General features: G+C 69.2%; 102 protein-coding genes and 14 pseudogenes (1 of these 116 running past the window's edge). 50 read left to right on the top strand and 66 right to left on the bottom strand.

From position 1 onward, the window contains the following. Window positions 1-1,985, top strand: partial view of an MMPL family transporter gene (locus ABT170_RS28460; protein WP_351872099.1) — the 3' portion only. The gene continues 529 nt to the left of window position 1, outside the view; 1,985 of the gene's 2,514 nt are visible here — the last part of the coding sequence; the start codon falls outside the window, past its left edge; its stop codon occupies window positions 1,983-1,985. Window positions 1,986-2,706: 721 nt separating this feature from the next. Here the strand turns inward: ABT170_RS28460 and ABT170_RS28455 are convergent. After that, window positions 2,707-4,329 (bottom strand): alpha/beta fold hydrolase, encoded by a 1,623-nt coding sequence (locus tag ABT170_RS28455; RefSeq protein WP_329940774.1) that lies wholly within the window; start codon window positions 4,327-4,329, stop codon window positions 2,707-2,709. A gap of 509 nt (window positions 4,330-4,838) precedes the next feature. Next, window positions 4,839-6,026, bottom strand: a pseudogene (locus tag ABT170_RS28450) (transposase); the annotation flags it as partial. Window positions 6,027-6,136: 110 nt separating this feature from the next. Here ABT170_RS28450 and ABT170_RS28445 point away from each other — a divergent pair. Further along, window positions 6,137-6,643: a hypothetical protein gene (locus ABT170_RS28445; protein ID WP_329940773.1), complete on the top strand. Its 507-nt coding sequence runs from the start codon at window positions 6,137-6,139 to the stop codon at window positions 6,641-6,643. A 1,042-nt stretch (window positions 6,644-7,685) separates the two neighbouring features. On the opposite strand, the gene ABT170_RS28440 is transcribed toward ABT170_RS28445, so the two are convergent. Together ABT170_RS28440 and ABT170_RS28435 are read right to left on the bottom strand one after the other, a co-directional pair. After that, window positions 7,686-7,904: a hypothetical protein gene (locus ABT170_RS28440; RefSeq protein WP_329940772.1), complete on the bottom strand. Its 219-nt coding sequence runs from the start codon at window positions 7,902-7,904 to the stop codon at window positions 7,686-7,688. 1,014 nt (window positions 7,905-8,918) lie between these two features. Next, window positions 8,919-9,506, bottom strand: a complete 588-nt coding sequence (locus ABT170_RS28435) for an ALF repeat-containing protein (RefSeq protein WP_351872094.1) — start codon at window positions 9,504-9,506, stop codon at window positions 8,919-8,921. Window positions 9,507-9,923: 417 nt separating this feature from the next. On the opposite strand from ABT170_RS28435, the gene ABT170_RS28430 reads away from it, so the two are divergent. Further along, window positions 9,924-10,376, top strand: coding sequence for a hypothetical protein (locus ABT170_RS28430; protein ID WP_351872091.1), 453 nt, complete (start codon window positions 9,924-9,926; stop codon window positions 10,374-10,376). A 721-nt stretch (window positions 10,377-11,097) separates the two neighbouring features. Here ABT170_RS28430 and ABT170_RS28425 read toward each other — a convergent pair. Continuing rightward, window positions 11,098-11,481, bottom strand: a complete 384-nt coding sequence (locus ABT170_RS28425; RefSeq protein WP_329940928.1) for a hypothetical protein — start codon at window positions 11,479-11,481, stop codon at window positions 11,098-11,100. 71 nt (window positions 11,482-11,552) lie between these two features. Between ABT170_RS28425 and ABT170_RS28420 the strand changes: the two are divergent. Further along, window positions 11,553-12,185 (top strand): annotated as a pseudogene (locus ABT170_RS28420) (transposase family protein); the annotation flags it as partial. Window positions 12,186-12,289: 104 nt separating this feature from the next. Here the strand turns inward: ABT170_RS28420 and ABT170_RS28415 are convergent. The 7 genes from ABT170_RS28415 to ABT170_RS28385 form a co-directional block, all read right to left on the bottom strand. Then, window positions 12,290-12,652, bottom strand: coding sequence for an ArsR/SmtB family transcription factor (locus ABT170_RS28415; RefSeq protein ID WP_329940927.1), 363 nt, complete (start codon window positions 12,650-12,652; stop codon window positions 12,290-12,292). 798 nt (window positions 12,653-13,450) lie between these two features. After that, window positions 13,451-13,807, bottom strand: coding sequence for a zinc ribbon domain-containing protein YjdM (locus ABT170_RS28410; RefSeq protein ID WP_351872194.1), 357 nt, complete (start codon window positions 13,805-13,807; stop codon window positions 13,451-13,453). Between the two features lie 76 nt (window positions 13,808-13,883). Beyond that, window positions 13,884-14,309 (bottom strand): ATP-binding protein, encoded by a 426-nt coding sequence (locus ABT170_RS28405; protein ID WP_329940926.1) that lies wholly within the window; start codon window positions 14,307-14,309, stop codon window positions 13,884-13,886. Further along, the gene (locus ABT170_RS28400) at window positions 14,306-14,722 is read right to left on the bottom strand and encodes a pyridoxamine 5'-phosphate oxidase family protein (RefSeq protein WP_351872086.1); all 417 of its coding nucleotides are present in this window, start codon (window positions 14,720-14,722) and stop codon (window positions 14,306-14,308) included. The genes ABT170_RS28405 and ABT170_RS28400 overlap by 4 nt, the downstream gene beginning before the upstream one ends. After that, entirely contained in the window at window positions 14,719-16,434 is a 1,716-nt protein-coding gene (locus ABT170_RS28395; RefSeq protein ID WP_351872083.1) for a SulP family inorganic anion transporter, read from the bottom strand. Before ABT170_RS28395 ends, ABT170_RS28400 begins: the two co-directional genes overlap by 4 nt. Next, window positions 16,431-16,772 carry an ArsR/SmtB family transcription factor gene (locus ABT170_RS28390; protein WP_351872191.1) on the bottom strand — a complete coding sequence of 114 codons (342 nt, stop codon included), beginning with the start codon at window positions 16,770-16,772 and terminating at the stop codon, window positions 16,431-16,433. Before ABT170_RS28390 ends, ABT170_RS28395 begins: the two co-directional genes overlap by 4 nt. Before the next feature lie 518 nt (window positions 16,773-17,290). Beyond that, window positions 17,291-18,271, bottom strand: a complete 981-nt coding sequence (locus tag ABT170_RS28385) for an ArsR/SmtB family transcription factor (protein WP_351872080.1) — start codon at window positions 18,269-18,271, stop codon at window positions 17,291-17,293. Between the two features lie 89 nt (window positions 18,272-18,360). On the opposite strand from ABT170_RS28385, the gene ABT170_RS28380 reads away from it, so the two are divergent. Together ABT170_RS28380 and ABT170_RS28375 are read left to right on the top strand one after the other, a co-directional pair. Further along, window positions 18,361-19,677 carry an MFS transporter gene (locus tag ABT170_RS28380; RefSeq protein WP_351872077.1) on the top strand — a complete coding sequence of 439 codons (1,317 nt, stop codon included), beginning with the start codon at window positions 18,361-18,363 and terminating at the stop codon, window positions 19,675-19,677. A 183-nt stretch (window positions 19,678-19,860) separates the two neighbouring features. After that, window positions 19,861-20,445 (top strand): DinB family protein, encoded by a 585-nt coding sequence (locus ABT170_RS28375; protein ID WP_351872074.1) that lies wholly within the window; start codon window positions 19,861-19,863, stop codon window positions 20,443-20,445. 568 nt (window positions 20,446-21,013) lie between these two features. On the opposite strand, the gene ABT170_RS28370 is transcribed toward ABT170_RS28375, so the two are convergent. Continuing rightward, a complete protein-coding gene (locus ABT170_RS28370) occupies window positions 21,014-21,499 on the bottom strand; it encodes a MarR family winged helix-turn-helix transcriptional regulator (protein ID WP_329940919.1) in 486 nt (161 codons plus the stop codon). Between the two features lie 219 nt (window positions 21,500-21,718). Between ABT170_RS28370 and ABT170_RS28365 the strand changes: the two genes are divergently transcribed. From ABT170_RS28365 to ABT170_RS28335, 7 genes are all read left to right on the top strand, one after another. Beyond that, on the top strand, window positions 21,719-22,321 hold the full coding sequence (locus ABT170_RS28365) for a VOC family protein (protein ID WP_351872069.1): 603 nt from the start codon (window positions 21,719-21,721) through the stop codon (window positions 22,319-22,321). A gap of 66 nt (window positions 22,322-22,387) precedes the next feature. Beyond that, a complete protein-coding gene (locus ABT170_RS28360; RefSeq protein ID WP_351872066.1) occupies window positions 22,388-23,581 on the top strand; it encodes an MFS transporter in 1,194 nt (397 codons plus the stop codon). 38 nt (window positions 23,582-23,619) lie between these two features. Then, complete coding sequence (locus ABT170_RS28355) at window positions 23,620-24,039, top strand: GlcG/HbpS family heme-binding protein (protein ID WP_351872063.1); 420 nt, start codon at window positions 23,620-23,622, stop codon at window positions 24,037-24,039. Next, window positions 24,036-24,383, top strand: a complete 348-nt coding sequence (locus ABT170_RS28350) for a nuclear transport factor 2 family protein (protein WP_351872060.1) — start codon at window positions 24,036-24,038, stop codon at window positions 24,381-24,383. Before ABT170_RS28355 ends, ABT170_RS28350 begins: the two co-directional genes overlap by 4 nt. Before the next feature lie 15 nt (window positions 24,384-24,398). Then, entirely contained in the window at window positions 24,399-25,229 is an 831-nt protein-coding gene (locus tag ABT170_RS28345) for an aldo/keto reductase (RefSeq protein WP_329940914.1), read from the top strand. A gap of 443 nt (window positions 25,230-25,672) precedes the next feature. Further along, window positions 25,673-26,683 (top strand): aldo/keto reductase, encoded by a 1,011-nt coding sequence (locus ABT170_RS28340; protein WP_351872057.1) that lies wholly within the window; start codon window positions 25,673-25,675, stop codon window positions 26,681-26,683. Between the two features lie 31 nt (window positions 26,684-26,714). Next, on the top strand, window positions 26,715-27,134 hold the full coding sequence (locus tag ABT170_RS28335) for an SRPBCC family protein (RefSeq protein ID WP_351872054.1): 420 nt from the start codon (window positions 26,715-26,717) through the stop codon (window positions 27,132-27,134). 301 nt (window positions 27,135-27,435) lie between these two features. Here ABT170_RS28335 and ABT170_RS28330 read toward each other — a convergent pair whose 3' ends face one another. Next, window positions 27,436-28,401: an ArsR/SmtB family transcription factor gene (locus tag ABT170_RS28330; protein WP_329940911.1), complete on the bottom strand. Its 966-nt coding sequence runs from the start codon at window positions 28,399-28,401 to the stop codon at window positions 27,436-27,438. A 26-nt stretch (window positions 28,402-28,427) separates the two neighbouring features. On the opposite strand from ABT170_RS28330, the gene ABT170_RS28325 reads away from it, so the two are divergent. The 5 genes and pseudogenes from ABT170_RS28325 to ABT170_RS28305 all read left to right on the top strand — a co-directional run bounded on the left by ABT170_RS28325 (window position 28,428) and on the right by ABT170_RS28305 (window position 32,100). Continuing rightward, window positions 28,428-28,709: a hypothetical protein gene (locus ABT170_RS28325; protein ID WP_351872051.1), complete on the top strand. Its 282-nt coding sequence runs from the start codon at window positions 28,428-28,430 to the stop codon at window positions 28,707-28,709. Further along, window positions 28,706-29,473, top strand: coding sequence for an MBL fold metallo-hydrolase (locus ABT170_RS28320; RefSeq protein WP_351872048.1), 768 nt, complete (start codon window positions 28,706-28,708; stop codon window positions 29,471-29,473). The genes ABT170_RS28325 and ABT170_RS28320 overlap by 4 nt, the downstream gene beginning before the upstream one ends. Before the next feature lie 730 nt (window positions 29,474-30,203). Then, window positions 30,204-30,467: pseudogene (locus ABT170_RS28315) on the top strand (ATP-binding cassette domain-containing protein); the annotation flags it as partial. A gap of 200 nt (window positions 30,468-30,667) precedes the next feature. Next, complete coding sequence (locus tag ABT170_RS28310) at window positions 30,668-31,333, top strand: nitroreductase (protein ID WP_329941365.1); 666 nt, start codon at window positions 30,668-30,670, stop codon at window positions 31,331-31,333. 107 nt (window positions 31,334-31,440) lie between these two features. Further along, window positions 31,441-32,100: an MSMEG_1061 family FMN-dependent PPOX-type flavoprotein gene (locus ABT170_RS28305; protein ID WP_351872045.1), complete on the top strand. Its 660-nt coding sequence runs from the start codon at window positions 31,441-31,443 to the stop codon at window positions 32,098-32,100. A gap of 205 nt (window positions 32,101-32,305) precedes the next feature. Here the strand turns inward: ABT170_RS28305 and ABT170_RS28300 are convergent. The 8 genes and pseudogenes from ABT170_RS28300 to ABT170_RS28265 form a co-directional block, all read right to left on the bottom strand. Next, window positions 32,306-32,803 (bottom strand): annotated as a pseudogene (locus ABT170_RS28300) (hydroxymethylglutaryl-CoA lyase-like TIM-barrel protein); the annotation flags it as partial. A 773-nt stretch (window positions 32,804-33,576) separates the two neighbouring features. Further along, window positions 33,577-34,026 carry a hypothetical protein gene (locus ABT170_RS28295; RefSeq protein WP_351872042.1) on the bottom strand — a complete coding sequence of 150 codons (450 nt, stop codon included), beginning with the start codon at window positions 34,024-34,026 and terminating at the stop codon, window positions 33,577-33,579. Window positions 34,027-34,332: 306 nt separating this feature from the next. Continuing rightward, entirely contained in the window at window positions 34,333-36,249 is a 1,917-nt protein-coding gene (locus ABT170_RS28290) for an ISL3 family transposase (RefSeq protein ID WP_351872188.1), read from the bottom strand. A 33-nt stretch (window positions 36,250-36,282) separates the two neighbouring features. Continuing rightward, window positions 36,283-36,423 (bottom strand): hypothetical protein, encoded by a 141-nt coding sequence (locus ABT170_RS28285; RefSeq protein ID WP_351872039.1) that lies wholly within the window; start codon window positions 36,421-36,423, stop codon window positions 36,283-36,285. 73 nt (window positions 36,424-36,496) lie between these two features. Next, the gene (locus ABT170_RS28280; RefSeq protein WP_351872036.1) at window positions 36,497-36,781 is read right to left on the bottom strand and encodes a hypothetical protein; all 285 of its coding nucleotides are present in this window, start codon (window positions 36,779-36,781) and stop codon (window positions 36,497-36,499) included. Between the two features lie 1,214 nt (window positions 36,782-37,995). Beyond that, a complete protein-coding gene (locus ABT170_RS28275; protein ID WP_329941367.1) occupies window positions 37,996-38,577 on the bottom strand; it encodes a hypothetical protein in 582 nt (193 codons plus the stop codon). Beyond that, the gene (locus ABT170_RS28270) at window positions 38,574-39,896 is read right to left on the bottom strand and encodes a radical SAM protein (RefSeq protein ID WP_351872032.1); all 1,323 of its coding nucleotides are present in this window, start codon (window positions 39,894-39,896) and stop codon (window positions 38,574-38,576) included. The genes ABT170_RS28275 and ABT170_RS28270 overlap by 4 nt, the downstream gene beginning before the upstream one ends. 101 nt (window positions 39,897-39,997) lie before the next feature. Then, window positions 39,998-40,474, bottom strand: coding sequence for a hypothetical protein (locus ABT170_RS28265; RefSeq protein ID WP_351872029.1), 477 nt, complete (start codon window positions 40,472-40,474; stop codon window positions 39,998-40,000). Window positions 40,475-40,974: 500 nt separating this feature from the next. Here ABT170_RS28265 and ABT170_RS28260 point away from each other — a divergent pair, with 500 nt between their 5' ends. Next, a complete protein-coding gene (locus tag ABT170_RS28260; protein WP_502970578.1) occupies window positions 40,975-41,607 on the top strand; it encodes a hypothetical protein in 633 nt (210 codons plus the stop codon). A gap of 140 nt (window positions 41,608-41,747) precedes the next feature. Here ABT170_RS28260 and ABT170_RS28255 read toward each other — a convergent pair whose 3' ends face one another. Beyond that, a complete protein-coding gene (locus ABT170_RS28255; RefSeq protein WP_329941370.1) occupies window positions 41,748-42,134 on the bottom strand; it encodes a VOC family protein in 387 nt (128 codons plus the stop codon). An 88-nt stretch (window positions 42,135-42,222) separates the two neighbouring features. On the opposite strand from ABT170_RS28255, the pseudogene ABT170_RS28250 reads away from it, so the two are divergent. Then, window positions 42,223-42,600: pseudogene (locus ABT170_RS28250) on the top strand (IS5/IS1182 family transposase); the annotation flags it as partial. Between the two features lie 22 nt (window positions 42,601-42,622). On the opposite strand, the gene ABT170_RS28245 reads toward ABT170_RS28250, so the two are convergent. Both ABT170_RS28245 and ABT170_RS28240 read right to left on the bottom strand, forming a co-directional pair. Then, a complete protein-coding gene (locus ABT170_RS28245) occupies window positions 42,623-42,946 on the bottom strand; it encodes a hypothetical protein (RefSeq protein WP_329941371.1) in 324 nt (107 codons plus the stop codon). A 351-nt stretch (window positions 42,947-43,297) separates the two neighbouring features. Further along, window positions 43,298-44,029: an alpha/beta hydrolase gene (locus ABT170_RS28240; RefSeq protein ID WP_329941372.1), complete on the bottom strand. Its 732-nt coding sequence runs from the start codon at window positions 44,027-44,029 to the stop codon at window positions 43,298-43,300. 158 nt (window positions 44,030-44,187) lie between these two features. On the opposite strand from ABT170_RS28240, the gene ABT170_RS28235 reads away from it, so the two are divergent. Then, the gene (locus ABT170_RS28235) at window positions 44,188-44,583 is read left to right on the top strand and encodes a winged helix-turn-helix transcriptional regulator (protein ID WP_329941373.1); all 396 of its coding nucleotides are present in this window, start codon (window positions 44,188-44,190) and stop codon (window positions 44,581-44,583) included. Window positions 44,584-44,738: 155 nt separating this feature from the next. On the opposite strand, the pseudogene ABT170_RS28230 reads toward ABT170_RS28235, so the two are convergent. Continuing rightward, window positions 44,739-45,275, bottom strand: a pseudogene (locus tag ABT170_RS28230) (transposase); the annotation flags it as partial. 466 nt (window positions 45,276-45,741) lie between these two features. On the opposite strand from ABT170_RS28230, the gene uppS reads away from it, so the two are divergent. The 3 genes from uppS to ABT170_RS28210 all read left to right on the top strand — a co-directional run bounded on the left by uppS (window position 45,742) and on the right by ABT170_RS28210 (window position 49,881). Then, window positions 45,742-46,428 carry a polyprenyl diphosphate synthase gene (uppS, locus tag ABT170_RS28225; RefSeq protein WP_351872023.1) on the top strand — a complete coding sequence of 229 codons (687 nt, stop codon included), beginning with the start codon at window positions 45,742-45,744 and terminating at the stop codon, window positions 46,426-46,428. Continuing rightward, on the top strand, window positions 46,425-47,885 hold the full coding sequence (locus ABT170_RS28220; protein WP_351872020.1) for an oxygenase MpaB family protein: 1,461 nt from the start codon (window positions 46,425-46,427) through the stop codon (window positions 47,883-47,885). The genes uppS and ABT170_RS28220 overlap by 4 nt, the downstream gene beginning before the upstream one ends. Window positions 47,886-49,083: 1,198 nt before the next feature. Continuing rightward, on the top strand, window positions 49,084-49,881 hold the full coding sequence (locus ABT170_RS28210; protein ID WP_351872017.1) for an SMI1/KNR4 family protein: 798 nt from the start codon (window positions 49,084-49,086) through the stop codon (window positions 49,879-49,881). A 460-nt stretch (window positions 49,882-50,341) separates the two neighbouring features. On the opposite strand, the gene ABT170_RS28205 is transcribed toward ABT170_RS28210, so the two are convergent. Together ABT170_RS28205 and ABT170_RS28200 are read right to left on the bottom strand one after the other, a co-directional pair. Next, window positions 50,342-50,773 carry a hypothetical protein gene (locus tag ABT170_RS28205; protein ID WP_351872014.1) on the bottom strand — a complete coding sequence of 144 codons (432 nt, stop codon included), beginning with the start codon at window positions 50,771-50,773 and terminating at the stop codon, window positions 50,342-50,344. A gap of 9 nt (window positions 50,774-50,782) precedes the next feature. Then, on the bottom strand, window positions 50,783-51,100 hold the full coding sequence (locus ABT170_RS28200) for a hypothetical protein (RefSeq protein WP_351872011.1): 318 nt from the start codon (window positions 51,098-51,100) through the stop codon (window positions 50,783-50,785). Between the two features lie 82 nt (window positions 51,101-51,182). On the opposite strand from ABT170_RS28200, the pseudogene ABT170_RS28195 reads away from it, so the two are divergent. Beyond that, window positions 51,183-51,589, top strand: a pseudogene (locus tag ABT170_RS28195) (IS6 family transposase); the annotation flags it as partial. Window positions 51,590-51,822: 233 nt separating this feature from the next. On the opposite strand, the gene ABT170_RS28190 reads toward ABT170_RS28195, so the two are convergent. Next, complete coding sequence (locus ABT170_RS28190) at window positions 51,823-52,677, bottom strand: class I SAM-dependent methyltransferase (protein WP_351872008.1); 855 nt, start codon at window positions 52,675-52,677, stop codon at window positions 51,823-51,825. A gap of 167 nt (window positions 52,678-52,844) precedes the next feature. Between ABT170_RS28190 and ABT170_RS28185 the strand changes: the two genes are divergently transcribed. From ABT170_RS28185 to ABT170_RS28160, 6 genes and pseudogenes are all read left to right on the top strand, one after another. Further along, window positions 52,845-53,336 carry a transposase gene (locus ABT170_RS28185; RefSeq protein WP_351872005.1) on the top strand — a complete coding sequence of 164 codons (492 nt, stop codon included), beginning with the start codon at window positions 52,845-52,847 and terminating at the stop codon, window positions 53,334-53,336. 2 nt (window positions 53,337-53,338) lie between these two features. Further along, window positions 53,339-53,509, top strand: a pseudogene (locus tag ABT170_RS28180) (hypothetical protein); the annotation flags it as partial. Window positions 53,510-53,570: 61 nt separating this feature from the next. Further along, window positions 53,571-53,765: a hypothetical protein gene (locus ABT170_RS28175; protein WP_351872200.1), complete on the top strand. Its 195-nt coding sequence runs from the start codon at window positions 53,571-53,573 to the stop codon at window positions 53,763-53,765. 117 nt (window positions 53,766-53,882) lie between these two features. Next, window positions 53,883-54,236 (top strand): hypothetical protein, encoded by a 354-nt coding sequence (locus ABT170_RS28170; RefSeq protein ID WP_329941216.1) that lies wholly within the window; start codon window positions 53,883-53,885, stop codon window positions 54,234-54,236. A 70-nt stretch (window positions 54,237-54,306) separates the two neighbouring features. Beyond that, a complete protein-coding gene (locus ABT170_RS28165; RefSeq protein WP_351872002.1) occupies window positions 54,307-54,618 on the top strand; it encodes a hypothetical protein in 312 nt (103 codons plus the stop codon). Between the two features lie 31 nt (window positions 54,619-54,649). Next, window positions 54,650-55,497, top strand: a protein-coding gene (locus tag ABT170_RS28160; protein WP_502970577.1) for an IS5 family transposase whose coding sequence is annotated in 2 segments (ribosomal slippage) — window positions 54,650-54,995 and window positions 54,995-55,497 — 849 coding nt in all. Because the reading frame shifts where the segments join, the coding sequence is not laid out codon by codon here. Between the two features lie 34 nt (window positions 55,498-55,531). Here the strand turns inward: ABT170_RS28160 and ABT170_RS28155 are convergent. The 3 genes and pseudogenes from ABT170_RS28155 to ABT170_RS28145 all read right to left on the bottom strand — a co-directional run bounded on the left by ABT170_RS28155 (window position 55,532) and on the right by ABT170_RS28145 (window position 57,407). Next, window positions 55,532-56,375, bottom strand: a pseudogene (locus tag ABT170_RS28155) (IS5 family transposase). A gap of 52 nt (window positions 56,376-56,427) precedes the next feature. Further along, window positions 56,428-56,931, bottom strand: a complete 504-nt coding sequence (locus tag ABT170_RS28150) for a DUF6924 domain-containing protein (RefSeq protein WP_329941214.1) — start codon at window positions 56,929-56,931, stop codon at window positions 56,428-56,430. Next, window positions 56,928-57,407, bottom strand: coding sequence for a GNAT family N-acetyltransferase (locus ABT170_RS28145; RefSeq protein ID WP_351871999.1), 480 nt, complete (start codon window positions 57,405-57,407; stop codon window positions 56,928-56,930). The genes ABT170_RS28150 and ABT170_RS28145 overlap by 4 nt, the downstream gene beginning before the upstream one ends. Between ABT170_RS28145 and ABT170_RS28140 the strand changes: the two genes are divergently transcribed. After that, window positions 57,309-57,707, top strand: a complete 399-nt coding sequence (locus ABT170_RS28140; protein WP_351871996.1) for a hypothetical protein — start codon at window positions 57,309-57,311, stop codon at window positions 57,705-57,707. The genes ABT170_RS28145 and ABT170_RS28140 overlap by 99 nt on opposite strands. Before the next feature lie 368 nt (window positions 57,708-58,075). Here ABT170_RS28140 and ABT170_RS28135 read toward each other — a convergent pair whose 3' ends face one another. Together ABT170_RS28135 and ABT170_RS28130 are read right to left on the bottom strand one after the other, a co-directional pair. Continuing rightward, on the bottom strand, window positions 58,076-58,582 hold the full coding sequence (locus ABT170_RS28135; RefSeq protein WP_351871993.1) for a hypothetical protein: 507 nt from the start codon (window positions 58,580-58,582) through the stop codon (window positions 58,076-58,078). 1,612 nt (window positions 58,583-60,194) lie between these two features. Then, window positions 60,195-61,046, bottom strand: a complete 852-nt coding sequence (locus ABT170_RS28130; RefSeq protein ID WP_351871990.1) for a LysR family transcriptional regulator — start codon at window positions 61,044-61,046, stop codon at window positions 60,195-60,197. An 80-nt stretch (window positions 61,047-61,126) separates the two neighbouring features. Here ABT170_RS28130 and ABT170_RS28125 point away from each other — a divergent pair, with 80 nt between their 5' ends. Continuing rightward, the gene (locus tag ABT170_RS28125; protein ID WP_351871987.1) at window positions 61,127-61,621 is read left to right on the top strand and encodes a cupin domain-containing protein; all 495 of its coding nucleotides are present in this window, start codon (window positions 61,127-61,129) and stop codon (window positions 61,619-61,621) included. 202 nt (window positions 61,622-61,823) lie between these two features. Here the strand turns inward: ABT170_RS28125 and ABT170_RS28115 are convergent, their stop codons facing one another. Genes ABT170_RS28115 through ABT170_RS28105 form a run of 3 tightly spaced genes read right to left on the bottom strand, consistent with a single transcriptional unit; the run spans window position 61,824 to window position 64,452 of the window. Next, complete coding sequence (locus ABT170_RS28115; protein ID WP_351871984.1) at window positions 61,824-62,531, bottom strand: hypothetical protein; 708 nt, start codon at window positions 62,529-62,531, stop codon at window positions 61,824-61,826. Then, on the bottom strand, window positions 62,528-63,799 hold the full coding sequence (locus ABT170_RS28110; RefSeq protein ID WP_329941208.1) for a sensor histidine kinase: 1,272 nt from the start codon (window positions 63,797-63,799) through the stop codon (window positions 62,528-62,530). The genes ABT170_RS28115 and ABT170_RS28110 overlap by 4 nt, the downstream gene beginning before the upstream one ends. Further along, window positions 63,796-64,452, bottom strand: a complete 657-nt coding sequence (locus ABT170_RS28105) for a response regulator transcription factor (RefSeq protein WP_329941207.1) — start codon at window positions 64,450-64,452, stop codon at window positions 63,796-63,798. The genes ABT170_RS28110 and ABT170_RS28105 overlap by 4 nt, the downstream gene beginning before the upstream one ends. A gap of 189 nt (window positions 64,453-64,641) precedes the next feature. Between ABT170_RS28105 and ABT170_RS28100 the strand changes: the two genes are divergently transcribed. The 4 genes from ABT170_RS28100 to ABT170_RS28085 are packed head-to-tail and all read left to right on the top strand — an operon-like array spanning window position 64,642 to window position 68,223. Continuing rightward, window positions 64,642-65,169, top strand: coding sequence for a hypothetical protein (locus ABT170_RS28100; RefSeq protein WP_351871980.1), 528 nt, complete (start codon window positions 64,642-64,644; stop codon window positions 65,167-65,169). A gap of 2 nt (window positions 65,170-65,171) precedes the next feature. Then, window positions 65,172-66,332 (top strand): peptidoglycan-binding protein, encoded by a 1,161-nt coding sequence (locus ABT170_RS28095; RefSeq protein ID WP_351871977.1) that lies wholly within the window; start codon window positions 65,172-65,174, stop codon window positions 66,330-66,332. Then, on the top strand, window positions 66,329-67,033 hold the full coding sequence (locus ABT170_RS28090) for an ABC transporter ATP-binding protein (RefSeq protein ID WP_351871975.1): 705 nt from the start codon (window positions 66,329-66,331) through the stop codon (window positions 67,031-67,033). The genes ABT170_RS28095 and ABT170_RS28090 overlap by 4 nt, the downstream gene beginning before the upstream one ends. Then, the gene (locus ABT170_RS28085) at window positions 67,030-68,223 is read left to right on the top strand and encodes an ABC transporter permease (protein ID WP_329941203.1); all 1,194 of its coding nucleotides are present in this window, start codon (window positions 67,030-67,032) and stop codon (window positions 68,221-68,223) included. Before ABT170_RS28090 ends, ABT170_RS28085 begins: the two co-directional genes overlap by 4 nt. 329 nt (window positions 68,224-68,552) lie before the next feature. Here ABT170_RS28085 and ABT170_RS40645 read toward each other — a convergent pair. From ABT170_RS40645 to ABT170_RS28000, 17 genes and pseudogenes are all read right to left on the bottom strand, one after another. Then, a pseudogene (locus ABT170_RS40645) lies at window positions 68,553-68,871 on the bottom strand (ISAzo13 family transposase); the annotation flags it as partial. 23 nt (window positions 68,872-68,894) lie between these two features. Next, entirely contained in the window at window positions 68,895-70,412 is a 1,518-nt protein-coding gene (locus tag ABT170_RS28080; RefSeq protein ID WP_351871971.1) for an alpha/beta hydrolase, read from the bottom strand. Window positions 70,413-71,058: 646 nt separating this feature from the next. Continuing rightward, window positions 71,059-71,175, bottom strand: coding sequence for a protein kinase domain-containing protein (locus tag ABT170_RS28075; RefSeq protein WP_351871968.1), 117 nt, complete (start codon window positions 71,173-71,175; stop codon window positions 71,059-71,061). Between the two features lie 133 nt (window positions 71,176-71,308). Then, complete coding sequence (locus tag ABT170_RS28070; RefSeq protein WP_351871965.1) at window positions 71,309-72,118, bottom strand: WD40 repeat domain-containing protein; 810 nt, start codon at window positions 72,116-72,118, stop codon at window positions 71,309-71,311. Then, window positions 72,106-75,618 (bottom strand): nSTAND1 domain-containing NTPase, encoded by a 3,513-nt coding sequence (locus ABT170_RS28065; protein WP_351871962.1) that lies wholly within the window; start codon window positions 75,616-75,618, stop codon window positions 72,106-72,108. Before ABT170_RS28065 ends, ABT170_RS28070 begins: the two co-directional genes overlap by 13 nt. Before the next feature lie 1,627 nt (window positions 75,619-77,245). Beyond that, complete coding sequence (locus ABT170_RS28060) at window positions 77,246-77,416, bottom strand: hypothetical protein (protein ID WP_351871959.1); 171 nt, start codon at window positions 77,414-77,416, stop codon at window positions 77,246-77,248. After that, window positions 77,413-77,628, bottom strand: a complete 216-nt coding sequence (locus ABT170_RS28055) for a hypothetical protein (protein ID WP_351871956.1) — start codon at window positions 77,626-77,628, stop codon at window positions 77,413-77,415. The genes ABT170_RS28060 and ABT170_RS28055 overlap by 4 nt, the downstream gene beginning before the upstream one ends. Continuing rightward, window positions 77,625-79,190, bottom strand: a complete 1,566-nt coding sequence (locus tag ABT170_RS28050) for a carbamoyltransferase C-terminal domain-containing protein (RefSeq protein ID WP_351871953.1) — start codon at window positions 79,188-79,190, stop codon at window positions 77,625-77,627. The genes ABT170_RS28055 and ABT170_RS28050 overlap by 4 nt, the downstream gene beginning before the upstream one ends. After that, on the bottom strand, window positions 79,184-80,014 hold the full coding sequence (gene hisN, locus ABT170_RS28045; RefSeq protein ID WP_351871950.1) for a histidinol-phosphatase: 831 nt from the start codon (window positions 80,012-80,014) through the stop codon (window positions 79,184-79,186). Before hisN ends, ABT170_RS28050 begins: the two co-directional genes overlap by 7 nt. 4 nt (window positions 80,015-80,018) lie before the next feature. Further along, on the bottom strand, window positions 80,019-80,708 hold the full coding sequence (locus ABT170_RS28040; protein ID WP_329941196.1) for a methyltransferase: 690 nt from the start codon (window positions 80,706-80,708) through the stop codon (window positions 80,019-80,021). A gap of 26 nt (window positions 80,709-80,734) precedes the next feature. Then, window positions 80,735-82,024, bottom strand: coding sequence for a DegT/DnrJ/EryC1/StrS aminotransferase family protein (locus tag ABT170_RS28035; RefSeq protein ID WP_351871946.1), 1,290 nt, complete (start codon window positions 82,022-82,024; stop codon window positions 80,735-80,737). Window positions 82,025-82,099: 75 nt separating this feature from the next. Beyond that, a complete protein-coding gene (locus ABT170_RS28030; RefSeq protein WP_351871944.1) occupies window positions 82,100-83,092 on the bottom strand; it encodes a Gfo/Idh/MocA family protein in 993 nt (330 codons plus the stop codon). 172 nt (window positions 83,093-83,264) lie between these two features. Next, window positions 83,265-83,735, bottom strand: coding sequence for an NUDIX hydrolase (locus ABT170_RS28025; RefSeq protein ID WP_351871942.1), 471 nt, complete (start codon window positions 83,733-83,735; stop codon window positions 83,265-83,267). A gap of 726 nt (window positions 83,736-84,461) precedes the next feature. Further along, on the bottom strand, window positions 84,462-85,313 hold the full coding sequence (locus ABT170_RS28020) for an SAM-dependent methyltransferase (RefSeq protein ID WP_351871939.1): 852 nt from the start codon (window positions 85,311-85,313) through the stop codon (window positions 84,462-84,464). A gap of 869 nt (window positions 85,314-86,182) precedes the next feature. Beyond that, window positions 86,183-86,629, bottom strand: a complete 447-nt coding sequence (locus ABT170_RS28015; RefSeq protein ID WP_351871936.1) for a hypothetical protein — start codon at window positions 86,627-86,629, stop codon at window positions 86,183-86,185. Between the two features lie 508 nt (window positions 86,630-87,137). Further along, window positions 87,138-87,524 (bottom strand): ester cyclase, encoded by a 387-nt coding sequence (locus ABT170_RS28010; RefSeq protein WP_351872179.1) that lies wholly within the window; start codon window positions 87,522-87,524, stop codon window positions 87,138-87,140. Window positions 87,525-87,967: 443 nt separating this feature from the next. Further along, the gene (locus ABT170_RS28000) at window positions 87,968-88,546 is read right to left on the bottom strand and encodes a helix-turn-helix domain-containing protein (RefSeq protein WP_329941226.1); all 579 of its coding nucleotides are present in this window, start codon (window positions 88,544-88,546) and stop codon (window positions 87,968-87,970) included. Window positions 88,547-88,722: 176 nt separating this feature from the next. Here ABT170_RS28000 and ABT170_RS27995 point away from each other — a divergent pair, with 176 nt between their 5' ends. From ABT170_RS27995 to ABT170_RS27980, 4 genes and pseudogenes are all read left to right on the top strand, one after another. Beyond that, window positions 88,723-89,715, top strand: coding sequence for an alpha/beta fold hydrolase (locus ABT170_RS27995; RefSeq protein WP_351871933.1), 993 nt, complete (start codon window positions 88,723-88,725; stop codon window positions 89,713-89,715). Between the two features lie 187 nt (window positions 89,716-89,902). Beyond that, window positions 89,903-90,235, top strand: a pseudogene (locus ABT170_RS27990) (hypothetical protein); the annotation flags it as partial. A gap of 105 nt (window positions 90,236-90,340) precedes the next feature. After that, a complete protein-coding gene (locus tag ABT170_RS27985) occupies window positions 90,341-90,589 on the top strand; it encodes an MFS transporter (protein WP_351871930.1) in 249 nt (82 codons plus the stop codon). 295 nt (window positions 90,590-90,884) lie between these two features. After that, complete coding sequence (locus tag ABT170_RS27980; protein ID WP_351871927.1) at window positions 90,885-91,787, top strand: S1 family peptidase; 903 nt, start codon at window positions 90,885-90,887, stop codon at window positions 91,785-91,787. Window positions 91,788-92,420: 633 nt separating this feature from the next. On the opposite strand, the gene ABT170_RS27975 is transcribed toward ABT170_RS27980, so the two are convergent. Then, a complete protein-coding gene (locus tag ABT170_RS27975) occupies window positions 92,421-92,708 on the bottom strand; it encodes a DUF6207 family protein (RefSeq protein WP_351871923.1) in 288 nt (95 codons plus the stop codon). Window positions 92,709-93,099: 391 nt separating this feature from the next. On the opposite strand from ABT170_RS27975, the gene ABT170_RS27970 reads away from it, so the two are divergent. Beyond that, window positions 93,100-93,324 (top strand): hypothetical protein, encoded by a 225-nt coding sequence (locus ABT170_RS27970; RefSeq protein WP_329941187.1) that lies wholly within the window; start codon window positions 93,100-93,102, stop codon window positions 93,322-93,324. Between the two features lie 552 nt (window positions 93,325-93,876). On the opposite strand, the gene ABT170_RS27965 is transcribed toward ABT170_RS27970, so the two are convergent. The 3 genes from ABT170_RS27965 to ABT170_RS27955 all read right to left on the bottom strand — a co-directional run bounded on the left by ABT170_RS27965 (window position 93,877) and on the right by ABT170_RS27955 (window position 96,697). After that, complete coding sequence (locus tag ABT170_RS27965; RefSeq protein WP_351871920.1) at window positions 93,877-94,539, bottom strand: HAAS signaling domain-containing protein; 663 nt, start codon at window positions 94,537-94,539, stop codon at window positions 93,877-93,879. Further along, on the bottom strand, window positions 94,536-94,910 hold the full coding sequence (locus ABT170_RS27960; protein ID WP_329941185.1) for a PadR family transcriptional regulator: 375 nt from the start codon (window positions 94,908-94,910) through the stop codon (window positions 94,536-94,538). Before ABT170_RS27960 ends, ABT170_RS27965 begins: the two co-directional genes overlap by 4 nt. 1,076 nt (window positions 94,911-95,986) lie before the next feature. Next, window positions 95,987-96,697 carry a tectonin domain-containing protein gene (locus ABT170_RS27955; protein WP_351871916.1) on the bottom strand — a complete coding sequence of 237 codons (711 nt, stop codon included), beginning with the start codon at window positions 96,695-96,697 and terminating at the stop codon, window positions 95,987-95,989. Window positions 96,698-97,604: 907 nt separating this feature from the next. On the opposite strand from ABT170_RS27955, the gene ABT170_RS27950 reads away from it, so the two are divergent. Further along, window positions 97,605-98,579 (top strand): SMI1/KNR4 family protein, encoded by a 975-nt coding sequence (locus tag ABT170_RS27950; RefSeq protein ID WP_351871913.1) that lies wholly within the window; start codon window positions 97,605-97,607, stop codon window positions 98,577-98,579. An 8-nt stretch (window positions 98,580-98,587) separates the two neighbouring features. On the opposite strand, the pseudogene ABT170_RS27945 reads toward ABT170_RS27950, so the two are convergent. From ABT170_RS27945 to ABT170_RS27935, 3 genes and pseudogenes are all read right to left on the bottom strand, one after another. Further along, window positions 98,588-99,097: pseudogene (locus ABT170_RS27945) on the bottom strand (transposase); the annotation flags it as partial. A 201-nt stretch (window positions 99,098-99,298) separates the two neighbouring features. Then, window positions 99,299-99,721, bottom strand: coding sequence for a helix-turn-helix domain-containing protein (locus ABT170_RS27940; protein WP_351871910.1), 423 nt, complete (start codon window positions 99,719-99,721; stop codon window positions 99,299-99,301). A 124-nt stretch (window positions 99,722-99,845) separates the two neighbouring features. After that, entirely contained in the window at window positions 99,846-100,760 is a 915-nt protein-coding gene (locus ABT170_RS27935) for an NmrA/HSCARG family protein (protein ID WP_329941180.1), read from the bottom strand. A gap of 101 nt (window positions 100,761-100,861) precedes the next feature. Here ABT170_RS27935 and ABT170_RS27930 point away from each other — a divergent pair, with 101 nt between their 5' ends. After that, window positions 100,862-101,461, top strand: a complete 600-nt coding sequence (locus ABT170_RS27930) for a TetR/AcrR family transcriptional regulator (protein ID WP_351871907.1) — start codon at window positions 100,862-100,864, stop codon at window positions 101,459-101,461. 203 nt (window positions 101,462-101,664) lie between these two features. On the opposite strand, the gene ABT170_RS27925 is transcribed toward ABT170_RS27930, so the two are convergent. From ABT170_RS27925 to ABT170_RS27915, 3 genes are all read right to left on the bottom strand, one after another. Then, on the bottom strand, window positions 101,665-103,182 hold the full coding sequence (locus tag ABT170_RS27925) for a hypothetical protein (RefSeq protein WP_329941178.1): 1,518 nt from the start codon (window positions 103,180-103,182) through the stop codon (window positions 101,665-101,667). Window positions 103,183-103,369: 187 nt separating this feature from the next. After that, a complete protein-coding gene (locus ABT170_RS27920) occupies window positions 103,370-103,549 on the bottom strand; it encodes a hypothetical protein (RefSeq protein ID WP_351871903.1) in 180 nt (59 codons plus the stop codon). An 84-nt stretch (window positions 103,550-103,633) separates the two neighbouring features. Beyond that, window positions 103,634-103,954 (bottom strand): hypothetical protein, encoded by a 321-nt coding sequence (locus ABT170_RS27915; RefSeq protein WP_351871900.1) that lies wholly within the window; start codon window positions 103,952-103,954, stop codon window positions 103,634-103,636. A gap of 141 nt (window positions 103,955-104,095) precedes the next feature. Here ABT170_RS27915 and ABT170_RS27910 point away from each other — a divergent pair. Beyond that, window positions 104,096-104,300 (top strand): annotated as a pseudogene (locus tag ABT170_RS27910) (site-specific integrase); the annotation flags it as partial. A gap of 11 nt (window positions 104,301-104,311) precedes the next feature. On the opposite strand, the gene thrS reads toward ABT170_RS27910, so the two are convergent. Both thrS and ABT170_RS27900 read right to left on the bottom strand, forming a co-directional pair. After that, entirely contained in the window at window positions 104,312-105,547 is a 1,236-nt protein-coding gene (gene thrS / locus ABT170_RS27905; RefSeq protein ID WP_351871898.1) for a threonine--tRNA ligase, read from the bottom strand. A 1,211-nt stretch (window positions 105,548-106,758) separates the two neighbouring features. After that, window positions 106,759-107,203, bottom strand: a pseudogene (locus tag ABT170_RS27900) (transposase); the annotation flags it as partial. Window positions 107,204-107,922: 719 nt separating this feature from the next. On the opposite strand from ABT170_RS27900, the gene ABT170_RS27895 reads away from it, so the two are divergent. From ABT170_RS27895 to ABT170_RS27875, 5 genes are read left to right on the top strand one after another with little or no spacing between them, the layout of a single operon-like run. Continuing rightward, window positions 107,923-108,807, top strand: a complete 885-nt coding sequence (locus ABT170_RS27895) for an ABC transporter substrate-binding protein (RefSeq protein ID WP_329941173.1) — start codon at window positions 107,923-107,925, stop codon at window positions 108,805-108,807. A gap of 8 nt (window positions 108,808-108,815) precedes the next feature. Next, window positions 108,816-109,790, top strand: a complete 975-nt coding sequence (locus tag ABT170_RS27890) for an amino acid ABC transporter permease (protein WP_351871894.1) — start codon at window positions 108,816-108,818, stop codon at window positions 109,788-109,790. Then, the gene (locus ABT170_RS27885; RefSeq protein ID WP_351871891.1) at window positions 109,787-110,560 is read left to right on the top strand and encodes an amino acid ABC transporter ATP-binding protein; all 774 of its coding nucleotides are present in this window, start codon (window positions 109,787-109,789) and stop codon (window positions 110,558-110,560) included. The genes ABT170_RS27890 and ABT170_RS27885 overlap by 4 nt, the downstream gene beginning before the upstream one ends. Then, on the top strand, window positions 110,560-112,179 hold the full coding sequence (locus ABT170_RS27880; protein WP_329941170.1) for an N-acyl-D-amino-acid deacylase family protein: 1,620 nt from the start codon (window positions 110,560-110,562) through the stop codon (window positions 112,177-112,179). Before ABT170_RS27885 ends, ABT170_RS27880 begins: the two co-directional genes overlap by 1 nt. Then, the gene (locus tag ABT170_RS27875; RefSeq protein ID WP_351871888.1) at window positions 112,176-113,021 is read left to right on the top strand and encodes a serine hydrolase; all 846 of its coding nucleotides are present in this window, start codon (window positions 112,176-112,178) and stop codon (window positions 113,019-113,021) included. Before ABT170_RS27880 ends, ABT170_RS27875 begins: the two co-directional genes overlap by 4 nt. Window positions 113,022-113,141 lie beyond the last annotated feature (120 nt).

The raw sequence follows: 113,141 nt of genomic DNA, 5'->3' as shown, positions 1-113,141 counted from the left end.
TGAAGGTCTTCAGCGGCGGTGACAAGGTCTTGCTCCTGGCCACGATTCTGCTCGTTCTCATCATCCTCCTGGCCATCTACCGCTCACCCCTGATGGCCCTGGTGCCCCTCCTCGCCGTCGGTGTGGCAATGCGTGTGTCGGAGACGACCGGCGCACTTCTCGCGGACGCCGGAATCATCACGGTCAGCTCCCAGACCGCCTCGATCATGACCGTGCTGCTGTTCGGAGTGGGCACCGACTACGCGCTGATCATCACCGCCCGCTACCGCGAAGCCCTCCTCGACGAGCCGGACCGTCCACGCGCGATGCAGACCGCGGTGCACCGGACTGCCGAATCCGTTCTCGCCAGTGCCTCCACCATCGTGCTCGCCATGGTCGCCCTGCTCGTGGCCACCTCCCCGGCGCTGCGCGGGTTCGGCCCGTACTTCGCCCTCGGCGTCGCCGTCATGGCGCTCGTGTCGTTCACCTTCATCCCCGCCCTGATCCTTCTGCTGGGCAGGAGCGTCTTCTGGCCGGGGGGTGTGGACAAAGCCGCCGAACGCAGCCGCGGCGCAGACGTCTGGCATCGCATCGCCGCCCTCGTCGCCCGCGCCCCTCTGCGGGTCGCCTCGGCCGCGATCGCGCTGCTCGTGGTGATGAGCGCGGGTCTGCTCGGCTACCAGGAGAGCTTCAACACCCTCAGTGGCTTCCGAACCGCCACCGAGTCGGAACGCGGGCAGCGACTGATCCAGGAGGAGTTCGGGCCGGGCGAGATCGCACCCAGCACCATCGGCATCCGCTCCCAGGACGACCTGCGCTCCAGCCCCGCCCCCGCTGGTATCGCCGCCGCCCTCGCCGACGCCGAGAATGTCAGCCGGGTCGGAGGGCGCCCCCGCTTCGGTGAGGACGGCAGGACCGTCTTCTACGACGTCGTCCTCGACCTCGACCCGTACAGCTCGAAGGCGCTCGACACGATCGGTCCGCTCAAGAAGACCGCGCGGGCCGCGGCCGACGCGGCCGGAGTGCGGGACGCCACGGTGCTCATCGGCGGAGAGACGGCGCGGAACGCCGACATCCGCTCCGCTCTCGACCGCGACATGACCTTCATCGTGCTCCTGGTCCTGGCCATCGTCACAGCGGTCCTCATCCTCCTGCTGCGCTCGCTCCTCGCACCGCTCTACCTGGTCGCGACCCTCATCCTGTCGTTCCTGGCCACCCTGGGCGCCACCACCTTCTTCACTGTCACCGTCCTCGGCGACGAAGGCATCGGCAACCGCGTCACCGCGTACATCTTCGTCTTCCTCGTCGCACTCGGCGTCGACTACAACATTTTCATCATGAGCCGGTTCAAGCAGGAGCTGCGCACCCGGCCCCCGGCCGAGGCCATCAGCGCCGCCCTCACGCGCACCGGCGGCGTCGTCTCCTCCGCAGGTCTCATCCTCGCGGCGACCTTCGCCGTCCTCATGACCCAACCGATCCGCGAACTGTTCCAGTTCGGCTTCGCCATGGCCTTCGGCATCCTGCTGGACACCTTCCTCGTCCGGCCCCTCCTGGTCCCCGCCATCGTCCGTCTCTTCGGCGACCACGCACTGTGGCCGGCACGCCCCAGGACGCCCTCCACACCCGCCGCCGACCCACCTGCCACGCTCACCACAAAATCCGCCATCCGGACACGGCGCCTGCTGCGCGCCTTCACCTGGATCGCGGCCATCGAAGCGTGCACCTGGGCCGGCCTGCTGATCGGGATGTACTTCAAGTACATTCCCGAAACCACCGAACTCGGCGTACGGATCTTCGGGACACTCCACGGCGCCGTCTTCGTCGTCTACGTACTCCTGACAGTCCTGGTGGCGATCCGGCTGAAGTGGCGGCTGGGCCGTACGACGCTCTTCGCTCTGCTGGCCGCCGTACCACCGTTCATGACCGTCGTATTCGAGATATGGGCCCGCCGCACCGGGCGGCTGGCCGAACCGGCATCGGCCCAGCGTTCCACTTCCATGCCGTAACTGAGTGCCCGAACAGCCCCCGGCGCCGCACGAGCCCCGGCCGGCTTCCCAGGCCTGTTCACGAAGAGGGCGAGGGCAAAGCCCGCACTTCCCACCTTGGCTGTGTCGTACCGGAGGTGCGGGCGTGCGGGCGAACTTCGAGTTCTCCCTCGCGCGGAGTTCGGCGGCGCCGCAGCCACCTACGGGTGGGCCCAGAACGCGCTGCGCGACGGCGAGCCCCTGATGCGTGCGCTCGGCCTGGGCGCCAGGCACTGATGGGCAAACCGCACGAGGGGCCCGGAACTACGGGGTGGACGTGCAGCCTTCGTCAGCGATCCGGTCGTCCAGCCAGATGACGGCGGGGGATCGGGGGAGCCGCCCTGCCCGTCGGAGGGCGCCAGGTTTCGAGGGCCCTGGAGATGGCCAGGCCGACACGCCTGCCGGTGGCCCGATCCAAGTCGTCGTTGACGCTCCCTCGCACTTCATGGCACCAGTCCGGGACCGCGGCGAGAGACGAGCCCCCGAGGGGAACGGTGACCATGCCGTTGCCCCTGTGGTGATGTCCTCGCCAGCAACGAGCCCCTGTGTAGCTCGGGAACGACGACCGCGGTTCCTGCGGTCCGCGGGGGTTCTGCCACCAGGGCGTAGTGTTCTCGACGGTGATCCAGGCCATGAACGAGCACAATGGCGGCCGACGCGTACGCCTCCTCGGGCCGGTGTCGGACGAGAGCTCCACGGTCGGTCAGCCGTATCGCTGGAGCAGTCCCTCCACATACGCCTCCAGCCGTTCTGCCAGCACATCGGACGTCAGATCGTCCCGGCCCAGTTCACGCCACGGTCCGGCCAGTTTCGCCGCGTCGGGGCAGTAGTGCAGGGCGTCGAGCAGCCGCCAGTACAGGTGGTCGGGGTTGTCGGCCAGGCCGCGGCCGCCTTGTGCCTCGTACCGCTCGCGGAACTCCAGCCCGTGCGCCGGCCCGTGCAGGAGCGCGAGCGCGGTCGAGCAGTGTGCCACGTCCAGGTCGGCAGGTCCCCACGAGGTCTCGACCCAGTCCACGACACCGGTGATCCGCAGGTCGGGACCGGCTCCCGTGAAGAGTACGTTCCCGGGGTGGTAGTCGCGGTGCAGGAAACAGCCGTCGTACGGCGGCGGGTCGCGGCGGATCACGTCGACGGCCCGCTCCCACAGGGGGCCGTCCGGGGTGCGGACACGTTCCGGGGACGTCCACGCCTCGTATGTGCGCGGTCTTTCGGCCGGTACGACGCTGTGGATGCTGACGAGCTGGGCCGCGAGCAGGTCCAGGCGCCGGGCGAGGTCGTCCTCGTCCACGCGGACGCGGCCGGGCAGCGCGGACATCAGCAGCGTCGGGTGGTCGCAGTGTTCGGCCGTGGTGTCCACGGCGACGAAATCGGGCGCCGGGATGCTCTCCTGACCGGTGAGCAGCGTCAGGACGGACGCCTCGCGGGCCAGCAGCCCAGGCCCGTGGTGGCGGAAGAACGGCCTTACGAAGGTCCGTTGCACCAGGGCAGCGCCGTTGTCGAGCGTGAGTCGGCGCATCTGGGAACTCCAGCCACCGGACAGGAGGCGCAGGCCGGTGACCTTGCGGCCGTTGCCGAGCTGCTTGGCGACCCACGCATGCGTAGCTGACCAGCCCTGGTCGTCGAGGCCGGTCAGCACCGCCTCCACAAACTCCCGCCGGTCCTCGCTGTGATCGCGGAACCACGTCCCCAGCTGGTGCTGTGCGTCCGGAAGGTCGAACCGCGTGTACTGGGATCGGGCGGCCAGCGCGTCCTGTACGGACTCGGTCACCGCGTCCGGGATCACCGCGTCCGTACCCGGCACAGCGAGCACCGTCCGGCCCTCGTACGCTCGCAGCACCCGAAGCGCGGGCGCCTCCCGCCAGCTGTCCTGCCGCCGGATGGCCCCGCTGAACCGCCCGTTCCCTTCCTCGAAGGGAACGTCCCACGCCGCGGCGGTATACACGGCGGGCGCGCACAGCCCCAGCGCCACAACCCGATCTCCGTAGTGGGCGACGAGATCCGCGACCGTCTGCCCGCTCATGCTGAAACCCACCAGGACCAGCGGCCCCTCCGCCCCGCCATACGCGTCGATCACCGCGACGGCCTGCTCGAACCGTCGCCGCAGGCTCGACTCACTGAGCTTTCCGGTGCTTTTGCCGTGCCCGGAGAAGTCGAAGGCGACTCCCCGGCAGCCGTGGGCCACGAACTCCTGCACCAGCGGCAGCAGCCGCTCCATGCAGCTGTCGCCCGCGCCGTGCAGCATCACGGCGGTGACCCCCGAGGGATCACCGCCGTATACACCGCTGAGCCGTTCACCGTCGTGATCGTGCGTGAAGTCGAAGAGCATGCCCCTATTCACTCACGCCGTGGCCCGCGTCTTTCGGGAGTATCACCAGCGCCATCTGTCCTCCGGTCGTCATCTGTTCGGGGATGGGACGGTTGGGATGCCGAGGCCGAAGGGGGGTCGGCGTGTGAGGCGGAGCCTCGTCGGTCCTGCTGGGTGCGGACGAAGGCCAGGTCAGTTCGATGCCCGGCGATCTCACCGAGTCACTGCTCCTCCTGGGCCCGCTTGCGACGGAGGACCAGGTCCGCCCCGATCTCTGCGAGCCTCGGCAGCATCTTCGGGCCGGCCTGCAGAATCGGGCATCGTACGGAGGGAATGCGCCTGTCCCGCTCGATCTCCTCGGGCCGGGACAGCTCTTAGGAGCGTGGGTCGGAATTGAACAAGCCTCCGGGGCTCTGTGATCGGCTGGCTGGCTATCCATGGGCTTGCCGTGGCGCCTGTGGCTTTGGGACCGGTTCGCGAGGGTGTCGACCGGGCTCGGTGAGCCCGGCTGCGGCCGTCCGGCCGGGTGGTCAGCCCTGGGGGGCGGTCAGTCCGGCGGTTACGGCGTGTCGGAAGATCTTGCGGAGGTTGTGGCAGGCGGCGAGCAGCCGCCATTCGCCGCGGGCTCCGGCTTCGCCGCGCAGCAGTAGCTCACGGCCGTTCTGGCAGGTCACGATTTGGCCGAATACGGTTCGACGATGGCTTGCGGCGGGCGTAGGCGGCGCGTCCAGGCTTGGTGCGCGGCTTGCGGGCCATGCGGCTCCCGGGCCGAGGCGTCGGACCGGATGCGTCCACGCGGGGCGGTGGGTACCTGCTCGTCGTGGGCCGGGCGGCCGGTGGCCATGAAGGTGTCGGTGCCGTGCTCGGCCTTGCGCTCGGCTGCGGCCGTGAGGTTCGTTTCGGAGCAGTACCCTGCGTCAACCAGCACCTGACGTGGGTGGGTACCGGTGTTGGCGGCGGACTGGTCGAGCAACGTCGTGTAGTTCAGCGCGTCGGCCGGGTTCGTGGTGACGTCGGCGGCGGTGATGATCTGGTGGGCGTCGTCCACAACAGCCTGGGCGTTGTAGGCCTGGATGCGGGCGCCGTCACTGTTCTTCATGATTCGCGATTGCGGGTCGGTGGAGTTGGCTTGCGCCTTGTCCTTCGGCCGCGCCTTGTCGGCGGCCTGAGCCCGCGCCTGGTCGAGCTCGTCGACGCCGGGTTCGCGCCCGGCCCGCTTGGCCTTCCTGCGGGCCGACTCCTCAGCGGGCGCAGCAGCCTTGGCCTTCGCCTCGTCCTCGATTTGAGCGCGGGCGGCCTGCAACCTGGCCAGGCGCTTCTCCCGCCGGTCCAGCTCGGTCGGCAGGTCGGTCTCCTTGCCGTCCCCGCCGAACTTCTCATCCTCGGCGGCGTCCACGGCCGCAGCATCGGCCAGCAGGTGCCGCCGCGGCAGTCTCCAGTTCTGCGATCTCGACCTGCTGTTCCTTGTCGACCAGCCTGGTGCAGCTCATCGCCTTGTGCCTGGAGGCGTTCGCCTCCAGCTTCGTGCCATCCAGCGCGATGCGGCCCATCTTCACCATCCCAGGCTTCTGCGCCAGGTGCAGCGACTGGGTGAACAAGCCGGCCAGCGCGTCCAGGTGCCGGGCACGGAACCGGGATATCGACCGGTAGTCAGGGCCGTCCCCTGCCGCCAGGTAACGGAACGCCACGTCTTCGAGGCACTTGCGCCCGATCGCCCGCCAGACATAACAAGATCCTCCCACGCGAAAGATCACGACAGGCTGTGGGGGTTGGCCACTGACCAACGCTCCCAGGGCGGTCAGCGCCGCGTGACTTCTATGATGCTGCGGTGACGACTGCCGATCCGCTGCACCTCGACATGCGCGAGTTCCTGGCCACCGGAACATTGGGTCCGGTCCGTCTCGGGGCGACGATGACGGAGCTGCGCGATCGGCTTCCCGCTGCCGTCGACGAGTTCGCCGAGCCGAGTGGGTTCGCGGCGTGGGCTTACGGCGCGTTGGAACTGCACTTCTTCGATGACAGCCTGTTCCGCGTCTGGTGCGATTGCCTTCCTGCACTGCTGTCCGCGACAAGCAAGGCTGGTCAGCTCACCATCGACCCGTGGATCGTGTGCGACGACCGGCCACGGACGCTTGCCGAGATGCTTCCGGAGTTCGCGCGGTACGGCTGGGGCATCCAGTTGAGCACGCGGGGCGAAAACCGGTCGAGTGTCACCGTGAAGATCCTCAACAGTGGTGTCGACTTGCTCTTCGAGGCGCCGGAAAGCGGCGAGGTTGACGGGGCATCGGCGTGGCCGACGTACGAGCTGGTCGCCTTCGGGCTCGGCAGCGACTGAGTCGCGGGTTCCCCGGGGACGGCCTCCAGTCAGTCAGCACTGACCCACGCTCCTGGCTGTCGGGCCGGCCACCGTGCATCCGGTGGTGCGGATACCGTGCGATGCCGGATCGGCGAGCCGGCCGCTGGACGCACCTGACCCCGACCGGGTCCGCTGTTCTCATGCTCCTGCTCACGGGCACCCCCCAGGAGGAGGCCGCCCGCAGTACGCGGAGCGCGACGACATCGACGCAGGTCAGACCGGTGCCGATGTCCGTACCGTACCGACACGTTGACCACGCAGAGCCTTGCCACCGCAGAATCGGTGAACGGTCGCCACCGGTGGGGCGGTGGCAGTGACGCGCTTGGAGGCGTACTGCAGCGTCCGCACCACGAAGCCACGCGAGCAGGCGAGACCGGTCACTACGACCCGCCTCGCTTCCGAGGACGGAAGCTTCTGAAGCCGATACGTAGTGAGAGAGGGCGTGCGGGCCAACCCCGCCCTCTTCTGCGGGCCTGTGCCGGCGTGTGGGGGACCGGACCGGACTGTGGATCCTGCGTTTCTCCCGGGTGCGTGCGACCTACCGGCACTACGCGCTGCGTCGCGTTCCCGGCACCACCGCACTGCCCTCGCTATTCGTGAACGTTGTTCAGCCGACCAATGACGGCCGTGTGCCGGCAGCGAGGATGTCGCCCTCTACGGCTGTTCCGGGCGGCTTGCAGCTGCCGGGCGGTTATGTGGAGCATCCCCAGGAAGGAGCGGTGCTGGACGAGCCGGTACTGGCCGGCCAGACCGCGCGGGAGCTTTCCGAGGAGTTGGGGATCAGCGCGGTTCGCCGAGGACCTGAGGCTGTGGCCGTCTCCCGTGGGGCGGGCCGTGGCGGCCGGCGCGTACTGTTCGGCGGCGGCACGGAGCGCCGCCGTACGTCACTAGGGATGACGTACGGCGGGCATGGCCAGGAGCACGGGCATGGGCAGCGAGAGGCGCCGGGCTGGAAGGCTTCAGTTCTCGTGGTTGTCGCAACACACCCGATACAACGACGGGCTGCCTCCGCCGCAGCACCTCAGAACCCGGCCATGGACTTGTCCAGCACACCGCCCTCCGCGCCGTAGACGCTGCAGCGAACGGAGTGTCCGGCCCCGCGACGGAGCACGATCCCCACGATGAACGAAAACGCGAGGAGCCCACCGAGGACCACTGCCACGACTGGGCCGTAGACGACGTACACGAAGCACGCCACGCCGGACCAGACCAGGTGTGGCAGGAGAGAACCACGCGACACCGTCCAGAACGTGACCCGTTCCGGAGCTGCCGGCAGGGTACGTGCACGCCACACCTCTATGTGGTTCCTGGTCACACAGTTCGCACGTCGCATGAAGCCATCACATCACTGGCGCTCCCTGATCGACGACGCCGCAAGTCATCGGCCGGCCTCGCCGGCCGCGTGATCCTGCTCGCCTTCGTCCACGACGGCGAAGGCACTGCCGTCAGCCGCGCCCTTGGACTCGGCTGGTGAGCGGGACCTGACGGTGTCGGTCTCCGCGGCGAGACCGCGCCCACGGCTCTCGGACTGGCGACTCGGCTGAGCGGACAGCCGGACGGCGTGGGGTCGGCTACGGACAACCACTCAGCCGCTACCTGGCCAAGGCGGAAACGGAGACACCGATCGGCGCTGAACGTCAGACTGCGGACAGGGGTGTTCTCTCGCGGTGGCTCCGGCCCTTGTACAGATCCGTGTGCGGGCCGTAGAGCCCCGACCCGGCCAGCAAGCGGTCCGGGGCCGGTGGGCGGTTGGCTGCTCGGATCGCTCGCCGCCCCCTTGCGTGTCCGTGCCCGCAGGATCGGGGTGTGGAGTTCCCGATCAAGGTGGCGCAGGCCACGGCGGTGCCAGTGCTGCCCGAAGGCGACGGCTGGCTCTACGAGCCGAAGTTCGACGGTTCTCCAGACACTCGCCTGTGTCTCGTACGGTGCGAAGGAGGTGCGAAAGGGGGAGGCGCAAACGCAGGGAACCTGATTGGACTGCGCGGCTACCGGCCGTGTACGCGCGCTCGGGTCATCGAACCGGCCAGAGTGGGCGTGGACGACCGATTCCGCCCCCCAGGTTCGATCGGAGCCGCACCGGGCGGCGAGCCCACAGAACTCTGCGAGGGCGCCAGGCCGACACAGGGCCTGCCGGGCGGGGCCGCCGGCACATAGAGGTGCAGGCGGCCCCGCCCGGATTCTCGGCGTTCCGGCGACCGGGCGTGCGGCAGGACGTGCCACCCGGGCGACGCGCTGTGGTGCGGCGCTGTGCCGGTCAGGCGACCTCGTACCTGCCGACTTCCAGGAAGTAGCGCAGCGCTTCGGGTGTGTTGTCGTCGAGGGCGGCGTTGGCTGCCGCGCGCAGGGCCGGGCTGATGGACGGGTCGGCGAGGATGCGGACGATGGCGACGCGGTCGTCCTCGGCCTGGGCGATGCGGTAGCCGGTCTCCAGCCAGGCGCGCATCGCGTCAGGGTCGTTGGCGTCCAGGAGGGCGTTGACCTCGGCGATGACGCGTCGGCCGCTGTCGGGGTCGGCGAGCAGGCGCGTGATGGCGACGCGGTCGTCCTCGGCCTGGGCGATGCGGTAGCCGGTCTCCAGCCAGGCGCGCATCGCCTCAGGGTCGTTGGCGTCCAGGAGGGCGTTGGCTTCTCGTGTCACACGCCGGCCGCTGTCCGGGTCGGCGAGGATCCGGAATATGGCCGCCCTCAGGTCGTCGGCGTCCGGCTCGTCCGCGGACGAGGACACCGCGGGCACCGTCACCGCGGCCGGTGCCGCCGTGGCGGCGAAGGACGGGGTGGCGAGCAGGAGGGTCGGGGCAAGGATGCCCGCGACGATGCCGGGCGTTACGCGATGCAGTCGCAAGGGGAATGCTCCTCTTCGTTCGCTACGGAGGCGAGTTGAGGACGCCTCAGGGCGTTCACTTCGGTGATTCTGCCACCTGGGTCTGACAGCGGTAGTTGCCCCGCTGCGGTCGCAGGGCACCGTCGCCGCGGACGTGGTCGATGCATGGCGGCGGCGAAAGCGGTGATAGCAGGCCGATCTCAGGGCTGTCCCGCAATTCCTGGTGGATCAGCGCGCGGCGTCAGATGCGGTGCATCGCACCTGAAGACCAGCAAGAAGCAGGAGAGGCCTCGTGGATGTCGTGACCGCCAGGCGCTGGTCTCCGATCGGGGATGACGGACACCAGCCGAACCGCCCCGTACCTCCCCCCCACCCCCACCTCCGTCTCCTCCTGTGTCGGAAGCGAAGCAGCGTGCGGTGAATACACCGTCCCAAGCGGTGAAGACGCAGGGGCTGCTCGCGGAGATCGCTGAACGGCTCGGACGCTCCGTGTCCGAGGAACTGGCCGCGGCACTGTGGGAGGTGCTCTGTCACCGGTTCCTGCCCGCGAACGTGCGGGTGCGCGATGGTCAGGGCGGGTATTGGCCCATCGACCGGGCAGCAGATCCGGGGGAGTGGATGGCCGCAGCCCATGAGGACCAGACCCTGGTCGGCCAGTTCACCGACGGCCTGCCCTCCTCGTCGGCGTCGATGCCCTCGATGGCCCCGCGCATGCTCCGGCTGGCCAAGGTCGCCACTCCTGCGAGGATGCGGCAACAGGCTGTCAAAGGCCTCCAGTTGGGCGCGAGGACCGGCTTCATCGCAGCGTTGCTGCGTGCGTTGCTCGGGCAAGACGGCGTTACGCGGCGGAGCTGGAACCGGTTCTTGCCGAACAGGGCGATCGGAACCTGAAGGCCACCGGAAAGCCCCCGCCGTGGCGCAGTGGACCGCAGCAGGCAGGGGGGCCTGGCCGGAATCGGCGCCGTACGCGCTGGTGGCCGTGTTCTCCGTCGACCGGTGCCTCCCGCCTGGCTCGCTCAAACCAAGCCGGGCGGGCGGATCGTGACGCGGCGGACATCGTCCTGGTGCCGCTACGACAGCCTCTCACCACCGTCAGGGCGAGCCGTGCTGGGGAGGGCCCGTTCCAAGACTTCGCCTCCTTCACGCCCATGCGCCCAGCAGCGACGAGACGACTCCGAACGGGGACCACGGCCGGCCGGACCTGACCCGGAGGTGGGGTCGGCGACGGAGGTCTCGCCGTGGGCGGTGGCCGACGGGGATCCGGACGCCGAGTTCCACCTCGGACTCACGGTGCTGGCGCGTTCTTCCTGGGACACCACCGGCGAGCACGTCGCCGTACGCCTCCGTGTCGGGGACACGACCGTACCTCGTGGGCGACCGTTGACTTCGACGGCACCCACAACACCGAGTTCACTCGCACCCAAGCCGGCCCCCGCCAACGGTGGACCGAGATCACCGTCGCGTACGCGGCCTGGGAGAACAACGGCCCCCCGGCGTCGGCCGGCACGGGCTGACTCTGCACAGCGACGGCGCACACACTCTGTGGCTCGACTCCCCGGACCCCCCTCTGACCTACGGGCTGTCCCATAAGTGGGTTCCGTGGTGGTGGGCTTCAGAGGAGGACCAGCGGGACGTCCTTGTGGACGCAGAGTCTCGGGACACTCGCCGGCCGGCGGGCTTCCTCGATGTGCTGCTGGAGGAGCCGGTCGCCGCCCTCCCGTGCCCACTGGTCGGTGATCGCCTCCAGCCGGACCAGAATCGACGCGCACTTGGAAGGAGAGAGGTCGTCACCGCCGTCATCCGGATGATCGAGGAGTGATTCCAGAGCGGTGGACGCCTCGCTCCATGGGCGCTCGCCGCCGAAGCCCCACATCTCGGAGAGGATGATCCCCTCGGCCTCGGACAGACGCTGCCGGAACGCGGCAAAGCCGCTGTAGGACCAGGAGACATCCGGACTGCTGTTGTCTCCGTCGCCCGGGAAAAGAACCAGTCCCATGTGCCCTCCTGCTTGCCGGGCATACAGGATCGAGGACACGGGGCAGCCTCGGCAACTGGGATGATTTTGGTGTGGCCGGCGTGATCACGGCGTCCGAGCCGTCCTGGACAGCCCCGTTCACCGGGCTGAGCCCCCGTGCCTTCAGGAGGCGGGTGACGGTACTGCGGGCGCGAGGGCGCGGACGTGGTCCGCAAGGGCCGGCCCTGGAGCCTTCCACTGGCGGCCGGGCACTGCTGGTCGCGGCGTACTGGCGCACGAACCTCACGATGCGCCGGCCCGCGCCGCTGTTCGGGGGTGTCGAAGTCGGCGGCTGACCGCATCATCGACCACCTGGGGCGATGCTTGCGCTCCAGCCGCGCAAGCGGTTCGCCAAGGACGCAGTGCTCATCGTGGGACGTCATTCCGGCCCCTGCCCGTGACCACACCGTCGCCGCGCAGCCGAAGAACTATCGGTACTCCACCCACCACCAGGTCGTCATCGACGCCGGCACCCGCCTGGTCGTCGTGGTCGGCCGGCCGCTCTCCCGGGAACAGCAAACGACTCCAGGGCATGGGGGGAGTGCGGCGCCACGGCCGCCGTCGGCACGACCCTCACGATCGCCGACGGCGGATACCCGTGCACCGGACTCCTCATCGCGCACCGACGTGATCGCGGCCAGACCGGATTCCCGGACTGGAAGCAGGATCACAACAAGTCCCACAAGGCCGGTCCGGGCCCGCGTCGTTCTGCCACACTCGGCCGGGGTGAGGGCGGGCACCGGATGGTGCCCGGCTGGGAGACGGCCGCCGGTCGGGGGGTGCGGCCGGGCTAGGACGACCTGGGCCGCCGTGGTGCGGCCTCGGGTTCAGCGGCCTGGAGGTCGGCCAGGAGTTCAGCCTGGCCCGCCAGCACGCCGGACAGGATCGTGCGGGCGACCCGCAGCAGTTCCGCCACCTGGGGGTTGGTCAGTGAGTAGTAGACGGCCGAGCCCTCGCGGCGGGGGGTGACGAGGTTGGCGCGGCGCAGTACGGCCAGTTGCTGGGAGAGGTGGGCCGCTTCGACGCCCACCTCTCTCAGCATTTCGGAGACCGCGTGCTCGCGCTGACTGAGGAGTTCCAGCACTCGGATGCGGACCGGGTGGCCGAGGGTTTTGAAGAACTCCGCCTTCAGCTGGTAGAGCGGCGCGCTCATAGCGCCCGCCCCGCACCGGTAAAGGCCACCGGGGTGCCGGCGGTCCGCTGTCGTGCGTGCGGCGTGCGGCGCACGCGCCCAAAACTCTTCTTCATGAGGACATCCTCGCGTCTTCGCACGCGCATCATGACCTTGGGGATTACTGAGATCGGCAATTCCGAAAGCCGTGAGAGGGGGTTCCGTGTGCTTCCCCGGCTGCCCGGCTCCGCCGTAGCCCTTCTGAGGTGCCTGGTCCGCCGTCTCATGTGCTCGTCGACAGCCGTCGGCGAGCACGACGATTTGCCCGCGCCGGGGCACGATCACTTGGTGCCCGCAGGCCTGCTGGCCCGTGGGCACCGGGTCGGCCGCCCACGCCGTCAATCCCGCTGGTCATATGTGTTGACCTGCGAAGCAATAGGCGCCCATGTGCTTCGACTGGCACTACGAGGACAGGCGTGGCGTGGGAGTGATCATCTGGACGGCCGGCTCGGCGCGGCAGGCAACGCCCGCTTCACCGGTGGGGCCGGCCGGATGCCGGCCCCGTACGGGCCCCCTCGTGCGGGACGACAGCGCGCCGCGGACAGGAATCGGATTCCCCTGCCGTGCGGAGGGGCATGTCATCGTCCTGCTCGGCCACGGAGATGAGCGAGGTGGCCTGGCCGGCACTCGACCTGCTGCGGGCCTACGCCGCGCGACCGCGCCTCGATCACCGGGCACCTCGCACCTCCTCACCCCTGCGGCACAGTGGGTCCCGTCCCCGCCGAGGGCGGGACCACCTCCCCGTGTCCGTGCTCGGCGGGGACGGGCCGAGGTGTGTGATCAGGCCTTCTTGACCACGCTGGATTTGAGCTGCATAGGCCCGAATCCGTCGATCCTGCAGTCGATGTCGTGGCCGTCCACCCCGTCCACGAGCCGGATGTTGCGTACCTTGGTACCGGCCTTGATCCCGGACGGGCTGCCCTTGACCTTCAGTGTCTTGACCACCGTGACCGTGTCGCCGTCGGCGAGCACATTGCCGACCGCGTCCCTGATCACCGCGTTCTCGGCACCGCTGCCCGCGGGTTCGGCCAAGACGGGTGACCACTCGTGGCCGCATTCGGGACAGACCAGCAGGGCGCCCATTCCGTAGGTGTACGTACCGGAGCACTCGGGGCACGGCGGAAGCTTCTCGGACACATCACTCATGGTCTTTCCTCGTCTTTCCTTGCCTTGATCTTTCTGGTGCATGGTCATCCGCTGCCGCCTCGGTCCTTCACAGGGGGAGGGTGATCCAGATGCTCTTGCCCTTGCCGTCCGCATCGCCCCGGACCACGGCGGTACCGCCCAGCCCGAGGGTGAGCTCCATGACGGTGCCCAGCCCACCGCTGCTGGTACCGGTGGCCGATGCGAACAGGGCGGGCCGGTACGGGTGGCGGTCGTGGACTGCGAAGGCGAAGGAGTCCTGGCCGGCCGCGTAGATCACGGTGACATTCGGGGACAGCGCCGCGGCGTGCCGGACGCTGTTGGCCACCAGCTCGGACAGGATCAGCAGCGCCGGATCCACTGTGGGGTGGTGTCGGCCGACACCCCACTCCATCAGGACCTGTTCAGTGGTCTCGCGCGCGATCCTTACCGCCGAGCCCATCGCGGGCAGCGTCAGCACATGCCGCAGGGGAAGCGATTCGAGGTGGATGCTCATCGGGCGGCCTCGGCGTGGGCCAGGCGGAACCCGGTCACCGTCTGCGGACGGATACGCACCAGGGTGTCGTGCGGTCCGTGCGCCCAGCCGGGCAGGGTACGGCGGTAGTGCGCGGCCTCGTCCGGATCGGTGATCAACTCGGCCGGGCCCGTGGCGGTCATGGTCCAGCCGGTGCCGCCGGCCACCTTGATCTCGTCCGACTGATAGGTGAGCCGGGCCCGTGCGGACAGGGCGGCGGCCTGGGCCGGGGTGCGGACGATCAGGCGGCCGTACTCCAGGATGTGGACGGCCGGACGAAGCACCGGCTGCTCGCGCCGGACATATACCAGGCGGCCCTGGGCGGCGCTTTCGAGCAGCCACAGTGCCTCGGTGCCGGACACCTCGACCATGTGGCGTGCGGTGGAGGCGGTCATCGGGAAGCCTCCTCGGTGTCGGGGGCGGCGGGCAGCAGCCCGGCCCGGTGCAGGTGGGCGCGGGCCCCGGCGATGGCCTCCGGGGTGGTGGCGTACTCCCGGCCCTCCACCTGCAGCAGCTCCAGCGCGCCGACCGATCGCAGGGCCTGGCGCTGGCCGGGACGGATCCCGGAGGCCAGCACGGCGATGCCGCGCCGGTTCAGCTTCTGCACCGCGTCCTTGAGGACCAGCGCTCCGGTCGCGTCCATGGTCGACACCCGCGACATACGCAGGATCACCACGCGCACGTCGGCGACCTCGGAGAACTCCAGGAGGAAGCGGTGGGCGCCGGCGAAGAACAGCGGCCCGTCGATCCGGTAGGCCACGATGTGCTCGGCCAACAGGGCGTGTTCCTCGTCGCTGTGCTCGCCGGGCAGAACCGGGCGAAGGTCGACCTGGTCCATGCGGGCCTGGTCGGCAACCGCGCGCAGCGCCAGCGCCCCGGCCACGACGAGGCCGATGACGACCGCGTGGACCAGATCCAGGGCGAGCGTGGCGAGGGCGGTCAGGACCAGGACGATCGCGTCCGCGCGGGTCGCTCGGGCCATCGCCCGCAGCGCACTGACCTCGACCATGCGGATCGCGGTGGCCAGCAGCACCCCGGCCAGCGCGGCGAGGGGGATCCGGGAGACGAGCGGAGCGGCGGCGAACACGATGACCGCGAGGACGGCGGCGTGGGTGAGGGCGGCGAGCCGGGATCCCGCGCCGGTGCGGACGTTGACGGCGGTACGGGCGATGGCCGCGGTGGCGGGGACGCCGCCGAACAGCGGGGCGGCCAGGTTCGCGATGCCCTGCCCGAACAGTTCCTTGTCCGGGTCGTGCTTCTGTCCCACCGTCATCCCGTCCGCGACGGTCGCCGACAGCAGCGACTCCAGCGCGGCCAGCGCCGCGACCGCGACGGCCGGAGCGAGCAGTGAGCCCAGCGCGGACAGGTCGAGGAAACCGAGCGAAGGTGCGGGCGGCCCGGAGGGCAGCTCGCCGATCGGGGCGGCCGCATCCAGGTGGAGAAACCGGGCTGCCAGGGTCGCCGCGAAGACCGCGACGATCGAGAACGGGATGGCGGGGCGCCAGCGAGCACCCAGCAGCATCACGGCCGCCACGGCGACGGCAAGACTCACGGCGGCCCAGTTGGGGGTCGTCACGAATGCCGCGACCGCGCGCCAGGTCACCACGAGGAGCCTTTCGCCCTCCGGCTTTGCCACCCCGAGCGCGTTGGGGACCTGCTGGAGGCCGATGACGCAGGCGATGCCGAAGGTGAAGCCCTCCACCACCGGCGCCGGGAGACAGCGCATGTACCGGCCGGCCCTCAGCAGCGCGAGCGCGATCAGCAGGGCACCGGCCATCAGCCCCACCGTCAGTACCCCACCGGGCCCGTACTGGGCGACGATCGGCACCAGCACGACCGTCATAGCGCCGGTGGGGCCGGAGACCTGGAGGTTGGAGCCGCCGAACAAGGCGGCAAGGGCGCCCGCCACTACGGCGGTCGCCAGCCCGGCTTCGGCGCCGAGGCCGGAGGAGACTCCGAAGCCGAGGGCGAGCGGCAGCGCGACGACGGCGACGGTGAGGCCGGCGAGCAGGTCGCGGCGCGGGTTGCGGGCCATGACGGCGAAGTCGGCGCGGGCAGGCAGCAGAGCGGAGACGCGGTCCCAGGACAGGGCAAGCAACGTACTCACCGGGCGGCGACCTCGGCTCCGCGCAGCTCTTCCAGGAGTTCGTTCCGACCGGCCAGCATCTCGGTCAGGATCCGCCGCGCGGCCCGCATCAACTCCGCGACGTCCCCACCCGCCAGCTCGTACACCACCGTCGAGCCCTCCCGGGTCGAGGCGACAATGCCCGACCGGCGCAGCACGGCCAACTGCTGCGACAGCGCGGAGGGCTCCACCTCGATCGCCGCGAGCAGGTCGCGCACCGGCATCGGCCCGTCCTGCAGCAGCTCCAGCACGCGTATGCGGACCGGGTGCCCAAGCATTCGGAAGAACTCGGCCTTCGCCTGGTACAGCGGCACCGGCATCATCGCGGACCCCCTCACTGCCCCGGTACCCCGGGGTGTCACCCAGCGCCGTGTCAGCGGCCGTCTCCGTGCACGACCAACACAGCATGTAGTGAATTGCATAATTTCGCAATTCAAAGATTTGTGGAGAGACTCGCCCCGCGGAGGGGAAGCGCGATCCGGCGTGGAGCGGAAGCGGGATCCGGCCGCACTCCGCCGGGACGCTGTAGCCGCCTGGAACGCTGGGCGTCGAAGGGACCCTGCCCGACCCTTGTGCCGCTCGCGACGGCCCATCGCTCGACTGCCGTCGCCAGGTCCGTGAGCTGGGTATCCGCCCGCCCATCGCCCGGCGCGGCACCGGGAACGGAAGCGGCCCGGACAAGAACCGCTAGGCCGTCGAAGCGGCCTTCGCACTTCTGCCCTGGTTCCGCCGACTGCGTATCCGCTGGGAGATCCGCGTCGGCGTCCACCAGACCTTCCTCACCCTCGGCTGCGCGATCAGCTGCCGGCGACGCCTCAGGAAGTGCTGATCCGAGCCCTCAGCCCGAACCGCCGACCAGGGCCTCGCCGAGCGGCGTGCGCCGGTAGAGCACCGACCGTCCGGACCGGGCGCGGACGAGCAGTCCCGCGCCTCGCAGGATGGCGAGGTGGTCTCCTACCGCGCCGGGTGTCATGGCGAGGCTTCGGGCGAGGTGGCTGGTACTGGCCGGGGCGTCCAGCGCCAACAGCAGCCGGGCTCGGGACCGGCCGACCAGAGCGGTCAGGGCGTCCGGTTGGGGGACGGTCTCCTGTTCGCCCCACAGGGCGCCGGTGCCGCGGGCACGATAGACCAAGGTCCTGGGCCAGGGGTCTTCCAGGTGGGCGGCGATGTTCGCGACGAAGACCGAAGGGATCAGCAGGAGCCCGTCGCCGGCGAGGCGGACTGTTCCGACTTGGGGGAAGTGGCCGACCTCGATACCGCCGGCTTGCCAGGCGATGCTCGGGTGCAGGCTCTCGATGGTCGTGGTCCATCCGTGTTCGCCGATCACACCCACCCGGTGCACGACGTCGCGTTCACAGACCGCGCGCAGCTGCGGCCAGTCCGTGGCGAGCAGCACGTGCCAGGCCTGGTCCATCGCCTCGGCGATCCTGGAGACGGCGTCCGTGGAATCCAGCACCGCGCGTACGCGGGGATCACGGGCGGACGGGCCGGTCGCGTTGGTGGCGATTTCGCGGCGGGCCGCCTCCAGCGGTGTGGCCCGGATCATGGCCAGGTCGTCAGCCCAGGTCTGGTTGAGGCCGCGCGGGGGCGGGGCGACGAAGTTCGGTCCGGATTGCGGGGTGTGCAGGGCGAGGGCGGCGTCCAGTTCGCTCTCGCGGCGAAGCCGTTCGAAGGCCGGCAGGAGCCGGGCGGCCCAGGCTCGCGGCAGCAGCCGGTCTTGGCCGGCGAGCGAGCGCAGCAGGAAGCAGAGGTCCATCGCGGGCGACAGTGCGAAGCGGCTGCGCAGCAGGTCCTCGGCGGAGACTTCGAAGCGGAGCACCGCGCCATGCTACCGAAGGACATCGATTCGGATTCGTCCAGCGACGAATCATTGGTGAGTGGCGTGGGCACACGGCGAGGCTGCTCGTCATGACTCCAACCGCCGAGCCCGTGCAGGTCAACCACCGTGCCACCTACCGGGAGGTGCTGGCCGAGCCGCGATTCCGGCTGCTCTTCTCAACCCGTACCGTCGCGATCACCGCGGACGCGCTGCGGATCACCACGTTCTCGGTTCTGGTCTTCTCGACCACAGGCTCCGCCATGCTGGGCGCACTGGCCTTCGGCGTCGGCTTCATTCCGCAGCTGTTCGGCTCGCTGCTGCTGGGCTCACTGGCCGACCGGCTGCCGGCCCGCGCGCTCATCACCGGCGGCTACGCCTTGACGTGCGCCGCCGCCCTGCTGCTCGCCCTGGTGCGGATGCCGATCGCGGCAGGCCTCGGTGTCGTGGCGCTGGTCGCCCTCGCCACACCGGTGTTTCACGGCGCGTCGAGTCGGCTGGTCGCGCAGTCGCTGGAGGGCGACGCCTATGTACTGGGCCGTTCACTGAACAACATCGCTGCCTCCGGCGCGCAATTGTTCGGTCTGGCGCTGGGAGGCGCGGCCGTCGCGGCACTCGGCCCGCGCCGGGCGCTCGCGGTCAGCGCCGTCCTCTACCTCGGCTGCGCGCTCGCTGTCCGCATCCGGCTACCCCGGCTGCAGCCGGGAGAGTTCGGGGACACACCCGGCAGCGCTCGGGGCGATGGCGGCACCGTCCGGGCAAGCCTGCACGGTGCCGGCCTGCTGCTGCGCAAACACACGGTGCGCCGACTGATGCTGGCCCAGTGGCTACCGCCCGCGTCGGCAGCGGGCGCGGAAGGCCTGCTCGTCGCCTACGCGGGGGAACGCCACTTCGCGCCCGGCTGGTACGCGGTGCTGATGGGCTGTCTGCCGGTCGGCATGCTGGTCGGCGACCTGCTGGTGGGCCGACTCCTGCGGCCACCCACCCGGGAGCGACTGGTGGTCCCTTTGACTGCGCTGATGGGACTGCCGCTGGTCGGCTTCGCCGCCGAGCCCGGAGTGGGCGTCTCGTCCTTTCTGCTGCTGCTCTGCGGGTTCGGATTCGCTTACGGTCTCGGCCTGCAGCGGCCGTTCCTGGACGCCCTGCCGCAGGGTGGCCAGGGCCAGGCCTTCGGCCTGCTCGGCTCCGGCAGTATGACGCTGCAGGCCGTAGGGCCGGCCTGCTTCGGCGCGGTGGCCGCAGGCATCGGAACAGGCGGCGCAATCGCCCTGGCGGGCGGTGCGGCGGCACTGACCGCCGGCTGGATTCTCACCTGGCACCCACCCACCTTCCCGGTCCCCGTTCCGGACTGCTCAGCGATATCAGAGAACGGCACCGAACAGCATGCGTGTAGTTCTCCTGCGCAGTAACCGTCCCGGGTTGCGCTGGCCGCCAGCCGTCACACACCCAACCCCCGCCTCAACGTCTCTCTGACAGAGAGTCATTCCCGGTAGCTCATTGTGCCAGGAGCGCTCGGCCTCGGTTCAGCCGGCCGTGGTGCACCATGTACGGGATCTTGAGACCACGAACAGCCCATGGAAGGTTCATGCCGCATGATCGATGAATTCGCGAAGGACAACCTGTACGGGAGACTGCGGCGGGACCGCGAGGCACTGCTCTGGAAACTCGACGGCTTGTCCGAATACGACGCCCGCCGGCCTTTGACAGCGACCGGGACCAACCTCCTCGGCCTGGTCAAACACGTGGCCAACGTCGAGGCCAGGTACTTCGGCGAGGTCTTCGGCCGCCCTTCACCGGAGCCGTTGCCCCGGTGGCAGGACTCCAATGGCAGCGATCTGTGGGCCACCGAGGACGAGAACCGCGATCAAATCATCGGGTTCTACCGGCGCACGTGGGAACACTCGGACGCGACGATCAACGAGCTGCCCCTCGACGCCCCCGGTCACGTGCCGTGGTGGCCGGAGCCTCACGCCGACACGAACCTGTTCGCCGTCCTGGTCCATGTCCTCGGCGAATCCATCCGGCACACCGGGCAGGCCGACATCCTGCGCGAGGGTCTGGACGGCCGGACCGGGTTGCGCGCCGAGCACGAGCAGCGGATCGACGAGGAAGCCCGTGCAGCCCACTGCGCGCAGATCGAGCAGGCCGCCAGAACGGCCGCATCAATCAAGGCTTAGCCGGGTATACCGGGCAGTCCGGCGTTAGCCCACTGCGGGACAGCCCTTACCCGCATCCGGCTTCGGGGTTGAGGTACGGGCGGATCATGCGGCGCAGGGTGCCGAAGGCGTCGAACCGCGCCAGGCTCTCGCCCTTGAGATCATCCCAACTGCTGTACCTCTGCCCTGGGTTCGGATTGTTCGCCAGGACGCCTCTTACGCATCGTTTGGTCGGACAGGGCGACGAGTTCCGGCGGAGCGGTGATCGCCATCTGGCGGCGCGGCTCAAATAGGCGGACGTTCCGGTAGGCAAGGCTCGCCAGTCGTGCGCGCTCGGGCCACATCTCGTCACTGTCGATCACCGCCGCGTGGATTTCGTTCCAAGCCTGAGCTATGGCCGTGAGGTGCGCGGCGTACAGCGCGCCATGCAACCGCAGGGCCTGCCGGTGCCAGGCGTCCGCTCTCTTGGCCGTCGAGGCCGACGAGGCGCTCCCGGAGTGCGACCTGTTCGAGGAAAGGACGAGGACGGGGGAGCAGTCAGCGCGAAGCCCCGGGACCGCCTTGGCGAGGTTCCGGGGCTTCGTCGTGCTCAGCGCGTGGCAGCGGGCTCCGGGTGCCGTCGCGACATGTTCATCTCCTCGACGGTGGCGACCAGTGGTGCCAGCTCGGGGTTTTTGGCGGCCTCGTCCAGCGCCTCCCGGAGGGCGGCCTCGTTGGTCGGCCTGGCCGCTTCCAGGAGTTCCAGGCCGGACCCGGTCACGTCGGTGTAGATGCCGCGGCGGTCGGTCGCGCAGAGGTAGCGCGAGAGCAGGCCGCGGTCCTCCAGCCGGGTGACGAGGCGGGTGGTGGCGCTCTGGCTGAGCACCACCGCGTCGGCGACCTGCTTCATCTGCAGGTGCCCGCCCTCGCCGTCGTGCTGGCGGCTGAGTACGTCGAGCAGCGAGTACTCGCGCACGCTCAGGTCGTGCTCGGCCTGGAGGGTGCGCTCGATGTGCGCCTCGATCCGGCCGGCCAGGAGGTAGAGGGCGGCCCAGCCGTTGGCGAGGGCGGTCAGCGCGGGGTCCGTGGCGGTCATGGGCGTGGCTCCTTCCGGGTGCAACGCCTTCAAGGATAAGCCCTTGCGCAAAATACCGGCCAGCGCGTGTATCCGGCCCATGCAAGTATGTGCTTCGGTTGCGCCGGGATGCGCGGCCCGCCGCCGTCCGGAGAATCGGCTCCATCCGGCCCCCAGGAATCCGCCCCGCCCCCGCAGGGCGACCGCCGCCGCGCAGGGCTCGGAACGGAGGGAATCGTCATGGCCGTTTCCGCCACCCCGATGAACCTCACCCGGGCGGCCCACGTCGGGATCTCGGTGTCGGACCTGGACGCCTCGATCGCGTTCTGCCAAGCCTTCACCGGGCGCGAGCCCGTCGCCTCGGGAACCATGCGCAGCGTGCCGTTCGGCGCGTCGCAGGGCCTGTCCACCGCGGAGCTGCGCTACGCCACGATCAACCTCGACAACAGCCTCGGCGTCGACCTCGTCGAGTTCCGCAACCCGCCGGGCGAGTCGACCAGGGGTGCCGCCGGCCGTCCGGGGTCGATGCTTCTGTGCCTGCGGGTGGACGACTTCGACGCGGTGTACCGGCGGATGAAGGCGGCCGGCTACGCCTTCATCGCGGGCGAGGTGACGCCCGAGGCGGCGCTCGGCACCAAGGTCGCCTATCCGAGGTCGCCCACTTCAACGACCCGGACGGCGGCAACCTGGAGATCGTCCAGCCCGAGGGTGGATTCGCCGGCTGAGGTGCCCGACCGGCGCGGGCGGGACCCGGGTCGAGAGGATCCCCGGCCCACCCGCGTTCACGTGTCCGCCGCTGTCACCCATAATCGGCGACAGACGATTGCCCGCATTTGCATGTAGCCAGCGTCTGCAAGTATTGTCGGGGCGCGTAAGGCGTAAAAGCAATCGTATGAAGGGCAGCACACCATGCCTCTCGCGCTCCTAGCCCTGGCCATCGGGGCCTTCGGGATCGGTACGACCGAGTTCGTGATCATGGGCCTGCTGCCCGAGATCGCCGGCGACTACGGGGTGTCCATCCCCTCCGGCGGACTCCTGGTCACCGGTTACGCGATCGGCGTCGTCATCGGCGCCCCGCTGATGACGGTGCTCGGCACCCGGATCGGCCGCAAGACGATGCTCATGATCCTCATGGGCCTGTTCGTGGCGGGGAATCTGCTGTCCGCTGTGGCACCGACCATGGGCGTGATGCTCGTCGGCCGCATCGTGGCCTCCCTCGCCCACGGCGCGTTCTTCGGTATCGGCTCGGTGGTCGCCGCCGACCTCGTGGCCCCCGACAAGAAGGCCGGCGCCATCGCCACGATGTTCACCGGCCTCACCGTCGCCAACATCGTCGGCGTTCCCCTGGGAACCTTCATCGGCCAGGCCGTCGGCTGGCGCGTCACCTTCGCGGTCGTCGCCGCGCTCGGCGTGGTCGGACTGCTCGGCATCGCCAAGCTCGTCCCCGCCCTGCCCCGCCCCGAGGGCGCCCACCTGCGCCGCGAGCTCACGGCGTTCCGCAACCCCCAGGTCCTGCTCGCCATGGCGATGACCGTCCTCGGCTTCGGCGGTGTCTTCGCGGCGATCACCTACATCGCGCCGATGATGACCCACGTCGCCGGCTACTCGGACGGCGCCGTCACCTGGCTGCTGGTCCTGTTCGGCGTCGGGATGTTCCTCGGCAACCTGCTCGGCGGCAAGTTCGCCGACCGGAAGCTGATGCCGATGCTCTACGCCTCCCTCGGCGGACTCGCCGTCGTCCTGGCCCTGTTCACCCTCACCGCACACAACAAGATCCTCGCAGCTGTCTCCATCCTGCTCGTCGGGGCGCTCGGCTTCGCCACCGTCCCGCCGCTGCAGAAGCGGGTCCTCGACCAGGCGCACGGCGCGCCCACCCTGGCCTCCGCCGTCAACATCGGCGCCTTCAACCTCGGCAACGCCCTCGCCGCCTGGCTCGGCGGCCAGGTGATCGCGGCCGGCCTCGGCTACACCGCTCCGAACTGGGTCGGCGCGCTGCTCGCCGGAGCCGCGCTTCTGCTGGCCGTCCGGTCCGCCGTCCTGGAGCGCCGCACCCCCGTACGGGAGGGTGCCGTCATCGCTGCCCCCGTCCCCGTCGACCACTGACCGTCCCCCTCCCCGTTCCTTCCAGGAGAAGCGCCACCATGACTGCCACCCTCACCCCGCTGACCACCGCCGACGCCGAGACCCTCGTCGCCGCCGCCCGCCGCGCCGCTCGGACGGCCGGGGCCGCGGTCAGCGTCACCGTCCTGGACGCGGGTGGCCATCTGCTCGCCTTCCTCCGCGACGACAGCGCCGTACTGATCTCCGGGGAGACCAGCACCCGCAAGGCGTACACCGCCCTCCAGTTGGGCGCCCCCACCGCCGACCTGGTCGACCTCGTCAAGCCGGACGGACCGTTCCACACCCTGGCCACCGCACTCGACCGGCCGCTCCTGTTCATCGCCGGTGGCGTCCCGATCCACCGCGACGGCAAGCTCGTCGGCGCCATCGGCCTCGGTGGCGGCGCCCCCGAGCAGGACCACTCCTTCGCCACCGCCGCGCTGGCAGAACTCGCCCCATGACCCGCACGCCGCAGGAGGTCTTCGCCGATCACGGGCGGCGCCTGGGCACCGGCGACCTCGACCACATCGCCGGGAACCGCACCGAGGACGCTGTCCTCATCACCCCCGAGGGCGCGTACCACGGCCGCGACGGGGGCCGGTGGATCACCGGCCGCCTCCCGGCCGATCTCCCGGACGCCGACTGCCAGCTGGAGCCGCAGTTCGCGGGCGGGGTGCTGTTCCTCCAGCGGACCGCCGTCACCGCCACTCACCAGGTCACCGACGGCACCGACACCTTCGCCTTCCGCGACGGACTCATCAGCGCCCAGACCGTCCGCTGCACCCTCACCGACCTTCCCCGCTGAAAGGAAGCACACACCATGGACACCCCCACCGTCCCCACCGTGAAACTCAACAACGGCGTCGAGATTCCCCAGCTCGGCTTCGGCGTCTTCCAGGTCCCCGACGACGAGACGACCGCCGCCGTCACCACCGCCCTCGAAGCCGGCTACCGGAGCATCGACACCGCCGCGATCTACGGCAATGAGACCGGCGTCGGCCGGGCCCTGGCCGCCTCCGGCCTGCCGCGCGAGGACCTGTTCGTCACCACCAAGCTGTGGAACGCCGACCAGGGCTACGACGCCACCCTCCGAGCCTTCGACGCCAGCCTCGCCAAGCTCGGCCTCGACTACCTCGACCTCTACCTGATCCACTGGCCCACCCCGGCCCGCGACCTCTACCCGGACTCCTGGCGCGCCGTCGGGCGCCTCGTCTCCGAGGGCCGCATCCGCGCCGCAGGCGTCTCCAACTTCCAGCCCGCCCACCTCCAGCGCCTGCTGGACGACAGCCGGCTGGTGCCCGCCGTGAACCAGGTCGAGCTGCACCCCGGCCTCCAGCAGGCCGAGCTGCGCGCCTTCCACACCGAGCACGGCATCGCCACCGAGGCGTGGAGCCCGCTCGCCCAGGGCGCCGTCCTGGACGACCCGGCGATCACCGCGATCGCCGCCCGCACCGGCAAGTCCGCCGCTCAGGTGGTCCTGCGCTGGCACCTCCAGCTCGGCAACATCGTCATTCCGAAGTCCGTCACCCCGGCGCGCATCCGCCAGAACCTGGACGTCTTCGACTTCCAGCTGACCGACGGGGACATGGCCGCCATCGCCGCCACCGACCGCGGCCTGCGTACCGGCCCGCACCCCGACCAGCTCAACTGACCGACCCCGCCCCCCCGGAAGCCCGCTGCGGGCCGGCCCTTCCCGGCCGACCCGCAGCGGGCTTCGCCCGTTCCCCCCGCTCTGAGGGGATCCACCCATGGCACCCCGTCACTCCGCCCTCGCGCGCCTCGCCCCCCGGCGAGGGCCGGCTCACCCTCGGCCTGGAACTCCCCTCGACAACGACTGGGGCCCTCCCGGCAGGCCACCGACCGTACGGCCGGCCGCCCCCAGGGTGTCCCGGACGTCGCCGACCACGCGCGCCTCGCCGACCGGCTCGGCCTCGACGGCGGCGACCGTCCCGTCGAGTTGCCGCGTTTCCCTGCATCCGTCGCACAGGCTTGAATTATCCCGCGTCTGCAATTATTGTTAAAGCATGCAAGGCGCGCTCGCATTTATTGGGTGGCCCTTGCGTCCCCCACTCTCCGTTTCGAAAAGGCACCACCATGTCCCTCAAGGAAATCCTTCCCGGCCGACTCGGCTTCGGCACTGCCCCGCTCGGCAACATGTTCCGCGCGATACCCGACCAGGAGGCCGCCGCCACCGTCGAGGCCGCCTGGGACCAGGGCGTCCGCTACTACGACACCGCCCCCTTCTACGGCTCCGGCCTCGCCGAGCAGCGCCTCGGCGAGGTCCTCTCCGCCAAGCCCCGTGACGAGTACGTGCTCTCCACCAAGGTCGGCCGGGTCATCCTCGACGAGTTGGAGGAAGGTTCCCGCGACCTCGGTGAGAAGGGTGGCCTGTTCGAGCACGGCAATCCCCACAAGATGCTCCACGTGTGGACCGCCGAGGCCACCGAACGCTCCATCGAGGACAGCCTCGAGCGGCTCGGCACCGACCGGCTCGACATCGTCTGGGTCCACGACATCGCCCAGGACTTCCACGGCGACCAGTGGCTGGCCAAGTTCGAGGAGGCCCGCACCGGCGCCTTCCGAGTCCTGTCCCGCCTGCGCGACGAGGGCGTCATCAAGGCATGGGGCCTCGGCGTCAACAAGACCGAACCGATCGAGCTCACCCTGTCCCTCGACGAGCCCCGCCCGGACGGATTCCTCCTCGCCGGCCGCTACACCCTCCTCGACCACGAGCACGCGCTCCAGCGCCTGCTGCCCATGGCACAGGAGCAGGGCGTCGGCATGGTCGTCGGCGGCCCCTACAGCTCCGGCGTCCTCGCCGGCGGCACCCACTTCGAGTACCAGGAAGCCCCTGCGTACATCATCGAGCGCGTCATCCGGCTCAAGGACCTGGCCGCGAAGCACGGCGTGAGCATCAAGGCCGCCGCCCTGCAGTTCTCCCTCGCCCACCCGGTCACCGACGCGGTCGTCGCCGGCGCCACCAAGCCCAGCCGCATCGCCGAGGACCGGGCGGCGCTCAACGAGACCGTCCCCGCCGCGTTCTGGCACGACCTGCGTACCGCCGACCTCGTCAGCCCGGCCGCCCCGCTGCCGTACGGCGCCTGAACCACCCCCCCACCCGTCAGGAAATCCGATCATGGCCTCCACCTCCGTCAGCCGCATCGTCCCCGCCTCCCCGGACAAGGTGTGGAACCTCATCGGCGGCTTCGACTCCCTCCCCGACCGGCTCCCGTGCATTCCCGAGAGCACCGCCCTCGCAGGCGGCCGCGTCCGCCGCCTGCGCAACCCCGAGGGCGGCATCATCACCGAGCGCCTCGTCGCCTTCAACGAGACCGAGCGCCACTACAGTTACGCCATCCTGGAAGCCCCGTTCCCCGTCAGCGGCTACGTCTCCACGATCCGCGTCCACACCGTCCCCGGCCAGGAGAACGCCGCCGAGGTCCAGTGGTCCGGCCGCTTCAACCCCGACGGCGCCACCGAGGACGAGGCCGTGGCACTCTTCACCACCATCTACCGCGACGGCCTCGGCGCCCTCCACACCACCCTCGCCGCCTGAGAGCACTGCTTCCTGCAAGCCCGGGTACGCCCCCGCACACCCGGGCTGCCGGCTCGTTCCGGGCCTCGGAGGGGCCCGTGTCCAGTGGCCAGGGGCAGGACGGTGAGGGAGGCGCGGGCCAGGGCGCGCAGAGTTCTCGTGATCATGCTGCTTCGTTATCGCCGGCCTGTGCGCCCGTGATGGCGAACCGGCGCAGCGTCACCTGGGGAGTGGCAAGGCATACCACCGGACCACCGGTGCTCATCCGCGTACTGTCCGATCAACTGCCGCAGGCGCCGGGCCAGTGGCCGCGGTCCCGTCCTCATGCCACGAGCTGATCACCGAGAGGGGCGCGCAGGTACAGGACGCGGTGTCCGTGCCGTGCCCGGGTGACAAGTCCGGTCCGGTGCAGGATGCCGAGGTGCTGGTTCACTGCTCCCTGGCTGAGCGCCAGTCGGAGGGCCAGGTCGGTGGTGCTCCAGGGCTCGGTGAGAAGTGTCAGGATGCGGGCACGGGTAGCGCCGAGGAGGTCTGCCAGGGCTTGGGGCGGAGAGGGCGCTTCGGTGTGCCAGACCGTGGCCCGGCCTCGCGCCGGGTAGAGGATCCTCGGAGGCAGCGCCGCATTGACGAGGGTGCTGGTGTGGTGACTGAACAGGGACGGGGTGAGGGTCACTCCGCGTCCGTCCACCGCTTCATCACGTGGCTCGTCGCGCAGAGTGTCCACACTGAGCGTGCCGGTCTCCCAGCAGAGCCCCGGGTCGATGTCCGGGAAGAGGGCCGCCGCGCCCCCATCGGTCAGGCGGCGGGCCCTGTGGAGGACGTCGGCCCGCAGAACGGCGTGCATCCGCGGCCAATGCGGTGCGATCACGAGAGCCCAGTAGGCGTGGAGGGCGTCGGCGATCCGCGCGAGGAGCTGCCGAGGTGCGTCGTACACCTGTTGGAGATTCGGGTCCAGCTCTCCGCCGCTGGCGGCCTGGAGCAGTTCGGGCACCATGCGATCGGTCGGCGTCGCCCGCAGTGCGGCGAACTCGTCATCGATGTCAGGGGTGGACGTTGTCGGATGTGGGGTGACGAAGTCGGGAATCCGTCGGCGGGAGCCGACCAGTGCCTGCAGCAGGGGCCAGTCGAGCTGTCTCAGCAGCGGGGCGGACCGGCGGAGAAAGGGCTGGTGTTCGGCATGACGTGCCGGGTTGTGCCACGCCCACAGGCTCAGGACGGTCTCGGTGAGGGGTGAATACGCGAACCGGACCGAGGCCAGGTCGTCGACATCGAGCCGGAGCAGCAACATTTGGCCCACACTAAATCTTTCGCTCGGTGGGTGAACAGCCTGATGTGATCAGGCGCATGAATGCTTCTGCTGCCGGGGAACGTCCGGCAACGGTGACGTACGACGGCATCGGTGCCGGCCACCAGCAGGTCCGCAAGCCTGCCCCGCGCCTGATCGCACTGATCCGCAAGGCAATGGCTGGGGCTCGCACCGTAGTCAACGACGGTTCGGGCACCCGATTTTACGAGCTGAACCGGAAGTTCGTGGAATACCGCCAGCGCCTGCTCCCAGCGGGGAGCGGCGAGAGTCTGCGGGGGATCGGCGGATGACCGGGGTGGTCACGGGCTGCTGGTACGAGCAGCACGAACTCGGTGGCGGAGTCGTCCGGATCACCGAACCGCATGTCGACAAGCTGCTGCGGGCCAACGTGTGGTGGCTGCGTGGAACCGACCGCGACATCGTCGTGGACGCGGGTCTGGGCGTGGCCTCCCTGCGCGCGGAGATTCCGCAGCTGTTCGAGCGGGATCCGCTGGTGATCCTCACGCATGCCCATCTGGACCATGTCGGAGGAGCGGGTGAGTTCCGCGAACAAGCCGCCCACGCTGCCGCCGCCGACGTGCTCGCGCGTGGTGTACCGGCGAGCCTGTACACCACCGAGCTCTACAACAGGATCGGCATCGTCCCGGCGGAGGAATACCTGCCGGACCTGCTGATCGACTCTCTTCCCCGCCCTGGATACAACCCGCGCGCCTACAGCGTGGCTCCGCTGACGGTGACCCGCCGTCTTCACGACGGGGACGTCATCGACCTGGGTGGCCGGACACTGACGGTCATCCACCTGCCTGGCCACACACCCGGATGCATCGCCCTCCACGAGGAGCGCACCGGCGCGCTCTACACAGGGGATGTGGTCTACGACGGCCACCTCATCGATGACTTCCCTGAATCGGACCGCTCCGCCTACCGGCACAGCATGGAGCACCTCGCGGACCTGGACCTGTCGGTCGTCCACCCGGGCCACGGCCGCAGCTTCGACCGGAGCCGCCTGCTCGAACTGACACAGAGCTATCTGCGACAGGAACCGCGCCCGTAGATCCTCTGGGCAACCGTGCCTCGGAGAACTCTGACCCCGGCGAGCGCCGGCCGTCGGCCACACGAGAGCAACGAGCTGTCCTCGGATCGCCGGTCCGCAAGTCCGGCCAAGGAGGATACACAGGTGAGGTCACGGGCACGGAGAGGCCGCCGCCCGAACCGGCCTCCCGCTCGTGGCCCATGCCCACGGAGGCGGTTTCGTGGGCACAGCGGTGCAGTGCGACTGGACCGAACAGCCGCCTCGCCGTGGTGCTGTCCGCGCTCGTCGTCTTGGTCGAGCACCGCCTCCTCGACCCCGGAAAGCCCGCTCGCGAGCGCCGCCGACGATGGCAGCCGCCATCGTCGGCCGTCAGACGCTCGGGTTCGCGGTCGGCCGCACATCGCCGTTCGGCCGCCTGAACGAACTTGATGGCCACATCTGCCTCGTGGGGCTCTTCCACGCGGCGAGCCTACGGGCGGCGCGCCACCGTGCGGACGGGTATGCCCATGGATCCGCCCGGAGGCGGGGCTCACCCCCGACGAAGGGCAGGTCGCCGCTGCCGTTCGACCGATGGGCGCCGGTGCCTCGGACTCCTAGCGTCGCTCGGGTGGAGGAGATGCGGCCCACCCGCGTCGGTGGGCGCGCCGCAGCACCTTCCGCGTTCCGTACTCCGCGTTCCGTACTCCGCGTTCCGTACTCCGCGTTCTGTATTCCGTATTCCGTATTCCGCGACCGACAGCGAGGGAACTCCGTGATCACCCTCCGAGGACTCACGAGACGCTATGGCGACACCCTTGCCGTGGACGGGCTGACGCTCGACATCGAGCCCGGCCGCGTGACCGGCTTCCTCGGTCCCAACGGGGCCGGGAAGTCCACCACGATGCGCATGATCCTGGGCCTGGACCATCCCACCCGAGGGCGGGCCCTGATCGCAGGCCGGCCCTACGCGGCCCTGCGAAGGCCGCTGTGCGCGGTCGGCGCGATGCTGGACGCCCGAGGCGTCCGCCGCTCCGGGTCGCGGCCGACGCGGGAACGCCGACGCCGCGACCGGAGACGCCGTCCGCCCCCTGCGGGCCGCAGGCAGGATCTGCTCGCCCGGCCCCGTGGTCACCTTCCGTACCGTCGAGGTGGAACTGAACCGAAACGATCCAGGATCGGCGAAGAACACTACCGACCGGCAGGTCGAGCTACATCGAGTGAGAGGACGAGAGCTACGTGGATGTGTATGAAGCCGTGGACGGCCGCCGGGCCGTGCGGGCGTTCAGCGATGCGCCGGTGCCCCAAGAGGTTCTCGAACGAGTGCTGACCGCAGCAACGCGGGCCCCGTCGAGTGGCAACCTCCAGCCGTGGCATGTCTATGTCGTGGCCGGCGAGCCCCTGGCCGAACTGAAGAGGCGCGCGACGGCCAGGGCACTGACGAACGACCCGGGCGACGAGCGGGAGTATCCGATGTACCCGGCCGGACTGACCGCACCGTATACGGACCGATTCGCCTCCGCGGCGGCTCAGCGGTACGAAGCGTTGGGCATCGAGCGCGACGACCCCGACCGGCCCATGAAGATCGCCGCCTTGAACTCGGACGCGTTCGGGGCGCCGGTCGTGCTGTTCTGCTACCTCGACCGGACGATGGGCCCCGGGCAGTGGGCGGACGCGGGGATGTACGTGCAGACGGTCATGCTGTTGCTGAGGGCGGAAGGGTTGCACAGCTGCCCCCAGGTGATGTGGACCATGTACCGCAGGACCGTCAGCCAGATGGTCGGAGCCGATGACAGGCTCGTGCTGTTCTGCGGTGTCTCGGTGGGATTCGAGAAGGAAGGCGCGCCACGGCTGCGCACCGGGCGGGCAGGCATGACGGAAACAGTGAGCTTCATCGGCGTGTGACCATCAGTCGGTCAAGATCCGCAGGATCAGCAGACGTGACTGTCACCATGTCCTCGTACTCGCCGACCAAGCCCAATCGCAGGTCGGCCCTATCAGGGTCCGGAGCAATGAACACACCCCTTGCCCTCAGTGCCTTCGACTCACTACGCCTCGACGCCGTGCCCGACGAGGAGACGCTGCGCCGGGCCTACGCACTTCCCAGCGACGCGGCCGTTCGCAAGCAGATGACCGAACTCACCGAACAGACAAAGCGGTTGATCAGCTGCTCATCATTGGTCCTGATCGCCAGCGCGGACGCCGAGGGCAACTGTGACGTCTCCCCGCGCGGCGGCCCCGCCGGGTTCGTCGCCGTTCTGGACGCACGGACGGTGGCGATACCCGACGCGACCGGGAACAAGCGCCTGGACACCCTGCAGAACGTCATCGCCACCGGGCGGGCCGGGCTGCTGTTCGTCATCCCGGGGCGCACCACGACGCTCAGGGTGAACGGCCGGGCCTGCGTCTCCACCCGCCCGGATCTGCTGTCGGAGCTGACCGCCGTGGGCAAGCCGCCGGCCAGTGCGCTGGTACTGGGGATCGAGGAGGTCTACCCGCACTGTCCCAAATCGCTCCTCCGCAGCGGGGCCTGGAAGCCGGAGCAGTGGCTGCCGGCGGGCGCCCAGCCGGCCTCGGCCGAGGTGACCCTTGCCCAGCTGCGGATGCCGGAGCTGACGATCGCCGACATCGAGCAGGCGGAGGCGGATTCGCTGAAGTACCGGTACGAGTAGCCGGCGGACCGGCGATCGCGGAACCACCGGCCCCCCTGCCCGCCCCGCCCGTACCGCGTCGCGGGGCGGCGGCCTTCGCTTCGCCGGGACAGACATCCGCGATCCCCCTTCAGGCCGGGCGGGTGGGCGACCGGGGCCGGGTGCCCCGTGCGGAGCACCGGAACGGCAATGGGGTCCGGCCGCGAACCGGCCGACGGAGGCGACCTCAGCGGCCGGCCGCCAGACCGAGGACGATGCCGAGGATCATGTCCTCCTGGCCGCCGACGGACGTCGACTCCGTATTGCTGCGAGGCGGTCTCGGCGTGCCGCAGGAAGCTGGAGTTGACACCGGCGTGAGCGTCTCGCGGTCGACTCGGACAGGGCGGTCCTGGAGAGGGCGGACGATGTCGTCTGCCGCGTCCGGCAACTTGAAGAGGTCGCAGTTGTGCTGGAGGCCCGACAGGTTCGCGACGGCGATGAAGGCTTCGATGGGGCGGTTGCCCGCGCCCGCCCCGTGTCCGGCGAGCGAGGCGTCGACGCGGTAGAAGCCGTTCTCGACCGCGACCACGGAGTTGGCGACGGAGAGCGCGAGGTTCTCGTGGGCGTGGATGCCGATCTCGGTCGCCGCTTCGAGGACGTCGCGGCAGGCGCAGACCCGGGCGACGACGTCGTTCATCGTCAGCCGGCCGCCGGAGTCGGTGACGTAGACGCACTGGGCGCCGTACCTGCCCGGCGTCCCCTCCTCAGCCGTCCTGAAACTCCTGCGCCGCCGCGCCGACGAACTCCACCAGGCCGGCGGACGGCTCATCCTCGCCGGAGTCCGACCCGCACTCGCCGACACCACCGACCTCACCGACCACCTCGGCCCCGACAGCGCCGTGCCCGCCTACGACACTCTCCTCGGCGCCCTCGATACCGCCGTCACCACCGCCCGGGACTGGATCAGGGCCGCACCGAAACCGTGAGGACGAGCCCTCCCGGGACAGCGACTGCTGCGACCCTCGTCGCTGCCACGGGGCAGGTGTGATGACGTACCCGTCCCGCCCGGCCGCCCCCGCCACGCCTCGGCCCCGTCCGGATCGCGCAGTGGCCGAAGACCATCAGGCATCTCCGGCAGGAGGAACGAGTACCGGCCGAGCATCTCCGTACGGCCTGTACGAGCCGGACATGAACAGCCGCCTCGATCCGGATCTGTCCATCCGGACGACGGTGCCCGGCCCGCGCGCCGGCAGGGGGGAAGTCACCGGATTCCCGGCGTCACTGATGGGGGTGCCAGGGGAACCAGCAGGACGCGGGGCTCGGTTGGAACACTGTTGGAACCTCTCCTGATCTCCTGCGCGCGTCCTGGGCTCTTCGTGCGCAATGGCCCGGCAGGGAGCTGTGCGGATGCCCGCGCAGTGCGCCGGGCATCGGTACCTCTCTGTGTTCGCTGCCCTGCGAGTCAATGCGCACGCCATGGCGTCCCCTCAGCGCATCGTCGTAGGTCGGGCTCGGGGTCTACCAGGGTGGGCGGGTGTCGCGGAGTGCTGCCGGGGTCTGGTCGGGCAGGGCTGTGTCCTGGTCGGTGCGCAGCAGCATGCCCGGGTCGGGTTCGAAGTCCTCGTTGGGCGGTGCCGGCTCGTGGAAGCGTTCGGTGCGCGGGATGGTGACTTCCACCAGCCGACCCTCCTGGAACATCCACAGCCCGAAGCAGTCGTCGTCCTGGTCGCGAAGCAGCACTTGCACCGTGTGCGGATGCGGCCACGGCAGCGACTCCAGGTGCTTGAGCAGGCCCTTGCGGGCGTGCATCTTCTCGAACTCCAGGGCCCACCCGAACTCGTAGCCCCAGTGTCCCGCGATCGGGACGAAGCGGCCTCGCCAAGTGCGTTCCGGGTCGTCCTGGCTCAGCGGTTCCATGACCTCGTCCGACCAACGGGCAAGCACAATGACCTCGGCATCTCTACTCATGACGGAGTATCACCGCATCCGCACGATCTTCCGCAACCGAAATCCTCGTCGGCCGACGCAGACTGCAGTGGGCCGAGCGAGTCGAAACACTCCGGGTTCGCGGTGCACGGCCTGGACGCGGAGCTCGCCGAGGTGGTCCATGTGTGCCGCGGCCCGGGAGGCAGTTACGGGTGCACTCTTCTGGACTGAGAAAGGGATCACGTGGGCGGCTGGCGCTCATTAGAATCGCTCGCATCTCTGATCTCTCACATGGCTTTATTCACCATTAGTGGTTCTGGCTCAGCTTTCGTGCCGAGTGACGCTCCGTTATGGCTGGACGTAGAAGAGAGCGATGGAAGCGGGTGGCGGGGCAAGCACTGCGCGAAGGCTGGTGAGTATGGCTCGCCACTGCTTCCAGTCCTCTGGGGTGACCCAGTTTGAGGCCAGCCCGTCCTCGTCGCTGGCGATGCGGGCGAGGGCTTCGTCGGCGAGTGCCCGAAGGTCGGAAGGGAACACGGGCATAGGTGTTTCCGGGCCGTAGGACATGTCGACGGGTTCGCCTCCCGGACATTGCGCCGCGACGAGTGCAGCGGCAGCCACCGCCTCTTTTGCTTCCGTGAGATAGCCGGTGGCGTCGATTGTCCGGATGAGGACGCCGCGGATCAGGGCTTCGCGCGCCTCGGGCTCGGCGTCGTCGAGAGCGTTGGCGAAGTCCGCTGCTGTGTCGTTGTCAAAGGGACCGGCATCCCAGATGCCCATGCTGATCTCCCTTGCGTGAGGTCGCCCGGATCCTCGCATCAGGGACTGACAACATGACCACGGGGCGAGCAGGACCCGTTTGCGCAGGAGGTCGAAGCCTGCACGGTCGAACAACTGGCGCTTGAGCATCTTGATCCGATTGACGTGGCCTTCGACGACTCCGGAGTTCCAGGGCAGCGTCAGGCCGGCGATGACCGCGTCGCGGTCTCGGTCGATTCCTGCCGCGAGAGTGTGGAGGCTGGGCAGGTCGTCCTGGCGGACAGCGTCGAGCCACTGCGGGAGTCGTTCCCCCTGGCGCTCGGTGAGCATGTGGGCGAAGGACCGGACGTGACCGGTCAGGGCATCGAGTTCGGGACAGTTGGCCAGGACGGCCTTGAGCCGGAGCTGTTCGATCTCGGTCAGCGTCTCGGGTCGGCTGAGGATCCATCTCGGCACCACGCGGGGTGCCGGCGGTTGTGCGGTCGCCGGCCGTGGCGAGGTGCGCTTCTCTCGCAGGTAGGCGCTGACCCGGCCGTAGCTGCCTCGATAGCCCAAGGGAACGATTTCCTCCCAGAGCTTCCAGGCGTTGGTGCAGCCCTCGTCCCAACGTTCGTCCAGGTAGGGCTTGTACTCGTCGAGGACGGAGGTCCTGTTGTGCTGCCACTGACCGCGAAAGAGGTCTTCAGGCTTCGCAGCGTCGGCGAGGCTCTTGACGGTGCGGTGGGTCATCCGGAGCTGACGCCCGATGGAACGGCGGCTGTGGCCGGCTTCCAGCAGCGCATGGACCGTGGCGTGCCTGGCTCGGACGCGATTGGCGAACCGCTCGCTCCGCCATGGCGAGCCCGCCTTCTCCTCGGGCGGCGCCGGTGGTTCGGCCTTCGCCTCACGATCGGGGACCAGAACGCGAAGGGACTGGCGGTGGCGGGCGACCGCCCGCTCAGCGGCTTCCCCGAGGCTGTGCCACAAGTGCCAGCGGTCGGCGACCTGCGTCGCCTGGGGTGCCCCGGCAGTGGCGCCTTCCGCAAAGAACAGCGAGCGGTCCCGGCAGACGACCTCGATCCCTGGCCGCCGGGCGAGCCAGGCGGCCAGGCTCGATGCTTCTCGATCAGGCAGGAGATCGATCGGCCGGCGGGTTTCGGCGTCCACCAGGACAGTGCCGTAGTGGCGGCCCTTGCGGGTGGCGTATTCGTCGACGCCGACCACCCGCGGCGTCGGCACCTCCGGCTCGGGCAGCGCCTTGACCAGGCGCAGGACCGTACTCCGGCTGTTGGACATGCCGAGTACGGCAGCCAGGCGGGCGCCGGCTCGACCAGCCAGGGCGAGGCCGACTGCGGTCAGAGTGGAACGCAGCCGCTCGGTGCGCTGGACATGCCCGCGGGTGAGGCCGGATATCTGCTCCACGAACGTCTGACGTGGGCACTTGGTGTTCCCGCACCGGAACCGCCGGACCCGCAGCTGGAGTACGACGCTTCGTCCGGCACTCGGGACGTCAGCGAGAAACCGCAGGTAGGAGCTGTGAACTCGGGTCGAGCAGACTCCTCATCCCGAGCAAGCGGCGCCGGCCGTGGTGCACTGTGCGTCAAGGCGCACCTTCTCGACATCTACGTCCACCGACAGCACCGCGATGCCCGCGATCGCCGGGAACAACAGCTTCTTCAGCCGGAGTACAACGTCTTCCACGGCCCGAACTGTCAGCCTGGCGGCACTGACCACCATCCATTTTCGGGCGACTTCGTATGCCGTCCGGAGACGCTCAGTCGTCACTCACCGTGGCCACTGCACGAAAGCTGAGCCAGAACCCCTTGAAGTGAACGAAGCTAAACAGGCCGACCAGCACGTCGGAGGGGGCCGGTCGCGGGATGTTGGTCAGATCGCCCACGGGCAGGTGGCGATCGAGGTCGCGGAAGACCAGCCGTTCGCGCTTGAGCGCCCGGAACAAGCTGCACAGAGCGGTGGCTCGCCGGCGGCGGACAGTTCCCTCCATGCCGTCCAGCATGTCCTGGGTGTGGTCTGCGGTGACTTCCCGAAGCGTTGTCATGCCAGCCCCCGCAGGGGCACCAGGGGTCGTCACGGGTGGCCGGGCCCGGTGGACAACAAGTAACTGGTCGACGGTGTGCGCGGGGATCCACGCGGGGTCCAGGATGGAGGGCACGGGATCCCATGTCCGTACCGGGGCTTGCGCCGTTCCGTCCCGGCTCTGTGCAGGCGGGCGGTTCCCTCCCTGGCCAGGTCGAGGAACATGTCGCTCTGATCGGTGAGCGGCGGAGGAGTCACCTCCCGCCGCATGGCGCGCCACAGGGTCCGGACCGTGTGAGTGGAGGCGTGAATCGCCGCAGTGGCCATCGGATCCAGCTCGCGCCCACCGCGCCGCCGCAGGGTATCCAGCCGCGCCACCACTGCCAGCAGTTCCCTGTACGTCCGCTCATACCCCTGTCTCCAGCCATCCACCACGCGTTCCCGGCGGTCGAACAGACTCCGCGCGGCCCCGTGAACTTCACCTTCGCCCCCGGCAGGACCACGGACTCCGAACGACGCCGCCCCCCGATCCCTGAATCCCCCAACCCCTACCGGAATACTGGGGGTCGGGGGCGGTCCACGCGCAGCCGACTTCACGTAGTCGATGTCGGTCAGCTCGACCGGAGACCGGCCGCTCCTGCCGCCGGAGACCGGCCGCTCCTGCCGCGTCCGGCAACAGCGAGGTCTCTTCTACCGGGTGTGGCGTGTGCCCTTGTCGGGTGAAGGTACGGCCGGTGTGCGGGCGCGGCCGCATGGGCCGGGGCCGCCCGACTGTCGGTCGGGGCAGCGGCCGGGGACATGGTGGGGGTGGTGGAACGGGAGCGTGCGGCGGCCGGCGAGGCGCGGGGCGTCGTGGGCAGCGGCCGGTCCGCGGGGGTGGTCCCGCGTTCCAGGAGGCCACTTCCGGTGTCAGAACGGGGCGAGGTGGCCGGCCAGTGGCATGTCCGCCGCCTCCCAAGCGCTGCATCCGGGCAGCGACCGGTCCGGCCGGTGTGTGGCTCTCCAACACCAAGAGCCGACGCGACCGGCCTACCCAGGAGCAGCGCGAGGCTTTGGCCGAACAGGGTGTCGAGTGGGCGTGCCCGGCCCGTGCCCGGTCGTTGAACCGGCAGGGCAGACGTCACGTCCTGTTGCACAGAGGCCCCGGGCGCCCACTTCAGTTCACGAGGCCGTTGCAACACCCCGTCCGTAAGCAGGGGCATATCCCCTCATCTCCTGGAAGCGGCTGCCGGTGATCTACCGCGCACTGTCCGGCGGAATGATGAGGGATGCCTCGGGTCCGGCGAAGCGGGCGGCGTCGGCGTCGGTCGCCGCTGTGCGAAGGGTGACGACGTTGCCCAGGTGCCGGGAGAGCCGCGCGGCCATGCGCTCTGCCTGCTCGCTCCAGTTCTCGGGGGCTGTGGAGGGTGGGACGACGATCAGCTCCAGTACGTCGGCGGGGTGGGTGGCAGTGCCGTCGGCGACGGGACCGGCGATGGCGAGCCGGGCCGGGGCGGGGGAGAGGTCCGCAGCGGCACGTTCGCGGACTTCCTCCACCACGCGCTGCCGCAAGTCGGCCAAGCCGTCCAGTGCCTTCCACACGACGTGCTCTGCGACCGGCCGCACATCCTCGCCACGCCCACGTGGCTCGATCAGACCCAGGAGACCGAGACGGAAGAGCGTGGCCTCCACTTGGGTGGCTGCGACGGACGCGTCACGGGCCAGGTCCGTCGGCGACAGCGGTGCCTCGGCGTTCGTCGCCCGGTGGGCGGTCAGCGCGGTGACGATACGGCCCGAGGCACCGGGGAACAGCGCCGGGATCGGTGTACGGAAGTTCACTTCTTCGCCTCCTGCGGTTGCGCGGGGAGGGTGTCCATGAAGGAGCTGACGGAGAAGACGGCGTTCCCGGGGCCGGCCGGACCGTATCCGGGTGGCGAGTTCAGCCCGAACTCCTGCATCGTCGCCCGGTACGCCTCAAGGAGCCGGACGTGGTATTCCAGCGGTGCTCCGTGCGGGTTGGCCTTGCCCAGAGGGGTCGTGGGCTCCGGGCACCAGGTGGTGAAGCGCGGCGTGATGCCGTGCGACATGAAGAACCGCAGGCCCTCGACGGTGGAGTCGATGGCCTCGCCGACATCGGTGAAACCGAAGGGCTCGGCCATCTCGACCCCCGCGACGAAGTTCGGGATCACGTTGCGCGGCCCGAAGATCTCGGCGGAGTCCAGGATGCGCCGGTGCCATTCGTCGCGGCCGACGTGCCGTTCCTTGCCGGGGCAGTACAGCTCGAACAGGCGGCGGTCCCACACCTCGTAGTTGGGGTGGTAGATCCGTATCCCGTGGTGGTGGAAGCGCCGAACGGCGTCCTTGGGCAGGGCCTGGGCGACGACCTTGCCGATCCAGCGGCCGGGGAACCGCTCCTCGATCGCCTTGGCGTACTGCCCGTAGAAGTCGGCTTCGTCCAGCCCCCCGACCCGTGAGGTGATCGCCCCGCCGGTCAGCGTGTAGGCGGTTGAAGTGCCGGCGACATCGAGCCGGTCGATGATCTCCAGTGCCTCCAGTACCTCCTCGACGGGCTTGACACCGGTGTAGGGGCGGCCCGCAGCCTTGTGCTGGTGCCAGTTGTGGTTGATGTCGCAGTACTGGCACTCCTGCTTGGCGCCGAAGTACTGGCAGACGCGGAACACCGTCAAATAGATCAGATAACCCCACTGGATGGTCGGGGCGACCTCCATCACCGACTTCCCGCTCGCCAGGGTGTGCCGGTAGTAGTCCGGCATCGGCGGCAGACCGACATCGGCGATCCGTTCCCCGTCCAGATACAGACCCAGCCTCCCCTCAGCTCCGGGTGCCACCCGATAGGGCGAGGCAGGGTTCACCCGAACCGACACCACCGTGCGGCGCAGCCCGTAGGGCCCGCCAGTCAGCACGATCTCCTCCGGCGGGCGGCGCAGCGCGGCCTGACCCAGCTCGGGCAGGGTGCCGTGGTCGAAGGAGAAGATGAAGTACGACTTCGGTTTGACGTCCCCGTCGTGGTTGTCACTCAGTGCGGCGGCATCGAAGGCAATGCCGCCGCGCAGCAGGTCCTCCTTGATCACCGCTTCCCGAGGCAGGTCCGGGAAGCGATCCATGAGACCTTCGACCAAGGCGGCACGGCGGGGCATACGCGGAACTCTCCTTCACTACGCGGGGGTTCTCGCCGGCCTCGGCCAGGGATGGGGGCATCGACGACGAAGCCGGCGAGAGTTCTTCGGGGCGGGGTCGGCTAGAAGTCGGGCCGATATTCCCTCATGAGGTCCTGGGCGTTCTGCCCGTACTCGGTCAGAACGCCCAGGAAAGTGTCCTGGCCCCACAGCGCCAGTCCCAGCGCCGCGACGAAGACGGCCGACACATGCAGGGCACCCTCCAAGTCCTCGCCGCACACCTGCCGAACCCCACCCGGGTCGTCGCGAGCCCAGGCACGTACGGCCTCGGAGACGGCGAACTCGTAGTGCGGCGGCGCGGCCGAAGCGACGAAGTCGGCCAGACGCACCAGACGGCAGACCTCGATGTCCAGGCCGGCAACCTCGACGATGCTCAGAGTCGACTGGAGCTGCGCCCCGAGGACTGCGTACGCCCTCGCCTGACCGAACGTGTCCAGCGTGACGAGGGAACTCGCCACCGCGACGGCGTCCTGCTCCGCGTACCCGCGCACAAGGGCAATGGCGCAGGCCGAGGCGGCTTTCTGCCCAGCTTCACTCATGACCACCACGCTAAAGGTGGAGGTTCCTCTTCCGGATCGGTCCTCGGTCGTACCCGGCCTCGGAAGAAAGCACTAGGCACTCTCCCTCGGATCATGTTCGGAGCCAGACCATGAGGACTGCGAGGGTGACCGTGCCGAGGCAGATGTAGGCCCACAGAAGTCGGACCAGAGCCCGTTTTCACCTGAGCAGCCACTGGTAGGAACGAAGGCCGCCCGGGCCCCCCGGGCGGCCGGACGTGAACGGCATCCGGAACCGCACACCGTCGCGGCAGGTCGCGTTCACCGCACACGGCTCACGGGGTCGGGCACTCCGGCAACCGGAGGGCGGATGAGTGCGAGATGCTCCGCCGAAAGCGGCCTGCTGAAAGGGCATGCCGACGGGCATGGGCCGACACCGCGGTGTCCAGCGCAACCAAGCCACATGGCCGAGACGGGCGGGCGCGGCGTGATCGGGAGGCCGTACGGGCTCGGGATGCGGAACACTTCGCCGGCTGATCGTGATGCAGCCCGTCCTGGAGACATCCGCACCTGACGGCTTCGGCCTCTGGCCTGTCACCGAGGTCGAGCCGTCCGGCTTTCTGCCTCTCAGCGGTGAGCTCTCACCCGTCGAGGTCGGGGCGGCCGTGATGTGCATCGCCGGCTGCAATGACATCGACCCGGACGGCGATCGCCCACCTCGCCCCGCCGGCGCACTCGACTCGTTCCTTCACGGACTGCTGACCTTCGACAACCTCTTCGCGGCCGGCGGCCTGCGAGTCACCGACCACTCCACGGGCGTCACCTTCCTGCCCGGTTGCTGCGACGGGCTGGAGGGCTGGCGCGACTGGCATCGGCTCACCGACGACGGCAGCCCGCTCGGGTTCGGCCACGATCCCGTCTCACCGCTCGCGGAACGCTTCGGCGACACCGTCCGGCTCACGGTCAACGCCGAGCGGACCGATGGTCCGGCGATCGAACTGCGCGTCACCGAAATCCGCCCCCTGCTCACCCGCGCCGAGCGCGACCTGGCCGACTTCCTCGCACTGGCAACCAACTGGTCCTCCACACACCTGCCCCGCCACAGCACTCCCGTCACAGCAGCACTCGCCCGCGTTCTCGACCTCCCCGCGCCGGCCGTACAGGGCGAGCCGTAGGACGGGCACCGGGTTCGCCGGTCACCAAGGTCCCTGGACTGGTGTGGTGAGTGACCATGCCCCGCGGTGGCGAGCTCTCACGCCACCGCCGGGCTGCAGCCGGTGCCTGCGACCGCCTGTCACTCGGCACGTGGCTGCGGTCAGGCCAGGGTGGTGATGCAGAACGGGTGGCCCGCGGGATCCAGCAGGACCCGCCACCGGTCGGGGTCCGGCTGGAATTCGGGCTTCACGGCCCCCAGGGCGAGCAGGCGGGCCTGAGCGGCGTCCAGGTCGTCGACCCCCAGATCCATATGGGCCTGCTTCTCCTGGGAGGGGTCCGGCCAGGTGGGGCGGCGGTAGTCGGTGAGCCGGTTGAATCCGAGTCCGGCAGCTCCCTCCTGGCCGAGCAGGACGAAATCGTCGGTGGAGAAGACCACCGGCATACCGAGAGCCTGTCCGTAGAAGTGAGCCAGTTCGGCGGGGTCAGGGCAGTCGAAGGTGACCGCCGAGTAGCGGATCGTGGATGCTGACGTGTCTTCATTACTCATGAACGGGACGCTATTGGAGATCTAGGACAGCTTGGGTCCTATTCGCGGTGAGCTCGTCGACGCGGTTCGGGACGACGGCCGGTGCCCGACAGCCGGAGCAGGCGGTGACCGGATGTCGCACACACGCTGGCCGGACAGCTGGGCAAGAGCCGGGCAAGCGTGCCGCCCCGTCCCGGCCGTACATGTGGCCATTCCCCGCGCAATCCGTGGCCACCTCCGTCGACGCGGCTTCCGTGTCGTCATCCCGCAGCCTGCGGACCCGATTGGCCACCGACCGCGCCGAGGCCGCGCCGGAGGTCTTCCACCCGGCTTCGACACCGAGACATACAAGGAGCGCAACACTGTGGAGCGGTGCACCGCCCGACTCAAGCAGTGGCGCGGCTTCGCGATGCGGACGGACAGATTCGCAGTCGCCTGCCAGTCCGCCCTGCACTTCGCCGCCATTCCGATCGGGTGCCGCAGGTGACCGGGTGCCGGTGTGAGCCGGCCTATTCGAGGTCGGTGCTCGGTTGGCGCCGCCAGTCCCAGTCGGGGTGGCGGTCGACGAGCGTGAGGAACTCGCTCGCCTGCAGGATTTCGTAGTGGTTGGTGTCGACGAGCCCGTCGAGTCCGGGGAGGACCTCACGGAGGAGTGCTCGGGCCGCGTCCATGGACTGGCACGAGACGTAGACCGCGTATGGGTCGCCGATCCGGGTGGTCACCTGTTCAAGCTCGTCGCTCTCGTAGTCAGTCAGGATTCCGCCCGAGAGGTCGATGGAGTACGAGTACCCGTGCCGGTGGAGCCTGTCGTCACCGGTCACAGGATCCGGCACGAGCTCAAAAGCACGGATTCGCCCTTCAAGCAACGGACGTCGATCCGAGGGGACAAGGATGATCACGGATGGCCAGGACACTCGTTTACCTCCCCGGCGACCGTAGCCGAGCAGCCGCCTTGAGACGCCGGACTTTCCGGTCGGCTGGGCGGCTTCCCAGCAAAGAGACGGGCCTTGGGGGTGAGTCCGCGCGCCGGGGACGAGGCTGGGCTGGCAACGTGCGGTCTGACGTTCGCCTTTGGTGCAGCCCTATGCCGCTTTCTTTCGCGAAGCGGGCGGCTTCGTGGCCCGGGTTCACTGTCCGACGGTGGCGGGTCTTCTCCGGCTCGCCGCCGCGGTTACGTCCGGACGCTACCGAAGGGTGGATTCAAGCAGCAGCTCGCTCAGGTCCGACGGCATGGTGATCATGCAGTCGTGTCCGGTCGGCAGCTCCCGTATCCGTGCCGGGGAGCCGTTGGGCTGTGTCGCGGGGACGGGCCGCCGCACGATGCCTTCCGGCTCTGCGCCGACACAGTGGATGTGCGTACGCGGAACCGAGTCCAAGGCGGGGTTGTCCAGCCGGACCGGTTGCCGCAGGCAGCGCACCGGCTGGTCGGAAAGCGTCGCACGCAGCCATGCGACGTCCGCCGGGTCGGTGACCCCGAACAGACCGAGGGGCGGAGGCAACTCGGGCAGCGGCGGGATGCGCCAGCCGTTGTCGGACTCGGCGGCCAGGTCGATCAGGTTCTGGGTCATGGGCTGCACGTCGACGGCGGTCTCGCCGTGCTCAGGGACCATCGCGTCCAGATACACCAGATGCGCGATCCGGTCCGGTACCTCGTTGGCCACGGACGAGACGACCAGCCCCGCGTAGCTGTGACCCACGAGCACCACCTCGGTCAGGTCCTCCTCGTGGATCAGCCTCACGACGTCCTCGACGTGCGTGTCGAGCCCCACCTCGGGGCCGAGAAGGTGTGCCTTGTCGCCGTAGCCGGTCAGCGAGGGCGCGAACACGCGGTGTCCGGCCGACTCCAGCAGCGGGACCACCCGCTCCCAGCACCGGCCGCTGTGCCAGGCACCGTGCACCAACAGAAAAGTTGACATGGGGGAAGTTTCTTCCTCTTCGGGGCGTGGAGGCAGGGGAAACATCGCGGTTCCTGTTTGTGCCTCGGTACTCTTCAGGAACCGTCATCATCGTGCTGCACATGCCGCGCCCCGATCAATAAGGCACATTTGCGTGCCCCGGTTCTCTGGAGGTAACCATGAGCAGCGCAGCGGGCGACGAGCCGCGGCCGGCACAGCCGGAGGACCCGTGCCAGGCCCGTGAAGTGCTCGGCATCGTCGGCGACAAGTGGTCGCTGCTGATCGTGCGCAACCTCAGCCAGGGACCACGCCGCTTCACCGAACTCAAGCGGGCCGTCGACGGGATCAGCCAGCGCATGCTCACCGTCACCCTGCGCGGCCTGGAACGCGACGGGATCCTCACACGGACCGTCCTCAACGTCATGCCACCGCACGTCAGTTACGAACTCACTCCGATGGGCAGGACCCTCCGCACAGCCACCGCACCCCTGTTGGAGTGGAGCGTCACGCACCTGACGCACATCGACGCCGCCCGCGCCGTGTACGACGCCCGCCCCGACACCCCGTCCGCCTGACCCCACCCCGGCCGCACTCACCGACCGGCAGGTACGGCTCGATGAGCTTGCTCTGGTCATCGGTGAACTGCCGCCGTGCCACGCCCTGCGTTCTACCGCGACCAGCCTCACCAAGGCAGCGAGATACGCATACTGATCACGACCGCACACAGGCCTCAGGGCGTGTCTGACAAATGATCGCCTGGCTGGTTCGCGGAGCCGAAGGATCAGGGAGGCCAGGACGATTCCGGCGCCGCAGCGATCGGCGAGTCTGTCGAATCCGGTCGAGATCGCGCGGAACTGCTTGAGGCGGATGAAACATCGTTCGACCACGTTGCGGTCGCGGTAAGTCTCCTTGTCGAAGGCGGGCGGGCGGCCGCCGAGGCGCCCTCGGTGTTGGCGGTTGGCCGCCTGGACGCGGCGTTCGGGGATCGCGGCAGCGACTCCGCGACTCCGCGACTCCGGGACTCCGCGACTCTGCGGCGCCGAGGCAGGTGGCGGATCGCCCGGCTCGAACAGGCCTTGTCGCCCAGCACGCGCTCCGGCGTCGTGCGCGGGCGCCCCGTGACGACGCGCGGGATACGGATCCCGTCGAGGATCTCGCCGAACGCGGTGGCATCGTTGACGTTGCCGGGCGTGAGCACGATGGACTAGGGCAGGCCCCGGCCGTCGACGGCGAGGTGGGCCTTGGTCGTCAGCCCGCCTCGGGACCGGAACCTGCCGGTGATCACGCCACGGACGGCCACGCCCGTCCACTCGCGGCAACAGGGGATCTGTTCGCTACCGCGCCGCGTCCGTCAACTCACCTCGACCTGCCACGAGATCAATCATTCAGACAAGCCTCAGCACTCGGACGGATTCGATCGTACGAGTCAAAGGTGACGGGCACTCGTTCGGCCGGTCGGGGCCCTTTCGCGCTGCCAGACTCCCGGGAGGGAACGCGCCGGTAGGGCGTGGGCGAGGCGGGGGCGGCGGGGCAGGGTGGGAGTGACCGAGCGTGGTTCGGCCGGCGGTGTCGCTCCGGACGGGGCGGAGCAGGGAGTGACGGACCACGGCGTGCCGCGCGCACGCGCGGTGGCGGAGGACCGGCCGGGCGGGCGACAGCGCGGTGGCGGACCGGGCGGGCAGCGGGGGGACGAAGGGGCGGCGCGTGCGGGGCCACGGCACGTGGCTTGCGTGATGGACGGCAACGGCCGTTGGGCGCAGCGGCGTTCGCTTCCCCGTACGGCGGGTCACCGGGCCGCGGAGACCGCCGTCATCGACGTCATCGAGGCGGCTCGGGCCGTCGGCGTGGAGTGGCTCAGCCTGTACGCCTTCTCCACCGAGAACTGGAACCGCCCTGGCACCGAGGTCGAATTCCTGATGCGTCTGGTGCGCCGGGTTGTGCGCAAACATGCGCCGCTGCTGCTCGCGCGCGGCATCCGCTGCCGCTTCCTCGGGGTCACCGACCCGCGCATCCCCCGTGAACTGGCCCAGGACTTCGACGACTTGATGACGCTGACCGCCGACAACCGGGGGATGACGCTGACTGTCGCCTTCGATCACGGCGGGCGTCGGGACATCGTCGAGGCCGCAAGGTCGCTGATCCGCAGCGGGACGTCCGCCGACGAGGTGAGCGAGCGGCTCTTCGCGGACCACCTGCCTTTCCCCGACACCCCCGATGTGGATCTGGTCATCCGCACCTCCGGTGAGCAGCGCATCTCCAACTTCATGCTCTGGCAGGTCGCCTACGCCGAGTGGGTCTTCCCCGAGGTGCTCTGGCCGGACTTCCGGGCTCCCGATTTCCTCGCCTGCCTGCACACCTACCGGCGCCGCGACCGCCGCTTCGGCGGCGTGCCCGCCCGGACGAACGGAGACCCAGCATGACCACCGAAACCACGGGAACGGCCGACGAGGCCTCCCTGTTCGGACCGAAATCGCAGTTCAGCGCCTTCTTCGACGACCCGCGCTGGGCCCTGGCCATGATCCGCGCCACCGTGCTGGAGGCCGCTCACCCGCAGATCGGCGCCGCCCTCGTCGACAACTCCACGTTCGTCGCCCACCCCTGGCGCCGGCTGCGCAACACCTTCCTCAGCATGCGGCGCATGTTCGGCACCGACCCAGCGGTACGCGAACGGGAGGCCGCCCGACTCAACCGGCTGCACACCCGCATGAACGGCTCGGACTCCCGAGGACGCGCCTACGACGCGATGGACCGCGCGACCCGCGCCTGGGTGGTCGCCACCCTCTTTGAGAGCGCCGTCACGATGTGCAGGCTGAGCGGCCAGCCGCTCGACCAGGACACGATGGAGCGGATGTACGCCGAGTACCGCGCGTTCCTCGCCACGCTAGACGGCGACGCCGCGGAACTCCCCGAGGACCTGAACGACTTCTGGCGATACTTCGACCGGGTCGTCGAGAACGAACTGGAGAACACCGAGGCGGCCCGCGTCATCCTCTACCGGCTCTTCGACCACCTGCCGGCCCCTGCGCTGCTCGACGGCGCGCCCACACTGTGGGCGGCGGGCCGCGCTGTCGTCGGTCCACTCCTCGGCGCGATCACCGTCGCCTCGCTCCCCGAGCCCTACCGGCGCCGGGCCGGCCTGCCCGCGATGCCCGGCGCCCCCACCCTCATGCAGGGCGCCTACCTCGCCGCCGGGCTCACCCGATTCCTGCCCGAGGGATGGATCAACGCCGAGAGCATCATCGAAGCCCTCTCGCTCTCGCCCGACAGCGACGACCCCCGCGCCCGCACTGTTTCCGCCCTGCGCGCCCGCATGAAGCGGGCATCGGCCCTGCTCCGCCTCCTCACACCACTGAGCGGTGACACCAACCCCGGCCCTGCCCCTTCGGCGGGCACAGAGGAGAACCGACGCTCGGCGGAGGAGTTCTTCCGCCGAGTGCTGGACCAGACCGGCGACGGCCACCTCGACTGGCCCGACCTCGCCGCCATGGCACGTGAACTCTCCACCCGCCTCGACCTGGACGAACCCGAGGAGACCCGGCTCTACGACGCCTTCGCCGCCTGGTGGCGTGAGCTCCAGGCCGCTCTCGACACGGACGGCGACGGCCGCGTCAGCGCCGAGGAGTACGCCACCGCCGTTCCCTCCCTCGCCGGACCCGCGCTCATCCGCGTTGCCGAGGTCCTCTTCGACGCCACCGACAAAGACGGCAACGGGAGCATCGACGCGGACGAGTACCGAACCCTCTTCCGCACCGCCTTCCACCGCGACCTCGCCACCGACGGCGCCTACGGCCGGAGCGCCTTCGTGGGCGGATTCCTCTCCTTCATGGCGGGCCGCCGCACGGGCACCCCGTACGACCCCCTCCTCGCCGATGCCTAAGAACTCCTGACGGAATGACACGTTGGGGTCGGCTCCTCGTCGTGGGATGCCGTCGGGCAGCATGGGGCGAGGGACTTCGATCAGCCGTTGCCCCGCGAGCTGAAGGCCGTCGATTCGGCCCCGCTGTTCAGGCTGGAGGAACGGGCGTGTGACCTCGGCCTGAGCCAGCGGCTCGACCCGGCTATCGCACGGGAGACCGTCGTCAGCCGACCGACGGGTCGTCCCCTGCCTGCCGCTCGGCCGGCAACCGCACCTGTTCGTGCGAGACCCCGCAGAATGCCCGGCGCCCACTTCGTACGCTCCGCGCGATCGTCTCGTCCGTGAGCCGGTCGAACCGGCGAGGGCCAGCGAGCTGGGGCGCCGCGGTCGCAAACACACGGCCCGGACACCAGGGCCACTCCGCGTTCTCCCGCGCCCCACAAGACCGCCCCACAAGACCGCCCCACCCCTGGCCGTCCCCGTCCGGCGGACGCGCGTGCGCGCTGCGGGGGATCGGTCCGCGATCCCTGGTAGGACGGTATCCGTGAACCTGGAATGACAGAACGAAAGCCCAGAACCGGACCCTGGCCGAGGCGGGCGCCCTCCTCATCGAAGCCCGGCGCGAGGCCGCGGGCCTCGTACGCTCCTCGGGCGCGGACCTTTTTCCCGAGGAACGCGACTGGGTCGGCCGTCCCTGCCTGGCCGAACTGGACCCCCGCCGACCCCGCACATCTGCGGCTGCGGCGACGATCCCTGCCGGATGAAGTTCCCCGACCACGGCGGTGTGGGCGGAGACCAGTGGGTGAGATGCGGGCATTTCAAGGAGACCCATGGCGTGTTCTGAGTCGTTCGTCTGCCGGAGCACCGACATCGGCGGTTTCGAGGACGGCTTTCGCGCGGCGTCCGTGACCGGGGCGGCTCCGCTGGTGAAGCCCGTCGGTGTGCGGCCGTGTTCGACGAGGCCGGCGTGGGGCCGCCCTCGATCAGACCAACGATGTTCAGCAGCAGGGAAACGGGGCTCGTCCACTACCCGCGACCTACCTTGCGGCTGGTGTCTCAGCCAGGACTCCGGGGCCTTCTCCAAGTTCTCGCCGCACTCGACACGAGCGTCACCGCGCTGTCTCTCACGGCGTCCCCCGAACAACGAGGCGCCCAGACCGATTGCTATCGGAGTTGGATCTCGGGCCCCTTGTCGGTGGAGTGCGCTTTCCTGTCCTTCATGGAGTTCACACATTCGATGCTTGACGACCTGCTGGCCCGGCTCACCGAACCGAGCGGGTTTCTGTACCTGTCGCAGGATACCGACCCACATGCGCTCGTCGAGAAGCTGGCCTGCCGCCACGGGGCACCACGGACCCTGGCCTTGGACGGGGTCACGGACCTGGGCGTGGACGAGGCTCATGGCGCGGGTCTCCTCGACCTTCTCGAAGGCCGGGGCGAGACGATAGTGGCCTGGGCCCATGGAGGACAGTGGATCGGCGCGGGGACCGCACAGGACGGTCAAGGGGACGTCCTGCCGGTACTGGTGATCGCCCCGCGGCGGGTGCCGGCGGCCCCTGCGGGGGTGGCCGGCCAGGACGAGGACTGGGTCGAGAGACTCATCGGCATCACCGGCTGGACCCTGCCTCCGCAGCGGCCGGGCATCGACTGGGCGCAGATCGAGGACCGCGTGGGTACGCGTCTCCCCGGTGACTACAAACGCATGGTGGAGACGTTCGGGGAAGGCTCTTTCGACGGTTACCTCGGCCTGAACCAGGAGCCGTGGACCGACCTCAGGAAGGACGGCCTGCTCATCTGGGCGGGAACCGAGCACGAGAACCTGTACTGCTGGCAGACTGACGACGCAGACCCCGACCGCTGGCCCGTCACAGTTCAGATGTTCGACGGCGAGACAGTCCCCTTCGACTGCCCGACTGCGGAGTTCGTCTGCCGCATCCTCCTCGAACCAGACCACCCGTTCACAATGGCCCGCTACTTCGACACCCACTGGTTCATGAATTACCGCGTGAACGAGTGAACGATGCCTGTCGGCCAAGGCTACGCAGGATCCGATCCAAGTTCGATCGCGATCGGTCCAGATTCGCGGGTTCCAGCTGCCGGGAGGTGGGGGCCGGCTGTTCGCTCATCGAGGACTCCAGAGGGCAGAACTGGCGTGTCTCACCACGGTGCGCTGATGACGCGGGTGGGCGGCGAGCTGCTGGAGGAGGGTCAGGAACGATATACGCGCCTCCCGGGCAGGCCACCTGCCCGTGTTCTGGAGAATCAGAACAAAACGGTTCCGCTGGTGCTACCGCTGCCTACGCCACGTGCCGCTGACGTGGGCTTTGCCCTGAAGGGGAACGATGTACGCGGTAGCGACGCGGTTGGCAGCCATGACTTGTCCGGCCGATCACTGCGGAGCCGGATGAAACCGGTACGGCCCTGGGCAGGACTGGCACGGCGACTTCAGTGCCTGTCCGGCCCCGGTCCGGTCCGGGTCACCAGCACGACCGCGGGTCTTGTACGTGCTCTGGTGAGTGCCGGTCCTCTCCTCTGCCCAGGCCGGTCTGGACCAGGAAGCCGGGGTTCGCTTCCCCCGGCGGGGCAGCGATGTGCACCCGCTGGGTGCCGGGGATGCCCACCTCGACGAGGGCCCCGCCGCGGAACATCCACAGTCCGAACAGGTCGTCGTCCTCGTCGTGCAGCATGACCTGTACACAGGAAGGCTCGTTCCACGGCAGGGACTCCAGGTCCTTGAGCACGCCGCGGCGCCGGAACCACCGCTCGAACTCGATGTGCCAGCCCCCTACGAACCAGGGGATCTGCTCGAAGCAGCCGCTCCAGGTGCGGGACTCGTCCGGCCGCGTCAGCGGCTCCATCACCTCGTCCTCGTACCGCGCCAACACGATGACCTGCGCCATTCTGCTCATGCCCACATGTCACACCGTGCGGGTACCGCGGGCAATCGGTTTTGCGGCGATCAGGGAGCTGAGCCGGTAGGTGCCGTTGCCTTCCTTTGAGACCATGCGCGCGACCCCGTGGTGTTGGAGCGCGCGGGTGGCCTTGGGCCGGGTGATGCTGATTTCGGAGGCGAGGATGCCGTGGGTGACCAGGCAGTGCCCGCCTGGCTCCTGACAGCCCGGGAGGTGCAGCTGTACGGGGTGGGTGGCCGACGGTATGCCGCGCGGGGCGAGCATGAGGGCGTTGTCGGCCGTCCAGACGTACTCGGGGGCGGCGGGCTCCACAGCGATCGACATGACGTCCTACCCTTCGTGGCGCGGGCCTGAGCGCGCGCCTTGTCCTCCCGCAGCGGCTTCTCCGCCGGTCTCGGGAGCCAACATGTTCGACATCCTCCTGCAGAGCCGCAGGGACAAGGCCGCGGCAGGACGCTTCTTCCGCCGCCCGAAGAAGACCCGTACGGTGCCGGGGGTGGTCATCACCGACAGGCTCCGTTCCTGCGGCGCGGCGCACCGTGAGGTCATGCCCTCGGTGGAACACCGTTCCCACAAGGGCCTGAACAACCGGGTGGAGAACAGTCATCAGCCCACGCGGAAGCGGGAACGTGCCATGAAGGGATTCCGCTCCGTCGGCGGGCCCAGCGGTTCCTGTCCGCGTTCGGCGGCATCTCACCCCACTTCCGCCCTCATTGCTACCTGGTGAAAGCCTCCGACCACCGAGCCGAGATGACCGTCCGCTTCGTGATCTGGGACCAGATCACCGGCGCTGCCGGCCGGCCCACCACGGCCCGACCACAGGCCCGGACCGCAGGCCCCACCAGGCCCCAACGCCCCGCCAGGCCCCGACATACTCAACAACCTGACAGCGCCCCTCTTACCCCTCCTCTGCCTCCACGTCGCCGATGGCGACGCAGAGGCCCTACATGCTCTGCTGTACCTCGATCACGGACACCCTCCACCATCCCCGGCCTGGAGGCAGCCGATCTCACTGGACTCTGACCGAGCGGCCGATGGGACGTATGTCAGCGCGCGGTGACCCAGTATGCGGCGAGCGCGCGGTTGTCGCGCGGCTTGGCGATGGCCCGGAGAACGTCGACCTGGCTCAGGACGAGCTGTCGTACCGCCTCGGGCAGTGTGGCCAGACGCTCCTCCGTTCCGGCCAGGTCGAGGCAAGCAGCGATTTCCCAGTCACCGTCCTGAAGCTCTTCGGTATCGACCGCCCCGCTGCCTTCGGCCGTCCAGCCGGCCTCGGACAGGAGACGCAGCATCCCCTCACGGGAAAAGGGCGTGCGGACGTTGCCCTGACCGTGCGACCCTGCGGCCTCGATCTGCCCCTGGATCAGCACGGCGAGCAGGTGCGCCAACTGGCCACCAGACGCAGGCGTCAAGTCCCACTCGGTGAAACACAGTCGCCGCGCCCACGGCCGTACCCGGGCCAGTGTGTCTCGAAGTTGCCCAAGCGATGCGAAATACCAGGAACAATGTGCGAGCACCACGTGGTCGAAGGAACTCTCGGGGAAGTCCACTGATGGGTCAAGGACATCGGTGCCGAAGCGGAAGTCGATGCGCGGCCCGAGGGGGCCCGCCGCGAGCCGGGCTGCCGATTCCCCGAGCGTCACCGGCGCCCCGTAGGAGGGCTCGGCCACGTCGACGGCCACCACGCGCCCTTTGGGCCCGACCGCCTCTGCCAGCACGGCGGTCATGTCGCCCTGGCCGCAGCCCAGTTCGAGGACAGTTGAACCTGGCGCGATGTGCCAGCCCGCCACGAGCGCGGCGCGGTGGCGAGTCTGGGACAGCTGGCTGTCCGGGCTGTGATCGGCGGCGGCCATGCCGGCCGCGAGCGAGGGGGCCTTGGCGCGGAGATCGGAGAGATTCACAGAGTCCTTGGTGATACTCGGCGGGTCGGTGGTGGCCGATGGTATGAGACGCGGGGGCAGCACACCTCATATTTCCTGGGCATCCTGTGATCCCGCAGCCTGGGCAGACCGGAAACTCGCACTTACCTCGACTCTGTCGGGGATCTTGGAGTTCCCCTTGCGGCAGCATGATCAACGGGCACGCTCGGATAGTTCCGCCGACCGACGAAGCTGTCGAGGAGCCCGTTGTCCCTGCGCCCCGTCCTGGTGAGCACGTTCCGCCTCTGACCGCGCAGGTCGCGCGGGCGAGCAACCCGGTCGGCACGACGGCGATATGGGTGCGTGACCGGCTGGACGGGCTGTGGCACGACGAGGACTTCGTGGACTGGTACCCCCGGGACGGACATCTGGCGCTCTCGCCCGCGCAGCTGGCAACCGTATGTGTGCTGCAATTCCTGCTCGGCCCGTCGGACCGGCGGACCGCCGAGGCGGTCCGCTGCCGAATCGACGTCAAATATGCGGTGGCCATGGAGCTGGACGGTCCCGGCTTTCAGCACAGTGCGCTGATCGACCTCCGCGATCGTTTCCCCCTACGACACCTCGGCCCGTTACGCCAGGGGCAGGTCAGAACGGGCTGGCACAGCCCTATCCGACCTCATCGCCCACCGCGGACCCGCTGATCGTGGCCCGGTTCACCAAGAACCAGTGCCGTCCCTGCCCGGCTCGTGCCCGGTGCACCAGCACCGCCGGCAGCGTCCGCACCGTCGGCTTCTCTCTCCCCCCGCCGCGCGAGCTCCGTGATCTGCAGCTCCGCATCCGCACCGAGCAGCAGACGCCCGAGTGGAAGGCCCGATACGCGGTCCGCTCCGGCGCGGAAAGCACGGTCAACGAGTTCACCCACGGACACGGCTGCGGTGTGCCGCTACAGAGGACAGGGAAAGGCCCACGTCCAGCACCTCCAGACGGCCATCGCTGTCAACATCGAGCGCCTCAGCGCACTGTCCCCGACTGGGGAAACCTCCATGCCCTGCCGGCCGACCGCCTTCCAGAACCACCTCGACCAGCGCAGGATTCCGCGCACGAACTCCTGGCGCACCCTGGGCACCTGACCTCTGCGACTTCAAGATCCCGGACAGAGTCAAGCCCAGTAATGCTGGGAGTGGTGTGGGCTGTCAGATCCGGGCCGTAGTGTGGGTGCCCTGGCCGAGATCTGGGAAGGATGGGGCATGGAGGCAGTCACTGCACGGTTCATCGAGGAGTCCACGGCTCTGCCGCCGGCGGCGCTCGCCGTGTTGTACGAGGACTCCCTTGACCGCTGGAGCCGGGGCGGCCGCGATGCCAGCCGTGCGACCAGGGTCTCCGCGTCGGAGAACTCCGCGATCGAACGTGCTGTCCGCACCGCTCTCCGCCGCCGCACCGACGAACTGGACGCCTTCCGCCCGCATCTCTGCTTCGACATCAAACCCGCCTGCTCGATCGCCGCGCGTGCTGTCTGCAAGCGTACGAAACTGACGGAGGAGCAGTACCGGGTGCTGCTGGACCCGTTCGCGGCGGCAGGGGTCACGGTCCCGGAGTGGTGAGTACCGAGACCTAGGCAGTTTCTTACGGATCACTGCGTGAGCCCCGAGCTGTTGGTGGTGTGATGGCTTCATGCGACCTGAGCACTGTGTGACCGGGAACCACATCGAGGTGTGGCAAGGACGAGTGCTGCCGTCGGGGCCGGAACGGATCAGGTTCGGGACGGTGCTGCGCGGCTCACTCCTACCGATCCTGGTCTGGACCGGAGTCGCGTGCTTCGTGTACTTCGTCTACAACCCGCTCGTAGCGACGGTTCTCGGCGGTCTCTTCGCGTTGTCGTTCCTCGTGGGGTTCACGCTGCGTCGCAGGGCGAAGCACTCGGTCCGCTGCAGCGTCTACGGTGCGCTGGGCGGGGTGCTCGACAAGTCCATGGCTGGGTTCTGAGGCGTTGCGGCGCAGGCGACCCCTCGTTGTATTGAGCGTGTTGACCGACGCCCAGTGGGCCAGGATCGAGCCCCTGTTGCCGGACCGGACTCCCCGCCGAGGGGGAAGGTGGCGTGATCACCGGCAGGTGATCGACGCGATCGCCTGGAAGTACCGGACTGGATCTCCGTGGATGGATCTGCCCGCGGAGTTCGGCTCGTGGAAAGGCGCCTACAGCCGTCTGCGGAACTGGGCGATTGACGGGACCTGGGAGCGAGTGTTCACCACCCTGCTGGTCCAGGCGGACGCTGATGAGGACCTGAGCTGGGTGGTATCCGTTGACTCCACGGTCGTTCGGACACATCAGCATGCGGCTGGAGCCCGCAAAAAGGGGCTCCAGCCGACGAGCCAGCGGACCACGCCATCGGCCGCTCCCGAGGCGGGCTGACTACGAAGATCCACCTCGCCGCCGATGGCAACTGCCGGCCGCTGGCTTTCGTGCTTACGGCCGGACAGGCTGGCGACGCGCCCGCCTTCACTGAAGTGATGGCGAGACTGCGCGTCCCCCGACGTGTCGGGCGTCCCCGGATTCGGCCCGACATGGTTCTGGCCGACAAGGCGTACTCCTCCCGGGCCATCCGCGAACACCTGCGACGGCGAGGGATTCGGACGGTCATCCCGGTACCAGCCGACCAGCAGGGCCACCGGCTCCGTCGGGGCAGCCAGGGCGGCCGGCCGCCCGCCTTCGACCGCGAGGCATACAAGCAGCGCAACACCGTCGAGCGATGCATCAACCGCCTCAAACAGTGGCGAGGGATTGCCACTCGCTACGAGAAGACCGCCACCGTCTACCTCGCCGGACTCCACGTCGCAGCCATCTTCATCTGGTCAGCGCGATGATCCGAGAGAAACTGCCTAGGCCGTTTCCTCCGGATCACCTTGCTGACCACACGAAGATGCCTGCCAGGTGGAGGGCCGCGAGGTAGATGGTGGCGGTCTTGTCATAGCGGGTGGCCAGGCCGCGCCATTGCTTGATCCTGTTGATGCACCGCTCGACCGTGTTCCGCTGTTTGTACGCTTCGCGCGCGAACGCCGGAGGGCGCCCACCGCGGCTGCCGAGCCGCTTGCGATTCGCTGCCTGGTCAGCGGGTTGGGGGATCACCGCACGGATCCCGCGATGTCGCAGGTAGGTGCGGATCGCGCGAGACGAATACGCTTTGTCCGCGAGGACCGCGGTGGGCGTCGTTCGGGGTCTGCCGACCCGTCGAGGCACCCGGATCCCCGTCATCACGTCCGGGAATGCCGGGGCGTCACCAGCCTGGCCGGGGGTAATTACGAAGGCCAGCGGGCGGCAGCGGCTGTCGGCCGCCAGGTGGATCTTCGTTGTCAGCCCACCACGAGACCGCCCCATTGCATGATGGTCCGGCTCCTTGACCAGGGCCCCTTTTTGCGGGCCCCGGCCGCGTGCTGGTGAGCACGAACGACCGTGGAGTCCACCGCGACGACCCAGTCCAGATCGCCCTCGGCATCAGCCTGGGCGAGGAGGTTCGTGAAGACCCTTTTCCAGGTGCCGTCAGCTGCCCACTTCCGCAGCCTGTTGTGGACGCCCTTCCACGAACCGAAGCGCTCAGGCAGGTCCACCCACGGAATACCGGTGCGGTACTTGAACGCAATCGCGTCGATCACCTGCCGGTGATCCCGCCACCGCCCGCCCCCCTCGGCGTCCGGTCCGGCAGCAACGGCTCGATCCGCACCCACTGCGCATCACTCAACGACATGCCCCAACGAACGACTCACATCTGCAGAGGCAACGGCCGCCCGCCGTACCGGTCAGACAGGCCGCAGTACCTGATCAGGCTCTGCGGAAGCAGCCCCGGCGTACTCTGCGAAGTCCACGTTGCCGAGCACCAGGTCCATCTGGACGCCGTGCACCGCGGCGGGCAGGGCTCGAAACTCCCTGGGGTCCGGCGACTCGATGAGTTCCTGGTAATAGACGGGGTCAAGGCCACTCACATCTTCCCAGACGGTCGACAGAACCAGCAACGCCCGCGCCGGCGACTTCATCGTGCCGCGGTCAGCGAGGAAGACGACAATCAGGTCCTCATCCACCACGGCGGCAAGAACCTCGTCGGCCGTTGCTCCTGACCAAGCAGGCGAATCGATGAGCTGAACTGCTGCGGCAAACTCACCGTCTGGCCCCCACGGCCGGTGCAACTCCCCAACCACCGTGTTCCACGCCTCGTCGTCGCTGAAGTCGGTCCTGATGACGAGAACGTCGAGCAAGTCGCGTCCGATCTCAGGCAGCACTCGCTCAAGATTCTCCGGCAACGTCATGCCCAGGACTCTCCCACCCCGCACTGACAACCAGCTCCTGCGGGAGTGATCCAGAAGAAACGTCCTAGACGGCAAAGCTGCGACCCGCCTGTCCCTGCCGACCTCCATGCCCGGTGTCCCGATCGACGCGTTCGCCGGTGCGCCCATTCCTGGTCGAGGATGCTGAAGACTTCGGAGTCACGCCAGCCGTCCCGGATCAGCGCTGTGTGCCGGTGTCGGCCCTCGTGGGTCATGCCGAGCTTGCCCAGCACCCGGGCCGATGCAACGTTGCGTGGATCGCAGGTCGCGTAGATCCGGTGCAGTCCTATCAGCCCGAACCCTCTGCTGAGAAGCTCCCTGCCGATGACTGTGCCCACGCCTCGCCCCCACACTCGAGGATGCACGAGATAGGAGATCTCGCCCTGGCGGTGGGCCAGGTTGCGGATCTTCAGCTCGCCGATTCCGACGAGTTCACCGTCGAGGCAGGCCGCGTGCACGAACCTTGTGTTGCTCAGCTCGGTGACGCGGCGGCGGGGTGGGGTGGGGAGGTGCCGGAGGATCCGGGGATTGCCGATCTGGCCGATCTCTTCGAAGCGGTCGTTGCTGATGTTCCTGCTCGGACCGGTGAGCCGGGGAACGTCGCCAGGACCTCTCTGGCCGGTGCTGTGGAGGATTTGAGGGCGGCTGCCCGGCTCGGCGGTCTGCTTCCCGCCGTAACGTTGTGGCACCTGCACCGCGCCATGGAACAGGAACGCGCCGCGCACCAACACCTGCACCCTCGGGCGCCGACAGGATGAGCAGAGGGCGCGCAGCCCGCCTCGATTCCTTTCATGCCGCCCGGCGACTCGACGGTCCGAACCGCCGGCTGTGAGCGTCCGCACAGCACTCGATCGACGTGCTGACTACCGCGCTGTCCGGGATCAGCCCGGAGACCGCGGGGGCGCTCGCTGCCGTGGCGGCGGGTTACCGGCCGACGCGCGCCGCAGGCTCGGTCTCCCCGCCGATGCTGATACCGCTGCGTGCGGGGATGCGGGCCGTGCCCGCGGCCCGTTCCGGACAGCAGGCCGCCCCCGGGAAGCTGCCCCGGCCACGGGCGAGGCGGCGTGGGCTCGGGCCCGGATGCCAGGGCATCAGCACCGAGCCCTGAACCGCTCGCACCGGCACCCTACGGTGCGCTGAGTTCATCGACGATGGCCCGCAGCACGCCGTCCCCGGCCTGCGCGGTCGTGGTGTTCACAGGGACCACCACGCCGACCACCAGATGCTGCGGGGTACCGGATCCGGCCAGGAGGGCAGGTGCGGGCTCCGTGGTGACGATCCGCAGCATGTCGTGATCGGGCGAGCTTTCGAGACGGTAGCCATCGGGGAGGCGGGACAGCCAGGCGTGGTCGACTGCGACCGGCTGCCCGTCGACCGCGCCGATCCGCACACCGCCCGTGGACCAGTTCGACCACCTCACCGGGCACCAGCCGGGACCCGGGGCCGGGAGTACGTCGGTGAGGTCGGGGTGATCGTCACCGAGATGCACCGGGAAGGTGTGCTTGCGGATCCGCCACTGTCCGTCCTTGTGCAACACGTCCGGGTCGAGACCGTCGATCAACCGCATGTCCAGAGCAACGCGGCCGTCGCTGATCCGGTCGCCGTGGACCCACACCGTGTCCTTGCTGACCAACCAGTCACACAGCCGTTCTCTCGCCACCGACCCCATAAGTACTCCCTGTTCAGCCCAGCGATTCACCTCACCGTAGCCGCCGGCATCCCGCCGTCTCCGACCGGATGTGCTCAATGCGGCACAGTCGGCCCATCAGCGGCCCCGAGCTCCATGGTCAGAGCGTTCTGACGCTCCGTGGTTGGCAAGAGAGACGCAGGCCAGTTGGCAATCAGTCGTCCCGAAGCCGCAGGTCAGATCAGTCGAGTGGGCCCTTCCCGGTCGGTTTCCACCCGCCCTGCTGAATTGCCGACTTTGCTGCGTCGCCACACCGGATTCTCCATCCACAAGTGCTCCGGAATCGTCGGAATCTATGCATACATCACCTGTTTTGCGGGTGTGTCCGGTGCTGGGTGCTGGGTGCCCGGCCATCGACAGCACGGCTGAGAGGGCACGACCCCCTGAGAGGGCACGACCGCTAGCGGGCAGAGCAAGTTCGATACACAGGTGGAGGTCCGCAGAGTCGCTGGCGGCCAGGATCGGGAAGATCCTGGCCGACCGTGACCTGGACGGTGTCGGCAGGACCGACGCAACGTTCTGGCGGGCCGGGACCCGCATTCCGCCGAAGGCCGAGGCCGAGGTCCCCGGCCGCTCGTACCAGGCCGGGCGGCGGCGTTTGGCCTCCCGTATGGCGGTCGGGGGAGTGGTGGGCACAGGCGGCCACCTGGCCGCCCCGGGCCCGGAGCCGCCGAGCGGACCGTCCGGGAGCCGGGTCTCGACCTGGCCCGCGCGCACGACGCCGACAGCACGGGAATTCGGGCCACCGCCCGGGGTCTCTCTGCGACATGACGTGACGTCCGTCCCGCCGGTTCAACGGCCGGCGGTTCGTGTGCGCCACTGCGGTGCGGTGACGTTGTGCGTGCCGATCGGCGGAGCGAGGATCGCGGGTGGCATGCCCTGAGCGAGTCGGATCAACGCGGTCGTGCGGGATGCCCGGACGCGGATGCCGTGGACAGTGAGCGCTCGGGCGAGAGGACCTGTGGAGGGTTGGTTCCTGGCCGGATGTCAGGGAAGAGCCAGCTGCTGGAGGTAGGGCATTCCACCTGATTCTGTGCGGTTCCTCGGCGAGACGGTGCAGTAGAGGGGCACGAGGGTAGTGGGAGGCGGGTGGTGGCTCGGCTGCGGTCTCGGCAGCTTCTCCGTGTACGCACATGCGCTCTCGGCCCACTGGTGGAACGTCAGCACGGTGCGGAGGTTGTGCTCTGCCGTGGGCTCCAGCAGAGCGGTCTGGAGCAGTGCGAGCCGAGGCCGCGCAGCGCTTCGTCGGACAGGCCCAAGGACCGGCTCGGGATCGCGGATCTCGATCATGTCGATCTCGAACCCCGCGAGTACGCCACGCTGGTGCTCTCAGAGAGCCCGGGCTCGTGGCCCCATTCGCCGTGGGTGCCTTCCTGGCTACGTCCACGACTACGGGCATCAGTCGTTCACGACTTCGGGCGGCACTCCTGGGGGCCATCGCGTTCGAGTTGTTCACGAGCCGTGGCGGCACCGATTGCCTCGGAGACCCCCGAATGGATTTGCTGCGCGCGGCCGGCTCATTGAGCAATGGGCCGGGCCCGGCTGGGGCTGTAGGCGCTCACTGGCGGTACGCGGCCATCGCGACCTCGATGAATGAGTGGACCAACGGGTTGGTGTCGCCGTCGTTCCGTACCGCGACCACGCGGCTTGGTGCCATGTCCACCAGCGGAACCGCGATCAGGTTCTCGGGCAGGTCGTGCCCGAGTGGGGCCAAGCCGACAGTGCTGTTCCAGAGCACGGCCTGCAGGCATTCCTGGACGACGCGCACCACAGGGCCCTCGCGCGGCTTGCCGCCATTCCAGTACGACTGCCAGATCGGGTCGGTTCCCTGCGGGAACTGGAACCAACGGCTGTCGGACAGGTCGGCCAGCTTCAGGTAGTCGCGACGGGCCAGTGGATCGTCGGTGCGCAGTACGGCACCGACCGGATCGGTGCGCAGCTCACGCACCGTCAGAGCGGTGTCGTTGAACGGCGCACGGGTCAGGGCGACATCGACCAGTCCGGCGCGTAGCCCGCAGGTCGGGTCGGTCAGGTCGGTGTGGCGGATGCGGATGTCGACGCCGGGGTGGCGTCGGCGGTAGACAGCCGCCAGCCTGGTGACGCCGGGGTCGGTGCCGTCGCCCAGGATGCCGATGGTGAGGGTCGCGGCGCCTGCCGCCGCGGCCACGCGGACGCGGACGCGGTCGGCCTGGTCGAGCAGGGCCCGTGCTTCGTCGAGCAGCAGCACCCCCGCAGGGGTGAGCGTGACGCCGGCCTGCGAGCGGGTGAACAGCAGGGCACCGATCTCTGTCTCCAGCTGCTTGATCGCCCGGCTCAGTGGCGGCTGGCTCATGTGCAGGCGGGTGGCGGCCCGGCCGAAGTGGAGTTCCTCGGCGACCGCCACGAAGTAGCGCAGGGTACGTAGCTCCACGCTGCGACGATACCTGCAAGGTATCGGCGTGCCGTAACAGGTCTTGGACACTCGCAGAGCCCTGGCGGTGCACTTGGAGCATGACCGACGAAGCGAAGACCAGTGAACCGCAGGCCGGCCCCGCCGTATCGGTGGTCGGCCCCGACGACGGCGAGACGATCGTCATGGGCACCACGCGTATGCGCGTCCTCGAAGACGGCAGCCACACCGGGCACCGCCTGGGGATCGCCGAGTCCGTGCTCGCCCCGCACACCCCCGGACCGCCGCAGCACCGCCATGCCCAGCACGAGGAGGGTTTCTACATCATCTCCGGCACGGTGCGGTTCACCGTCGGGGAAAAGGAATACGACGCGGTCGCGGGCACACTCGTGATGGTCCCGCGAGGCGCCCCGCACACCTTCGCCAACCTGGCCGACCGACCCGCCGTCATGCTCAGCATGTTCACCCCCGACCTGTATGTGCAGTACTTCCGAGACCTCCGGAGCATGACCGCCGACGGCAGGCCGCTGACACCTCAGGCCGCCGTTCACACGATGAGCCGCTACGCCACCGAGCCCGCGACCGACTTCGCCTGAAGCCGGCGGGCCAACACCCCGGCTGCCCGCCCCGGCTGACCTTTCACGGCAGATGCCTGCTGGTGCGCCGTGTCGTCCTCGACCGGCGTCCGGTCGCGCATGTCGCGAAGGAACGCCGACCGGCTCATCCAGGCAGGGCTTGCGCACCGGGTCGCCGGTCGGATCGTTGACGGATCCCTCGCCCCTGGCACCGGCACCCACATCATGAGAGCAGGCGGACCGCGTGGCCGAGGGCGCCCCGCAGCTCCTCGATGTGCTGGAGCAGGGCAGCCCGGTGGACTGTTCGCCGCGGACGGTCGGCCTCGGCCTCGGCCATGGGGGCAGATCCTCTCTTGCGGCCGGCCGTCCCGGCCGGGGTGGCCGTGTAGGCCATCGCCCGCCGCCGTACGTCACGGGGATGACGTACGGCGGCGAGCACCAGGAACACGGCGCCGTTGATGAGTTCCGGCAGCAGAAGACCCCGTGCATGGGGGTCCGGGGTCTCCGTGCGACATGACGTGACGTCTGTTCTGCCGGTGCTTGCTTTCGAGCAGCAGGCCGTTGAGGCGGCGCTCTCGGGATCACGCCCGTGGATGCCGCCCTGCGCGTCGCGATCGTCTGCTCCGCTCCCTGCGGCTCTCGGCCCCAGGCTGTGTTGGTCCACACCGTGTGGCCGAGGTCGTCGAGGAACAGCGCCGGACGGTCGGGGATCGGCGCGGTCGAGCACGTCGATGGGGGAGGGGGGCTCGTCGGCGTCGTGGGCGAACGCCTCCGCCCCCGGCCGGTCACGGTCGAGTGAGTAGACCTCGGCGTTGACGGCGATCGTCGTCAACGTCCCGTCGGTCGTCGCCCTTGTCGAGGCATCGCACGACACGAGGACCGTCACCGGCAGGGAGGCGGCCGGCGCGGACGCCAGGCGGTGCGGTTTCACAGATCCGAGTCCACGGTGGAGGCCGCATCGCGGACCCGGTGAGGCAGGTCGACGCGGACGGTGATGCCTCCGCCGGGGCGTGGGGTGGCGGTGATCGTGCCGCCGTGGGAGAGCGTGATGGCGCGGACCACGGCGAGGCCGAGCCCGAGCCCGTTGCCGGGGCGGCCGTGGCCGCGATGGAAGGGTTCGAACAACGCGGGGATGTCCCGTTGCTCCAGGACCGGCCCACTGTTCGTGGCCTTGAGGAACGCGCGCCCACCCAGGGTGACGGTGGTGATCGTCGCCGTACCGCCGGGGTGGTTGTGCCGTACCGCGTTGGCGAGCAGGTTCACCGCTACTTGGGCCAGCAGTGCGGGGTCGCCCACGACGGGCGCCGGGGCGAGCGTCGTGGTGATGCGGATCTTGGCGGCCCGTGCCTCCTCGGCCAGCTCCGTCACGGCGTCCCGCGCGGCGTCCGCGAGGTCGACCGGGTGCGACGTCCGGGTGCCGCTCTCGCCGCGGGCCAGGGTCAGCAGGGACACGATCAGGCGCTCGGTGCGGGCGTTGGCGTCCAGGGCGCTGCGGAAGGCGGGTCTCAGGTCGTCGGGGACACGCCCCTGGGCGAGGGGGATCTCGAGCGCCGTGCGCTGAAGGGTGAGGGGGGTGCGCAGTTCGTGCGAGGCGTGGGCGGTGAACTGCCGCTGCGCGTCGAAGCTGCGGTCCAGCCGGTCGAGCATGGCGTCGAACGTGTCGCCGAGTTCGCGGACCTCGTCGTGGGGGCCGGTGAGGTCGAGCCGTTCGTCCAGGCTGCTGCCGGTACTGATGCGGCGGGTTGCCGCGGTCACCTGCGTGAGGCGGTGCAGCGAGCGGCGGGCCGCCCACCACGCGAGCAGCGCGGCGAGCGCGGTGAAGACGAGCAGCAGAAGCACTGACCGCGTCAGAACTTGCTTCAGGACCTGGTCCTGGAAGTCCTCGAATCCCTCGGTAGGAGTGAGGGGCGCCTGGGCCACGCCGGTGTCCGGCAGGGCGGGGTCGGCGGGCAGGGGCGCCGCGGTGGTGTTCGGCACGGCGGGATCGACCGGTTGTACGGGCACGGTCTGTACGGCGGGGACGACGAGGTATCGGTTGTCCTCGATGAGCTGCTGGGCGCTGAGCCAGTTGAGGAGGACCAGCCCGCTGCCGAGGATCAGGAAGACCACCGTGGTCACCAGGGTCAGGCGCCCGCGCAGGGGCAGCCGGTGCAGAAGAGCGCGGCGGGCGACCGTGCGCCCCGGCTTCGGTCCCGTCACAGCCGGTATCCGTAGCCGGGGGTGTGGCTGATCAGCCGCGGCTCGCCGAGTTTGCGGCGCAAGGTGTGCACTGTGACCCGGATCGCGGTGGTGGCGGGGTCCAGCGCCGCATCCCACAGCCGGTCCTTGAGTTCCTCGGCGGTGACGGGGGCGCCGTCCTCGGCCAGCAGCAGCTCCAGTACGCCCAGTTCCCTGGGGGTCAGCTTGAGCGGGCGCCCGTCGCGCTCCGCGACACGGCGGACGGTGTCCAGACTGATGCCGTGACGGCTGAGCACCGTGGCGGCGGTGCCGGGGGCGACGCGGCGGGCGAGCGCGCGCAGCCGGGCGACCAGCTCCAGGTACGAGAAGGGCTTGGACATGTAGTCGTCGGCACCCTGGCCGAGGCCGTCGACCAGGTCGGCCAGGGCGCCCGCGGCGGTGAGCATCAGGATCCGCGCCGGGTATCCGGCCGCGTTCAGTGCCCGGCAGACGACGTCGCCGCTCAGCTGGGGCAGATCCCGGTCGAGCACCAGCACGTCGTACTCGGCGGCGGCCGTCATCTCCAGCGCCCGAACACCGTCGTGGGCGACGTCGCAGGACATCCCCTCGCCGCGCAGGCCCTCCGCGAGCATCGCGGCCAGTTCTTCCTCGTCCTCGACGATGAGCACACGCATGTCGTCCTTACTCCGCCTCTCCGGCCGGGTGACGTCGGGTTTCGGCCCCGACCCGGTCCAGGATGCCGCCGGGCACGTTAGCGAGGGGTTAGGCAGACGATCACGCGTGGCTCACCGGGGGCTGCGTAGAACGGTTCCGACGCCGGTGTCGAGATCGGCGTCATCGTCGAGATCAGCGAGGAGCAGAACATGCGCGAGCGCATCGGGCGGACGTTCATAACGGCGACCGCCGTGGCCGCGGTCCTGGTGATGAGCGGTTGCTCCGAGTCACAGGACGCGGCCCCCAAGGTCGCCGGGGACGACGGTTCGGACACCGGCCAGCCGCAGGACGACGCCGCGATCAAGCAGTCCTGGGTGAGCTGCATGCACACCCAGGGTCAGACCCAGGTCCTGCTCGACAAGGAGGGCAACATCGCCGTCCCCGCGACGGACACTGGCTCCGGCCCCGGCGGCGGTTACGACGAGGCGGCCAAAGTCTGCGACAGGAAGAATCCCGGCATCCATCAGGTCCAGAAGAAGAACAGCAAGAAGTTCGTCGACATGGCGCGCGCCTTCGTGGCGTGCGGCAGGAAGAACGGCTACCCGGACATGCCCGACCCCGATCCGAAGGACGGCATCCTCGTCTTCACCGCGCAGTCGTTCGACGGGGCCAAGTGGGACGCCATCCAACCCGCGTGCGGCAAGCTGCCCATGCCCGGCTACCGGATCGGCTCGTGACCATGTCCCGTACCGAGAGGCCCAACGAGGCATCCGCCGAGTCCGGCCCCGCCGTGGTGGGCAGGCTCCGCAAGCGGCGCAAGGGTGTCGTGCCGTTCGTCCTGACCGCCGCGATCACCGGCGCGGCGGTCCTGGGCGTGACGCGCCCGTGGGAACGCCAGGAGTCCGCCGCCGGGCGGTCGCCCGTCGAGTACGGCACCGTCGCGGTGCAGAAGGGGTCGCTGTCCAGCGGCATCCAGATCGCCGGGACGCTCGGCTACGACGAGCCGACGTCTGTGGTCGCCGCCGGGCGGGGCACCGTCACCGCGCTCCCCGCCGTCGGCACCGTCATCAGGCCCGGCGGAAAGCTGTACGAGGCCGATGGCAGCGCCGTCGTGCTGATGCGCGGCAACCGGCCTCTGTGGCGCGATCTGGGACCGGGCGCCGGCAACGGCCCCGACGTCAAACAGCTCAAGCGGAACCTGGTCGACCTCGGGTACGCCGACGGGCTAGGTCTGGCCGTCGACGAGAAGTTCACCAAAGGCACCGAGACCGCGATCAAGCGGTGGCAGAAGTCCCTGGGGGTGAAGCAGACCGGAACGGTCATGCTCGGCAGCGTGGTCATGCTGCCGCAGGCGAGCGTGCAGGTGCGGCAGCTCGGCATACAGCTCGGCGCGCCGCTGGGAACGGCCTCGGTCATGACAGTGAGCGGCACCAGCCTTGTCGCCACCGTGCGGCCCGCCGACAACCAGCTGTCCCGGTTCAAACCCGACGGCAAGGTCGAGATCAGGCTGTCCGACGGCAGCACAGTCACCGGACGCGTCCGCTCCCTGATCCGCGGCGGCTCCAGCGGTCAGGGCGAAGGCGAAGGCGAAGGCGGGGGAGGGGGCGTCGGCGCCGATCAGCAGAAGACGACTGTCACCATCGCGCTGGACAGTCAGCAGGAGGCACGGAAGGCCGGGCCGTCGTCCGTGACGGTCACCGTCGTGGGCGACAGCGTCAGCGACGCACTCATCGTGCCCGTCACCGCGCTGCTCGCGCTGGACGGCGGCGGCTACGGCGTCAAGGTCGTCGACGGCACGGACACCCGCCTGGTCAAGGTGCAGCTAGGTCTGATCGCCGACGCCCAGGCGCAGATCTCCGGGAGTGTCAAGGCCGGCACCCGGGTGGTGATCCCCAAGTGACACCCGTACTGGAGCTGACCGCCGTCACCAAGGAGTACCCGGGTTCCCCGCCACTGCGCGTGCTGCACGGCCTCGACCTGACCGTCGACGCCGGTGAACTCCTCGCCGTGGTGGGTCCGTCCGGCTCCGGCAAGTCGACCCTGCTCGCCCTCCTCGGATCACTGGACCGGCCCAGCGCCGGGCGGCTGCGCTTCGAGGGACGCGATCTGTCCGGCCTGTCGGACGCCGAACTCGCCTCGGTGCGCGCCCACCGCATCGGCTTCGTCTTCCAGCAGTTCTTCCTGCTGCCGGGACTGACGACGGTGGAGAACGTCGCCACCGGCCTCCTCTACAGCGGCTCCCCGGCGGCGCGGCGGCACACCGCCGCCGTCGAGGCCCTGCACGAGGTGGGCCTCGAACACCGCCTGGGCCACCGCCCCGACCAGCTCTCCGGCGGCGAAAAGCAGCGCGTCGCCGTCGCCCGCGCCCTCGTCGGGCGGCCCGCGCTGCTGCTCGCCGACGAACCCACCGGGGCGCTGGACAGCGCCTCGGGCACGGCAGTCGTCGAGCTGCTGCGCGCCCTGAACGCCAACGGCACCACCGTCATCGTCATCACCCACGACCGTGAACTCGCCGCCTCCTTCCCCCGACGGGTGGGCATAAGGGACGGCCGGATCGACTTCGACGAAAGCAGCCCCCACACGGCGGGAGTCGTCCGATGAGCACCCGCACCCGCCGCACTCGGCTGCGCCCGGTCGACCTGCTGCGCCTGGGCATGATCGGTCCGCGCACCCGCAAGACGCGCTCCGCCCTGTCCGCCCTCGGCATCTCGCTCGGCATCGCCGCCGTCGTCGCCGTCACCGGTATCTCCTCCTCCAACCAGGCCCACCTGCTGGCCCGCCTGGACCAGCTCGGCTCGAACCTGATCACCGTCGCCGCCGGGAAGGACTCCACGCAGCAGCTCGTACCCCTGCCGTCCACTGCCGAGAAGATGCTCGGCAACATCGCCCCGGTGCAGCAGGTCACCGCGGTCGGGGCCACCAAGGCGGAGGTCTACCGCAACAATCTGGTTCCCGAGCAGCAGACCGGCAGCATCACCGTGCTGGCCGCTCGGCCGAATCTCCTCGACGTCCTGCACGGCTCCCTGCACAGCGGGAAGTGGCTGGACCGGGCGAGCGAGCGGCTCCCCGTCACCGTGCTCGGCGACCAAGCCGCCCAGCGCCTGGGCGTGACCGCGTCCGGCGAGCGGGTCTGGCTGGGCGGCCAGTCCTACGCCGTCGCCGGCATCCTCGCGCCGAACGAACTGGCCCCTGAACTGGACACCGCCGCCCTGATCGGCTGGCCCCGGGCCACAGCCCACCTGGGCGCCGACGGCACCGCGGCCACGGTCTACCTGCGCACCCACCCGGAGCGGGTGCCCGACGTCCAGGCCGTCGCTGCGGCCACCGCGAACCCGGCGAGTCCGAGCACCGTCGCCGTCAGCCGCCCCTCCGACCTCCTTCTGGCTCGGGACGAGGCCAAGGGCGCCCTCACAGGGCTGGTGCTCTCCCTGGCCGGGGTCGCCCTGCTCGTCGGCGGCGTCGGCATCGCCAACACCATGGTCGTGGGCGTGATGGAACGCCGCGGCGAGATCGGACTGAGGCGCGCACTGGGCGCCCGGGGCGGACAGATCGCGGCCCAGTTCCTGTTGGAGGCCGTACTCATGGGCTTCATCGGGGGCATCGCCGGCCTGGCCGTGGGCAGCCTCACCGTCTACGGCTACGCCCTGGCCCAGGGCTGGCCGGCCACGATCCCCTACTACACGGTCGGCGGCGGCCCGGTGGTCTCCGTGCTGGTCGCCGCCGTCGCCGGCATCTACCCGGCCATGCGCGCGGCCAGGGCGTCTCCGACGGACGCCCTGCGGTCGGCCTGAGCGATCGGCCGACTCGCCCCACGACGACAGCGCCCCGGCGGGTTTCTGCCCCACTCGGACACCATGCCGGGGGCGGAACCGGCCGACGCCGACCATCATGCCGTGTCGCCCACCGCGCTCCGACTCCGCGACAACCACAACCGCGTACTCCCGGAATCCGGTCACTGTCCCCGCAGCGGTTGTGAGCCTCGACGGTGACCCGATGCGCTCCGCGTCACTGGCGGTTCCCCTGCCCGAGGATCTGCTGCTCCAGGCCATGAAGCGGGATCCGTCACGGTGCCGCATCCCGCTTCGCGTCCAAGTCCATGCGCCCAAGGGCTTGCCGGAAATCAACACGTCGGTTTGATCTTGGTTTTGTCGTGGTCGACGAACCCGGCGACGTCTCCCCGTGTGCGGAAGCGGGCTGTCGAGGCGGGAAGGTGGACACCATGGGCTGACCGGAGGGGGCGGACGTCTCTCGCTGCGCGGCTGATGGTCATGGCGGTGGTGTTGAAGAGCCGACCCAGGAGGTCCATGGTTGCGAGATTGCGCGGGTGGAGCACAGTGGCCAGGACCCGGTCGGCTGAGGTGAGCTTGGCTTGGACACCTGCGCCAGGGGTCACCAGACGCTCGTGGCCTCGACGCGTGCGGAAGTACCTGCTCACGCTGACCCGCTTCCCGCTCCCGGTGCTCTAGGCGGGGCAGACGGTGTCCCGGGCGGGCAGGGTGCCGTGCAGCAGGTAGGCGTCCACGGTTTGGTTGACGCATGTGTTCGGGTGGTTCAGATAGACGGTGTGTGCCCTGGCGGGCAGGGTGACGAGCCTGGAGGCGCGCATCGCGCGGTGCATACGGAGCCCGGACCCGTAGACGGTCCGGGTGTCACCCGTCGCCTGTACCTGGAGCGCGGGCACTGCGTTGTCGATCGTGGTCCGGGGCTCACGTGGCTTCTCCCTCCAGAACGCACAGGGAAACGGCGCATGGGTCATCGGCCCGAAGACCGGCTGCGACGTGCGGCTCCGCTCCACCGCGCGCCAGTAGTGCTCAGGCTCTGAGGGCATGGCCACGTCGGCACAGACCATCCCCAGCTGGGCCGCGTAGTCCGCGGCCCGTTCCGTCCCCGAGCCCTCGAACATCAGGTTCAGGGTGTCCCGCAGCCACGGAGGCACGGTGACCGGCTTTCCGTCGGCCGCGTCCAGCAGAACCCGGAGCGTGATGGCGAACTCAGGATTCGCGGTGTCATCGACGAGGGCGAGATAGAGGAGCAGCGGCAGTTCGTGGTCGGTGATCCGGTGCCCGCCGACGAGGACCGGCTCCCGTGCCGCCCGCTCGATCATGGCTTCGGCACCGGCCCGCACCGCCGAGGGCGTGGTGCCGAGTCCGTACTCACGGTGCCTGGGAGCGGCCCACGCCGCGAAGTCGTCGAGGGCCCGCTCGTTGGCGGGACCTTGGCGGCGCACCATGCGCATGGGGTACTCGGCGGGATCGGGTGAGCTGTCCAGGACCAGCCGGTCGACTCGGCGGGGGAACATCTGGGCGTAGGCGGCACCCAGGACCGTTCCGGACGACTGACCGAACCACGACGTCCTCCGCTCGCCCAGTGCGCTGCGGACGATGTCCACGTCCCGGGCGATGTTGCGGGTCGAGAGATGGGGCAGCACATCAGGGTCTCTGTCCCAGCACCTGCGCGCGTCCTCGCGGGAGAGCCGCACACTCGTCTCGAACCCCGCCCGGTCTGACCCCGGTGCGTACAACAGCCAGGTGCTGCGGTTCAGCCCGCAGTTCACCCGAGTGCTCCCGCCGAGCCCGCGGGTGTCCATGCCGATGACGTCGTACGCCGCCGCCACGCCTGGGGACATCACCTCACGCAGATCCCTCGGCATGCCGAGCCCTCGGGTCCCGGGTCCGCCCGGGTTGGTCTGAAGGATGCCGCGCCGCCGCGCCGGATCCGAAGACTTGATCCGCGAAATGGCGACCTTGAGGGTGCGTCCCTGCGGCCTGCTGTAGTCGAGCGGAACGGTGATCCGCGCGCACTGCGTCCCGCTTGCGGAGAGGGAGGCGTCCGCGCACGCCGCCCAGTCGACGGACTGACTCCGAAACCGGTCCAGGCCGTCCTCTCGGCTCGACGGGGAGACGGGACCGGACGCCGTGGCAGCCGGCTGGAAGACCGTGACCGAAAGGATGAAAATGCCTACAACTGCGGACTTCTTCATGATCCTCGACGCTACTGGCACCACACCGGATGCGATGCGGCCCGCGGCAACGTGTCGTCCGGTTCGACGACAGGTCCTGCTGTGTTTCCTCGGGGCCTGTGGTCGGGCCGTGGCCGGCCGGCCGGCACCGAACCCGAACAGCGGCGGGATCACCGCGCACCTCACCCCTGACCGCACCAGAAACAACCGCTCTTCACTGCGGCGTGTTCCACGGCAATCCGCCGCATGAGGACAGCCAGGGAGCGGACTTCCCCGAGCGGGCGGACATGTGAGCAGGGGCGCTGCTTCGGCCGTATCCCGCTCGCCCGGGGTGGTCATGCGGTGCAGCAGGTCGGCTACGGTCGGCCGCTGGTCGGGGTTCTTGGCCAAGCAGGCCGCCACGCTCTGGCGCAGTTCCAGGGGAAGAGCGTCGAGATCGGGCTCCTCGTACACGGCGCGGAAGTGCAGGGCGTGAGGGGTGCCGGTGCCGAACGGGCCGATGCCGACAGCGGTGTAGGCGAGTACCGTGCCGAGCGCGAAGACGTCGCTGGGGGCCCGATGGGCCGGCCGGTGAGTTGTTCCGGGGACATGAAGCCGGGTGTGCCGATCGTCATGCCGGTGTGGGTCAGCGCGGTGGCCTCGCTCGCTGTCGAAATACCGAAGTCGATCACTCGGGGCCGTCGGGGGCCAGCAGGACGTTGGAGGGTTTCAGATCGCGGTGCACGACGCCGGCGGCGTGGATCGCCTCCAGGGCCTCCGCCAGACCGGCGCCGAGTGCCGGCACGTGCTCGGTCTGCCACGGCCCGTGCTGGGCAAGTGAGGTGGCCGAGCTCTGCGAAGGAGCTCGCCGAGGGCGGCCAGGAGCAGCCGCCCGACTTCACCACGGAACTCACCACCCGGCCCGGTTGGCGGCCTGCTTACGGAGCTTCTCCCGTCGCGATCAGCCCGCCGACGGACGGCTCCCCACGCCAGGGGCGCGCGTTCTCGCACGGAAGACCCGAAGGAGTACCCACGGGCAGGAAGCGCTTGCGCTCCTCCTCGGTGTAATCACGCCCGGCCGACGAGCAGAGGTGGGGGAACCAGTTCGCGCGGAGAAGGTCGTAGGTCTGCCGCCAGCCCTTGGCATAGGCGATTAGGCGGTCCTCGTAGACGATCGCTGTCCGCCTGACGTCGAGCACGGTGGGGAAGGCGCCGATATGACGGCCTGTGTCGGTCGCCCACAGGTCGTAGCCGTCAGGGGATTCGGTGATCGCTGTGCCGTCCGAGGCCAGAGAGACCAAGCTGTCCAAGTGGTCCACGGCCATGGGGCGCCCCGTGACTTTCCGCTGGTCCACCGACCACCGGTGGACGGTGCCGTCCGCACCCTGCACCAACAGACTCCGGCCGTCGGCCGAGAAGGCAAGGGTGCGGTTCATGAAGTCATCGGAGATGGGTCTGATCGCGTCACCGGACAGGACCCCGATCCGTCGACCGGCAAGGGTGTCCCAGAGCTGGATGGTGCCCCGGGTAACGCCCGCCCTGGTAACCACCGCGACCTGGTGCGGGTGGTCCGGTCGCGGCACCAGCTGTCCGGACGAGCGGAAGGGCGAGAGGAGCGCACCGTCCGTGCGCTCGACCGACACGGGGCGTCCCACTTGCAGGCCGGTGACGGAGTCCACCCGCAGGAGCGACCCGCCCACCGTCAGAGCGGCAATGTCGCCGCCGGCCAGAGGGGTTACCCAGTCCAACGCGCTGCGCGGATCTCCTGGGTCGGGGCCGACGTCGAGCTCGCAGCCTTCCCACGGGCCAGGTCGTCGGCTCCGTAGACGAGCAGCTCCGTGCCGTTCGACTGCCACACGACGAGCCGACGGTCCTCCTGCGTCCAGGCCACACGCCAATTCGGCCTGCTGGAACGGCTTGCGGGCAGTTTGGCGGAGTGGCCCCGACCACTGACAGTGTCGCGGACGTGCAGCCGCACGTCGGTCACCCAGGCGACGGCCCGCCCGTCGGGGGACAACGCGTCCGGCACGCTGCTCGGGTTGAACTCTTCCTCCGTCAGCGGAGCCCCGGGCTCCGTCGCCAGCACCATCAGCGTGCCACCGACTGTGGCCAGCACAGTTACCGGTTCGCCCTTTCGCCTCACAGCGGCGATCGCGGCGGTCACGTCGTCCTCCTCCTCGATGCGTGGTACCCGTGTCCTGAAGGTCTCCCCGGTGGGCAGCCGGGTGAGGGCGACCTCCGCGAAAGCACCGGTTTCCTCGTCCTGCATGACGTACCCGCCCGTGGCGTCCGGCAGCAGCGCTCTGCCGGGCAGGGGCCAGGACGCGCCGGTGGTGGTGTTGTGTACGTATACGGGGGACCGGAGGTCCTTGCCGCGCTGCTCGACGGCGTAGTCACCGCCCCCGTGGAGCCGTAGATTCCCTCGCGGGACGCCGGTGACGATCGGCCGTACGATTCCACTGGAGCCCAGTTGCCGCAGCTCCACAACGCTCACTGAGTCGCGCAGCCTGGACCAGCGGAGTACGACGGTATCGGGGTCTTCGCCGAACGCGGCCTCGTCCGGCGCCACCCTACTCGGAACAAGATCCTTGGCCACCGGCAGGGGAGCGCCGTCGGCCACAGTCCAGGCCTCAACGAATCCCTGCCGGCCATGATCCTGCGGGCGCGGTCCATCACTGTCCAGCAGCCGAAGAAGCCGCGTTCCGTCCGCGCTGAAGTCGAGATCGGCCGTTTTCACAACGCGATCAGCCGTCTCGGTGGTCTTCAGACGTAGGGGATCGCGCGGTTCGCCATCGAGGCGCCACAGGAACACCCGGCCGTCCGGTGTCGCCACCGCGTAGTGCCGACCGTCGGAGCTGATCTCGGAGCTGATCTCGCCGGTGGGCGCCCCGCGCAGTGCGTAGGACCGGGGAGAGCCGCCCAGTGCCCCTGTCACCACGGCGGGCGCGGCACTCGCCGGTTTGGACCACACGACCAGGGTGCGACCGTCCGGTGTGGTGTCGAAATGCGTTGCCCGCCCGGGCCAGAGGCCGACATGGCTGTCGCGCAGGTACTCCCCGGTGACATGGCTGCGCAGCAGCGCTTCCTGTGCCTGCGGTGTGTCGTCTGCGTTCCAGGCCGCCAGGGCCAGCTGGATCGAGCTCCCGGGATCATGGGAGGCCCTGTCGCTCGACCCGTCGGCGAGCGCGCGGGATACGAGGGTACGAAGCTGTCGCTCGGCCTTCTGGCTGCTGTCGCGAGCCATATCGGCGAGCACGCCCGCGCCCACCAAGAGGGCCAGAAGCGTTGCTACCAGTGCCTGCCAGCGCCGGAGTGCCCGCCGTGCGAACTTCCGGCTCGCACCGATGTACGCGTGCTCAAGTGCGGTGATCTCTGTCGGTCGGAGGGCGGCGTGTTCGACGGCCACTTCGAGCACGCTGCCGCGCAGCAAGGCACCCGTCTCCCTACCCGTTTGTCTCCAGCGCGTCAGGTCCCGGCGCAGACCCTCCTGCCAGGTCCGGAATTTGCGGCTGTCGTCCAGCCAGTCTCCCAGCCGCGGCCAGTGGCGGGTCAGGGCTTCGTGTGCGAGGTCCACGATCTCCGTGCCCTCATCGGTGCGGCCGAAGACGATCAGCTTTCCGGGTGCGAGACGGCGTGCGAGCGCCAACGCGGAGGGGTCCATATCGGCAACCGGGGCGGGACGACGGGTATAGCCGCCCTGGTCCGCCGGACGTGCCAGCTGGACGAAGAGCGCCTGCGCGAGGGGGAGTTCGTCCTCCCGTACCGCGGCGCGAAAGGAATCCTCCGCATACCCGGCGAGAGCGCCGGCGATTCCACCGAGGTCCTGGTACACGGCGTGGGTCAGCATCGACCGCTCGCGCTGGTCCCACAGACGGGTCAGCGCGAACTCCACGAGCGGCATCCGTCCTGGCTCGTCCGCCGCGTCACTCACGATCCGGTCGGCGAGTCCGGGCTCCAGCCACAGTCCGGGCACCGCGTCGACGGGCCGGGTGATCGCGTCCCGCAGGTCGTCGGGGCCGAGCGGCGCGAGGAACATCACCGCGTCGCTGAGCGCGGACGAGGTCTCGGCCGTCATCAGGGTCTCGATGGAGTCCGGGCGCGCAGTGACTACTGCCCGGGGGGCGGAGCCGGACTGCCCGTCGACGGTGCCGCACAGGTGGAACAACAGGTGGAACAGCCTTCGGGCGGCGTCCGGTGCGGCACTTGCGTACTCCTCCAGCTGGTCCACGACGAAGAGGTGGCCGGCCAGGCCGCCCTGTCTCCGTAACGCAGAGCGCAGGCCGGAGGCCGCCTCTGCCGTCGCGGTCTCGTCCGAAGCCTCGCTGAGTAGGAGGGTGAGCTCCGCCGAACGGCGCAGCCGGTCGGTCTCCCCGTCGTCCGGTTCCAGTACGGCCGTCAGTGCCTGAGCCAGCACGGCCTCTGGCCGGAGGCCCGCGACAGGACGCATCAGCGAGACGGTCAGGCCGTCTGCCCGCACTCCGGGCAGCAATCCGGCCCGGATCAACGACGATTTGCCACACCCGGACGGCCCGGCCAGCACGGTGACCGGACGGGTCCGGACCGCGCAGCGAAGCCGTTCGACGTCCGCTCCTCGGCCGTGGAAGAACGCGGCGTCGTCCTCGTCGAAGGTGCCCAGCCCCCGGAAGGGGCACTGCGACGCCACCACGTCCTCGTCCATCAGCTCGAAGGACGGAACCAGGTACGCCGTGCCGTTCAGCCCGCCGCGTCCGGCGGCCACCGTCATTCCGATGACACCGCCCTGCGCGTCGTCCCAGACAGCCGATCCGCTGAATCCTGGCTGGATCGGCGTTCCTCCCGGGCCCGCGTCCATCTGGAGCCAGCCTGACCCCTGCACGCCCCGCAGCGAGCCGGTCGCCCATGCCCCGTGGTCGCCGCCGGTCGGGAATCCGTACGCCCGGAACTCGTGGCCCCAGACGGCAGTTCCGTCTACGAGCGGCACCGGACGCGCGCCCGCCACCGGATGGTGGAGCCGCAGCAGCGCCACGTCTCCGCTGTCGTCCTCCTCGCGGGTGGGTTGCCAGGAGACGACCGTGGCGCTGACCGCCGGAATGCGACCGCTGTCGTCCCGCAACAACGGGAACTCGACGCGCACCACCTCTGTGGGGGCGTTCTCTGTATCCCTCGGCAGGCCGAGAGCGTCAGCCACCACATGCGCACAGGTGCAGACGATGTCCGGGGCGACGAGGAAACCGGCCCCGACGACCGGGCCATCGGCGCGTGAACTCAATGAACCGTCCGCCGACAGACGCGCCGACGATGCTGCCCGTAAGCGCACCAGGCCGGATTCGGCCGTCCCCGCTCCGCGCGCACGCGAGGGACCTTTCATACGGAACGATCGCGATTCCACGCAAGAGTGATCGCGCAGTTTGCCTCGCCCGCGGTCCTGGCCACCACTACGCCGGCTCTGCGGAGAGCTTGATTCCGAACTCGACGCTCACCGTGCCCGTGCCGGGAGGTTGAGCCATGTCCCGCACACTCCGCGCGACGGCCTGCCACGGCAGGGCGGACATGGGCCAAGGCCTCCTGAAGCGTCTCGGCTGAGGCGCGCGCCAACCCGGGGCCGCGCCCCACCCGGCCGATCCCGCTCTCCCCGGCTCCGGACCCCTCCGACTCAACCCGGACCGCGGTGCCGTTCCCGAGTTGCATGTCCCCGACTCGTGCCATAGCGCCCCCCGCTAGACCTTGCCTGACGAACCGCCGACAAATCTAAGTCTGTTGTGAGAAAGAGATCAAGTAGGTGGGTGGAGCGAAACTGCCCCAGAAAGAGGTTGGGATGTCGCACCTCAATGGACCACGCCCAGGAAGCGGGCGGCGCGGAGAGGACAGTCAGGCGTGCTGCCAGGCGCGGTGACCTCGCTGGTGACGGCGAGCAGCGTGCCCCCACTCGGCCGAGGCGTGCGCCGGCCGGCAGCCCCGTCACCAGATCCGTAGCCACACTGAAAAGGCCCACCGATCGGGCGTAGGCCCGCCCGCCGTTTCCCGGCATGCACGTCAGGGAGCCTTCCAGTCCCGGACGGCAGCCGGCGCGCCGTGATCGTCTCTGGAGTGCCAACCGTCGCCCGCCCCGGGTCGGTTGGCCCGTCATCGCCGATCGTGGGGAGCGCCTCACGGTACGGCGCGGGCCGTGATCACCATCCCGCTGCTCAGGTGTTCATGGGCGGCAGTTCTGCGAGAGCGTCCCGTAGCGCTGCCCGTGAGCTGATGCCGAGCTTCGGGAACTGGTTGTACAGGTGGGAGCCCACCGTGCGGGAGGTGAGGCAGAGGCATGCGCCGATCTGCTTGTCGCCTCGGACAGGGTGGCGATGAGCGCGTTCGTCAGCGCGAGCCGGTCAGGGGCGGGCCCTTCCACAAGGCCCACCGCGACGCCGATCGCGCGCCGGCATCGGGTGGGAGCACGGCCAGCTCGGCGGCAAGCCGAGCAACCAGCTGGTGCGGCCCGGCGAAACTGACCTCCGCCCCGAACTCGGCACCGGACGTGCGCAGGACGCGCATGCCGAACCTGCCGGCACGGGCAGCCGCAGCTTCGAGGAGCGACGTCTTGCCCGCACCGGCACTCCCACCGGTCAACGGCTACCTGCTCCTGGACCGCGAGAAGTTCACCGCATCCTTCGCCGGTGACATCCCGCTTGCCCAAATTCGACGGTCGCCACGCGGCCACCGGCAACCCGAATGTCGAGGAGACGTGGTCCACGTGGCCACGTTCGTCCCCGACGGGGCGAGACACTGGGCGAGCTCATCCCGAAGTATCCCCGGTAGCGAGCTACCGCCCGCGCTCAACCTGCCCCGGTGCTGTAGGGCGGCCAGTCCGGGGCGCGCGCTCACCGTCACCGGCCTGGCGGCGCGGGCCGCAACTGTCAGGCGCGGCCGGCCCTCCCTGCGTCCGGGGGCGGAGTTGTTGACGCTTCGGCGTGGGCCCGGACGGCCTGCTGCTCGGCTTCGGTGAGAGGGGCCGGGTCGGGGCGTACAGCGTCACCGTAGAGACGTTCGAACTCGGCGATGGCCTCGCTGGGGCTGTCGTAGTTCATGCTGACGCCCCGTAGGCGGCCATCACCGTGGAGTGGATGCTGAGGACGCCGGAGGCGATGTGATCGTGGCGGGTCGGGGCCTTGTCGGAGGCGGGGCGGATCTCCTCCGTGGCGAGCCGGGGTGCGGGGTGGCCGGGCCAGTTCCAGCCGGAGCTCGGGTCGGCTGTCGCCCTGGGTCCCTGGCGCCTCCGTTTCTTGCCGGACGCCGTCACCGCCGCAGGGTGATGAATGTGTCGTTCACGACGTATCCGTCCAGCCCGTGGAGTTCGCCGTACGCAATCAGGTCGCTGCTGCGGTTGATGAACCCGCGTCCCGAGTAGTTGAGCGACGTGTTGCAGAGCACGCTGAATCCGGTCAACTCGCCGAATTCGGTCAGTAGTTCGGCCATCTCCGGGTTGGCCTTCGGAGCGACGGTCTGGGTGCGGGCCGTTCCGTCGACGTGCGTCACCGCCCGCAGTTCGCCGGACTCGACCTGGCTGAAGTACAGCATGTAGGGATCGGGCACCCCTCCTCCGAACCAGCGGCCCGCGTCCTGCTCCAGACAGATCGGGGCGATGGGGCGGTAGCTCTCGCGCTGCTTGATCTTGTTGAGCCGGCCCGTCGTCTCCTCGGTGAAGGGAGCGGCCAGGATCGACCGGTTCCCGAGCGCGCGGGGGCCGATCTCCCAGCGGCCCCGCGCCCAGCCGATGATGTTCCCGTCGCGGAGGTAGCGGGCCACCTCGCCGCAGTCGAGCGGCCGGATTTCGTAGCGCCGGGAGTCGACGGCCATGTCCTCGACGAATTCGCCGCCCGCGTAGACGTCCCAGTCCAGGCCGGCCTCCCCGGTGTAGAAGTGCTGGGCGTCGATGGCGGTCCCGATCGCGGAGCCGCTGTCGTTGGGGCACGGCGGGACGAAGACCGCGGGGAAGAGCCCGCACTCGCGCCAACGGCGATTCCACTCGCAGTTGAGCCCGCAGCCACCGGAGATGAGCAGCGGGAGGCTCTCCGTCAAATGCTCCCGGGCGTAGGAGTGGAACCGGTCGAAGATGGAGTCCGACAGACGGGCGGCGAGGTTCTTGTACGCGTCCGTCTCCACGCCGACGTTGTAGTAGGGGGAATCGGTCATCCGGTCCTTCAGGCTGCCGGTGATGACCTCTCTCTGACCGAGTACGAAGTCGATGACGTCCTGCTCCGCCGGGGTGGGCGGCCGGTCCTCGGCGAATCCGGCCAGTGCCATCTGCTTGCCCGCGTCCTGGAAACGGACGAACTCCTCGTGCGAGCTGTACTTGGGGTCGGCGAGCGCGAATCCGTAGGAGTACTTGTTGCCCGGGTAGTTGAGCACCTCCTGGAGATGGGTCACCTTCCCGTGCTCGTCGATGCGGTAGAACGAGCCGATGTTCCCCTCCCATACCAGGCTGTAGAAGGGCTGGTCCCGACGGAACGCCGACATTCCGTAGGACGTCATGATGTGGGAGCGCTCGTGTGTGGAGGAGAAGAGGCGAACGTTCTTTCCGAAGAACCGGCCGGCCTCGTCCGAGATCGCGGATTCACCCACCCCGAAGTACCCGGCACGCGAGGGCTGGTCGGTGGCCTGGGTGCCCTTGATCCAGCCGCTCACGGCGATGATGTCGGGCTGTTTGTCCAGCCGGTCCGCCGCTACGGCGAACGCCTCGGCGGTCAGAGTGCTGTAGCGGACGAACGAGTCCTTCTCCGCCTCCAGGGAGAAGAGCAGCTTTCCGTCGTCGACGGCCGCGATGGCCCCGTCATGGCCCTCCTTGAGGGAGAGAATCAGCATGGTGGTCCGTTTCTCTGCGATCGGACGGTGCCGGGATCGGCTGCCGCCGAGAGGATCTTCAGGGCGAGCCGGTGCAACTGCGGGTTGGCGGACAGGGCACCGGTGCCGCCCTGGGGCGAGGTGCCCAGAAGATTGGTGCAGACACCGCCGGCCTCCGCCACGAGAACTTGCAGGGCGGCGATGTCCCAGGGGTTCACGACCGGTTCGGCCGCGATGTCGAGGGTTCCTTCGGCGACCATGCAGTGCTGGAGGAAGTCCCCGAAGGCACGGTCCTCCCAGCACTCTTCGGCCAGGCGCAGATAGGCCTCATGAGAGTGGAAGACGTCCCAGGTACGGGTGCTGGTGGTGGACAGGTAGGCGTGGCCGAGACTGGTGTTGCCGGAAACCCGCAAGCGCCGGGGGGTGGTGTCCGGGCCGCGCCGTAGCCAGGCGCCCTGTCCGGCCGCCGCCCACCAACGGCTGCGCAGAGCTGGGGCGCTGATCACACCGACGGTGGGACGCCCGTTCTCCAGCAGAGCGATCAGCGTGGCCCAGACCGGAATTCCGCGCAGGAAGTTCTTGGTGCCGTCGATGGGGTCGACCAGCCAGGTGCGCCCGGTGGTGACTGAGCCGCCGGTCTCCTCCCCGGCGAAGGCGTCGTCCGGGCGGGCGGTTGTCAGTGCCTGGCGTACGGCCGTCTCGACGGTGGTGTCCGCGTCGGTCACGGGCGTACGGTCCGGCTTCTCCCGGACCGTCAGGTCGAGGGCCTGGAAGCGGTGGCCCGTGATGCAGTCGGCGATGTCGCCGAGTTGCAGGGCCAGTTCGAGATCGTCCTGTCGTGACATGGGATCACTCCGTGTGGAGTTCGAGCAGGTGGTACTCCATGACCCGGATCTCCTCGATCCGGCGCACGCGGCTCAGGAGTTCGACCCGCATGCCTGCCTTCTCCGCGATGCTGTCGAGCCGTCGGCGGTCCCCGAGGTCGGATGTGCCCAGCAGCAGCCTGCCACCGTCGGCCAGGTGTTCGTGGGCGCCGGCGAGGTACCGGGCCTGGCCCTGGTAGCCCGGATCGAAGACGGCGCAGTGCAGGACGGTGGAGAGCGGGAAGTCGTCCTCCACGTATGTCCAGGGCACGTTCCAGAAGATGGCGTCGAAGCGGTCCGAGGGCCCGAGCGCTTCGTACATGTCGCTGTGGAGGACGCGCACCCGGTCGCTCACACCGTGCCGTTCGGCGTTGGCTGCCGTATTGGCCACCGCCTTGTCGCTGATGTCCAGCGCGGTGACCGAGGCACAGCCGTGGAGTGCGGCGGTCACGGAGATGACGCCCGTGCCGCAGCCGACCTCCAGGAACGAGCCGCCGGGCGGATAGGGCACCATCGAGGCCAGCGTCTCGGTGGCGGCGCTCAGAGTGCTGGGGAACACGCCTCGGTGCAGGCTCCATTCCCGCCCCAGCAGGGTGAAGGAGTCCGGCAGGTCATCACCGACGAGGGCGTGCTGGAGGGCCTGGGCAACGGTCTCGGGGGTCTCCTGGACGGTCATCGTCTTTGCCTCTCCGGCGGTGTGGGTCATCGGTTCGGCCCGGCGGCGTACCGTACGAGCGCCTCGCGGTGGCGGCCGACCTTGCGGAAGGTTTCGGCGTACTGGTCGATGAGCGACTTGTCCTCGGGCCAGTTGGTGAACGTGGGCAGGGACAGTGCGGTCTGCTCGACGTGTTCCGCGTGCGAGCCGCTCCCGGGCCCGATGCCCTTCTTCGGTGTGCCGGGGAAGAGAGGGTTCTCCGGGCGGGCGTAGAGCGGCAGGGCCGACAGGCGTGGGCCGGAGGGGGCGCCCACTTCCATGCCTTCGGCGCGCAGTGCCTCGATGAGGACCGCGCGGGGGACGCCGCCCAGTGCCTCGGGCCGGTAGAGCGGTTTGTAGCCGTACCAGGCGCCCATGTCGACATGGGCGGCCACGTGCACCGGCTCCAGGTAGGGCACGTCGCCGAGTTGCTCGCCGAGGTGGCGCAGACAGCGGTGCCGGGCTTCCATGCGTGCCGGGAACGCCGCGAGCGCGTGCCGGGCGACGATGGCGTTGAACGGCGACATGCGCAGCTTCAGTCCGAAACCGGTGACCCAGTGCGCCCGCAGGTCCTCGTCGAGTACAGCCTCCCGGGAGCGGTCCCGGTAGTGACCGAGGAGCGTGGCGAGGTCGTGCACCTGGGGGTTGCTCGTGACGAGGATGCCGCCCTCGCCCGCGTAGACGGCCTTGTTGGCCTGCAGGGAGAAGACCGCGGCGTCGCCGAAGGTGCCGACGGGCCTGCCCCGGTAGCGGCTGCCGTGGGCGTGGGAGCAGTCCTCCAGGACGCGCAGCCCGTGGCGCTCGGCGATGCCCAGGATCGCGTCCATGTCGCAGGGATGGCCCCACTGGTGGACGACCGTGATGACCTTGGTGTGTTCGGTGAGCGCGGCCTGGAGTGCTTTCGGGTCCAGACCACGGGTCGCGGGGTCGATGTCGGCCAGGACCACGTCGCCCCGGAGCGCGAAGACGGGGCTCAGCGCCGCGTGGTAGGTGAGCGCCGGGCCCACGACGTCCACGCCTTCGCGCACACCGAGCGCGAAGTAGGCGGCGAAGAGGGCGCTGGTCCCGGAGTTGAAGGTGACGGCGAATCGGGCTCCGCCGTCCAGGAAGGCGAGGAAGTCGGCTTCGAGCCGGCTGATGGGACCGCTGTTGCCCTTGATGGAGATGTCGGTGTTCCGCTGCTCGGCCAGTTCCGACAGCTCCGCCTCGTCGGCGGGGGGCGGCCAGACTTCGTGCGGCAGCGGCTGTTCGATGACGGGCGTGCCGCCGAGGAGGGCGAGTTGCTCGGTGGTGGTCATGTGTCCTTCCTGCTGTGCGCGGGTGGGCTCGGGACCGGCGCACCGGACCCGGTCGGTGCGCGTACGACGGTGGGGTCAGGCACACCGGTCGGCGAGCTTGTTCTGCTCGCCCGACCGGTCCCGGTAGATCCCGTCGATTGTGCGTACGGCGGCGAGCTGACGCTGGAAGTGGTCCTGGCGGTAGTAACGGTCGTCCAGGTGTGCCAGATGGTGGGAGACCATGGAGCGCACGGCGTCGATCTTGGGGCCTGCCCAGGTGCAGCTCTCCAATGGCAGCCCTCCGACGGAATGCAGAGTGGCGGCCGTAGGGGCGACACTCAACGCGCCTTCCGTGCCGAGCACACAGAGGCGTTCGACCTTTTCGTGGTTGTGGCGCGAGATGCGCAGTGAGCCCGCCAGCCCCGTCGCGGGATAGCTGCACATCAGGCTGACGAGATCCTCCAGCCGGCTGTCCCGCATCTCCCGGTACTGGTGCACGAAGGCGGAGTGCACCCTTGGAGGTTCGGGGAAAAGTCCGCTGAGTACATCGATGAGGTGGTAGCCCATGTCGAGGAGCACACCGCCCATCGCCTGCTCCCTGGAGGCTCGCCAACCCGTGGTCGGGTGCGCCAGGTTCAAGTGGTAGTCGTAGGAGAACCAGTAGGGCTGCCCGATCCGGGCGAGGCTCTTTTGGGCGAAGTGGAAGACGGGGTTGAAGTTCCGTTGCAGCAGCGTGAAGACGCTGCGGTCGGCCCGTTGCGCCAGGTGGATCAGTTGCCGGGCTTCCTGCTCGGTGACGGCGAACGGCTTTTCCTTGATGATGTGCCTGCCGTGGGACAGGAGTTCCGTGCAGACGGGGAAGTGCTCACTGTGCGGCACGGTGACCACAGCGGCGTCGAATTCGACTTTCTCCAGTGCCTCGTCGAGGACGTCATAGTGGGGGAATTCCCAGGCGTCGGCGAGTGACGAGGCCGCCGGGGCGGGGTCGACGCCGCCGACGACGTCGGCACTCTCTCGTACAATCGGGAGATACTCCTTTCCTTGATGTCCAGCAAATCCGACCACCAGTACTCGTGGTCGCGGTCGCACGTTGTTCAACCTGTCACTGGACATGCGAAGTATCCCCCTCGCAGAAGATCTGAGGATGACGCGGGAAGCCAGGAAGGATCGCGGAGATCCCGATCGGACTCGTGGTCGCAGGGGATTCAGGTGGTTGCGGCGGATTCAGGTGGTCGCAGGGATTCACGTGGCCGCGGGGGATTCAGAGAACTTTGTGGCGCTTCCCGGAAGTGTTGGCGAGCCACGCGTGTGCCGCGGTCACCACGTCCTTGATGAAATTGCTTCCGCCCGGTGAGTTCTCGTCGAGCAACGAGACCTCCGCGGCAGTGACCCAGGCGAACTCGGTGTGCTTGTCCCGTTCGAGTTCGGGCGAGGCGAGGTCCCCGTCCACCTCGACGACGTAGTCCGACTCCACGTGCCGCAGTCCGTCCGCCGTCCACTCCTCGTGCGCCACCAGGGCGAGGACCCGCCGCAGCCGCCACCCGGTCTCCTCGGTGATCTCCCTGCCCAGCGCGTCCAGGAGAGACTCTCCCTCCTCTACCGCTCCGCCGACGACGTCCCAGCAGTCGGGGAAGAGGCGTCGGCCGGCCGAGCGGCGCTGGACGAAGATTCGGTCGTACGGGTCGCGAATCAGCGCGCCCACCACGCGTCGGGATTCATTCGCCTCGGTCATGTCAGCCTCTCGCCGGGCTCGGTGGATCGCTCGGTCGAGGACCGCGCGACGGGCGGGATTGACTGGGGGCCGGGGTGGTGGGGAGCGGAGTCCCAGCCGCACCTGTGGCAACAGGGATTCCTTCGCGGAACGGGTTTACCATTCTTCCCCCGCCTCACTTGCGCGTAAGGGATTTCGCGTGCCCCATGCGCCGGGTAGAATAGAAAATGATTCGAACGGCTTGAAGAATTTTTCCGCCCTGAACGTTACCTGGAACGCCGTTTTGCGCATGGGTTCAGATAAATTTCCAGACGCCTCAACTTCGTCTTGACGCAGCATCACGTCATATGCAGAAGGTGTGGCACGGCAGGTGCCGAATATCCCGCACAGGTTGGCGCTGCGGCAGTGCACACCGAGCCGCAGACCGCGATCGTGTCGAGACGTCCCCGCGGCCAATGGGAGCGTCCTCCTCGTGTTTCGCCCAAGCGATTTCTTTCTGCCACCGCCGGTAGTCTCGCGCTGGAGTATGTTGGCCGGATTTGCCACCCGCGGAAGCCGAGGACTTCGGTCACATCAGCGCTTTTTCTGGTTCTCATCCCCCAACTGCCGCGCGGACCGGGGGCGACCTGGACTGCGCCGATGTCCCGGACCGTGATCACGCGCGACAGGGCCAGCGGGAGCGCCCCCGAGGACGGGGCGCTCCCGCTGACCGGCGCCGGATGCAGCCGTGCTGCGGGCGGGCTCCACTCACAAACGGCGGGCGACCAGGAAGACGTAGCCGATCTGTGGGAGCGCACCGAACCGGGGAAGGGAGCGCGTGGAGCTGAAGAATTCGTAGTGGGGGTCGTCGGCGGAGGGTGCGACATCGGCGAAGGCATCGGCGAACGCCTGGTAGGTGCGTCGGACATGCTCTCCGATGTCGTTGAACTCCACCACCTCCATATCGGCGCGGGCGAGAGCCGTGCGAAGCTCCGCCGGTTCGGGAAACCCGGGGGACCCGAACGCCTGGCCGGTCCGGCGGACCGTCTCCGCGGCCTCCCCGGTCACCGGCGAGCGGAGCAGCACATCGCTGACGACCAGCGGGCTGCCGGGCCGCAGGGTGCGGGCGATCTCGGTGAGGGCGGCGGTCCGGTCAGGGATGTGCATCATGGACTCGATGGCCCAGGCGCCGTCGAAGGACGCGTCCTCGAAGGGCAGTGCGCAGGCGTCCGCGTAGCGGAATTCCACCCGATCTGCGAGGCCGGCGGCGTCCGCCCGGGTACGGGCGAGGTCGATGTCCTCGGCGCTGACCGAGACTCCCGACACGCGCACGCCGGTGGCGCGGGCGATGCGCAGGGCCGGCCGTCCGGTTCCGCAGCCGACGTCCAGCAGACGCCGGTCAGGTGCGCCGGCCAGTTGTGCCGCCACGAGGTCGGTGAGCCGGTCGGTGGCCTGGTTGAGGGAACGGTTGTCCGTGGTGCTGTCCCAGTAGCCGACGTGGATGTTCCCGTCGACGGCCGCGCCGTCCGCGGTCTCGGTCTGCGCGTCCTGTTCGTTGTGGAGTCGGTCGGCGTCCGTTGATGAAGGGCGGGGGTGGTGTGCGGTCGGGTCGTTGGTCATCGCTGTCTCCCGCGCATGAGGGTGTGTCACCTGGTGAGGAGGCCGATTTGCCGCATGACCGCCGAAGCCGATGACTCGGCGGGCTGTGCTTTGCCGAAAAACTCTGTGCGGCACCGCGACGCGGCTCGACGGCCGCTTCGTCAACGCCTGCCGGATGGCGGAGCTCGCGCTGTCGAGCTCGGGCCACGACGGAGAACCCTTGAGGGCGCGGCGTCTGACGCCGGATTCGCCGTCATTCTGAAGAATCTACTGGTGGCGCCACCACCCCCGGAAGACGGCCTCACCGCAACCGCCGAGTCCCTGGTTTCCTTCGAAACGGGCCCACGAGATAAGAGTTCGCCTGCGCGGAGCTTGCCTGGGACAGGTCCTTGTGACTGATCTTCGTCTCCTTCTTCGCGCTCGCGTGGCCCTACGAGCGATGGCGACATCGCGGATGCGACGAAGGCGATGTCGCCGATCGAAGCTCGTATCCGAGAACGGCACGCGACCATTCATGCCCTGCTGGCCCAGGGGCCCGGGACCACCGGCCGGATCATGGGGCACCCCGAGTATCTGGCATCACCGGGGAGGAGTGGGACCGCGATACCCGCTACTCCTACGAATCCGGCTCCAACACCGAGGGCTGGGCTTGAACGGCATGGCCTGCGGGTGGTGACAGAGTCCAGCACCGGTGATCGCCCTCACGGAATGTGTGCCAGAACCCGGTCTCGGAGTCAGTTGGTGATCAACAGGCTCGTGACCGCTGAGGAGAGGTGACGGCACCGGAGTGCCTGCAAACGGCTGACGGCCGGCGGTCCGTCAGGGCAGTTGGCCGTCTGGACACGTAGTGGCAAGAGCGGCACTCGGGCTGCCCTCCGGCGAGCCTCAGCTCATCTGGCGTTCGGATCCGCTTGGAGGATCTGCGCACTCCAGGTGTCCACCACGGGACTGCGGCGGTAGAAGACGTTCGGCTGCACCGGGTCACACGTCACCAGGAGGATGTCTCCCTGGCCGAGCACAACGTTCTGCTGGACCTGTGTGGATCGACGTTTGCGATACCGCGTGACCTCAAGGTGCAGTGGGTGCGGGCCTGGGGGCAAGGGGATGAAACGGACCTTTCTGACGCTGGTCCGATCGATGCCGCAGAGCTGGCGCCCATTTTCGGTGACCGACACCAGGCACCACTTGAGTGACATGCTGCGGGGCGCGTCACGCAGGTCCACCTGCAACAGCAGCCCGGTCCGGCCTCGGCGGCGGGCCCTGTGGATCAGATAGCGAGAGCGCCATTTCAACCGGCCGTCGAATCCATGATCGACCTGCACCGCAATGTCTCTCACCCTGCCCCCATCCGCCACCAACCCAAGCCCCCCCAGACACCTGAGGCTGGCACGGACAGGCTAGATCCAGAAGAGCCACGACCGGCAGAGTGTGAGGTGCGACTTCCTCCAGCTCGACGGTGGGGCGAGCCGCACATCCTGGAGTGCCAAGGCTGCCTTGAACAGCGGACACTGCCGCGCCGATTCCATCTGGGTGTGGTCGGAGCGTACGTGGAGCAGACCGAGCGGCACGGGCGCTGCCACGAGCAGCCATACGTGGATTCCTGGCTCCGGAACCGACGCGACCGTTTCAGCGAAGTGGCCTAGTTAAGGGCCCCTCGTGCGGTTGCCCATCAGTGCCTGGCGCCCAGGCCGAGCGCACGCGGCGGGGGAAGGGGTGGTCGCACGCACGGGAGGTGCCGGGTGATCGGGCGGACGGCTCGGTCGTCGTAGTTGCCGGGCGCCGATGTGAACGAGCAGTCGTCAGAACCTGTGGACCGGGTCCGGATCAGTGCTCAGTAGCTGCTTGCTACAGCTGGGCGGTGATTCCCTGCCGGTCGATCTGGATCCAGTACTCGACAATCAGTCCGACCTCGACGCGATACACCGCACTGGTCACCGCCGTGACCTGCGCACCCGTCGGCGGATAGTGGCCGACCGCTCCGACATGCCGCCCGTTCTGAGTCCAGCGGGCGTAGACCCGGTCTCCTTCGGCGATGAGTTCGTCCACCGTCAGCGTGAAAGCACCGTATGCGTCGAGCATCTCCTGAACGCGCTCGGTGTACTGCTGCGGTGTTCGCTCCACAACCACCGGCGCCTCCGGGACGACCTGGTGGGCCCGGACACGGTCGGCCATGAAACGACCGGCTCGCCGCGCAGATCCGCGCTGCTGCCCCGAAAGCGTGGACGGAGGCATCGGCTGCTGCCACAGCTCCTCGTCGGTGAGCCCTTCGCACTGCGGGGCGAGGGTTGCGCGGTGGTAGCCGAGGAAGCCGCACATCCCGCACGGCGGAGGAACCTCACTCGCCAGCACCACCTTCCGCCGTACAATCCCCGAAGTCTGAGCCCAGCCGGCCGCTTCCCCTCCAACGCCCGGCAGCACGAACGGCTCCGACGCCTACACCGGGCTGAAGACCGACAACGCGCGACCGCGGCGCGACAAACGCGAACTCTCCGCGCGGCCGGAGGTCGCCATCGCCGCCATCCAACGCCTGAGCATCGGCAAGGAGCACCTGCGCGCCGCCCTCCACGAGCCCCGCGCCGTCACCGCGCTGGCCCCGCCGCCCTGACCACCCGATCCGGCTGGACGGCGACCGCGGCCAGCGCGGGCCACCACGCGCCCACGGACGCTGCACTTCGTTACACGGCTCCCCGGCCGGTGGGCGGCGGGGTGCGTGGCCGCAGTCTCTCTCCCTGAGGCCCGAACATGATCAGGTACTCGACCGGCCCGCCGGGGCCGGCGTTCGTGACTCCGTGGGGGTTGCGGGTGTCGAACTCGGCGACATCGCCGGCGGTCAGGACGAGGTCCTGCTTTCCGAGTGCGAGCCACAGCCGCCCGTACAGGACGCACAGCCATTCATAGCCGTCGTGGGAGATCTGCCGTGGCCGCGTGGGCGGTACCTCGACGGCGGGCAGGACGTGTTTGTGGGCATGCAGTCCGCCAACGTACGGGGTCAGCGGCAACACCCCCTTGTCGTCGCCGAAACGCTGCAGCGCGATGGTGCGCGGCTCGACGGGGACGGGCGCGGGGGCACCGCCGGCCAGCTCGTCCAGGGAGATGCCGTACTCCGTGGCCAGCTGCAGCACCACCTCCAGGGTGGGCTTGCGTCGTCCGGTCTCGATCCGTGACAGCGTGCTCGGCGAGATGCCGGTCGCGCAGCTGACGCCGGTGAGCGTGGCGCCGTGCCGCTCGCGCGCGGCCCGCAACCGCGGGCCCATCGCCGCCAACGTCTCGGCTGTGCCGTCGTCCGTCACTCCTGCTCCCTTCTCTCCGGCCGTGCCGCCCAGCTCTGTCCTGCAAGTTTGCCCTAATGGCAACGCTAGTCGCGTCGGGGGGCCGTTGCGCCACATGATCGATGTGTACCCGCGCCACCCCGCGAACCGAGGAGAAACCCATGCAACCCGAGCCGTCCGCCGCACTCCGCCACCGCACCATCGAGGCCCCCGCCGGGCGCCTGCACCTGGTCGAGCAGGGCACCGGCCCGCTGGTCCTGCTCGTGCACGGCTTCCCCGAGTCCTGGTACTCCTGGAGGCTGCAGCTCCCGGCACTCGCCGCGGCCGGCTACCGGGCCGTGGCCATCGACGTGCGCGGCTACGGCCGCTCCTCCAGGCCCGCCGCGACCGACGCCTACCGGATGCTCGACCTGGTGGAGGACAACCTCGCCGTCGTCCGCGCCCTCGGCGAGGAGAACGCGGTGGTCGTCGGCCACGACTGGGGCTCCAACATCGCGGCCACCTCCGCCCTGCTCCACCCCGAGGTCTTTCGCGCCGTCGCCCTGCTGAGCGTCCCCTACGCGCCGCCCGGCGGCCCCCGCCCCACCGACATCTTCGGCCGGATCGGCGGCCCCGAGCAGGAGTTCTACGTCTCCTACTTCCAGGAGCCCGGTCGCGCGGAGGCGGAGATCGAGCCCGATGTCCGGGGCTGGCTCACAGGCTTCTACGCGGCACTGTCCGCCGACACCACGCCCGCCCAGGGCGAGCCCGACCCGCACTTCGTGACCCGGAGCGGTGGCGGCCGGCTGCGCGACCGCTTCCCCGCAGGCAAGCGTCCCGCCTGGCTGACCGAGGACGACCTCGACGTGTACGCCGGGGAGTTCGAGCGTACCGGCCTGACCGGCGCCCTCAACCGCTACCGCAACATGGACCGCGACTGGGAGGACCTCGCCCCGCACCGCGGCGCCCCGATCAAGCAGCCGTCCCTGTTCATCGGCGGCTCCCTGGACGCCTCCACCACCTGGATGTCCGACGCGATCGACGCCTACCCCACCACCCTCCCCGGCCTGACCGCCTCCCACCTCCTGGAGGGCTGCGGCCACTGGATCCAGCAGGAGCGCCCCGAGGAGGTCAACCGCCTGCTGACCGACTGGCTCGCCACCCTCCAGGGCTGAACCGCCGGACACACCGGCGTCACCTGCGCGAGCAGGCTCGGTGACCTCGCCGCCCCGTTCGCGCGGGTGACGCCGGCCCGCCAGGACGTCCCTCGGAGCTCGTCCGGCGCGAGCGCACCGGCGTCGATGCCGTGCGTGCGGCAGCGGCCGGACGAAACGCCCCCATCTCCCGGCCGCGTCACGGGCGATGCCCGCCCCAACTTCCCGACTGGTGCGGCAATGCCTCTTCCTCCTCGCCCCAGGACACTCCGAGCTGGATCCGCAGCGCCGGCTCGCGCTGACGGTGATCTCAGTGGCCACGCTGATGGTGGTGCTGGACGCCTCCGTCATCAGCATCGCTCTCCCGCAGATACAGTCGGAGCCGGGCATCAGCGACGTGAACCGGCAGTGGGCGGTCGCCGCCTATTCGCCGGCTTTCGCCGCCCTCCTCGCTCCGGCGGCACTGCCCCTGATCGCGGTCACCTTCACCGACGCCCGTGAGCGAGCCGGGGCATTCGGCGTCTACGGTGCGTTGGAGGGCGAACGCCGCACGGCTCACCGCGTGCTGCCCTGCGCGCAGTCCAGGACCGTGACAGGGGCGGCGCGTTCCTGATCTCCCGCTCATCGGCGGCGGTCCTTGCGCATCATGCTGCTCCTGACCTACTACCTCCAGGCGAATCTCGGGTATCAGCCCCTCCACGCGGGCCTGTCCTTCCTCCCCTTCTCCTGCAGCCTCATCGCCGCAGCCACGCGTGGTGCCGCGCTGGTACCAGGGGCCGGTCCCAAGCAACTGATGGTCAGCGGTATCGCCGTAGCGCTGATCGGTGCTCTGCGGCTGCCCCAGATCGAACAGACCGGCGGCTTGCCGGACCCCGAGCGGGTGCCGCGGGCATGAGCGTGTCGATCCGCAGGCGCGGTTCAGTGGGTTGGGCACCTGCGACGACGAGGAACAGACGGTACGTCGCTGTCGACGGCCGGCCGGCCGGGCCTCCGGTAGACCGTGGCCCCGGCTCGGTTGTGGCAGCAGCAGTCCCGGAGGCGACCGCTCAACGGCAGTTACACAACAGAGCGGATGCCCTGATGTACCTGACACGGTATCGAGATCTCCCGGAAGAGCTTCCGGCCCAGGATCAGTGCCGGAAGGGACGGCCGCATGCCGGTCCCGCACGAGCCCACCGGGTCGACGCCCGGTGGCAGACGAAAGCGAGTTCCTCTTGCGCAAGTCAATGAGCCGACAGGCGGTCACCGCCCTTGCCACCGCTGGTGCGTTCGGCATCGTATGCACTGTTGCCGCGCCGTCCGCCTCGGCGATCGTGGGCGGAAAACCGGTCGCGGACGGCAAACGGCCCTTCGTCGTGCAGATCGAAGAACGAGGTGCCGACGGGGCATGGTCGCACTTCTGCGGCGGGGCTCTGATCGACAGCCGAGTCGTCGCCACAGCGGCGCACTGCGCGAAGTTCGCCGTCCAAGGCAAAATCAAGATCCGGATCGTCCTGGGACGGGCCGATTCGAGTACGCCCGGAGGATCGGTGGTGACCGATGATCACTTCTCCGTCTACAGTCACCCCACATTCTCGACACTGACGAACACGGACCTGGGCCTCATCGTGCTCGACCGTCCCGCCGACCAGGCGGGCGCGTCCCTGCCCCTCTTGCAGACGAAACCGCAGCCCGGTCGCCTCCTGCGCGCCGCCGGCTGGGGGCGGACCGACCTCGCCGATCCGGACAAGCCGTCACGCCTGCGCGAAGCGGAGCTTCCCGTCACCGAGCTCGACACTGAAGAAGGGACCTGGGACAAGCAGTTCATCTGCGCGGGCACCGCGAAATCCCGGGTCGCACCCGGCGACAGCGGCGGGCCGCTGTTCGATCCGAACGCATCTCGCTCCGGCAAGGCAGTCGTGTACGGACTGGTGACCGGAGAAACGAACACCTGCCAGGGCCTCTTCACGAACCTGGCCGACCCGGCGATCTGGAAGCCCTTCCGGGAACCCCTCGCCTCCCATGGGCTCTCGCACGTCATCCCGACCAAAGCCACCCACCCCTCGGAACACCCCTCAGAAGCAACCCGAGACCACACACCATCCAGTAGGTGAAGTCCTCCGGGCCGTGGGTCTCCGCGACATTCCGGACGGCGACCGTGCGACACCGACACCCCGCTGCCGCACGCCCGTGGCATTGAGGGCGGTGCGCCCCTCCGTCGTCCGCGGTGAGTTTCCAGCGAAGCCTGGTGGTGATCCGGTCGGCGCCGCGGTGCACTTCGCGGCGAGGCGGCCTGATGCACCGCTGGGAGGGGTCCTCTCGCTCTTGGACCGGTGGTCTTCGCGGTGACGGCGACCAGCGAGCGCGCGGATCCGAGGTTGTCGGCGTACTGCTCACGGCGCTTCGCGGTGGGCTGGAGCGCCGTTGCGGCCGTAGGTGCTAACCATCCGATTAATTCGAGCAGTTGTTTCCGCGTGTCGTGAGGCTACTGCCCAATGTCGGTTTCGTCGCTCACCTGAGGCACGGGGCTCTGGGCGTATCTGCTGCACGAAACGGGGTTCGCTCCATGCGCTTTCCTGCCAGTCTGATCACTGCGGCAGTCGGCGCGCTCCTGTTCACGGGCGCCGGGGTGTCCAACGCCGCGTCCACGGAGGGGCGTGGCGAGGGGGAGGCCACTGTTTCGGTGGACGCGGAGTTGCCGACAGAGGTGGTCGGGTGTGTCTTCGAGTCGATGAAGCAGTTCTGGCTCACCGTCGGCGGTCCGCTTCAGGTTCTGATGCCGGGCTGTCCGGGGGTCCGGTGCCCGGGGGGATGCCGGAGATCGCCCATTGTTCCTGCGGGGCGGTCATCACGGTGGTGAGGGTGGTTTCGTCGGGGGCGGTGATGTCCAGGACGACGAGGCAGGGTTCGGGCAGGTGCTGTCCTGCGTTACGGTCGTTGCGTCCGGCTCTGAGGGACGCGCGTTCCCCGGTTGTTCTGGCACGGGAGTGGGCTCTTCCGGATGGAGGGCCGACACCAAGGCGACCTGCTTCCATTGGCGGGGGTCGCCGGGGGATTGCAAGGAAAACCGGGCGTTCGCGACCTGCTCCTCACGGTCGGGGACCGGCCCGACACATCAGGCCGGTTCCCGGCCCGGACTGACAGGGCCTCCCTCAGACGCCGCGACACCGACACCGTCCGTACGGCACGGACAGACCGCTCACCCCGGTCGAGAGGGACCGCGAAACACTGAACCCGTCCGCGCGGTGCGACATCCGGGCCCTGTACCGCGTGGATGACCGGGCCCCGCGAGCTCCGTCCCCGTAGGCGTGCCCCCGCACGGCACACGCCGCGACGGCGGGACCGCTTCGGCTGGGCCAGCGGCACACCCCTGAACGGCCACGGGCCGACTCGCCCAACGAACCGGACCGGGGCACGCTGGGAGGCGTGACCAGCGCACCGATCGTCGTACACCGGCCCTCCCGTAAGGGCGGCCGGAGAGTCACGGTGCGCAGCCACGGCCTCGACGAGGTCCTCGGTACCGCCTACAGCGACCACGACCTGGTCGTGTTCCTCAAGGGCGCCGGCATTGCCGACCCCGAGGCCATCCTGGACGACCCGCAGTGGGTGGAATGGCGCGACGGCCCCGCCCACGAGTTCAGCGCCGCCTGACGTCCGCGCCCGCCAAGAGGCGCCCCTGGCCGTCGACCTCTACAGGTTTCTCGTGCTTCCTCGGGATGGGCTGTTCGTGCCCTTCCCGCTGGAGGTACCGGGTGAGCGCGGCGACGCCCCGCCCGAACGCCCATCCACGGCCGCTCCCTGCCCCTGCCGGGCCGGGGTGGCCGCGGCGTGACACCGAGCTGGGCCAGGCGCTTGCCCTGCGCGGTGGCTAGCCGGTTTCAGCCCTGCCACCAGCCACCAGCCACCGTCCTGCGTCCACGTGCGATCTCTCGGTTCTCGGGGCAGTGATGGTGAGAGACAGTCGGCCGATTCTGTCCGGAGGGTCTCGGAGAATGCCGACGTCCGCCTCCTATGGCTCGGCGTCCAGGAGCCGGGGTGTCCTGGGTCTGGAACAGGGCAGTGCAACCGGGGTACCGCCCTGCTCAGCATGTGCTCACCCGGAACGGGCCGAGTGCGGCCTTGTGCTCGGTCGGCCAGGTCCAGGTGGTGGGTGGCCAGCGGCAACACATCAAAACCCACCCTTGCGGAACCGGGAGATCGCTGTCAGACGCCGCGACGGTTCCGCCAAAGCCAGAGCGAGGTGAGGACGGGGATCACAGCCAGGGCGAGGGTGGGCAGCAGGAGCGTCTCCATCTCCACTCCGTCGTTCCCGATGGCCGCGATGGCGCCGTTCAGTGCGTTCCAGGTGAGGGCGGCGACAGTGGGCAGCACGGCACCGAGGAGCACTCCGGCCGTCTTGTAGGAGCGGGACCAGTGAACTGAGGTGCAGAGCAGGACAGCACCTACGATCCGGACGAGGGCGCCGCATATGGATACCAGGGCCGCCGCCATGTCGGACGGGACGGTATCGCTGAGCAGGGTGAGTGGGTTCGTGAGGCAGAGCAGGATCAGCGGCACCAGCGGGTGCACCTTCCCGCGCGGCACGGCAGCGGCCCGCGCCTCCCAGTCCCCGGGCGCTGCCGCGGTTCCTGCCTCCGCCAGTGCCGTCGCTGCGATGGTCCGCGGGTCGCCGAGCCCGGCGAGTACTTCGCGGACCTCTGTTGTCGGCCGCTCGGCGAGTGTCACCTCGATGTGCTCCGCCAGATCGGCGAGGAGTTCTTGGCGTCGCTCGGCCGGCAGCGTGATGGTCTCGCGCTCCACGGCCGAGAGATAGTCACGTACTGAGGGTTCGGGGGTCTTCTCGTACGGATCCGAGGTGGTCTTCATGCGTCGCCTCCGGTGTGGTGGGGGGTGAGGAAGGTGTCGACGGCGTCACGAAAAGCGGGCCAGACACGGGTGAATGTGTCCAGGGCCGCTCGCCCGCTGTCGGTGAGCGCGTAGTAGCGGCGGGGTGGTCCGGCGGTGGACTCCTGCCAGGTGGTGGTAGTCAAGCCGTCACGGCGGAGCCGGGAAAGCAGCGGGTAGACCGTGCCCTGACTGGTGGCGAGTGCACCGGACGCCTCCAGTTCTTGAAGGAGTTCCACGCCGTAGCGCGGCCGGTCTCGCATCAGAGCGAGCACGCAGTACTCCAGGGCGCCCTTGCGGAGCTGGCTCTCGGCCTTGCCTGGCGTGACCTTCCCTGCTTCGCCATGATTCATGCGTTGCAAGGTACCTTGTGGGAACGGAAAAGAGAAAGGGGAACTGAACACCACTGCCTTCGCGTGAAGGCTCGCGGGCCCTGACGACCGTTCACCCCTAAGCGCGCAGTTCCTCTGTCACGCAAGCAAAGGCGGTCCAAGGCACAGTGGGGGCCAGCTGGCGCACGCCGAAGGTTCCGCTGAAACACTCCGTACCCGCCTGCACGAGACCACCTACTCCGAGCGAGCATTCACGGCCGCCGACGCTGCGGCTTGGCCCCGCCGGGGGAGCGTATCGACTCCAGGTGCCGCCGGCCTCGGTGACGAGCCGGGTGGCGGCCTTGTCGTGGCAGCCGAGGGCCCTACTGATTGTTTCAGAATGAGGTCCGGAGTCGTCTCAAGCAGATGATGCTGCAGGCGAGGCCCTGGAACTCCGGCGTCGCCGAACGACACGTCAACAAAATCAAGATGCTCAAGCGCCAGATGTTCGGTCGAGCTGGCTTCGCACTGCTCCGTAAACGAGCCCTGCTCGCCCCGTATTCATGTTGTCAGTCCCTGATGCGAGGATCCGGGCGACCTGCACAAGGGAGATCAGCATGGGCACCTGGGATGCCGGTCCCCGGCCACCAGGGCGCCGACCGAAATCGCCCACTTTGTGTTGCCCCACCGTGAAAGCGTCCTGTCGACGTCGGCGGCCCGCTCTCGACGACCAGGCTGAGGTGCGGCGCCGCCGGGTCGACCGGCGGCGCCGACTTATGGGTGGCGGAAGCCCTCCGGCCGTGGCGCCGTCGCTTGCCCGTCCGCAGGCTGATTCCTACGGGCCGGGCAACCTCTCCGTGGCTGACTCCTTGATCCACAAGCCGAAAGATTTCTTCCCGCTCACGGATCAGCCTCCCGCGTCCCTGGGCTTTCCAGTGCTCCGGACCTTGAAGTCCATCGCACCCCTTGAAATGGGGTGTTGCGACGACCACTAGAACGGAAGATGACGCCCGGGGTCTGTGTGTGACACGACGTGAGGTCCACACCAGACCCCGCCAGGGGCCTTGCGCTGGCTCTGGGAGTCGCGCCGGGGCCCGTATTCGTTACGGGAGCAGGGATCAGCTCGGCTGGTCGCCGGTGTACCGGTAGATGTCTCCTGCGCTGTTGATGTGCCATACGGTGCCGTCGGCACCTGCGGCGATATCGGTGGCGGTGCCGGGAATCCTGATCCACGGGTTGGTGCCACTGGCGTCGTTGTTGGTGTATCGGTAGATGCTGCCGGCCGGGTCGACGCCCCATACGTTGGTCCGGGAGCCCACCGCGATCCGCTTGAGGCTGCCGGGGACGTCCGCCCAGAGGTCCGAAGGGTCCTGGTCGCCGGTGTACCGGTAGATGCGGTTGCCACTGTTGACGCCCCACACGGTGCCGTCCGCCGCGGCCCCGATGTCGCTCAGCGATCCGGGGATCTTGATCCACGGGTTGGCGTCGTTGTTGGTGTACCGGTAGATTCCGCCGGCGGAGTCGACGCCCCACACGTTCGTCCGGGAGCCCGTGTCGATGCGGACCAGGCTCCCGTTGATGCCCACCCAGTTCGTCGTGCCCTGGTCCCCGGTGTACCGGTAGATCTGGTTACCCGCGTTGACGCCCCACACGGTGCCGTCCGCCGCGGCCCCGATGTCGCTCAGTGATCCCGGGATGTTGATCCAGGGGCTGCCGTCGTAGTTGGTGTAGCGGTAGATGGCGTTCGCCGCGTTCACACCCCACACCGTTGTCCTGGACCCCGCCGAAATCGCCGTGAGACTCCCCGCGACCTTCACCCAGTCCGCCATGCCGAAATCACCCTTCCTCGAACTGATACCGGCCGCCATTCTCGGCGGTGGGACGAGCTGATAAGACGGGTGAACTTCTGTTCCCGTACGAAACAGGCCAGGGGATCAACGTTTGAATGGCCAACCTTTTGCGGCGTGGAGCTGCCAACGGCCGGACCGGGAGCATTTCGGCCGGAAAAGCTGTCCCGCCCAGGGAGTATCGACACGAATCCCGGTCCATGCCTCCGACCGGAACGGCCGTGCGCGGCAGGTGTGGGGACGGACGATGCCCTTGCCTTGAGCCTGTTGCGGACGGATGCGGCTTTACGGGACGAGGTGCCGAGCTCTGTTGACACGGCGGACGGTCCGGCCGAACCCGCCGCCGGAACGACGACCGCTCCGCCCGGCGCCGCCGGGTCACTGCCGGGTAGCCAGGCTGAGGAGACACGGTCCGCCCCGGGTCTCGGCGCGCCGGGCAACCGGACCGCTGCACGGCGAGCATCACGACGTCGCGAAGATGTGGTTCGGCCCGGTGGAGGAGCCCGGCCCGCGAACGCCGGCGGACACCCGAGGTGGGTGCGAAGGGTAAGACCCTCTCCAGCCCGCCTTGCAGGCTGCGCGGATTTGGCGTGGCTGGGAAGGGCGGGGTGGGCTCCAGATACAGCCCCGCCGTTTTCGGGATCGCGACGCTCTGTCACTGTCACGCCGAGCACCGCGGTCAGCCGGGCGGCGGCCGTCTCCGGCGGCATCCTGGAGGCCGGGCAGTAGTTTCCCGAGGCTGGCGTCGTGGATGAGAGTTGCACCGTAGGGCCTGGCCGGCCTGTGTGTGCTGGATGGCAGGCTTCGGCTACGTGCTCCACTACGCAGATTCGCTGCTGCACTGACTCGTGGACGTCACCTGTCAGTGCGTGCGGTTACTGTGCCGGTCATGACTGATGATCTGGGTGGTGACAGCCTGGAGGCTGATGCCCGCATGGCGGATGAGTCGGCTGGCGGTGCCATGAATGCGGTGGCCCGTTGGAGGGAGTTCGAGAGGCTACTTGTCGGCAGGGGGCTCGGGTGGGGGTTGTGTTACACGCCGGCACAGCTTCGCTACGTACGTAGCGTGGAGCACCCGCAGGGGGCGGACCTGGAACACCTGTTGCCCGCCGACTACCGTGCCTTCGTGGCGGAGGTCGGCTATCCCGTGCTCAACTACGGCGGCGATATCGAAGGGTTCGCGTTTCTTCCCCCTGAGGCCATGGCCGCACTGTCGGTCAGTCAATGCGGTCCCAAACAGTCGGTCGATCCATGCGATTCCGACTTCGCTTTCCCCCGTCCTGTCAAGGGCCAGCCAACCCGGTGTCTGCACGCGCTCTTCGCCAGCTGGGCCTTGCCCGATTACGAGGGCTACTCGTTCGGTCCAGCCGGGGACGAGGACAAGATCGCCGTGTGGATCGGTTATGACGGTGCGCCCGAGGACGTGGCGGGTACGTTCACCGAATGGCTCAACGCGGAGCTGGGCCGGCACGAGCAGCACATCGCCGAGTTCGACGATGCGAAGGTGGCCGAACTGCGAATGGCTTACGACAAGGCTGTTGACGAGCCGCGCATGGCCGGCGTTGACCCGGATGATTCTTACGGCCTGCTCGGATACTCGCTGGGCGGCTCGTACGACCAGGCCGCGTACACCGCCGAAGACCTTGACCTGTTCTGGGTGGGCCGTGGCTTCAACGGGGGCGGTCACGGCGTGTACGGGCTGATGGACGGGTCGGGCACCTGGCGGATCCCGTACGGCGCCGAGTTCAGGGCCGTTCGGCCATTCCGCGATGGCGTCGCCGAGGTCATCGTGGCCTCGAAGGGCACCAGCGATACCGGTCCGTGGACCAGGATTCGGCCGGACGGATCGATCGTGCCCGGGTAGCCATTGGTTCATGGGCGGCGGTGCGGGCGTCCGTCCCAGCGGTGGGTGGTCCATGCCTGGTGGATCAGGCTGCGTACGGTGATGACGGTGTCGGCGAGATCGAAGAGCGCGTTGATGACAGCGGTCCGCTCGTAGCGGCGGGCGAGGCGCTGGAAGGCGTTCTGCCAGGCGTGGGTACGCTCCACGTGCCACCTCTGGCCTGCCTGGATCGGCGCCTTCTCGCCCCTGTGCGCGATTCGGCCGTGCAGCCCGCGTTCGGCAAGCAGGGCGCGGGTCTTGTCGGAGTCGTGGCCGGCGTCCAGGTGCACGGTGATGCCTTCGGGCAGGGGGGCCGAGATCTCCAGCAGGTCCAGGGTCGGGGCGAGCAGCGGGGAGTCGCGGCGATTGGCTCCGGCCAGAACACGGCCCAGCTGGATGTCGTAACCATCCGTCATACCGAAGCGTTTCAGACCCTGTCTGCCGCAGTCGACCGGCGAACGCCCGGCTGCTGCACTCCCGCCGGGAGCCTTGGTGATCGCGCGCGAACGCGAAGTCGATGTCTGCGCTCCTGGACGACACGGCATGCTCCTGGATGAGGCGATCAGCGGTACCGCATCGTCGCCGACGACGCACAGAGCTGTCGATCGATTTGCTCTTGGCGTTGGAGAACCCACACATCGAGCCGGACTGCTGTCAAAAGCCGGTTGCGCCGGGCCGAGCTGCTGGCGACCCACCCCTTGTCAGCCGCGTCGGAGAGATCCACGAGTATCGGGGCGATGCCGGGCCCAGGGTGGAGACCGGCGGCCTTGACTTCGATGTCCGAGTGGGGCCTGCGTAGGTGCGGTGTCCGAGGTGGTCGATGACCTCGGCGAGCGGGCGCGGTCGGATATGGGTGTGGGGGTGCGGTCCCGCTGGGCCGGCAGGGGGCGTAGTTCACTGGTTGCGCGTGTGATGGTGGAGCGGTCGACACCGAACCATCGGGCCAGTACATCGTGGGTTGCGCCGTGGCGGAGATGGACGAGGGTCGACAACAGGCTTTCGACGAGGACCGGTTTGTGCTTTGCTCCGGCGCCCACAGCTCGCCGCCGGGGCCGTGCGGTCAGGGCGGCCTGGTGTCGCTCGTGCCACAACGGGCCAACCTCGGCGACGAGTTCAGTAATCATGTCGGCGTGAGGCCCGTGATCCGCCGGCATCGGGTGATCGCTGCACGTGTCCGGTTCCCCGCCACACGGACCATGATCAACGATCAAGGCCCCGACGCGCCACCGCCAACCATGTACGAGCTCGTTAGCCGGACACAGGTGTCAACTGCTCATCCGCCCACTCGGCGAAGGTAGTGAGCGGGATGCCCAACTCCTTGGCGAATGCGGGCCGGGCGGGCTGGAGGACCACGTTGTTCCACTCGTGTCCGGCTCCCCACTTCGGCATGCCCGCGTCGAGGGCCTCTTCCATGTTCATGGAGGGCGCGGTCACGGGCACGCCCCAGACTGCGGACAAGGTCTGCGCGATCTGTTCCATCGTGCGCAGGTCGCCGGCCAGTTCCAGTTCCACTTGGTGGAACCGGTCGGGGTCTCGGAGGGCGTGTGCCGCGGCCGTGCCGATGTCCCGTACGGCCACGAGGGCCAGTTCGGTGTCCGGCTTCAGTACCGTCAGCAGTCCGCCGCCGGGCCCCTTGGGCGCCAGTAGGGGCAGGTTCTCCATGAAGAAGGCGGGCTTGATCACCGTCCAGCGGGCAAAACCGGCACCACGGACCGCCTCCATGATCGCCTGCTTGGTGTGGAAGTAGTCCGCCATCGCCGCCCAGCGGCCCTCGGCCCAGCCGGCGACCCGGGTGTGTTCACCGACGCCGCTGGTCGAGGACTGTACGAACTGCCGTACTCCTCCGGCCTTCGCCGCGTCCACCAGGTTGGTGGCCTGGGCGAGTTCGCTCGCGAAGTCCACGCTGGTCTCGGTCATGGGCGGCATCTGCACCGAGAACACCGCGCTGACCCCCTCGACCGCCGGGCCGAGGGAGGCCCGGTCGGAGAGATCCGCCCGCACCAGTTCGGCGCCCAGCGCCCCGATCGCCTGGGCAGGTTTCGACCAGGGATCGCGTACGAGCGCACGCACGGACACCTCGGCGGCCAGAAGTGCGCGAGCCGTGGCGCCGCCCTGCTGACCGGTGGCGCCGGTGACCAGGACGATATCGCTGCTGCTGGGCATGGTTGCCGCTCCTCGCGGATCGGAAAAGCAAAACGGCGGGGCCCGCCGCTTTGGCTGCCGCTAAGATATGGCGGGGTCCGCCGTTTAGCAATGAGGAGATCATGACCGGTCAGCGCTCGGACGCCCGACGCAACTATCAGCGCATCCTCGCCGTCGCCGAAGCCGAGGTCGCCGCGCACGGCGCCGAGGCATCCCAGGAGCAGATCGCCCGCACCGCAGGCGTCGGTTCGGCGACCGTGCGCCGTCACTTCCCCACTCGCCGTGCCCTTCTCGAAGCGGTCTTTCAGGAGCGCATCGAGGGCCTGTGCGAGCGCGCCCGCCGGCTGAGCGCGACCGAGGACGGCCGCACCGCACTCCTGGAGTGGCTCCACGCCTTCGTCCTCTACGCCGTCTCAGCCCGTGGATTCGCCCATATCCTCAGCTACGAGCCCCCCACCGAAAAACCCTCCCCGAACAGCTGTGCCAGCAGAATCGAAGCGGCCGGAACTCCCCTGCTCCAGCGGGCCATTCGCGACAAGGCGGTTGCACCGCACGTCACCTTTCACGACCTGCTGACCCTCTCCGTCGGCATCGCTTTGGCCACCGAGCACCACACAGACCCCGATACCCAGGCCGGCCGCCTCTTCCGCCTCGCTGTGGAAGGGCTCAGCCCTGAGCGGGCACAGCCGGGGTGCCCGGGGAGTCCGGATCTTCGGCACTAGTGACAGGAAGTCTGCCGAATGAGCGCGTGTGACAAGTGGGATGCCTGATCGGTGACGACCAAGCTGCCTCGGCCGGCCCTCTCCGCCAGCTCATCCGGCGTCGCCGGTGAGAAATACTTGGCTTCGGCTCAGGTGCGACTGAGCGCTTTCGGTGGCGGGTCAGCCCTTGCGCTGGCGAGGCTGAGGGCTTCGCTCGGCGGGCACTACAGGTGGGGAACGAGATCCGACATCACGGCAAGCGGCAGCGACGGGTTGGCAGCGGCCGCTTCCCCCACCTGCCAGTCGGCGTCGGTGAGCAGCTCCACGATGACCGGTGGGGGGAGTGCCGGATGGCCGGCGGCTATGGGCTTGGCCTGTTTGTCCGCCAAGCAGTCGAGCAGAGCTTGAGCCGTAGCGTTTCGGTGCCGGGCGACCTCGCGGAACACCTTCTGCACTGATGGTTCGTGCCGGGTCAGTTCCTCCAGTAGCACCGGACTCGCGTCCGGGTTGGCCGCGACCTTGGCGAGGACCCGGACTCCGTGCCGGTCGACCATGGCGCGCAACTGTGTTTCGGCGAGGCCCGGGTGCGGAGCGATGGACTTGACCACTTTGGCGTCGGGGTCGGTGGCCAGCGCGTCACGGATCTCCGGTGGCAGATCGCGTCGTTGGGCCAGGAGCATGCGCGCGGCCGGGTTCGCCGAATGGGCCAGTTCCTGAACCTCGGAGGGAGATGCGGCGGCGATCCGTGGCAGCAGGGCGGCGCCGATCCTGGTAGCGCCGGCGAGGTGGGTGAGTATGTCGAGTGGCACGCGTGGGTTGTGTGCGAGCCTGCGCTGCACGTCGCGGCCATGGTCGCCGGCCAGTGTGCGGATCAGGGCGTCGTCGATCGCGGGATTTTCGGCGAGGTCGGCTCGGACGCCAGGAGTGGGGTCTGCGGCCAGCCGCCTGTACACGTCTGAGGGCAGGTCGGGGCGGGAGGCGAGCACCCAGCGCAAGAGCACTGAAGGATGGTCCGCGAAGCCGACGACGGCTTCGGTGGGTGTCGACGGGTTCCGCAGTGCCGCCTCGCGCGTATCGTGCATGGTGCTCTCGTGAGACCCGTCACAGGAGGCGCCCGGCAGCAGTTCGCAGTCGAGTCGCGGGCATTGCAGATCGTGCACGAACGGCGTTGCTTCACGGTCGCAGACCAGGCACCGCTGCGCGGGAGGCAGTCCCTCGCCGGTGATGAGCGCAGCCAGTACGTCCGGGGGCGTCGCCTCGTTGACCGCCACCGCGCGGCGGACTTCGGCATGCGGGTGCTCCGCCAGCCTGGCTGCCACTTCCCGTGTGGTCCACAACGCGAGTTCCGCGACGACCCGTACGTCCGAGTCTGCGGCGAGTGCCTCCACCACATCGGCCGGGAGGCCGGAGCAGGCAGCCAGCTTCTCCCGGCGCTCAACGACAGGATCTGCAGCGAGGAGGCGCGCCCACTCCGGGCTGCCGGCGCGCTCATGGAGCAGGGCGAGGGCGGCGTACGGCTGTGCCGCAGGATCGACGTCGGCGGCGGTCAGCAGGCCCTCGTGCGCAAGCTGCACAGCGCTCACCCTGACACGCGAGACCAACGCGACCGCCTGCGCATGGCTGAGGTCTGCCCGACCGGCGAGATGCACAGCGATGTCGGCGTCAGCAACCGCGATCAGCCGGTTGACCAGCTCGGACGACAGGGCCGCATTGGCGGCGAGCCCGCACAGAAGATGGTTCACAGAGGGCATCCTGCCTGGAACGTGACCGATCGGCTCAGGGTTTTGACGCCACGAGGTTGCTGGTGGCACCCGGCAATGCCCACGGCGCGGTACTTGGCGAAGTCCGCCAACTGAAGCGCTCAGGCACACTGACATTCCAGCTGCCGGGGACGCGGCGTTCCGCATCCTGAGAAAGGCCGGTCACCGGTCAGCTTGCCCGCGTGGCACGGCGACGTGCCCACCAGGACAGCCGTGGCGTAGTGGCCGCATTGACGGTCCGGCCGAATGCCTCCAGGGCGGCCTCCAGACGCGCGGTGTCCTCCACGTCGGCCAGAGCGGTGAGCAGCTGCCCGGTGGCAGTGACGATGGATGGGTCGGACCAGCGCATGAGCGGGGCGGTCGCAGCGCCGGCCCGGGGGGAGCGGCTCCCGCACGGCGGCCATGGTCTGCCCGTTCGCGACCCGTTCCCGGCTCAGCAGCTCAGCAGCTCAGCCGCGTGCCCGAAGCCCACCAGTCCGCTCTGCGCGTCCGTACGGCCGACGATCCGGGCGCGGTCGGCACCACCCGCGAAGTCGAGCAGGGTCAGCAGGAACGCGCGGCCGCGCTCCGCCGGGCCCTCCCACAGCAGGTGGCCGGCCCGCAGCCGCCGCCCACCTTCTGCAGCACCCAGCCCGAGGGGCGGCGAGGACCCAGCGCCTCGCGCACCGACGGCGGCGGTGGCAGACGCTCGGTGGGCACAGCGTCGTAGGAGCTGCCGTCGATCGGCCGTACATGCTTCGGGGGCGCGCACCACACCCCGTACTCCGCGGCCTGGACGCCGCCGTCCTACTGGTGAAGAGGTGGTACTTCAGACGTGCGCTATTCGGCCACCCGAGACTCGCGCCCTTGGTGATGAGCCCACTGCTCGGGCAGGGGCAGGGGCAGGGGCAGAGGCAGAGGCAGAGGCAGGGGCAGGGACGGGCGACATGAATATCGTCTCTCGGGCCTCGCACAGCTTGGCGAGGCCCGAACAGCCTGCTGATGCTGATGGCTGAGTCGAGACACAAGAAGCCGGAAAACGTCCGCCGTCACTTCAAGCCTCGCCCGACGCCATCGCGGAGATCGCCAACCTCCTCGCGCCGGGCGACAGCAGGCGCTGATCACGACGCTGCTATGAGGTGGCGTCGGCCCACAGATCGGTGCTGTGGGTCCCGATGAGAGCGCTGATGCGGGTCAGTACGTCACTGACCGGCTGCGGGTCGAGTCGGCGTCCGTCTCGCAAGCGCAGTGCGGCGTGATCGTCAGCGGCCTCTTTGGCGCCGATGACGGCTTGGTAGGGAACCAGGCGGGCCTCTCGGATTCGGGCGCCCAGGCTGCCGCGGTCGGGTCCCGCGATCTGGGTACGCAGTCCGAGGCGGGCGCAGCGTTGGGCGAGGGCTGCGGCGTTCGGCAGTTCGGTGTCGGAGATCGGGAGGATCACCAGCTGAGTGGGGGCGAGCCAGGCGGGGAAAGCGCCGCCGTGCTGTTCGATGAGATGGGCGACGGCTCGCTCCACGCTGCCGATGATGCTGCGGTGGACCATGACCGGACGGTGTTTGGCGCCGTCCGCGCCGATGTAGTGCAGGTCGAACTGTTCGGGCTGGTGGAAATCGACCTGGACGGTGGACAGGGTGGACTCCCGGCCGGCGCCGTCGGTGACCTGGACGTCGATCTTGGGACCGTAGAACGCGGCCTCTCCCTCGGACGCCTCGTAGGGCAGACCGGAGCGGTCGAGGACATCGGTCAGCAGCGCGGTCGAGCGTTGCCACTTCTCGGGTGCGGCAACGTACTTGCCGCCGGGGCCCGGGAGGGAGAGCCGGTAACGGGTCGGGGTGATGCCGAGCGCCTCGTACGCCCGGCGGATCATCTCCAGCGCCGCCTGCGCCTCCTCGGCGACCTGGTCCAGGGTGCAGAAGATGTGTGCGTCATTGAGCTGGATGGCCCGCACCCGGGTCAGCCCGCCGAGCACGCCCGAGAGCTCGGAGCGGTACATGCCGCCCAGTTCCGCCATGCGCAGGGGCAATTCGCGGTAGCTGTGGGAACGGGATCGGTAGATCACCGCGTGATGAGGGCACAGGCTCGGCCGCAGGACGACCTGCTCCCCGCCGAGGTCCATCGGGGGGAACATGTCGTCGCTGTAGTGCGCCCAGTGCCCCGAGATCTCGTACAGCTCCCGCTTGCCGAGCACCGGTGAGTACACGTGCTGGTAGCCCGCCCGCCGCTCGGCGGTGCGGATGTACTCCTCCAGGGTGTGCCGTACGGTCGCCCCGTCGGGCAGCCAGTACGGCAGGCCGGCGCCGATCAGCGGATCGGTGTCGAACAGGCCCAGTTCACGGCCCAGTTTGCGGTGGTCGTGCTTGGTGGTCATCGCGGTCTCCTTGCAGGGTGCGGAGCAAGTGACCGGGCCTACGACGAAGCCCCGGGGCACTTGCCCCGGGGCTTCGGATCAGATCGTCTGTCAGCGCGCCGGGACACTCTCCGGCGTCGTCGTCATTGCAGCGCGCTTCATGTCGGAGACGTTAGCAGGACGCAGCGATGTCCACACGGTCATTCCTCGTCATGTCCGGGCGGCGGGGTAGTGGGGCCAACCAGGCGGTGGTGGACGTGTGGGCCTGGAGGTGCCATTCGCAGATTCGCGACTGCTTTAGATCTGGTGACCGGCTCGCCGAAGAGCAATCCAGGACGGGCCGCGATTTCCGATTCCGGTTGAGGGGCGAGTCCTGATGAACACGTCCGACGGGTGGCGTCCGCGCCGTGGCCGTGTCCCCGACGCCCGCGCCCCTCGCAACTCGATCGACTACGCGAAGGTTCGGCCGGTCCGCGGTGCGGCGGCGCGCGGGGCGTGACGCGCACCGAAGCAGTGGCGGGCCCGGAACGGGGCGAAATCGACGCGGACGAGGTCGACGGAGTCCGCGTGATCTACTACCTCACCGCCTTGAGACGATCACGATCGTGGCGTACATCGAACCCTGATCAAGCAGCAGCGCTCCGCCCCGGAACCGATCGGCGGTCCGGGGCGCTGCTGTATCTGCTGCTCGGTCGCAGCTGCGGGTGCCGCAGACCGCCGGAGAGCGATGACAATCGAAGGTCGCCCCAGGTGCCACCAACTGCTCTCAGCTTGTGATTTGACGTTCAGAGTTACGTCGATCGTTCTGATCCGTGCCTGCTGTTAGCCGAGCAAGTGGCTGATGCCGCCTTGGCCGTCCGTTCCGCTCCAAATCACAGCCCCCAACCAGAACGGGAACCAGAACACCTGTTCCGGTAGGAAGGGGGTGGCGATCAACCAGACGAGGGGCAGGCCAGCGAACACCAGGCAGCAGCACCGGCCACTCCTGCTACCAGCGGATGACGGCTGTGTTGGATTTGTGGGCACCTCGCGAAGGTAGATGGCGCTTACAACTCACGCATGAGTACCCGTACTTACGGCGTCAGCTGTGGTTGTTCCTGGGGTGTTCGCCGTGGCTTGGTGCGTGCCTTGTGGTGGGAGGGTCGACTGAAGGCCTCGCCGGTTCAAGGACTCTGCCTACGTCATGGCGGGTGGCCGGCCGACGATTCTTCGACCCGGCTGCTGACCTGGGTCAGGGCGAGGTGACGGTTGCGGCCCGAGATCTTGGTGCCCGCTTCGATGCCCTGTCCGGCCGCGGGAACCTCGGCCGAGGTCTTGACGCTCTGGGCATCGAGGACGCAGGCAGTGGGCTCGACGTCGCGGCCTTCGGCCTTTCGGACCAGCCGGCGCAGGAGACTGTTGAGTTGGTCGAAGACGCCCTCCCTCTGCCGCGCGGCGAAGTGTCGTAGACGGTTTCCCACGGGGCGAAGTCGTGCGGCAGGTGCCGCCACGGAATTCCGGGCCGGTCGACATGGAGGATGGCGTCCATGATCCGGCGCAGGTCGTGTCGGGGGCTGGCCGCCCGATGTCCAGGCCCTTCCCCCTGCGCTCTGCTTGCCAGGCGGTCAGGGTTGGATTCAGCAGTTCCCGACGAGCATCGGACAGGTCGCTCGGGTACGGCCGCGGTCTGCGAGGCATGTCTCGGTAGTACCGATGGCCGCCATTCCGCTACAGGGTGCAAACGGGCGCGAGCGGGGGCGTGTGGGGATCAGACAGGAGCGAAGGGGCCGAACGGACCTGATCGCCGCCGCCTCACCGCACTCGCCCACAGCGGCCTTGAGGCCCTCGATGAGCCGACCGTGCGCGCCATGGTCCGCCAGGCCGTACGCGACGTGCACACCGAACCGGCCCACGGCGCCCGTCGAACCGCCGGCGGATCCGACCGTCGCCGCGCTGCGCGCCGTCGTCGACGACCCGGCCGCGTGCTCGCACCAGCTCGGGGACACTCTCGACAATGCCCTCGCCGCTCGCCGCTCGCCGCTCGCCGCTCGCCGCTAAGCCCTGACCGGCGACCGCCGGGCACTGGCCGGGACGGTGCTGTAGACCACCGCCTGCTGCAGCCCCTGAAGACAGCTGCTGCTCGTGGTCGTGCTGCTCGTGGTCCTGGTGGTGGGGCAGCGCGGGATGGTGTCGGGAGGCCGGAGCAGCATCGCACGACCCGGACGGGAAGCCGTCAACCCGGACGAGCATGCACCGCTCACCCGCTCCGTGCACCGTCCGTTGGCTCCGGCGCGTGGCCCGGGAGCGGACCGGACCCGTACAAATTTCGATGGTGAGGCATGAATAGCTTCATCATCTTCCATTCACCGTGTGCGACTGCCAGCATCGGCGCACCGCACCCGTGAGGGAGAAATCTGATGAATCATTCCCGTTCTCTGCGCTGTCTGGCAGCCCTGGCCGTGGTGGTCCTCTCGGCCACCGCCTGCGGGCGTTCCGGCCAGGGCGACGCCCCGTCCGGGGCCGAGTCGCAGGCCGCCGCCGGCCGGACCGCGGCCGAGCTTCTGCCGGCCGAGTACCGGCAGAAGGGTGTGCTTCGGGTGGCCACCGCGGTCGGCTATCCGCCGATGGAGATGTACGAGCCCGGCACCACCCGGCTCACCGGCGTCGACCCCGACCTGGCCAAGGCCCTTGCCGGGCGGCTCAAGCTGAAGCTCGAACTCACCAACGCCGCCTTCGACGGGCTGATCCCGGGACTGGAGTCCGGACGGTTCGACCTGGTCATGTCGTCCATGACCGACAGCGCCCAGCGGCGCCAGGCGGTCGACTTCGTCGACTACTTCCGCACCGGCGGCGTCATCATGACGAAGCAGGGCAACCCGCAGGGCATCAAGTCGCTCGCGGACCTCTGCGGAAAGACCGTCGTCCTCGCCAAGGGCAGCTCCAACCTCCACATCGGCGAGGAACAGAACGCCAAATGCCAGGAGAAGATGCGGATCTCGCAGAGCGAGGACGCACCGACCGGGCTGCTGCAACTGGACAGTGGGCGCGCGGTCGCGACCATCGTCGACTATCCCGTCGCCAAGATGTTCACGAAGAAGAGCAGCTCGTACGAGGTCCTGCCGGAGCAGTACGGCACCGCGCCCTGGGGCATCGCGTCCGCGAAGAGCCAGAGCGGACTGCGCGACGCCGTGCGCAAGGCCCTGCAGGAACTCATCGACAACGGCGGCTACAAGAAGATCCTCGACACCTGGGGAGTCGGCGACAGCGCCGTACCCGAGGCCACCGTCAACGACGGGCAGTGAGAACGGAAATGAGCCACCAGAAAATACCCGGTATCGCTCCCGGCGGGGGGCCGGAAGCCATCCCCGCAGACGGGACGCCGCAGAAGGACGACCTCTCCCTCCAGGTGACCAAACGGCCTCGCCCCGGGCGCTGGCTCGCGGTTCTCGCCGCCGCGCTGTTCGCCGTGTGGCTCGCCTACACCATCATCGTCAACCCCAATCTTCACTGGGACATCGTCGCCAAGTACCAGTTCGATGGTGTGATCCTCAAAGGCCTCGGGGTGACCATTCAGCTCACCCTCATCTCGATGATCCTCGGCATCGCCATCGGGATCGTCGTCGCGGTGATGCAACTGTCCGACAGCCCGGTCCTGCGTCTCACCGCCGGTGCCTACACCTGGTTCTTCCGGGGTACCCCGCTGCTGGTCCAGCTCATCTTCTGGTTCAACCTGGCCCTGCTGTTCCCGGTGATCAGCATCGGAATCCCGTTCGACGGCCCCAAACTCATCAGCTGGCAGTCCAACCAGGTCATCACCGGATTCGTGGCCGCCCTTCTCGGTCTCTCCATCAACGAGGGCGCCTACATGGCAGAGATCGTGCGAGCCGGAATCCAGAGCGTGGATCCCGGCCAGCGCGAGGCCGGCGCCTCCATCGGGATGTCGAACCGCCGGATCCTGTCCCGGATCATCCTTCCGCAGGCGATGCGGGTCATCATTCCGCCGTTCGGCAATCAGTTCATCTCCATGCTCAAGACGACCTCGCTGGTCTCCGTCATCGCCGGAGCCGATCTGATGACCGTGTCCCAGCACCTCTACCTCGCCAACTTCGAAGTGGTCGCGCTGCTCCTGGTGGCCTCGATCTGGTACCTCGTGCTCACCACCATCGCCACCATCGGCCAGCACGCCGTCGAGCGCCGCTACAGCCCCGGCGCCGCTCCCGTGCTGCGGAGCAGGATTCTGGCCAATCTCCTTCCCGGACGCACCAAGAAGGGAGCGGCGGCATGAACGACGTGATCCTCAGGGCCCGCGGGGTACGCAAGAGGTTCGGTGACACCGAGGTGCTGAAGGGCATCGACCTCGATGTCCGCAGCGGTGAAGTGCTCTGTGTCATCGGCCCCTCCGGGTCCGGGAAATCCACACTGCTGCGCTGCTTCAACCACCTTGAGCGGATCGACGCGGGGCGGGTGTGGATGGACGGTGAACTGGTCGGCTATGAGCAGCACGGCCCGTCCGGCCGGGTGCTGCGCGAGCGGCGTGCCCGGGACGTCCGTCGGCAACGCGAGCGGATCGGCATGGTGTTCCAGCGGTTCCACCTGTTCCCGCACCGCACAGCGGTGCAGAACGTGATGGAGGGCCCGGTCGCCGTCAAGGGCCGGCCCCGTGCACAGGCCGAGAAGCAGGCCCGCAAGCTGCTGGCCGACGTCGGTCTCGCGGACCGGGCGGACCACTACCCGGAGCAGCTGTCCGGCGGGCAGCAGCAGCGGGTGGCGATCGCTCGCGCACTGGCCATGGAACCGGTCCTCATGCTCTTCGACGAACCGACCTCCGCCCTAGATCCCGAACTCGTCGGCGAGGTGCTCGGCGTCATGCGCGACCTGGCCCGCAGCGGTATGACGATGGTCGTGGTCACCCACGAGATGGGCTTCGCCCGCGAGGTCGCCGACCGGGTCCTGTTCATGGACCGGGGCGCCGTCGTCGAGGCCGACAGTCCCGACCTGTTGTTCACCGACCCGCGGCACGAGCGTACGCGGGCCTTCCTCTCGACGGTGCTGTGATGGGCCGCCCCCTCGATCTGCTGCTGCGCGGCGGCACGCTCGTCGACGGAACCGGCACACCCGCCCGGGAAGCCGACATCGGCGTCGTGGACGGGCGGATCGCGGTACTCCCCGCCGGTGCCCCCGTCTCGGCCGCCGAGACCCTGGACGTGACCGGGCGGGTCGTCACGCCCGGCTTCATCGACGTACACACGCACTCCGACGCCCTCGCGGCGCCCCACGGAGACGGCGGTGCCACGGAGCCGATCGACGGCCTCCGTCTGGCTCCGCTGCTCCAGGGCGTCACCACGGAGATCTGCGGCAACTGCGGGACCAGCCTGTTCCCGTCGCTCCCCGGGCGGCTGCCGGAACTCGCCGAGCACCTGAGGGTGACGTTCGGACTCGGACCGGTGCGGCCCGCCGTGGACTTCGACGCGTTCGCCGCCGGACAGGACCCCGCTCTGCGCCACACCCACATCGCCTCGCTGGTCGGCCACGGCACACTGCGCGCCGGAGTGATGGGCTTCGAGGCCCGGCCGCCCCGGCCCGACGAACTGGACACCATGTGCGCACTGCTGGACCGGGCACTGACCCAGGGGGCGGCCGGTCTGTCCACCGGGCTGATCTACCCTCCCGGCACCTACGCCGACACCGACGAGATCGTCGCGCTGGCCGGGGTCGCCGCCCGCCACGGCAAGCCCTACGTCACCCATCTGCGCGACGAGATGTCACAGGTGGAGTCCGCCCTGGAGGAGGCCCTGGAGATCGCGGCGCGCTCCGGCGCCCCACTGCAGATCTCCCACCACAAGACCGCCGGCCGGCACGCCTGGGGCGCCACACTGCGTACCCTGCCCCGGCTGGAACGGGCCCGCGCCGAAGGCGTGGACGTGCTGTGCGACGTCTATCCGTACACGGCCGGAAGCACCGTCCTGCATGCCATGCTGCCCCCATGGGCGAGTGAGGGCGGCATCGGAGCCCTGCTGGAACGGCTGCGCCGGCCCGAGACGCGCGACCGGATCAGAACGGACATCGCCCAGGGCGTCGAGGGATGGGAGAACACCGTGGGAAACGGCGGCTGGGACCTCATCTCGGTGGCCGCGGCGCAGACGCACCCGGAGACCGAGGGACGCAGCATCGCCGACCTGGCAGCCGAACGCGGCGTCCATCCGGTCGACCAGGCGTGCGATCTCCTGCTGGCCGAGCAGGGTGAAGTGACCATCATCAGCCATTCCATGCGCGAGGACGACGTCCGCCGGGTCCTCGCCAGCCCGCTGTCGATGATCGGTTCGGACGGTGTCCCCAAACCCGGTCGGCCGCATCCGCGCTGGGCGGGGAGTTTCGCCCGGGTGCTCGGCCGTTACACCCGTGACGAGCAACTGCTTCCGCTGGAGAGCGCGGTGCACAAGATGACCGGGATGCCCGCCGCGCGGTTCGGCCTCACCGGCCGCGGTGTGGTCCGCGACGGCGCCTTCGCCGATCTGGTCGTGCTCGACCCGGCGTCGGTCCGCGACACCGCCGACTTCGACCGCCCGCTGCTGGCACCCGAGGGCATCGATACGGTCGTGGTGTCGGGCCGGGTCGCGGCGAGGGGCGGCCGTGCGACCTCGGCGCGGGCGGGAGAAGTGGTGAGAGTCCGATGAGTCTGTCCCAAGTGGCCGCGGCGGCACGGCGTTCTGCCGCGTTGCCGCTCACCCTGGCCGTCGCCGCCGTCGACATCGACGGCGGCGGCACGGTGGGGGTGGACGAGCGCACCGTACTGCCGGTGGCGTCCGCCTCGAAGCTGCTGCTGCTCGCCGAGGTCGCTCGCCGGCTGGACACCGGGGAGCTGCCCGCCGACCGGTTCGTGGAGGTCCTCGACGAGGACCTGGCGGACGGTACGGGTCTGCTGCGCCGGCTGAGCGGGCGCGACTGGACCGTCGAGGACCTGGCCTGGCTGACCGCCTCGGTGAGCGACAACACCGCGACCAACGCGCTGTTGCGCCTCGTGGGGCGTGAGTCCACGGCCCGGCTCGCACAGGAGCTCGGGCTCGAACACCTGGCGCTCCACGACAAGGTCCGCGACGTCCGTGGCCCGGACGTGCCGCCCGTCTTCGCCACCGGCACCGCACGGGACCTCGCGCACCTGGTGACACACGCGGTGCGCGGCACCATGAGCGCTCCGGCGGCCTCGGCCCGGCTGTTGCGCTGGATGCGTGCCAACACCGATCACGGCCTGGTCCCCGCACTGATCGACCACGACCCGTACGACCCGGGCTTTCCCGAGCCGCCGCGCGACGGGCTTCTGGTGGCCAACAAGACCGGCACCGACACCGGGGTCCGTGCGGACGCCGGTGTCATCATCGGCAGGCGCCGACTGGCGTACGCGGTGGTGGCGCACTGGGACACGGCGCTGGGCCCGAGTACCGAGCGGGCCGCGGTGCATGCCATACGGGACGTGGGCCGGACCCTCGCGGCCTGCGCGGGGCGCCGGACCGTCGTCTGAGACACGGCACACCATCCTCCGGGGTGCGGTGGTGGGGGGGGGGGGGGGCCGGGGCCCCCCCCCCACCCCCCCCCCCACCCCCGCCGAGCACCGGGGCGGCCCCCCCGGGCGGCGGGAGAT

The sequence above is a fragment of the Streptomyces sp. NPDC001787 genome (assembly GCF_040297465.1).
Lineage (GTDB): Bacteria > Actinomycetota > Actinomycetes > Streptomycetales > Streptomycetaceae > Streptomyces.
The sequence above is the reverse complement of the archived record's forward strand: the minus strand, read 5'-3'. Positions and strand labels throughout refer to the sequence as shown.

Bases quoted from the DNA above. Each gene is read 5' to 3' on its own strand.
- ABT170_RS28340 (WP_351872057.1), top strand. From the start codon at position 25,673: ATGTCCCTCAAGGAAATCCTTCCCGGCCGACTCGGCTTCGGCACTGCC.
- ABT170_RS28000 (WP_329941226.1), bottom strand. From the start codon at position 88,546: ATGGGCCCGCGGTTGCGGGCCGCGCGCGAGCGGCACGGCGCCACGCTC.
- ABT170_RS28295 (WP_351872042.1), bottom strand. From the start codon at position 34,026: ATGAGTAGAGATGCCGAGGTCATTGTGCTTGCCCGTTGGTCGGACGAG.
- ABT170_RS27975 (WP_351871923.1), bottom strand. From the start codon at position 92,708: ATGGAAGCAGGTCGCCTTGGTGTCGGCCCTCCATCCGGAAGAGCCCAC.
- ABT170_RS28125 (WP_351871987.1), top strand. From the start codon at position 61,127: ATGACCGACGAAGCGAAGACCAGTGAACCGCAGGCCGGCCCCGCCGTA.
- ABT170_RS28140 (WP_351871996.1), top strand. From the start codon at position 57,309: ATGCACGAGATAGGAGATCTCGCCCTGGCGGTGGGCCAGGTTGCGGAT.
- ABT170_RS28095 (WP_351871977.1), top strand. From the start codon at position 65,172: ATGTCCCGTACCGAGAGGCCCAACGAGGCATCCGCCGAGTCCGGCCCC.
- ABT170_RS28080 (WP_351871971.1), bottom strand. From the start codon at position 70,412: ATGAAGAAGTCCGCAGTTGTAGGCATTTTCATCCTTTCGGTCACGGTC.
- ABT170_RS28040 (WP_329941196.1), bottom strand. From the start codon at position 80,708: ATGACCGTCCAGGAGACCCCCGAGACCGTTGCCCAGGCCCTCCAGCAC.
- ABT170_RS28425 (WP_329940928.1), bottom strand. From the start codon at position 11,481: ATGGGACTGGTTCTTTTCCCGGGCGACGGAGACAACAGCAGTCCGGAT.
- ABT170_RS28330 (WP_329940911.1), bottom strand. From the start codon at position 28,401: ATGTTGCTGCTCCGGCTCGATGTCGACGACCTGGCCTCGGTCCGGTTC.
- ABT170_RS28025 (WP_351871942.1), bottom strand. From the start codon at position 83,735: ATGACCGAGGCGAATGAATCCCGACGCGTGGTGGGCGCGCTGATTCGC.
- ABT170_RS28185 (WP_351872005.1), top strand. From the start codon at position 52,845: ATGATCAACGGGCACGCTCGGATAGTTCCGCCGACCGACGAAGCTGTC.
- ABT170_RS28210 (WP_351872017.1), top strand. From the start codon at position 49,084: ATGGAGTTCACACATTCGATGCTTGACGACCTGCTGGCCCGGCTCACC.
- ABT170_RS28060 (WP_351871959.1), bottom strand. From the start codon at position 77,416: ATGAACTACGACAGCCCCAGCGAGGCCATCGCCGAGTTCGAACGTCTC.
- ABT170_RS28365 (WP_351872069.1), top strand. From the start codon at position 21,719: ATGGCCGTTTCCGCCACCCCGATGAACCTCACCCGGGCGGCCCACGTC.
- ABT170_RS28235 (WP_329941373.1), top strand. From the start codon at position 44,188: ATGAGCAGCGCAGCGGGCGACGAGCCGCGGCCGGCACAGCCGGAGGAC.
- ABT170_RS28350 (WP_351872060.1), top strand. From the start codon at position 24,036: ATGACCCGCACGCCGCAGGAGGTCTTCGCCGATCACGGGCGGCGCCTG.
- ABT170_RS28105 (WP_329941207.1), bottom strand. From the start codon at position 64,452: ATGCGTGTGCTCATCGTCGAGGACGAGGAAGAACTGGCCGCGATGCTC.
- ABT170_RS28010 (WP_351872179.1), bottom strand. From the start codon at position 87,524: ATGCCTCCGTCCACGCTTTCGGGGCAGCAGCGCGGATCTGCGCGGCGA.
- ABT170_RS27895 (WP_329941173.1), top strand. From the start codon at position 107,923: ATGAATCATTCCCGTTCTCTGCGCTGTCTGGCAGCCCTGGCCGTGGTG.
- ABT170_RS27940 (WP_351871910.1), bottom strand. From the start codon at position 99,721: ATGATTACTGAACTCGTCGCCGAGGTTGGCCCGTTGTGGCACGAGCGA.
- ABT170_RS28305 (WP_351872045.1), top strand. From the start codon at position 31,441: ATGAACACACCCCTTGCCCTCAGTGCCTTCGACTCACTACGCCTCGAC.
- ABT170_RS28455 (WP_329940774.1), bottom strand. From the start codon at position 4,329: ATGCTCTTCGACTTCACGCACGATCACGACGGTGAACGGCTCAGCGGT.
- ABT170_RS28260 (WP_502970578.1), top strand. From the start codon at position 40,975: ATGCAGCCCGTCCTGGAGACATCCGCACCTGACGGCTTCGGCCTCTGG.
- ABT170_RS28035 (WP_351871946.1), bottom strand. From the start codon at position 82,024: ATGACCACCACCGAGCAACTCGCCCTCCTCGGCGGCACGCCCGTCATC.
- ABT170_RS27880 (WP_329941170.1), top strand. From the start codon at position 110,560: ATGGGCCGCCCCCTCGATCTGCTGCTGCGCGGCGGCACGCTCGTCGAC.
- ABT170_RS28200 (WP_351872011.1), bottom strand. From the start codon at position 51,100: ATGTCGATCGCTGTGGAGCCCGCCGCCCCCGAGTACGTCTGGACGGCC.
- ABT170_RS28405 (WP_329940926.1), bottom strand. From the start codon at position 14,309: ATGAGCATCCACCTCGAATCGCTTCCCCTGCGGCATGTGCTGACGCTG.
- ABT170_RS27935 (WP_329941180.1), bottom strand. From the start codon at position 100,760: ATGCCCAGCAGCAGCGATATCGTCCTGGTCACCGGCGCCACCGGTCAG.
- ABT170_RS27920 (WP_351871903.1), bottom strand. From the start codon at position 103,549: ATGCGCTGGTCCGACCCATCCATCGTCACTGCCACCGGGCAGCTGCTC.
- ABT170_RS28380 (WP_351872077.1), top strand. From the start codon at position 18,361: ATGACTCCAACCGCCGAGCCCGTGCAGGTCAACCACCGTGCCACCTAC.
- ABT170_RS27960 (WP_329941185.1), bottom strand. From the start codon at position 94,910: ATGAATCATGGCGAAGCAGGGAAGGTCACGCCAGGCAAGGCCGAGAGC.
- ABT170_RS27885 (WP_351871891.1), top strand. From the start codon at position 109,787: ATGAACGACGTGATCCTCAGGGCCCGCGGGGTACGCAAGAGGTTCGGT.
- ABT170_RS28170 (WP_329941216.1), top strand. From the start codon at position 53,883: ATGGAGGCAGTCACTGCACGGTTCATCGAGGAGTCCACGGCTCTGCCG.
- ABT170_RS28255 (WP_329941370.1), bottom strand. From the start codon at position 42,134: ATGAGTAATGAAGACACGTCAGCATCCACGATCCGCTACTCGGCGGTC.
- ABT170_RS27995 (WP_351871933.1), top strand. From the start codon at position 88,723: ATGCAACCCGAGCCGTCCGCCGCACTCCGCCACCGCACCATCGAGGCC.
- ABT170_RS28415 (WP_329940927.1), bottom strand. From the start codon at position 12,652: ATGAGCGCGCCGCTCTACCAGCTGAAGGCGGAGTTCTTCAAAACCCTC.
- ABT170_RS27930 (WP_351871907.1), top strand. From the start codon at position 100,862: ATGACCGGTCAGCGCTCGGACGCCCGACGCAACTATCAGCGCATCCTC.
- ABT170_RS28280 (WP_351872036.1), bottom strand. From the start codon at position 36,781: ATGACAACGCTTCGGGAAGTCACCGCAGACCACACCCAGGACATGCTG.
- ABT170_RS27965 (WP_351871920.1), bottom strand. From the start codon at position 94,539: ATGAAGACCACCTCGGATCCGTACGAGAAGACCCCCGAACCCTCAGTA.
- ABT170_RS28085 (WP_329941203.1), top strand. From the start codon at position 67,030: ATGAGCACCCGCACCCGCCGCACTCGGCTGCGCCCGGTCGACCTGCTG.
- ABT170_RS28375 (WP_351872074.1), top strand. From the start codon at position 19,861: ATGATCGATGAATTCGCGAAGGACAACCTGTACGGGAGACTGCGGCGG.
- ABT170_RS28265 (WP_351872029.1), bottom strand. From the start codon at position 40,474: ATGAGTGAAGCTGGGCAGAAAGCCGCCTCGGCCTGCGCCATTGCCCTT.
- uppS (WP_351872023.1), top strand. From the start codon at position 45,742: ATGGACGGCAACGGCCGTTGGGCGCAGCGGCGTTCGCTTCCCCGTACG.
- ABT170_RS28220 (WP_351872020.1), top strand. From the start codon at position 46,425: ATGACCACCGAAACCACGGGAACGGCCGACGAGGCCTCCCTGTTCGGA.
- ABT170_RS28320 (WP_351872048.1), top strand. From the start codon at position 28,706: ATGACCGGGGTGGTCACGGGCTGCTGGTACGAGCAGCACGAACTCGGT.
- thrS (WP_351871898.1), bottom strand. From the start codon at position 105,547: ATGACCACCAAGCACGACCACCGCAAACTGGGCCGTGAACTGGGCCTG.
- ABT170_RS28355 (WP_351872063.1), top strand. From the start codon at position 23,620: ATGACTGCCACCCTCACCCCGCTGACCACCGCCGACGCCGAGACCCTC.
- ABT170_RS28335 (WP_351872054.1), top strand. From the start codon at position 26,715: ATGGCCTCCACCTCCGTCAGCCGCATCGTCCCCGCCTCCCCGGACAAG.
- ABT170_RS28165 (WP_351872002.1), top strand. From the start codon at position 54,307: ATGCGACCTGAGCACTGTGTGACCGGGAACCACATCGAGGTGTGGCAA.
- ABT170_RS27955 (WP_351871916.1), bottom strand. From the start codon at position 96,697: ATGGCGGACTGGGTGAAGGTCGCGGGGAGTCTCACGGCGATTTCGGCG.
- ABT170_RS28050 (WP_351871953.1), bottom strand. From the start codon at position 79,190: ATGCTGATTCTCTCCCTCAAGGAGGGCCATGACGGGGCCATCGCGGCC.
- ABT170_RS28100 (WP_351871980.1), top strand. From the start codon at position 64,642: ATGCGCGAGCGCATCGGGCGGACGTTCATAACGGCGACCGCCGTGGCC.
- ABT170_RS27890 (WP_351871894.1), top strand. From the start codon at position 108,816: ATGAGCCACCAGAAAATACCCGGTATCGCTCCCGGCGGGGGGCCGGAA.
- ABT170_RS28360 (WP_351872066.1), top strand. From the start codon at position 22,388: ATGCCTCTCGCGCTCCTAGCCCTGGCCATCGGGGCCTTCGGGATCGGT.
- ABT170_RS27875 (WP_351871888.1), top strand. From the start codon at position 112,176: ATGAGTCTGTCCCAAGTGGCCGCGGCGGCACGGCGTTCTGCCGCGTTG.
- ABT170_RS28345 (WP_329940914.1), top strand. From the start codon at position 24,399: ATGGACACCCCCACCGTCCCCACCGTGAAACTCAACAACGGCGTCGAG.
- hisN (WP_351871950.1), bottom strand. From the start codon at position 80,014: ATGTCACGACAGGACGATCTCGAACTGGCCCTGCAACTCGGCGACATC.
- ABT170_RS28400 (WP_351872086.1), bottom strand. From the start codon at position 14,722: ATGACCGCCTCCACCGCACGCCACATGGTCGAGGTGTCCGGCACCGAG.
- ABT170_RS27985 (WP_351871930.1), top strand. From the start codon at position 90,341: ATGCTGCTCCTGACCTACTACCTCCAGGCGAATCTCGGGTATCAGCCC.
- ABT170_RS28390 (WP_351872191.1), bottom strand. From the start codon at position 16,772: ATGCCGGTGCCGCTGTACCAGGCGAAGGCCGAGTTCTTCCGAATGCTT.
- ABT170_RS28270 (WP_351872032.1), bottom strand. From the start codon at position 39,896: ATGCCCCGCCGTGCCGCCTTGGTCGAAGGTCTCATGGATCGCTTCCCG.
- ABT170_RS28370 (WP_329940919.1), bottom strand. From the start codon at position 21,499: ATGACCGCCACGGACCCCGCGCTGACCGCCCTCGCCAACGGCTGGGCC.
- ABT170_RS28020 (WP_351871939.1), bottom strand. From the start codon at position 85,313: ATGACCAACGACCCGACCGCACACCACCCCCGCCCTTCATCAACGGAC.
- ABT170_RS28240 (WP_329941372.1), bottom strand. From the start codon at position 44,029: ATGTCAACTTTTCTGTTGGTGCACGGTGCCTGGCACAGCGGCCGGTGC.
- ABT170_RS28205 (WP_351872014.1), bottom strand. From the start codon at position 50,773: ATGAGCAGAATGGCGCAGGTCATCGTGTTGGCGCGGTACGAGGACGAG.
- ABT170_RS28150 (WP_329941214.1), bottom strand. From the start codon at position 56,931: ATGACGTTGCCGGAGAATCTTGAGCGAGTGCTGCCTGAGATCGGACGC.
- ABT170_RS27950 (WP_351871913.1), top strand. From the start codon at position 97,605: ATGACTGATGATCTGGGTGGTGACAGCCTGGAGGCTGATGCCCGCATG.